This is a genomic window from Paraburkholderia lebeckiae (assembly GCF_014201005.1).
GTDB lineage: Bacteria > Pseudomonadota > Gammaproteobacteria > Burkholderiales > Burkholderiaceae > Paraburkholderia > Paraburkholderia tuberum.
Window position 1 is genome coordinate 56,578 of sequence record NZ_JACHDK010000009.1, and the last position, 114,573, is coordinate 171,150.

Annotated in this window: 101 protein-coding genes and 5 pseudogenes (2 of these 106 cut by a window edge); 58 read left to right on the forward strand and 48 right to left on the reverse strand. The window is 61.9% G+C overall.

All coding sequences use genetic code 11. The features are described from left to right. A protein-coding gene (locus HDG39_RS18795; RefSeq protein WP_184007580.1) for a TAXI family TRAP transporter solute-binding subunit crosses the window boundary here: on the reverse strand, positions 1 to 518 show its beginning. The gene continues 886 nt to the left of window position 1, outside the view; only the first 518 of its 1,404 coding nucleotides appear in the window; its start codon is at positions 516 to 518; its stop codon lies beyond the left edge, outside the window. A 564-nt stretch (positions 519 to 1,082) separates the two neighbouring features. Here HDG39_RS18795 and HDG39_RS18800 point away from each other — a divergent pair. Both HDG39_RS18800 and HDG39_RS18805 read left to right on the forward strand, forming a co-directional pair. Continuing rightward, on the forward strand, positions 1,083 to 1,427 hold the full coding sequence (locus HDG39_RS18800; protein WP_184007582.1) for a BON domain-containing protein: 345 nt from the start codon (positions 1,083 to 1,085) through the stop codon (positions 1,425 to 1,427). A 350-nt stretch (positions 1,428 to 1,777) separates the two neighbouring features. Continuing rightward, positions 1,778 to 2,026: a hypothetical protein gene (locus HDG39_RS18805; RefSeq protein WP_184007584.1), complete on the forward strand. Its 249-nt coding sequence runs from the start codon at positions 1,778 to 1,780 to the stop codon at positions 2,024 to 2,026. A 41-nt stretch (positions 2,027 to 2,067) separates the two neighbouring features. Here HDG39_RS18805 and HDG39_RS18810 read toward each other — a convergent pair whose 3' ends face one another. Continuing rightward, on the reverse strand, positions 2,068 to 2,856 hold the full coding sequence (locus tag HDG39_RS18810) for a sulfite exporter TauE/SafE family protein (RefSeq protein WP_184007586.1): 789 nt from the start codon (positions 2,854 to 2,856) through the stop codon (positions 2,068 to 2,070). 626 nt (positions 2,857 to 3,482) lie between these two features. Next, positions 3,483 to 4,130 carry a LysE family translocator gene (locus HDG39_RS18815; protein WP_184007588.1) on the reverse strand — a complete coding sequence of 216 codons (648 nt, stop codon included), beginning with the start codon at positions 4,128 to 4,130 and terminating at the stop codon, positions 3,483 to 3,485. Positions 4,131 to 4,301: 171 nt separating this feature from the next. On the opposite strand from HDG39_RS18815, the pseudogene HDG39_RS18820 reads away from it, so the two are divergent. After that, positions 4,302 to 4,868, forward strand: a pseudogene (locus HDG39_RS18820) (IS3 family transposase); the annotation flags it as partial. A gap of 52 nt (positions 4,869 to 4,920) precedes the next feature. On the opposite strand, the gene HDG39_RS18825 reads toward HDG39_RS18820, so the two are convergent. The 4 genes from HDG39_RS18825 to HDG39_RS18840 form a co-directional block, all read right to left on the reverse strand. Further along, positions 4,921 to 5,952, reverse strand: a complete 1,032-nt coding sequence (locus tag HDG39_RS18825) for a fimbrial protein (RefSeq protein ID WP_184007591.1) — start codon at positions 5,950 to 5,952, stop codon at positions 4,921 to 4,923. Then, complete coding sequence (locus tag HDG39_RS18830; protein WP_184007593.1) at positions 5,949 to 6,686, reverse strand: fimbrial biogenesis chaperone; 738 nt, start codon at positions 6,684 to 6,686, stop codon at positions 5,949 to 5,951. The genes HDG39_RS18825 and HDG39_RS18830 overlap by 4 nt, the downstream gene beginning before the upstream one ends. Positions 6,687 to 6,703: 17 nt before the next feature. Beyond that, positions 6,704 to 9,163, reverse strand: coding sequence for a fimbria/pilus outer membrane usher protein (locus HDG39_RS18835; protein WP_184007940.1), 2,460 nt, complete (start codon positions 9,161 to 9,163; stop codon positions 6,704 to 6,706). A 199-nt stretch (positions 9,164 to 9,362) separates the two neighbouring features. Further along, positions 9,363 to 9,887, reverse strand: coding sequence for a fimbrial protein (locus HDG39_RS18840; protein ID WP_184007595.1), 525 nt, complete (start codon positions 9,885 to 9,887; stop codon positions 9,363 to 9,365). A gap of 291 nt (positions 9,888 to 10,178) precedes the next feature. Between HDG39_RS18840 and HDG39_RS35135 the strand changes: the two are divergent. The 7 genes and pseudogenes from HDG39_RS35135 to HDG39_RS18870 form a co-directional block, all read left to right on the forward strand. Continuing rightward, positions 10,179 to 10,301 (forward strand): annotated as a pseudogene (locus HDG39_RS35135) (IS110 family transposase); the annotation flags it as partial. A gap of 179 nt (positions 10,302 to 10,480) precedes the next feature. Beyond that, positions 10,481 to 10,750, forward strand: coding sequence for a glycoside hydrolase family protein (locus tag HDG39_RS35855; protein WP_184007597.1), 270 nt, complete (start codon positions 10,481 to 10,483; stop codon positions 10,748 to 10,750). Further along, complete coding sequence (locus HDG39_RS18850) at positions 10,734 to 11,237, forward strand: lysozyme inhibitor LprI family protein (RefSeq protein WP_184007599.1); 504 nt, start codon at positions 10,734 to 10,736, stop codon at positions 11,235 to 11,237. The genes HDG39_RS35855 and HDG39_RS18850 overlap by 17 nt, the downstream gene beginning before the upstream one ends. Positions 11,238 to 11,623: 386 nt before the next feature. After that, entirely contained in the window at positions 11,624 to 12,517 is an 894-nt protein-coding gene (locus HDG39_RS18855) for a LysR family transcriptional regulator (protein WP_184007601.1), read from the forward strand. A 245-nt stretch (positions 12,518 to 12,762) separates the two neighbouring features. Beyond that, positions 12,763 to 13,761 (forward strand): hydroxymethylglutaryl-CoA lyase, encoded by a 999-nt coding sequence (locus HDG39_RS18860; protein ID WP_184007603.1) that lies wholly within the window; start codon positions 12,763 to 12,765, stop codon positions 13,759 to 13,761. Beyond that, positions 13,758 to 15,005 (forward strand): CaiB/BaiF CoA transferase family protein, encoded by a 1,248-nt coding sequence (locus HDG39_RS18865; protein ID WP_409259189.1) that lies wholly within the window; start codon positions 13,758 to 13,760, stop codon positions 15,003 to 15,005. Before HDG39_RS18860 ends, HDG39_RS18865 begins: the two co-directional genes overlap by 4 nt. 61 nt (positions 15,006 to 15,066) lie before the next feature. Beyond that, positions 15,067 to 16,569, forward strand: a complete 1,503-nt coding sequence (locus HDG39_RS18870; protein WP_184007609.1) for an MFS transporter — start codon at positions 15,067 to 15,069, stop codon at positions 16,567 to 16,569. 190 nt (positions 16,570 to 16,759) lie between these two features. Here HDG39_RS18870 and HDG39_RS18875 read toward each other — a convergent pair whose 3' ends face one another. After that, on the reverse strand, positions 16,760 to 16,909 hold the full coding sequence (locus HDG39_RS18875; RefSeq protein WP_176109418.1) for a hypothetical protein: 150 nt from the start codon (positions 16,907 to 16,909) through the stop codon (positions 16,760 to 16,762). Between the two features lie 877 nt (positions 16,910 to 17,786). Here HDG39_RS18875 and HDG39_RS18880 point away from each other — a divergent pair. From HDG39_RS18880 to HDG39_RS18900, 5 genes are all read left to right on the forward strand, one after another. Then, positions 17,787 to 18,782, forward strand: a complete 996-nt coding sequence (locus tag HDG39_RS18880; protein WP_184007942.1) for a helix-turn-helix domain-containing protein — start codon at positions 17,787 to 17,789, stop codon at positions 18,780 to 18,782. 90 nt (positions 18,783 to 18,872) lie between these two features. Further along, complete coding sequence (locus HDG39_RS18885; RefSeq protein WP_184007610.1) at positions 18,873 to 20,474, forward strand: sugar phosphate nucleotidyltransferase; 1,602 nt, start codon at positions 18,873 to 18,875, stop codon at positions 20,472 to 20,474. A gap of 55 nt (positions 20,475 to 20,529) precedes the next feature. Beyond that, the gene (locus HDG39_RS18890) at positions 20,530 to 21,915 is read left to right on the forward strand and encodes an undecaprenyl-phosphate glucose phosphotransferase (protein WP_184007612.1); all 1,386 of its coding nucleotides are present in this window, start codon (positions 20,530 to 20,532) and stop codon (positions 21,913 to 21,915) included. A gap of 40 nt (positions 21,916 to 21,955) precedes the next feature. Then, a complete protein-coding gene (locus HDG39_RS18895; protein WP_184007614.1) occupies positions 21,956 to 23,095 on the forward strand; it encodes a polysaccharide biosynthesis/export family protein in 1,140 nt (379 codons plus the stop codon). A gap of 49 nt (positions 23,096 to 23,144) precedes the next feature. Beyond that, a complete protein-coding gene (locus HDG39_RS18900) occupies positions 23,145 to 25,388 on the forward strand; it encodes a polysaccharide biosynthesis tyrosine autokinase (RefSeq protein ID WP_184007616.1) in 2,244 nt (747 codons plus the stop codon). A 95-nt stretch (positions 25,389 to 25,483) separates the two neighbouring features. On the opposite strand, the gene HDG39_RS18905 is transcribed toward HDG39_RS18900, so the two are convergent. After that, positions 25,484 to 26,845 carry an RING finger protein gene (locus HDG39_RS18905; protein ID WP_184007618.1) on the reverse strand — a complete coding sequence of 454 codons (1,362 nt, stop codon included), beginning with the start codon at positions 26,843 to 26,845 and terminating at the stop codon, positions 25,484 to 25,486. 83 nt (positions 26,846 to 26,928) lie between these two features. Beyond that, positions 26,929 to 27,549, reverse strand: a complete 621-nt coding sequence (locus HDG39_RS18910; protein WP_184007621.1) for a hypothetical protein — start codon at positions 27,547 to 27,549, stop codon at positions 26,929 to 26,931. 349 nt (positions 27,550 to 27,898) lie between these two features. Here HDG39_RS18910 and HDG39_RS18915 point away from each other — a divergent pair, with 349 nt between their 5' ends. After that, positions 27,899 to 28,288: a hypothetical protein gene (locus HDG39_RS18915; protein ID WP_184007623.1), complete on the forward strand. Its 390-nt coding sequence runs from the start codon at positions 27,899 to 27,901 to the stop codon at positions 28,286 to 28,288. A 714-nt stretch (positions 28,289 to 29,002) separates the two neighbouring features. Then, positions 29,003 to 30,619, forward strand: a complete 1,617-nt coding sequence (locus HDG39_RS18920) for a hypothetical protein (RefSeq protein ID WP_184007625.1) — start codon at positions 29,003 to 29,005, stop codon at positions 30,617 to 30,619. Between the two features lie 57 nt (positions 30,620 to 30,676). On the opposite strand, the pseudogene HDG39_RS18925 reads toward HDG39_RS18920, so the two are convergent. The 4 genes and pseudogenes from HDG39_RS18925 to HDG39_RS18935 all read right to left on the reverse strand — a co-directional run. Further along, positions 30,677 to 31,119 (reverse strand): annotated as a pseudogene (locus tag HDG39_RS18925) (IS6 family transposase); the annotation flags it as partial. Between the two features lie 223 nt (positions 31,120 to 31,342). Next, positions 31,343 to 31,963 carry a group II intron maturase-specific domain-containing protein gene (locus tag HDG39_RS34640; RefSeq protein WP_221305792.1) on the reverse strand — a complete coding sequence of 207 codons (621 nt, stop codon included), beginning with the start codon at positions 31,961 to 31,963 and terminating at the stop codon, positions 31,343 to 31,345. Between the two features lie 5 nt (positions 31,964 to 31,968). Then, positions 31,969 to 32,307: an RNA-dependent RNA polymerase family protein gene (locus HDG39_RS34645; RefSeq protein ID WP_311666809.1), complete on the reverse strand. Its 339-nt coding sequence runs from the start codon at positions 32,305 to 32,307 to the stop codon at positions 31,969 to 31,971. Positions 32,308 to 32,467: 160 nt separating this feature from the next. Then, positions 32,468 to 32,866: a hypothetical protein gene (locus HDG39_RS18935; protein ID WP_184007627.1), complete on the reverse strand. Its 399-nt coding sequence runs from the start codon at positions 32,864 to 32,866 to the stop codon at positions 32,468 to 32,470. A 1,155-nt stretch (positions 32,867 to 34,021) separates the two neighbouring features. Between HDG39_RS18935 and groES the strand changes: the two genes are divergently transcribed. Together groES and groL are read left to right on the forward strand one after the other, a co-directional pair. Beyond that, positions 34,022 to 34,312: a co-chaperone GroES gene (groES, locus tag HDG39_RS18940; RefSeq protein ID WP_008923887.1), complete on the forward strand. Its 291-nt coding sequence runs from the start codon at positions 34,022 to 34,024 to the stop codon at positions 34,310 to 34,312. 53 nt (positions 34,313 to 34,365) lie between these two features. Continuing rightward, positions 34,366 to 36,006 carry a chaperonin GroEL gene (gene groL, locus HDG39_RS18945; protein ID WP_018419577.1) on the forward strand — a complete coding sequence of 547 codons (1,641 nt, stop codon included), beginning with the start codon at positions 34,366 to 34,368 and terminating at the stop codon, positions 36,004 to 36,006. Between the two features lie 204 nt (positions 36,007 to 36,210). Here the strand turns inward: groL and cysC are convergent, their stop codons facing one another. The 3 genes from cysC to HDG39_RS18960 all read right to left on the reverse strand — a co-directional run bounded on the left by cysC (position 36,211) and on the right by HDG39_RS18960 (position 38,823). Continuing rightward, entirely contained in the window at positions 36,211 to 36,849 is a 639-nt protein-coding gene (gene cysC / locus HDG39_RS18950; protein WP_184007629.1) for an adenylyl-sulfate kinase, read from the reverse strand. A gap of 26 nt (positions 36,850 to 36,875) precedes the next feature. Further along, positions 36,876 to 37,859 (reverse strand): chondroitin 4-O-sulfotransferase, encoded by a 984-nt coding sequence (locus tag HDG39_RS18955; protein ID WP_311666812.1) that lies wholly within the window; start codon positions 37,857 to 37,859, stop codon positions 36,876 to 36,878. A gap of 100 nt (positions 37,860 to 37,959) precedes the next feature. After that, positions 37,960 to 38,823 (reverse strand): hydroxymethylpyrimidine/phosphomethylpyrimidine kinase, encoded by an 864-nt coding sequence (locus HDG39_RS18960; protein ID WP_018419581.1) that lies wholly within the window; start codon positions 38,821 to 38,823, stop codon positions 37,960 to 37,962. A gap of 383 nt (positions 38,824 to 39,206) precedes the next feature. Here HDG39_RS18960 and HDG39_RS18965 point away from each other — a divergent pair, with 383 nt between their 5' ends. The 8 genes from HDG39_RS18965 (at position 39,207) to HDG39_RS19000 (ending at position 46,345) form a co-directional block, all read left to right on the forward strand. After that, entirely contained in the window at positions 39,207 to 39,377 is a 171-nt protein-coding gene (locus tag HDG39_RS18965) for a rubredoxin (RefSeq protein ID WP_006047743.1), read from the forward strand. Positions 39,378 to 39,749: 372 nt separating this feature from the next. After that, entirely contained in the window at positions 39,750 to 41,156 is a 1,407-nt protein-coding gene (locus HDG39_RS18970; protein ID WP_184007631.1) for a FimL-related protein, read from the forward strand. Between the two features lie 307 nt (positions 41,157 to 41,463). Continuing rightward, complete coding sequence (locus tag HDG39_RS18975) at positions 41,464 to 42,042, forward strand: YqgE/AlgH family protein (RefSeq protein ID WP_018419585.1); 579 nt, start codon at positions 41,464 to 41,466, stop codon at positions 42,040 to 42,042. 10 nt (positions 42,043 to 42,052) lie between these two features. Continuing rightward, entirely contained in the window at positions 42,053 to 42,493 is a 441-nt protein-coding gene (ruvX, locus tag HDG39_RS18980; protein ID WP_184007633.1) for a Holliday junction resolvase RuvX, read from the forward strand. After that, on the forward strand, positions 42,480 to 43,019 hold the full coding sequence (gene pyrR, locus HDG39_RS18985; RefSeq protein WP_184007635.1) for a bifunctional pyr operon transcriptional regulator/uracil phosphoribosyltransferase PyrR: 540 nt from the start codon (positions 42,480 to 42,482) through the stop codon (positions 43,017 to 43,019). Before ruvX ends, pyrR begins: the two co-directional genes overlap by 14 nt. A gap of 63 nt (positions 43,020 to 43,082) precedes the next feature. Further along, a complete protein-coding gene (locus tag HDG39_RS18990; RefSeq protein ID WP_184007637.1) occupies positions 43,083 to 44,108 on the forward strand; it encodes an aspartate carbamoyltransferase catalytic subunit in 1,026 nt (341 codons plus the stop codon). Positions 44,109 to 44,168: 60 nt separating this feature from the next. After that, a complete protein-coding gene (locus HDG39_RS18995) occupies positions 44,169 to 45,449 on the forward strand; it encodes a dihydroorotase (protein ID WP_184007639.1) in 1,281 nt (426 codons plus the stop codon). A 38-nt stretch (positions 45,450 to 45,487) separates the two neighbouring features. Continuing rightward, positions 45,488 to 46,345, forward strand: coding sequence for a lysophospholipid acyltransferase family protein (locus HDG39_RS19000; RefSeq protein WP_184007641.1), 858 nt, complete (start codon positions 45,488 to 45,490; stop codon positions 46,343 to 46,345). A 36-nt stretch (positions 46,346 to 46,381) separates the two neighbouring features. Here HDG39_RS19000 and HDG39_RS19005 read toward each other — a convergent pair whose 3' ends face one another. Beyond that, positions 46,382 to 47,254 (reverse strand): symmetrical bis(5'-nucleosyl)-tetraphosphatase, encoded by an 873-nt coding sequence (locus tag HDG39_RS19005; protein WP_184007643.1) that lies wholly within the window; start codon positions 47,252 to 47,254, stop codon positions 46,382 to 46,384. Between the two features lie 214 nt (positions 47,255 to 47,468). On the opposite strand from HDG39_RS19005, the gene HDG39_RS19010 reads away from it, so the two are divergent. From HDG39_RS19010 to HDG39_RS19095, 19 genes and pseudogenes are all read left to right on the forward strand, one after another. After that, positions 47,469 to 47,678 (forward strand): NAD-dependent epimerase/dehydratase family protein, encoded by a 210-nt coding sequence (locus HDG39_RS19010; RefSeq protein WP_311666816.1) that lies wholly within the window; start codon positions 47,469 to 47,471, stop codon positions 47,676 to 47,678. A 305-nt stretch (positions 47,679 to 47,983) separates the two neighbouring features. Continuing rightward, positions 47,984 to 49,045, forward strand: a complete 1,062-nt coding sequence (rfbB, locus tag HDG39_RS19015; protein WP_184007645.1) for a dTDP-glucose 4,6-dehydratase — start codon at positions 47,984 to 47,986, stop codon at positions 49,043 to 49,045. Between the two features lie 10 nt (positions 49,046 to 49,055). Further along, positions 49,056 to 49,949 (forward strand): glucose-1-phosphate thymidylyltransferase RfbA, encoded by an 894-nt coding sequence (gene rfbA, locus HDG39_RS19020; RefSeq protein ID WP_184007646.1) that lies wholly within the window; start codon positions 49,056 to 49,058, stop codon positions 49,947 to 49,949. After that, entirely contained in the window at positions 49,934 to 50,485 is a 552-nt protein-coding gene (rfbC, locus tag HDG39_RS19025) for a dTDP-4-dehydrorhamnose 3,5-epimerase (RefSeq protein ID WP_184007648.1), read from the forward strand. Before rfbA ends, rfbC begins: the two co-directional genes overlap by 16 nt. 9 nt (positions 50,486 to 50,494) lie before the next feature. After that, a complete protein-coding gene (gene rfbD / locus HDG39_RS19030) occupies positions 50,495 to 51,421 on the forward strand; it encodes a dTDP-4-dehydrorhamnose reductase (protein ID WP_184007650.1) in 927 nt (308 codons plus the stop codon). 120 nt (positions 51,422 to 51,541) lie between these two features. Beyond that, complete coding sequence (locus tag HDG39_RS19035; protein ID WP_184007652.1) at positions 51,542 to 52,966, forward strand: UbiA family prenyltransferase; 1,425 nt, start codon at positions 51,542 to 51,544, stop codon at positions 52,964 to 52,966. Between the two features lie 3 nt (positions 52,967 to 52,969). Further along, positions 52,970 to 54,298, forward strand: a complete 1,329-nt coding sequence (locus tag HDG39_RS19040) for an FAD-binding oxidoreductase (RefSeq protein ID WP_184007654.1) — start codon at positions 52,970 to 52,972, stop codon at positions 54,296 to 54,298. Further along, positions 54,295 to 55,035 (forward strand): SDR family oxidoreductase, encoded by a 741-nt coding sequence (locus HDG39_RS19045; protein ID WP_184007656.1) that lies wholly within the window; start codon positions 54,295 to 54,297, stop codon positions 55,033 to 55,035. Before HDG39_RS19040 ends, HDG39_RS19045 begins: the two co-directional genes overlap by 4 nt. A gap of 74 nt (positions 55,036 to 55,109) precedes the next feature. Next, on the forward strand, positions 55,110 to 55,529 hold the full coding sequence (locus HDG39_RS19050) for a GtrA family protein (RefSeq protein WP_026225623.1): 420 nt from the start codon (positions 55,110 to 55,112) through the stop codon (positions 55,527 to 55,529). Beyond that, a pseudogene (locus tag HDG39_RS36050) lies at positions 55,526 to 55,873 on the forward strand (DUF6311 domain-containing protein); the annotation flags it as partial. The gene HDG39_RS19050 and the pseudogene HDG39_RS36050, both read left to right, overlap by 4 nt. A gap of 39 nt (positions 55,874 to 55,912) precedes the next feature. Beyond that, positions 55,913 to 56,249 (forward strand): annotated as a pseudogene (locus HDG39_RS19055) (sugar nucleotide-binding protein); the annotation flags it as partial. 284 nt (positions 56,250 to 56,533) lie between these two features. Further along, positions 56,534 to 56,791: a hypothetical protein gene (locus HDG39_RS19060; protein WP_184007970.1), complete on the forward strand. Its 258-nt coding sequence runs from the start codon at positions 56,534 to 56,536 to the stop codon at positions 56,789 to 56,791. Continuing rightward, positions 56,781 to 57,758: a GDP-mannose 4,6-dehydratase gene (gene gmd / locus HDG39_RS19065; RefSeq protein WP_260328092.1), complete on the forward strand. Its 978-nt coding sequence runs from the start codon at positions 56,781 to 56,783 to the stop codon at positions 57,756 to 57,758. Before HDG39_RS19060 ends, gmd begins: the two co-directional genes overlap by 11 nt. 7 nt (positions 57,759 to 57,765) lie before the next feature. Further along, on the forward strand, positions 57,766 to 58,692 hold the full coding sequence (locus tag HDG39_RS19070; RefSeq protein ID WP_184007944.1) for a GDP-mannose 4,6-dehydratase: 927 nt from the start codon (positions 57,766 to 57,768) through the stop codon (positions 58,690 to 58,692). A 194-nt stretch (positions 58,693 to 58,886) separates the two neighbouring features. Then, positions 58,887 to 59,882 (forward strand): GDP-L-fucose synthase family protein, encoded by a 996-nt coding sequence (locus tag HDG39_RS19075; RefSeq protein ID WP_184007659.1) that lies wholly within the window; start codon positions 58,887 to 58,889, stop codon positions 59,880 to 59,882. A 110-nt stretch (positions 59,883 to 59,992) separates the two neighbouring features. Further along, the gene (locus tag HDG39_RS19080; protein ID WP_184007661.1) at positions 59,993 to 61,972 is read left to right on the forward strand and encodes a glycosyltransferase family protein; all 1,980 of its coding nucleotides are present in this window, start codon (positions 59,993 to 59,995) and stop codon (positions 61,970 to 61,972) included. 42 nt (positions 61,973 to 62,014) lie between these two features. Further along, complete coding sequence (locus tag HDG39_RS19085) at positions 62,015 to 62,845, forward strand: ABC transporter permease (protein WP_184007663.1); 831 nt, start codon at positions 62,015 to 62,017, stop codon at positions 62,843 to 62,845. Continuing rightward, the gene (locus HDG39_RS19090; RefSeq protein ID WP_184007665.1) at positions 62,835 to 64,184 is read left to right on the forward strand and encodes an ABC transporter ATP-binding protein; all 1,350 of its coding nucleotides are present in this window, start codon (positions 62,835 to 62,837) and stop codon (positions 64,182 to 64,184) included. Before HDG39_RS19085 ends, HDG39_RS19090 begins: the two co-directional genes overlap by 11 nt. A 12-nt stretch (positions 64,185 to 64,196) precedes the next feature. Next, positions 64,197 to 65,405: a methyltransferase domain-containing protein gene (locus HDG39_RS19095; RefSeq protein WP_184007667.1), complete on the forward strand. Its 1,209-nt coding sequence runs from the start codon at positions 64,197 to 64,199 to the stop codon at positions 65,403 to 65,405. A 354-nt stretch (positions 65,406 to 65,759) separates the two neighbouring features. Here HDG39_RS19095 and HDG39_RS19100 read toward each other — a convergent pair whose 3' ends face one another. The 6 genes from HDG39_RS19100 to HDG39_RS19125 all read right to left on the reverse strand — a co-directional run bounded on the left by HDG39_RS19100 (position 65,760) and on the right by HDG39_RS19125 (position 73,436). Further along, positions 65,760 to 66,080 (reverse strand): hypothetical protein, encoded by a 321-nt coding sequence (locus HDG39_RS19100; protein ID WP_184007668.1) that lies wholly within the window; start codon positions 66,078 to 66,080, stop codon positions 65,760 to 65,762. Positions 66,081 to 66,168: 88 nt separating this feature from the next. Further along, on the reverse strand, positions 66,169 to 66,945 hold the full coding sequence (locus tag HDG39_RS19105) for a class I SAM-dependent methyltransferase (RefSeq protein WP_184007670.1): 777 nt from the start codon (positions 66,943 to 66,945) through the stop codon (positions 66,169 to 66,171). 608 nt (positions 66,946 to 67,553) lie between these two features. Beyond that, a complete protein-coding gene (locus HDG39_RS19110; RefSeq protein ID WP_184007672.1) occupies positions 67,554 to 69,632 on the reverse strand; it encodes an alpha/beta hydrolase family protein in 2,079 nt (692 codons plus the stop codon). Then, the gene (locus HDG39_RS19115; protein ID WP_260328068.1) at positions 69,625 to 70,695 is read right to left on the reverse strand and encodes a glycosyltransferase family 2 protein; all 1,071 of its coding nucleotides are present in this window, start codon (positions 70,693 to 70,695) and stop codon (positions 69,625 to 69,627) included. The genes HDG39_RS19110 and HDG39_RS19115 overlap by 8 nt, the downstream gene beginning before the upstream one ends. 5 nt (positions 70,696 to 70,700) lie before the next feature. Next, positions 70,701 to 71,804, reverse strand: a complete 1,104-nt coding sequence (locus HDG39_RS19120) for a glycosyltransferase family 4 protein (protein WP_184007674.1) — start codon at positions 71,802 to 71,804, stop codon at positions 70,701 to 70,703. 177 nt (positions 71,805 to 71,981) lie between these two features. Further along, a complete protein-coding gene (locus HDG39_RS19125) occupies positions 71,982 to 73,436 on the reverse strand; it encodes a mannose-1-phosphate guanylyltransferase/mannose-6-phosphate isomerase (protein WP_184007676.1) in 1,455 nt (484 codons plus the stop codon). 312 nt (positions 73,437 to 73,748) lie between these two features. Here HDG39_RS19125 and HDG39_RS19130 point away from each other — a divergent pair, with 312 nt between their 5' ends. From HDG39_RS19130 to HDG39_RS19150, 5 genes are all read left to right on the forward strand, one after another. Beyond that, positions 73,749 to 74,933, forward strand: coding sequence for a glycosyltransferase family 4 protein (locus HDG39_RS19130; protein WP_184007678.1), 1,185 nt, complete (start codon positions 73,749 to 73,751; stop codon positions 74,931 to 74,933). A gap of 259 nt (positions 74,934 to 75,192) precedes the next feature. After that, a complete protein-coding gene (locus HDG39_RS19135) occupies positions 75,193 to 77,094 on the forward strand; it encodes a polysaccharide biosynthesis protein (RefSeq protein ID WP_184007680.1) in 1,902 nt (633 codons plus the stop codon). A gap of 100 nt (positions 77,095 to 77,194) precedes the next feature. Further along, positions 77,195 to 78,379, forward strand: coding sequence for a glycosyltransferase family 4 protein (locus HDG39_RS19140; protein ID WP_184007682.1), 1,185 nt, complete (start codon positions 77,195 to 77,197; stop codon positions 78,377 to 78,379). Positions 78,380 to 78,454: 75 nt separating this feature from the next. Further along, positions 78,455 to 79,408 carry an NAD-dependent epimerase/dehydratase family protein gene (locus tag HDG39_RS19145; RefSeq protein WP_260328070.1) on the forward strand — a complete coding sequence of 318 codons (954 nt, stop codon included), beginning with the start codon at positions 78,455 to 78,457 and terminating at the stop codon, positions 79,406 to 79,408. Beyond that, complete coding sequence (locus HDG39_RS19150) at positions 79,408 to 80,412, forward strand: MraY family glycosyltransferase (protein WP_184007686.1); 1,005 nt, start codon at positions 79,408 to 79,410, stop codon at positions 80,410 to 80,412. Before HDG39_RS19145 ends, HDG39_RS19150 begins: the two co-directional genes overlap by 1 nt. A 151-nt stretch (positions 80,413 to 80,563) precedes the next feature. Here HDG39_RS19150 and HDG39_RS19155 read toward each other — a convergent pair whose 3' ends face one another. Genes HDG39_RS19155 through HDG39_RS19165 form a run of 3 tightly spaced genes read right to left on the reverse strand, consistent with a single transcriptional unit; the run spans position 80,564 to position 83,839 of the window. Beyond that, the gene (locus HDG39_RS19155; protein ID WP_184007688.1) at positions 80,564 to 82,426 is read right to left on the reverse strand and encodes a hypothetical protein; all 1,863 of its coding nucleotides are present in this window, start codon (positions 82,424 to 82,426) and stop codon (positions 80,564 to 80,566) included. 16 nt (positions 82,427 to 82,442) lie between these two features. Next, positions 82,443 to 82,874, reverse strand: coding sequence for a GtrA family protein (locus HDG39_RS19160; RefSeq protein ID WP_184007690.1), 432 nt, complete (start codon positions 82,872 to 82,874; stop codon positions 82,443 to 82,445). Beyond that, positions 82,874 to 83,839, reverse strand: coding sequence for a glycosyltransferase family 2 protein (locus HDG39_RS19165; protein ID WP_184007692.1), 966 nt, complete (start codon positions 83,837 to 83,839; stop codon positions 82,874 to 82,876). Before HDG39_RS19165 ends, HDG39_RS19160 begins: the two co-directional genes overlap by 1 nt. A gap of 284 nt (positions 83,840 to 84,123) precedes the next feature. Here HDG39_RS19165 and HDG39_RS19170 point away from each other — a divergent pair, with 284 nt between their 5' ends. Further along, positions 84,124 to 84,342: a hypothetical protein gene (locus tag HDG39_RS19170; protein ID WP_184007694.1), complete on the forward strand. Its 219-nt coding sequence runs from the start codon at positions 84,124 to 84,126 to the stop codon at positions 84,340 to 84,342. Positions 84,343 to 84,884: 542 nt separating this feature from the next. On the opposite strand, the gene HDG39_RS19175 is transcribed toward HDG39_RS19170, so the two are convergent. Further along, complete coding sequence (locus tag HDG39_RS19175; protein ID WP_184007696.1) at positions 84,885 to 85,985, reverse strand: MraY family glycosyltransferase; 1,101 nt, start codon at positions 85,983 to 85,985, stop codon at positions 84,885 to 84,887. 248 nt (positions 85,986 to 86,233) lie between these two features. On the opposite strand from HDG39_RS19175, the gene HDG39_RS19180 reads away from it, so the two are divergent. After that, entirely contained in the window at positions 86,234 to 87,793 is a 1,560-nt protein-coding gene (locus tag HDG39_RS19180) for a methyl-accepting chemotaxis protein (protein WP_184007698.1), read from the forward strand. Between the two features lie 125 nt (positions 87,794 to 87,918). Here the strand turns inward: HDG39_RS19180 and galE are convergent, their stop codons facing one another. From galE to HDG39_RS19200, 4 genes are all read right to left on the reverse strand, one after another. Beyond that, positions 87,919 to 88,941 (reverse strand): UDP-glucose 4-epimerase GalE, encoded by a 1,023-nt coding sequence (gene galE, locus HDG39_RS19185; protein WP_184007700.1) that lies wholly within the window; start codon positions 88,939 to 88,941, stop codon positions 87,919 to 87,921. Positions 88,942 to 88,954: 13 nt separating this feature from the next. Then, on the reverse strand, positions 88,955 to 90,103 hold the full coding sequence (locus HDG39_RS19190; RefSeq protein ID WP_184007702.1) for a glycosyltransferase family 4 protein: 1,149 nt from the start codon (positions 90,101 to 90,103) through the stop codon (positions 88,955 to 88,957). A gap of 144 nt (positions 90,104 to 90,247) precedes the next feature. After that, a complete protein-coding gene (locus HDG39_RS19195) occupies positions 90,248 to 91,078 on the reverse strand; it encodes a glycosyltransferase (RefSeq protein ID WP_184007704.1) in 831 nt (276 codons plus the stop codon). Next, on the reverse strand, positions 91,075 to 92,337 hold the full coding sequence (locus HDG39_RS19200; protein WP_184007706.1) for an oligosaccharide flippase family protein: 1,263 nt from the start codon (positions 92,335 to 92,337) through the stop codon (positions 91,075 to 91,077). Before HDG39_RS19200 ends, HDG39_RS19195 begins: the two co-directional genes overlap by 4 nt. 342 nt (positions 92,338 to 92,679) lie before the next feature. Here HDG39_RS19200 and HDG39_RS19205 point away from each other — a divergent pair, with 342 nt between their 5' ends. The 4 genes from HDG39_RS19205 (at position 92,680) to waaA (ending at position 97,619) form a co-directional block, all read left to right on the forward strand. Beyond that, positions 92,680 to 94,074, forward strand: a complete 1,395-nt coding sequence (locus HDG39_RS19205) for a phosphomannomutase/phosphoglucomutase (RefSeq protein WP_184007708.1) — start codon at positions 92,680 to 92,682, stop codon at positions 94,072 to 94,074. Positions 94,075 to 94,250: 176 nt separating this feature from the next. Then, a complete protein-coding gene (gene waaC, locus HDG39_RS19210) occupies positions 94,251 to 95,252 on the forward strand; it encodes a lipopolysaccharide heptosyltransferase I (RefSeq protein WP_184007710.1) in 1,002 nt (333 codons plus the stop codon). An 80-nt stretch (positions 95,253 to 95,332) separates the two neighbouring features. Continuing rightward, a complete protein-coding gene (gene kdoO, locus HDG39_RS19215) occupies positions 95,333 to 96,217 on the forward strand; it encodes a Kdo hydroxylase KdoO (RefSeq protein ID WP_018419642.1) in 885 nt (294 codons plus the stop codon). 88 nt (positions 96,218 to 96,305) lie between these two features. Continuing rightward, positions 96,306 to 97,619 carry a lipid IV(A) 3-deoxy-D-manno-octulosonic acid transferase gene (waaA, locus tag HDG39_RS19220; protein WP_018419643.1) on the forward strand — a complete coding sequence of 438 codons (1,314 nt, stop codon included), beginning with the start codon at positions 96,306 to 96,308 and terminating at the stop codon, positions 97,617 to 97,619. A gap of 341 nt (positions 97,620 to 97,960) precedes the next feature. On the opposite strand, the gene HDG39_RS19225 is transcribed toward waaA, so the two are convergent. Continuing rightward, positions 97,961 to 98,197: a hypothetical protein gene (locus tag HDG39_RS19225; RefSeq protein WP_184007711.1), complete on the reverse strand. Its 237-nt coding sequence runs from the start codon at positions 98,195 to 98,197 to the stop codon at positions 97,961 to 97,963. Positions 98,198 to 98,378: 181 nt separating this feature from the next. Between HDG39_RS19225 and HDG39_RS19230 the strand changes: the two genes are divergently transcribed. Further along, positions 98,379 to 100,916, forward strand: coding sequence for an N-acetylmuramidase family protein (locus HDG39_RS19230; protein WP_221305793.1), 2,538 nt, complete (start codon positions 98,379 to 98,381; stop codon positions 100,914 to 100,916). Between the two features lie 1,507 nt (positions 100,917 to 102,423). Here the strand turns inward: HDG39_RS19230 and ureG are convergent. The 15 genes from ureG to urtA form a co-directional block, all read right to left on the reverse strand. Next, positions 102,424 to 103,086, reverse strand: coding sequence for an urease accessory protein UreG (gene ureG / locus HDG39_RS19240; RefSeq protein WP_184007713.1), 663 nt, complete (start codon positions 103,084 to 103,086; stop codon positions 102,424 to 102,426). 20 nt (positions 103,087 to 103,106) lie between these two features. Beyond that, the gene (locus tag HDG39_RS19245; protein WP_184007949.1) at positions 103,107 to 103,787 is read right to left on the reverse strand and encodes an urease accessory protein UreF; all 681 of its coding nucleotides are present in this window, start codon (positions 103,785 to 103,787) and stop codon (positions 103,107 to 103,109) included. Beyond that, a complete protein-coding gene (ureE, locus tag HDG39_RS19250; protein ID WP_184007715.1) occupies positions 103,774 to 104,409 on the reverse strand; it encodes an urease accessory protein UreE in 636 nt (211 codons plus the stop codon). Before ureE ends, HDG39_RS19245 begins: the two co-directional genes overlap by 14 nt. A 2-nt stretch (positions 104,410 to 104,411) precedes the next feature. Further along, positions 104,412 to 106,118: an urease subunit alpha gene (gene ureC, locus HDG39_RS19255; protein WP_184007717.1), complete on the reverse strand. Its 1,707-nt coding sequence runs from the start codon at positions 106,116 to 106,118 to the stop codon at positions 104,412 to 104,414. 87 nt (positions 106,119 to 106,205) lie between these two features. Further along, positions 106,206 to 106,511: an urease subunit beta gene (locus HDG39_RS19260; protein ID WP_184007719.1), complete on the reverse strand. Its 306-nt coding sequence runs from the start codon at positions 106,509 to 106,511 to the stop codon at positions 106,206 to 106,208. Between the two features lie 25 nt (positions 106,512 to 106,536). Continuing rightward, positions 106,537 to 106,839 carry an urease subunit gamma gene (gene ureA, locus HDG39_RS19265; RefSeq protein WP_008923043.1) on the reverse strand — a complete coding sequence of 101 codons (303 nt, stop codon included), beginning with the start codon at positions 106,837 to 106,839 and terminating at the stop codon, positions 106,537 to 106,539. 150 nt (positions 106,840 to 106,989) lie between these two features. Further along, positions 106,990 to 107,802: a transporter substrate-binding domain-containing protein gene (locus HDG39_RS19270; RefSeq protein WP_184007721.1), complete on the reverse strand. Its 813-nt coding sequence runs from the start codon at positions 107,800 to 107,802 to the stop codon at positions 106,990 to 106,992. A gap of 215 nt (positions 107,803 to 108,017) precedes the next feature. Beyond that, positions 108,018 to 108,887 carry an urease accessory protein UreD gene (locus tag HDG39_RS19275; protein WP_184007723.1) on the reverse strand — a complete coding sequence of 290 codons (870 nt, stop codon included), beginning with the start codon at positions 108,885 to 108,887 and terminating at the stop codon, positions 108,018 to 108,020. Between the two features lie 71 nt (positions 108,888 to 108,958). Continuing rightward, positions 108,959 to 109,156, reverse strand: a complete 198-nt coding sequence (locus HDG39_RS19280; RefSeq protein ID WP_184007725.1) for a hypothetical protein — start codon at positions 109,154 to 109,156, stop codon at positions 108,959 to 108,961. Positions 109,157 to 109,214: 58 nt separating this feature from the next. Then, positions 109,215 to 109,574 (reverse strand): hypothetical protein, encoded by a 360-nt coding sequence (locus HDG39_RS19285; protein WP_260328075.1) that lies wholly within the window; start codon positions 109,572 to 109,574, stop codon positions 109,215 to 109,217. Positions 109,575 to 109,649: 75 nt separating this feature from the next. Beyond that, positions 109,650 to 110,342 (reverse strand): urea ABC transporter ATP-binding subunit UrtE, encoded by a 693-nt coding sequence (urtE, locus tag HDG39_RS19290; RefSeq protein ID WP_018419653.1) that lies wholly within the window; start codon positions 110,340 to 110,342, stop codon positions 109,650 to 109,652. Positions 110,343 to 110,392: 50 nt separating this feature from the next. Next, positions 110,393 to 111,256 (reverse strand): urea ABC transporter ATP-binding protein UrtD, encoded by an 864-nt coding sequence (urtD, locus tag HDG39_RS19295; protein ID WP_184007727.1) that lies wholly within the window; start codon positions 111,254 to 111,256, stop codon positions 110,393 to 110,395. Continuing rightward, positions 111,256 to 112,455, reverse strand: a complete 1,200-nt coding sequence (urtC, locus tag HDG39_RS19300; RefSeq protein WP_184007729.1) for an urea ABC transporter permease subunit UrtC — start codon at positions 112,453 to 112,455, stop codon at positions 111,256 to 111,258. Before urtC ends, urtD begins: the two co-directional genes overlap by 1 nt. 1 nt (position 112,456) lies before the next feature. Next, positions 112,457 to 114,091 (reverse strand): urea ABC transporter permease subunit UrtB, encoded by a 1,635-nt coding sequence (gene urtB, locus HDG39_RS19305; protein ID WP_184007953.1) that lies wholly within the window; start codon positions 114,089 to 114,091, stop codon positions 112,457 to 112,459. 291 nt (positions 114,092 to 114,382) lie between these two features. After that, positions 114,383 to 114,573, reverse strand: partial view of an urea ABC transporter substrate-binding protein gene (urtA, locus tag HDG39_RS19310; protein WP_184007731.1) — the final stretch only. It continues 1,108 nt past the right edge of the window; the window shows 191 of its 1,299 coding nt (coding positions 1,109-1,299); its start codon lies off the right edge, out of view; it ends in the stop codon at positions 114,383 to 114,385.

Here is a 114,573-nt window from a genome sequence, read left to right on the forward strand (position 1 = left end):
AGCGCGAGCGCGAGCTCGCGCGTGCCGCTGCCCTCGGGGCCGATCGCGAGGCGTTCGCCCTTGAACCCGGACAGCCAGTCGACGGGGGCGCCGCGGTAGAAGATCGCGAGCGGCACGTAAGCGACGCTGCCGAGCGACATCAGGCTTTTGTCCTTGTCGAGCCCGGCGGGCGCGATGCCGCTCTGCACGAAACCGACGTCGACGTTTGCGTTCGGGTCCAACAGCCGCTTCAGATTTTCCTGCGAGCCCTGCGAGGCCAGCACGTTCAGCGTGATGCGGTTGCGCGCGAGGATCGTCTTGTACTTCTGCGCGGCGATCCAGAAGGTGCTGCCGACGGGACCGGCGCTAATCGTCAGCGTATTCGGCGGGGCGGGCTGGATCAGCCGCACGGCGGCCCAGATTGCGACGATCACGAGCAGCACGAGCGGGCCGAACGAGACCGCCAGGTCGCGCCACGAGATCGCGACAAAACGGGCGACGAGACGGGTAGGGCGGGTGCGGCCGGTGTCAGGCTTCATCGGATCATCTGAAAGCGGCGGTCGATCGGGCTCGAATGCGCGAAGGCGGCCTGGGCGGTGCGCGCCAGCACGCGTCGCGCCGATGGTACCTGAGATCGGCGCGGCCGCGAAACGCGTAGCCGCCCGTCACGCCGACAAACGCGTAACAAATGGTGAGCGTCGCGGTGAACGCCAGCATGAGCGCTGGCCTGATGTCCGTGCAAATTTTTGCGCGATCACGGAGCGTGTCTGCTTCTACCCGGCACGCATGACGCACCCGCTGTCGGCGCGCCACGCCACGCGCTAAACCCTTTGCGCTTCTGTGCCGGCTAGATTAAATTGTGCATCGCTACCGCGATCCAACGTTTGCGGCGCGACCCCGGCAAGACGGACAAGAACCGGGTGCGTCGGCGGACGTCGCGGTTGGCCGGTTACTGGTAATCGGCGTCTCTCGCCTCTTGCACATCGTGTCACAGCCGTTGCCGGCCGAACCTCACGCGCGCGTTCGCGCGAGGACGGCCGCCCGTAGTCGTAACGATGCCGCTTGTTCATGCGGTCCAATGTGAAACCAAGGAGAAGAGAGCTATGAAGACGGTCGGTTTTCTGAAAGCACTGGGTCCGGTTGTGGCGATGGTGATGGCGTGCAACGTCTACGCCCAAAACGCTCCGGCAACCGATACGGCGTCGGCGGCAGCCGCAGTCAAGGCCGGCAAGCACGCGAATCACGAACTCGGCCGCAAGGTGCGCGCCGCGCTGACCAAGACCCAGGGTCTCGACGTGTCGAACATCGCCGTGCGTGCGCGCGGCGGCGCGGTGACGCTGACCGGTACGGTGCCGGACCAGGGTCAGATCGATTCGGCCGGCGAAGCCGCCAAGGGTGTCGCGGGCGTGACGTCGGTGTCGAACAAGCTGACCGTGATGCAGCAGTAAGCGATGCGCGTGCGCGCGCGGCGCCGCACGGGCCGCGTCGCGCGGTGGTGCGCAGCGGCGTGGTGCATGGGCGCCGTCGTCGGCGTCGCGAAGACGGTTTGACGCCGCGCTTGCATCGCGTCGCGAAGTCTATCTATCAATTCGGAGGCTCCGGCATGATCGCCGGAGCTTTTTTTTCGCCGCCGGTTTTGGCGCGTGGCACTCGCGAGGTTTGCGGGACCGCAGCAATGCGGCTTGCGGCACGCATAGGTCGTGATGGAGGCGCAGCCGTCGCGGATTCGTGCGCTGCGACACATTACCGACGCATCGCGAGGCGTACTGTGACCAGCAGGGAAGGGGGAGCCAAGGTCATGGAAACCACGCTGTTTCGCTATATCGATCTGCCGATCGGCGATCGCGCGGCATTCGAACTGGTGTGCGCGCGCCACGGTTTCGCGCCCGCGCATTTCCACATCAGCGCGAGCGCGGCACCCGGTGAGCCGGCGCACGAGCGCGTCGTCACCGTGCGGCGCGGCAGCTGGTCACAGTCGTATTACGACCGCCACGGTCAGTGGGTCAGGCAGTTCGAGGCCGATCTGACCTGCCGGTTTTTCAAATAGACACGAGTTGCGGCGTGCGCGGTTGACGCGTCTTCAGCGCCTCACGACAACACCAGCCGCACGCCGACCAGCGTCAGCGTCGCGGCGAGCAGATTGCGCAGCAGCGCATCCGGCGCGCGCGAGGCCAGATAGCTGCCGATCGCGATGCCGGGCAGCGATCCCACCAGCAGCGACAGCAGCATCGACCAGTCGATCGAGCCGAGCAGCCAATGTCCGGCGCCCGCGAGCAAGGTCAGCGGCACCGCGTGCGCGATGTCGGAGCCGACGATGCGCGTCGTCGGCAGCATCGGATACAGCAGCAACAACACCGTCACGCCGATCGCACCCGCGCCCACCGACGTCAACGACACCAGCACGCCGAGGGTCGCGCCGGTCAGCATGGTCAGCGCGAGCGTGCGTGCCTGGCTCGGCGCGCGTTGCTTGCGCGCGCCGAGCGCCGCGAGCTGCGGACGGAACACCAGCGCGATCGCGGTAATCAGCAGCGCCGCGCCGAGCACGACCTGGATCAGCCGGCCCGCGCCAGGCGTATCCATTCCATAGCGATGCAGCAGGATCAGCGTGACGGTCGCCGCGGGCACGCTGCCGGCCGCGAGGCGCAGCGTGACCTGCCAGTCGACCGAGCCCTTCAGCCCGTGCACCAGCGTGCCGGTCGCCTTGGTGGCGGCCGCGTACAGCAGGTCGGTGCCGACCGCGGTGGCAGGGTGCACCTTGAACAGCAGGACGAGGATCGGCGTCATCAGCGAGCCGCCGCCGACGCCCGTCAGCCCGACCAGAAAGCCGACGAACAGGCCGGAGACGGAGTACAGCAGATTGATGTGGGGTAGAGCCATTGAGCGGACAGCTGACGCAGCGCGGGTGAAGGGTTGGGCGGCAAGACCGGCGTACGCGCCGGGGCGGGTGGGTGCGGCGGCGTGCGGTGCGCCGCACGGCCGCGTCGGCTGTCGCCTCAGCGGCGAAAGGCGCTATTGTCGCAAAACTGCCGCACCAGCGTGCGGCACTTGCTCAGGGTGAGCGCGTCGCCTCTGGCAGCGGGCTGCGTTCGGCGTGTACGGCACCGGTGTGTCTCCTATATCGTTGAAGACATAGGCGGCACTATGTGCCCTTCCTGACTATGTCGGGTAATGTGGACGAGCTTCCTCGACCGGCCGAAGATTGCGGGTTGTGGAGCAGACATGCCCAGCCAATCACACGACATAGTTTCTCTACTCTTCCGTCTACGAAGGAAGTCGAATATTTGATATGGGATGCAAGTGAGGCTTCAGTGGCTCGTGATAAAGCTGCTTATTCTCGATGATGTATTGCATCGCGGATGCCTTCCCCGACTCCGGACAGTGATTGAAGGAGTCAGACTATCTCTATCAAACCTCACGCATCTTCCCTAAAAACAGGGCTGTCGCAGACTTACAAGACATAGTCAGGAAGGGCACATAGTGCCGCATGGCGTGTGAGGTGCCGCTCAGAGCGCGCGGCGGATTTCGACGACGCCGAACGCCGCGAGCGTAAGGCCGACCACGCGATCGATCGCGACGCGAAGCCTGCTGCCGATCGCGTGACGCGCGAGCGACACCATGGTCACCAGACAGCACCACCATGCGATCGAGCCGGCGAACACACCGCCGACCGTCGTCAGCGCGATGGCCGGCGAGAACGCGCCGCGTGGCGCGAGCGTCGTGAATAGCGCCGCGAACATGATGACGGTCTGCGGATTGGTCAGCGTCAACAGCAGCGCGCTCGCGTACGCACGCAGCGCGCCGGCGCGGCCGATCTGCGCGAGCTTGCCGTTGCCATTGCCATTGCCGTCGGCGGTTTGAGCGGACGGCTTCTGCAGCAGCGCGCGCACGCCGAGATACAGCAGGAACAGGCCCGCGAGCAGATGCAGCGGGCGGTCGTACGCGAGCATGAACTGCGAAATGCCGACGAGGCCGAGCGCCGCGATCAGCCCGTAGGCCGCGTCGCCGCTGGCGATGCCGAAGCCGATCGCGAGTCCCGCTCGCGGACCGCCGCTCAGCGTTCGGCGGATGCACAGCATGCCCATCGGGCCGACCGGCGCGGCGATCGCGAGGCCGACGCCGGCAGCGGTGAAAAACAGACTGGTGGTGGACATGGGCAGGTTCTCGAGCGTTGTTCTGGTTGGGGCGGTCGCCTGCGGGCAGCCGGCGCACCCGCCAGCATAGCCAGACCGAAAATCGCGGGCAAGGGCGGGGTGGGTAAGACTCGACGCGCGATGACTCGAGCCTCAAACTTCAATTGGAGAAATAGGAATGCCGGAAAGTCCGGGGTCGAGCCGATCTGCAGGGTGCTGCCAATTGCCCCGTCGACGTACTACACGCATGTGGCCCGCCGCGTCAATCCAGGCCTGGTGCCGCCGCGGGCCCAGCGCGACAGGATGCTCAAGGATGAGATCCGGCGCGTGTGGGAAGAAAATTTCCAGGTGTATGGCGCAGACAAGGTCTGGACGCAATTGAAGCGGGAAGGCATTGTCGCGGCGCGCTGCACGGTCGAGCGGCTGATGAAGCAGATGGGCCTGCGCGGTGTGGTGCGGGGCAAGACGGTACGCACGACAGTGAGCGATGGTTCGACGCCGTTCCCGAAGGATCTCGTGAACCGGCAATTCACGGCCGAACGGCCCAATGCGCTGTGGGTGTCAGATTTTACCTATGTATCGAGCTGGCAGGGCTTCGTCTATGTTGCGTTCATCATTGACGTGTTCGCCTGACGCATTGTCGGCTGGCGTGTGTCGAGCTCGGCGCGCACGGACGTCGTTCTGGACGCACTGGAGCAGGCCTTGTACGAGCGACAGCCGGCGCAGCAGGACGGGTTGATCCATCACAGCGACCGCGGCGTGAAGAAGCCATCCATGCTCCGGGGTGCATGAAGCACCCCGGGCGTTTCATTCAGTCGTACAGAATCAAGACGGTCGCCGTTGCGGTAAACGGTCCGATCTTCGGTTCGCCCAGGGGAGTGAGCGTGGCGGTGAACGGCAGCGAGACCTGCGTCTGCGTCGCGCCGAAGGTCTGGAGGTTGAACGGCTCGCCAATCGGCACCTGGTTGCCATTGCCATCCTGAACGCCTATTCCGAAGTTACTGTCCGCCTCTGGCAATATCAGGTTGTTCTGCACCGGATTCGAAGTCTGGAAATAACCCTGTATGTTGACCCCCGTATCGCACTGCTTCTTCTGCAGCAACAGACTGAACGGACGTGTGGGCCTGACTGGCGAGAATCCCGTTGGCGTTGCCTGCACCTGACCGAAATCCACGATGCCTGGCTCAGGCGTTACCGTTACGTCGACCGTGCATGGCGTCGGCGCGAGCGCGCTGAGGCCGCTCAGGATATAGGCGAAGCTCGTTGCGCAACAGTTGATGCCATTCAACCCGTCGAACTGGAAGGCTGCGTAAGTGTTGGGCAGTGTTCCGACCCATGCCCCCTGTTTGCGCACGATCACCTGATAGGTAATGCTCACCGGGAGCCTTGGGCATCCTTGTGCGCTGGAAAAGGTGGTATTTGCGCATCTGGGTACGACATAGCCTGTCGGCACCCCTTGTCCAGCCTGACTCGTTTGACCGTAATAATCCCGTCCCTGGTAGCGGATACCGATTTCCACTCCAGACAGACTGACATTCTTCGGATTCGGATAGAAATAGATCGGGTCAGTGTGGGTCAGGGCGCTTCCTCCGATATCCTTGTAGCAATAGCCTGTTGTCGTACGCGTGGGGGAAATCCAGATGATGGTCCCGTCCGGTGCGTTTTCCGGGTAGGTCTGCACCGATCCAATTGATTCGGTAAACGAATCCTGCCCGCTACTCGTCAAGCAGCGAAGCGCCCATGCGGATTGCGCGGACATACAGAACGCGACCGCGAACAGAATCCTGACAAGACTGCGGACACTCAATATCCGCGTAGCTACCCATTCAATTCGACCGTTCATTGCTGCACACTCCTGCACGTATCAGCCTCGCAGGCATACTTGACCTCGGTCTGGCCGCCGTAGTCGTTCATGTGAGTCACGTACAGCGTAGTCGGTGCGGCCTCCTTGAACGGCACGCTGGTCTGGTTCATCGGATCCACCATGACCGAGTCGAACGCCACGGGTGCCTTCTTCTCGCCGGTGTGCAGTTCGACAATGGACACATGAAGCGGCGTTGGATTGTCGAATGTCAGCTTGTGCGAAGCGGAATCGATCTTGACCGTCATCGGCAAGGTTGGATCTTCGTTGCGTTTCGGCTGCACGTTCTTCGGCCGATAGAACAGCTTCAGCTTCGAGTGCAACGCAATCTGCAACGCGTTCACCGCCTCGGTTGTCGGTGGAATTTCGCGGATGTTCAGATAGAACACGGATTCGCGATCGGTTGGCAGCGTATTGCCGGGGAGCAGAACGACGCGCAGGACGTTGCGGTCGTTCGCTTCGATACGTTGCAGCGGCGGCAATACCATGAACGGTGCGGTAATTTTCTTGCCGTTTTCGTCCTCGATCCAGGACTGGATCAGATACGGATACTTCGCGCTCTTGTTCGTGACGGTCACGCTCGCGGCTTGCGCGCCTTCGTCAAAGACAAGGCGCGTGCGGTCCGGTACCACTGCCGCGTCCGAGAAGAGCGGGGTGGCCAGCGCGATGGCGGCGCAAAGCCGGGACAACAGGGAGTGGAAACGTCCAGTATTCATGGCATAAGACTCTTCGATCAGGGGCGGCTGGAGCTGCCGCTTAACGGATTGCAGGAGACGGGCGTGGCGTTCCCGTCCATATCGGGGCTCTGCGGCAGATCGCCAAGCCGGCACTCGGTGTTCCCGTCGATCTGCACGACGAGTTCGCTGTCGGGCCGGATCTGCGACAGGTAGGTGACGCCGTGCTCGCCGACGATGCCCACTTCCTTGCCGGACTTGTGATCGACCACAGACGCGCCGAACTGCACCTCGCGTCCATCGGAGGCCGTCAACGCGACGAGCACGTTACGTCCGCGCGCCGCGTCGAAATGCACGTAGCCGATCGCGCCGTCGGTCAGAACGAGACGCTGCACGGGGTTTGTGACCTGGGTGTCGAGAGCCATCTTGTTGACGTTCACGCGCGCGTCGAACGTGTCGAACGGCGAGATCGAACCGATCACGGCCAGACCGGCCGCGTTCGTGCGCGCCTGTCCACCGGTCAGCGGCACCTCCGCCACGCCGTCGGTCGACACGAGCAGGCGAGTGTCGCCGTTGTTGCCGTTGGCATGCGGCGTCACGCCGTGGCTCGTCGCGACGAGCGAACCGTCGAGTTCGAGCGATGCCGCGACGTACGAATTCACCACCGTCGAGGCCTGCATGCTGACCTGATACGCCGAAGTCATCTTGCGAATGTTGCCGTTGAGCATCGGCCTGCCGCTGGACGATCCGGTGAGCACCGAATAGCTGAGGCCTTCGCCGTTGTCGCCGCTCAGCCCCGCGTTCACGTTGACGCCGCCGCCACTCACCGACGACACGCTCGTCGACGCGGTCTGACGATTGCCGAGCGGGATCGTCGCGGATGCGAAGATCTGGTTACCATTGCCGGTCGACCCGGTCGAGCGGAACGCCGAAAAATTCAGCGACACGTTCTTGAGTTTGCCGACCGACACGGTACGCGCAAGCGTCAGGCCGACGCGATCGTCCGATGGGCGATCCCAGTAACTCGAATGGTCGTAGGACAGGAACGTCGAGACGCCGAACACGCGCTTGGCGAGCGTCATCGAAAAGCGATGGCGGCTGCCGGCAAGGCCATAAGCAGTCGGGTCGCCGCTGAACTGCGGAAACGTGGTGTAGGTCCGGTCGGAAAAGCGGTAGCCGAAAAAGCGCAGGTCGGTGTCGAGTGAATCGAAGTGCTTCGAGTAGTTGATGCGATAGGACTGGCCATTTTGGCTCTGACCGTTCCACCACAGGCGCGCATTCGATGTAGTCACGTCGACCGAGACCGCACCGGCCGGGCCGAGGTCCTTGCCGACACCGACCGCAAGCGATTTATAGCCCGACGCGTCGATCGTGCCGCCGTACAGCGTGAAGTCGAGCGGCAGGCCGTACGCGGCCTCGGCGAAGCCAAACCACGGCGTGATGCCGGGGCTGCCGAACAGGCGCGGCTGCCCAGTCGCGAACTTGTAGCGCAACTCGCCCTGGCGCGCGAGGAACGGCACCGACGCGGCCGTGACCGTGAAATGCTGCACCGAGCCGTCTTCTTCCTGCACCGTGACGTCGAGTGTGCCCTGCACGTTCGCGTTGATATCCTGCAGCGCGAAGGCGCCCGCAGACACTTTCGTCGCGTACATCACGCGGCCCTGTTGCGACACGGTAACCGTCGCGTTCGAATGCGCGACGCCGGTCACAAGCGGTGCATAACCGCGCATCGACGGCGGAAGCATCCGGTCATCGCTTTGCAGCGACGCGCCGGTGTACGCGAAGGTGTCGAAGATGTCGGAATTCAGATAGTTGTCACCGACCGAAACCGTCGAGCGGATGCCGGTCAGCGCGCGAAACGCGTAAAGGCGGTTGAACTGGAAATTGTTGTTCGAGCCGCCGAATCCGTTGCTGCCGGAGTTGGTTTGCGCCTGATAGTCGCCGCGAAAACGCCACGCACCGAGGTTCGCACCGATCGTGCCATAGGTCTGCAGCGAATTGTTTTGCGCCGCGCCGTAGCCGGAGGAGTACTGGCGATTGGTGCTGCCGATCACATGGTAATCGAGCATCGCGCCGTCGATGCCGTTGCTCCAGCGTTCGCGCGGAATGTAATTCGGATCGTCGTATTCGAACGCGATCTGGGGAATGTTGATCTTCAGGGTTGCGCTGCTTTTTACGTACTTGACCGAGACGCCCTCGATCTCATCGAGCTTCACGCATTCGCCACTGTGAATGCGCGGCAGCGTCTCGAACAGCTTCGGCTTCAGGCCGAAACTCTTGACGAGCGCTTCCGGAAGGCATGCGTAGCTCGTGCCGGGTTCGTCGCCCTCGATGAACGTAATCGACTGCCGCCCGTGATACTGATCGTTGACGGCGATATCCAGCAGATAATCCCCGGGAACCGTATAGTCCGCGTGCGAGAACTGCGCGAGATCGAGATTCTTCGCGTCGTCCACGCTCAGAAAGGCCTTGTTGAATTCGACGGCGTGCGCATGACTGCCTATCAGAATGGCGGACATGCACAGCACAGACTTCTTCAGACGTGCGGACAGAACGTTCAGCCGACCGTCCGACAACTCGGTCAGCCGCGATAGCGACTTGTTGATACGCACAGCAAAGGCCTTGAGAACGGGGAGGGGACGAAACGCGCACTGGGGAAGATGAAAGGGGGCGTGTGCCCCCTTTCGTGTCAGCCAACCAGGTTAGCTGGACAGGGGCTTACTGGTAGCGAACGGTGAAGTTGGCGACCGAGTCCGCAACACCCGGCGTAACCGTTGCCTGGGTCGACTCGTACATCGCGCCGAAGCGAACGGTGTTGTTGCCGTTTGACAGCACGATTGCTGACTTCTGCTCGGCGCCGTTGTCGAGGTATTCACCTGCGGACGTTTGCAGGCGGATACCGACGTTGCCGGCGCTGCCCGTCACGGCGAACAGACCCGGCACTGCGCCGTCGCTTGTACCCGTGAACGTGAAGTACGCGTTCTTCGCGGTCGTCGTGTCGCAGTCGGTCAGGACGATGGTGACAGGGGTCGCTTGCGAACGGTCACCGACCTTCGTGAAATCGCCTGCCGGCACCTGGCCGAGATTAACCGTCTGGTCCAGCGTGTCGCCGCTGATACCACATGCGCCAGCGACGATTTCGCCGTTGAAGGTGATCGTGCCCGGGTTACCGGCAGCCGGTGCTGCGAATACCGACGACGAAAGAGCCGCCAGAGCGGCGGCGGTGATAATGACCTTCTTCATGGATCTATCCTTGTTGCGTTGAACAGAGTTTTTAAACTGAGTAATGGAACCGCGTAATCGGCATCGGTTAACTAATGCGTGCGGCGAGACGAAATATGTCGAAATGGCAAAGGCTTTTGAACATGACGTGTCTGAAAAAATGATTAAAAATTATCAGATTTTTTGAATTATTGATAAATCCTATTTGATTGATTTTTATTTAGGATTATTCAAAAACGTCATACAGACGGGTCGTAAGTTCAAGCCTCGAGGACAACTGCCGTCGAAGCCGGGAAGTTGCTCGTCCAGCGGATGGAGGCATGTGGCGGCGCGCATTGGCTCGCACCCAAACTCAATGCGATGGGCTACCATGCAGAGCTGATTTCGGCCCAGTATGTATGGCCTTTTGTGAAGAGCCACAAGAACGATTACATCCCGGACTGGCTAACAGTTCACGACACCGCGTGTACAAACATGAACCCGAACTCATGCGTTGAAGTTCGGATTGCAGCGAACCTGTTGTCGTGGAATATTCCAGACAACAGTTACGGTGACAAGTTGCCTATCAATCTGCACCTCGGGCAGACAGTATCAGTTCAACGCGCCAGAGAGTTTTGAAGAAAGATCTGAGGCGAACAGAACGGGCCATAAATGCAAAAGTGCATGTACCGTTGTTTCAATACGAGTATGATGCATTGGTGAGCATTTCTTTTAATGCTGGAGCAGGCCATGCTGCGGAAGAATTGATGCATCGCGTAAATCAGGGGGGCTACCGAAATATTCCGAATTACATAAAAGGATTTCGCTGTTCCTCGATCTTGCGCCAACGCCGGGAAACGGAGGCTAGAGTATTCTCTGAACGTGTATATGATGCATCCCATTAGAATAATAGCTGTGCCGCTTATCCTGTTTTCGACATTGCCTTTTCTTGACTCAATTGTGCTGGGCGAAACAATTTACTCGATGCGGTTTGACTACAAAAAAGCAACGCCATCATCGGTTTATTTTGCTGGGAAATCGCGCGAAGAAATTGACCGCCTTTGCAAGACCGGCGAGCGCGCGTCAACTGCCGATATCGCTGCATGCAGCCAAAGGAATTTCGAACAAATTTCCGCGCAATTGAATTCTACGATTAAACCGTTGGAAGCTGAGTTGAGGAAAGACGATGTTGATTTGAAAGCCGATAACAATCCTGTTGCATTGCCTTATTTTGAGAAAGGACAAAGGGTATGGGTCGAGTATCGCGACAACCAGTGTTACGCTGAGACCTATTCATTAGGCGAAGCGTCGATGCGTTATATGACGTTTTGGGATTGCATGGCGCGCATAACGAAAGAGCGGATAAGCGATCTGAGGAGCGCGGAAGACTAACGAAGGCACCCTCGCCTCAAATACGTCGCCCCGCTTTGCGGTGCTTTCCATTCGAGCGTCAAGTGTGCTTGTTTCTGCGTCGCTTCGGCATCATCTAGTGGCACGCCTTGGCGATCACACGCATTGCTGAAAATCTGCGAAGCCGCAGTGTGGCGCTGGCACGTGAAGCAGTTCGAGCCGTGGAGGATCAGCCGGAAGCGTGAGCGCCCGCAGATGCGCTTTGTCGATGCGTGGCGGCGCACGGCGGCGACAAATGTGCGATGAAGACCGAAGCCTGGCGCCATTCGACACGTTCGAGCCGTTCCGCAAGCGCCAGAAATCCCTCCACAGTTTTCAACGATCAACCATAATTTCCCCCACCCCCAACCCACGAATCCGCTTCGCCGATGTGGCAAATCGATCAGGTGACGCTGCGCTTGTTCATCGCCGTGTGCGAGGAAGGCACGATCGCGCGCGCGGCCGAGCGTGAGTTCATCGCGCCGTCGGCGGTCAGCAAGCGGCTCGCCGATCTCGAAGCGCTCGTCGATGTCGCGTTGCTGTCGCGCAGCCAGCGCGGCGTGCGCGCGACCGCCGCCGGCGAAGCGCTGTTGCGCCACGCGCGGCTCATCATGCGCGGCCACGAACGCCTGCAGGCCGAGCTCAGCGAATACGCGGCCGGCGCGCGTGGGCATGTGCGCGTGCTCGCCAACGTGTCGTCGATGGTGGAGTTTTTGCCCGAGGCGTTGTCGGCGTTTCTTCAGGCGAATCCGGCGATTCGCGTCGACGTCGAGGAGCGCGTCAGCGCGGACATCGTGCGCGGGCTCGAAGAGGGTGTGGCCGATCTGGGCATCTGCCGCGACACCGTGCCGCTCGGCAGTCTCGACACGTTGCCGTATCGCGCCGACCATCTCGCGCTGATCGTGCCGCGCACGCACCCGCTCGCGGGTGAGACGCAGATCGGCTTCGAGCAGACGCTCGGGTTCGATCATCTGGGGCTCGCATCGAACGCGTCGGTCAATGCGCTGATGCAGCGCATCGCGCTGGAGAAGGGCAGCGAGTTGAATTACCGCACCTTTGTATCGACGTTCGATGCCGCCTATCGCTTCATCCAGGCGGGTCTCGCGGTCGCGATCCTGCCGCGCGAGGCGCTGCCGCGCCATGCGGCCGACGAGTACCGCATCGTCGCCGTGCCGTTGCGCGAGGCTTGGGCCGAGCGGCGCTTCGTCATCTGCATGCGCGATCGCGCGGCGTTGACTCTGGCGGCCGCGCGTTTGCTCGAGCATCTGCTGGGCGCGATGTAAGACGGGCGACGCACCTCGTCACCCGCGCCTTCGCCACCTCCCCAGACAAACCCCTAAGCATTTCACCCAGGCGAGCGTCAAAGCCCGCCCCATCGGCCTGAGCGGCCATCGCGAGCGGCGATGGTGTGCTTCGTCAAAGCAGACTTTGCCGCGCGTCGTCACGCGGGCACGCTGTGACCCAGTTAGCGCATCACTTCCATTCCACGGGCTTCTGATGCGCGCGTCCACGACCAGGATTCCAGCCAATGAATGAAACCCGCGAGCGCGTCGTCGTGACCGAAGTCGGTCTGCGCGACGGTCTGCAAAGCATTGCCCGCATCATGTCCACCGACGACAAGCGGCGCTGGATCGACGCCGCCTACGCGGCCGGCGTACGCCACATGGAAGTCGCCTCGTTCGTGCCGGCGAAGCTGCTGCCGCAAATGGCGGACGCCGCCGACGTGGTTGCCCACGCCCGTAGCTACGACGATCTCAGCGTGAGCGCGCTCGTGCCGAACCTGAAGGGCGCGCGGCACGCGCTCGAGGCTGGCGTAGAGCGCATCGTCGCGCCGATTTCGGTGAGCGCCGCGCATAGCGCCGCGAACGTGCGCAAGACACCCGCCGAGATGATCGACGCGTTCGCCGCGATGCGCGAGCTGATCGATGACGCGTCCCCGGCAGGTGGGCGCCGAGTCGAGTTGATCGCCGGTTTGTCGACGGTGTTCGGCTGCACGCTGCAGGGCGCCGTGCCGTACGCGGATATCGCGGCGATCGCGCGCGCCGCGGTGCAGGCCGGCGCTGACGTAATCGCGCTCGGCGATACGACCGGCGAAGCGACGCCGCGTCAGGTCGGCGAGGTCATCGAGCTGGTGCGCGACGTCGCGGGCGACAGGCTGCGCTCGCTGCATTTCCACGACACGCGCGGCCTCGCGCTCGCCAACACGCTGGTCGCGCTGCAGCACGGGATCCGCGAGTTCGATGCGTCGCTGGCTGGTCTCGGCGGCTGTCCGCATGCGCCGGGCGCAACCGGCAACGTCAATACCGAAGACCTCGTGTTCATGCTCCACAGCATGGGCTACGACACCGGTATCGACATCGCGCGGCTACTCGCATCGCGCGCGGTGCTGGCGCAAGCGCTGCCGGGCGAGCCGCTGTACGGCTATCTCGCGCGAGCGGGATTGCCGAAACAGTTCGCGCACGACTCCGCCAGCTACGCCGAATCTTTGCGTTGTCTCCATTCTTCCGTTCCGCAGGTGCCGCAATGACTCCGCTTTCCTCCGCTACTTCAGCTTCGTCATCGATGTCCACGCCGCAGCCGGGTACCTTGCCGCTCGCTGGCATCCGCGTGATCGAGTTGTCGCATATGGTGATGGGTCCGACCTGCGGCATGATTCTCGGCGACCTCGGCGCCGAAGTGATCAAGGTCGAGCCGCCGCGCGGCGACAGCACGCGCCGGCTGCTCGGCACCGGTGCGGGCTTTTTCCGCACCTTCAATCGCAACAAGAAGAGCGTCGCGCTCGATCTCGACAGTGAAGCCGGTCTCGCCGCGCTGAAGCAACTCGTCGATAGCGCCGATGTCTTCGTCGAGAACTTCAAGCCCGGCCGCATGGCGAGTCTCGGCCTCGATTACGCGACGTTGCGCGAGCGCAATCCGCGGCTGATTTACGTGTCCCACAAGGGCTTTCTCAATGGTCCGTACGAACATCGTCTGGCGCTCGACGAAGTCGTGCAGATGATGGCGGGCCTCGCGTACATGACCGGTCCGGTGGGCCGTCCGCTACGCGCGGGCAGCTCGGTCAACGACATCATGGGCGGCATGTTCGGCGCAATCGGCGTGCTGGCGGCGCTGCACGAGCGGCACGCGAGCGGCCGCGGCAAGGAGGTGCAGAGCGCGCTGTTCGAGAACTGCGTGCTGCTCTCGGCGCAGCACATGCAGCAGTTCGCGGCGACCGGCGTGGCCGCCGCGCCGATGCCCGAGCGCATCAGCGCCTGGGCCGTCTACGACGTGTTTACGCTCGCGCACGGCGAGCAGATGTTCATCGCCGCGACCGGCGACGCGCAGTGGCGCGCGCTGTGCGCGATTCTCGAACGCGACGATCTGCTCGCCGATGCGCGCCTTGCGACCAACAACGACCGCGTGCTCGCGCGCGGCTGGCTGCTGCAGACGCTCGGCGAAAGCCTGAGCCGTTTCGACGGCGCGACGCTCGTGCCGCTGTTCGAGCGCAATCACATTCCGTTCGCGTCGATCACGAAGCCCGAGGAGTTGTTCGACGATCCGCACCTGAACGCGAGCGGCGGCCTGGTGCCGCTGACGCTCGACGACGGCAGCGAAACCGCGATGCCGTTGCTGCCGATTTCGCTCGACGGTGCGCGTCTCGGGCCGCGTCGGCCGATAGCGAAGATCGGCGAGCACACCGTCGAGGTGCTGCGCGAACTCGGGTTCGACGACGCGCGGATCGCGGAGCTCGGCGGTGGCGTGGAATCACGGGCGCCGCGCGCGGCTGCGTGAGCGTCGTGCCGCGCTTGACCCGGTGCAGCAGGCAATAGACCAATAATTCTGGAGATAGACGATGAAATCGTCGAATCAGGCGATGTACGCAACGGCGCTCGGCGATGCCGGCGCGCTCGACGGCTCACCCACGGACGCGGGCGCGGATGCAGCAGGCTCGGACCGCGCCGGCGCGATCGCGCTCGACGGCGCGCGCATTTCCGCGCGGCTCGACCGGCTACCCGCGACCCGCACAATCTGGCAGCTCGTGATGCTGCTGAGCTTCGGCATGTTCTTCGAACTCTACGACCTGATGTACTCCGGCTATATCGCGCCGGGACTCGTGCACAGCGGCCTGCTGACGGCCACGACGCGCGGCCTGTTCGGCACGAGCGGCGTCGCGAGTTTCATCGCCGCGCTGTTCGCGGGCTTGTTCATCGGCACGGCGGCCTGCGGCTTTCTCGCCGACCGCTTCGGCCGGCGCGCGATCTTCACCTGGTCGCTGCTGTGGTACACGGCGGCCAACGTCGTGATGGCGTTTCAGCACACGGCGCTCGGATTGAACTGCTGGCGCTTTATCGCGGGAATCGGCATCGGCGTCGAGATCGTCACGATCGGCACGTATATTTCCGAACTCGTGCCGAAGCACATTCGCGGGCGCGCTTCGGCGTGCTCGCAGGCGGTCGGCTTCTGCGCGGTGCCGATCGTCGCGTTTCTGTCGTATCTGCTGGTGCCGCAACACGTGTTCGGCCTCGACGGCTGGCGTGTGGTCGTGCTGATCGGCGCGCTCGGCGCGATCGTGGTGTGGCGGATTCGCCGCGGCTTGCCGGAGAGCCCGCGCTGGCTCGCGCAAAAAGGCCGCCTCGACGAAGCCGACGCGGTGATGACGCGTCTCGAAGCACGCGTCGCACGCGAGTATCAGCGCCAATGCGGCCTGCCGTTGCCCGAGCCCGCGCTGCCCGAACCGGTGCGCGCGCAGGCCGCGTTTCGCGATCTGCTGGTGCCGCCGTATCGCAGGCGCACGCTGATGCTGATCATCTTTCACGTGTTCCAGACGATGGGCTACTACGGCTTCGCGAACTGGATTCCGACGCTGCTGATCAGGCAAGGCATCACGGTGACGACGAGTCTGATGTACGCGAGCATCATCGCGATCGCGGCGCCGCTCGGGCCGTTGCTGGGGCTATTGATCGCCGATCGCTTCGAGCGCAAGACCGTCATCGTCTGCATGGCGGCGGTCAACGTCGTGTGCGGACTCGCGTTCAGCCAGGCGCGCGAGACGGTGCTGCTCGTGAGTCTCGGCGTGTGCCTCGTGCTCGCGGGCAACATCATTTCATACAGCTATCACGCGTACCAGGCCGAACTGTTTCCGACCAGCATCCGCGCGCGCGCGGTCGGCTTCGTTTACTCGTGGAGCCGGATTTCGGCGATGTTCTCGGCGTTCGTGATAGCCGCCTTCCTCGGTCGCTTCGGCGTGAACGGCGTGTTCGTGTTCATCTCGGGGGCAATGGCGATCGTCATGGTCGCGATCGGTACGCTGGGACCGAAGACGAGCGATGTCGCGCTCGAGGATCTTTCGAAGTAGCTAGGGCCTGTTCACGCTAATAACGGGCCAGCCCCTTGAAGGTTTTTTTAAAACAGGGGAACGTGCCTTTCCGCCCGTATTGCGGCGTCGGTCGTCGCTTGTTCGGCTCGGCCAAACGGCGCTCCTCTCTCCTTGCACTACGCGCGGAAAGGCACGTTCGCAAGCCCGTGATTTGCGTGAACAGGCCCATCTAGGAGTCCTGGCGAGTCTCGTCGTTGCTCGACAGCCGGTCCGATACGTTGCCGAGCAGCAGCGCGAGCAGCACCACGCCGATCATTGCGAACAGGAACCCGCCGATCATCGTGGCAAGTATCAGCGTGATCCATGAAATGCCGTTCATGTGTGCGGTTCCAGCGCGTTTCTCGGGGGCATCGTAACCCGTTCAGAACCACTTCTATGTGCGCTTGCCCGCCGTAAACCTGTCAGGCGACGCCGAACTATCGTCGCGTCGTGCCATTACGCGGCGCGTTCTCGACGGGTGTCACAGTCGTTGCATAGGGATGGCGGACTTCGTTCGCTGTCCCCAACCCCCTTTGCGGAAACCTCGCAGTCCATTTCCGCAATCGGTTGGCGGAAATGCACCCGCTCGCACCCGACTTATTCCGTCACTGGCCCACCTATTGCAGGGGCGCTAATGTCGTCCGATATCCGTGTTTCAGGTTTGAAACGTTAATCGCCACGTTTATATTCCCGCCATCAATAAAAATAGATTAAATAATCCGTTCTGGCGCGTTGAGTGCCTGCATTGGACGGCGGAAGGGTCGGTTGCGCGGCGCTTGCGCGGGTCGACAGGGGAAGTTGTCGATGCAGCCGGGCACGCTTGGTAGGGGCGAGGGTGTTCCACTCATCAATAGGCAATTCCGGCAAAAAATCTCTTTAAAAATAGGACCAGGTGGGTACATAAGGCGGGGACACGCCGTTTTTCGAGTAGCCGCGCAGTGTGCGCTGGCGTACGCATTCATTTTCTAAATTGCCTTAAGATTTGCGAGTGCATATTCAACCATATGCGGTTAGACGATTAATCCATTGAAAAGACGGTCATTTCGGCATTGTGCCGAATTGCACTGGCCGATCACGTAGTCATAGCGCCAATATGTCTGCACTTTCGGACATGGCGGCGGAGCGCCGGAGGCCGTCGCTATGATGCACTGCGCGGAGTTCGCATTGTGCGTGATCGTAAAAGGTGTAGTAGATCGTTTTCTGTCGAGAGGATGACTATGACCTGCGCGAGTCTCGAGTCTGCAATGCTGCGCTGGGTGCATGCTCCGAACAAGGGCGTGCGTCGTGTCGCGATTCTGTTGTTCAACGACTGCTCGCTGCAAGGGGCGGGCGTGATCGCCGAGGTGTTCCAGGCTGCCAATGAACTCGCCACTTCCGGTTCGGGCGCATGGCTGTACGACGTATCGTTCTTGTCCGCCGGCGGCGGCATGGTGACTTCGTCGTCGGGTTTGCGCGTATGGACCGACGGACTCGACGCGCGCCATTACGGCGGCTTCGACGCGCTCTATGTGGCGGGCGGCAAGGGCGCGGCGTCGGCGGCGCGCGATGAGCGTCTGCTTGGTTGGCTGCGGCGCGTGCGTCGCAACACCGCGATGATCCGGCCGATCGCCGAAGGACGCGCGGTGCTCGACGCGGCGGCCCTGCCCGAGGACAAGGAGGGGCGCGACCCGCACCAGCCGGCCTTGGCCAGAAATGGCGCGGGCTCGGCGGAGCAGGGCGTCGTCGACCTTAACGACCGGCTGGAATCGATGCGCAGCGCGCTCGCGATGATCAAGCGCGATCTGGGCAACGCGACCGCGCGCTCGGCTGCCGAGCGGCTGCTGTCCGACTCGTGCACGAACCTCGCGCCGCTGCTCGGCGAGGACGGCGGCATGAGTCCCGGCGACAAGGTTCGCGCGGCGGCGCGCTGGTTGCAGGAAAACTGCCAGCAGGCGATTTCGATTGCGGATGCCGCGCAGTTCGCGGCGATGAGCGAGCGCAACTTTCTGCGCCGCTTCAAGATGGAAATGGGTATCACGCCGTCGAGTTTCCTGTTGCACGAGCGCCTCGCGGTGACGTGCAGCCTGTTGACCGAATCGGAATTGCCGGTCGACAAGATCGCCCGGCGCACCGGGATGGGCAACGGCGACCGGCTCGCGAAAGTGTTTCGCAAGCGGATGAGGATTTCGCCGACCGAGTTCAGGATTCAAAGCCGCCGTATGGCAGGCGAGTAGCACCGACGGAGCCAGCCCGGTAACCGCGCGTGACAGGCGGGGACTGGTCCGTCGTTCGTCGTACCGTGCAGATCGAAAAGGATTCCCGATATGTTGACGCAGGCAGGTGTGAGCGCCCGATCCGTCGAGCCGAACGGCGCAAGCGCCGGGGTTGCTGGCGCGCGCTGCGCGCACATCGTCCCGGTCATTCTCGCGGGCGGCTCGGGCACGCGGCTTTGGCCGGTGTCGCGCGAGAACTTCCCGAAGCAACTGATCGACGTGGTCGGCTCCGACTCGCTGCTGCAGGCGACCGCGCGGCGGCTCGAGGGCTTCCCGGCGGGCTGGAGCGTCGACGCTTCGCCGATCGTCGTGTGCGGCGAGGAGCATCGCTTCGTGATCGCCGAACAGTTGCATGAAAACGGCGTCGACGCGCGTCTGATCGTCGAGCCCGCGCGCCGCGACACGGCGCCCGCGCTGACGCTCGCGGCATCGCTCGCGTGCGCGGCCGGCGACGACGCGATCCTGATCGTGATGCCGGCCGACCACGCGATCGCGGACGTGCCTGCCCTGCAGCGCGCGCTAGCGTGCGCTGCGCACCACGCGAGCGAGGGCGCAATTGCGACGCTCGGTGTGCCGCCGACGCGTCCCGACACCGGCTTCGGCTATATCCGTATCGGCGCGTCATTGGCCGCTGGCGGCCACGCGATCGACGGTTTCGTCGAGAAGCCCGCCGAGGAAATCGCGAGGCAATACCTGACGGCGGGCACCTACTGGTGGAATAGCGGCATCTTCATCGTGCGTGCGCGCGTGTGGCTCGACACGCTCGCGGCGCTGCGGCCCGACATGCATGCGCCGTGCGCAACCTCGTTCGCGAGCGGCAAGCAGGACGGCGACGTATTCCGGCCATCGCACGACGCGTTCCTCGACGTGCCCGCCGATTCGATCGACTACGCGGTGATGGAGCGTTTGACCGAACCGCCGCCGGCACAAGACGAGAGCGCGAGCAACGTCGAAGCGCAAGGCGCGGCACAGACCGACATGCAAGCTCAAAGTCGAGCCGCGGTCATTCCGCCCGGCGTCGTGATCCCGCTCGAAGCCGGCTGGTCCGACCTCGGCTCATGGGACGCGGTATGGGCCGCGATGGAGAAGGACCCGAGCGGCAACGCGGGGCGCGGCCGCGTGACGTTCGAAGGTGCGGTGTCCTGCTATGCGCACTCGGAGGGGCGGCTCGTCGCGTGCGTCGGCACCGCGAACGTCGTCGTGGTCGAGACCGCCGACGCGGTGCTCGTGGTGGATCGCTCGCATGTGCAGGACGTCAAGGGGCTCGTGTCGCGCATCAAGGCGCAGCACGCGCCGGAGGCCGACGCGCATCGCAAGGTGCGGCGCCCGTGGGGCTTCTACGACTCGATCGATCGCGGCGAGCGCTTCCAGGTCAAGCGCATCGTCGTGACGCCCGGCGCAAAGCTGTCGCTGCAACTCCATCATCATCGCGCTGAGCATTGGGTGGTCGTGCGCGGCACCGCGCTCGTCACGCGCGGCGAAGAGCAGTTCCTGCTCAGCGAAAACGAATCGACCTACATTCCGCTCGGCACGCGTCACCGGCTCGAAAACCCCGGCAGGGTGCCGCTCGAAATCATCGAAATCCAGTCGGGTACCTATCTCGGCGAAGACGACATCGTGAGGTTTGACGACAACTACGGCCGCTGCCCATAGGCAGCCCATGCACGCCCCTTTTTGCGTACAGGAACGGCAGAACGAGGTAAGTGAAATGCGCAAGTTTCAGGATCTGCTCGCGCGGATTTTCGATGTCGCTCTGGTATTGGCGGGTGCGACCGTGGCGTCGCGGATCCGCTTTGATTATCTCGGCCAGTCGGGTTTCTACTGGGCGCTGGTGATGTTTTCGGCTGCGTTCGCGCTCGCGATCTTCCCCGCGTTCGGCGTCTACGAATCATGGCGCGGCCGCTCGAAGCTCGGGCTCGCCGGTCAGGTGTCGCTCGCGTGGCTGATCGTGCAGGCCTGCGCGCTCGTGCTGATGTACTCGCTGCATCGCATCGATATCGTGTCGCGGCTGTGGTTCTCGTACTGGACCGCGACGACGGGTGGCATGCTGATTGCGAATCGGGTGATCACGCACGCGGTGCTCGCGCGGGCGCGCGGCGCGGGTATGAACCTGCATCAGGTGGCGATCGTCGGCAGCGGTTCGCAGTGCGATGCGCTCCTGCGCCGCATCGAGTCGGCGCCGACCGCGGGCTTTCGCGCGACCGCCGTCTACAACACGCGCCCGGACGACTCCGGCGTGACGAAACCGAGCGTGCCGGTGTTCGATCGCGTGGATCTGCTGGCCGACTACATCCGCACCAACGACGTCCACGAGCTATGGCTGATGCTGTCGCTGTCGGAGGAGCCGCTGATCTGCGCGCTGATCGACGAGTTCCGCGACGACCTCGTGAATATCCGCTTCATGCCGGACGTGCGCAGCCATGCGCTGTTCGAAGGCAGTGGCGTGGTCGATCTGCTCGGCGTGCCGGCGATCAATCTGGTCGCCTCGCCGCTGTCGGCCAACGCGATGCTGAAAAAGGAAATCTTCGACCGGCTGTTCGCCGCGGCCGCGATCGTTGCCCTCGCGCCGCTGCTGCTTGGCATCGCGATCGCGGTCAAGCTGTCCTCGCGCGGACCGGTGCTGTTCAAACAGAAGCGCAAGGGCGCGGACGGCCGTGTGTTTACGATCTACAAGTTTCGCTCGATGCGCGTGCATACCGAAGCGAAGGGCACCTTGAGCCAGGCGACGCGCAACGATAAGCGCGTGACGAAAGTGGGCGCGTTTCTGCGCCGCACGAGCCTCGACGAACTGCCGCAATTTTTCAACGTGTTGCGTGGCGACATGTCGGTCGTAGGACCGCGTCCCCATGCGCTCGAGCACGACGACCTCTATCAGAAGGTGGTCGCGGGCTATATCAATCGCTACCGGATCAAACCGGGAATCACGGGCTGGGCGCAAATCAACGGCTTCCGTGGCGAAACCGACCGCATCGAGAAGATGGAGCGTCGCGTCGAACATGACCTGTACTACCTGGGTCACTGGTCGTTCGCACTCGACATGCGGATCATCGGCGCGACGATTGTCGCCGGACTGGTGCATCGAAACGCTTACTAGAAAGTCGATAACAACGCCTCGGGGCGAAGGAGTAAAGATCATGAGCTCACTTGGTTTTCGCACAGGAAGTCTTGTGGTTTTCGCAAGCGCAGCATTGCTTTCCGGATGTCAGATCGTACCGGGACAACGGATGATCACGCCTGCCGCGGTTCAGGACACGGGTGGCGAATTCAGTACCGAAGCCTCGCAGCAGAAGCAGATTCCGATTACCGATATCAATCTGGAACTGCTGAAGAAGATGAATGCCGACCAGACTGCCTCGGTGTTGCCGCCGACGACGACGGGTCTGTTCGGCAAGCCGGCCGTCTACAGGGTCGGCCCCGGAGACGTGCTGCAGATCGTCGTGTGGGATCACCCGGAACTCGCGGCCGCGCTGGGACAGCCGCCGACGACCTCGCGCCCTTCCGATGCAATTCCGGGCTTCCTGATCGACGAGAACGGCGACATCCAGTTTCCGTACGCGGGCAACCTGCACGTCGCCGGCAAGGACGTCGCGACGATCCAGCGCGAGTTGCATTCGCGGCTGAGCAAGGTCTATCAGAAGCCCGAGGTGACGGTGCGCGTCGCGTCGTTCCGTAACGCGACGGTGTATATCGACGGCGAAGTGCGCACACCGGGCACGCAATCGATCAACGACATTCCGCTGTCGCTGACGAACGCGATCGGCCTGAGCGGCGGCTTCAACACGACCGCGGATCGCAGCCGGGTCGATCTGATCCGCGACGGCACGACCTATCGGCTGAACATTGACGACCTCGTCAAGCGCGGCCGCAATCCGTCGGATATCTATCTGCAGCCGGGCGATACCGTGCGCGTGAACGCGCGCGAAGACAGCGGCGTCTACGTGATGGGCGAAGTCAACAAGCCGGCCACGGTGCTGCCGTTGCGTAACGGCTCGCTGACGCTGTCGCAGGCGATCTCCGACGGCGGCAGCTTCGACTCGAACACGGCCTCGGGGCAGCAGCTGTTCGTGATCCGCAATTCGACGAGCGACTCGCCGCAGATCTATCACCTCGATGCGACCTCGCCGGTGGCGATGCTGCTCGCGAACCAGTTCGAGCTGCAGCCGAAGGACATCGTGTACGTCGGTCAGGGCGGTCTGGTTCGCTTCAACCGTGTGTTGAACCTGCTGTTGCCTGCGATCAACGCGGCGGTGACGGGAGTCGTCGTGTCGAAGTGACGCTTGCGTGACGCGATATCTGAACCTCCAGGCCTTGTTGGGTGAAAACATGGCATTCAATTACGAAAACCGTTACGCCGGCGTGTATGAACCGGGGCAGTTGCATCTGTCGGACTACGTGCGCACGATCGTGCGCGGTTGGCGCACGATCCTCACCGTGACGCTGATCGCGCTCGCGATCGGTTGCGCGTACGCGTTCCTCACGCCGCCGGTCTATCGTTCGGACGTGCTGTTTCACGTCCAGGACAGGACGGCGAACGCGGTGAACCTCAATGCGAACGGCCGGGACGCGGCGGCGCCGCTTCCCGGCGCGTACGATTCGAAGCCGTCGACCGCGGCGCAGATCGAGCTTTTGAAGTCGCGTCTCGTCACCGAGGAGGCGGTCCGGGCGCTGCACCTCGACATCACGGCGAAGCCGCGTTATCTGCCGGTGATCGGCAGCAAGATCGCCGGCCTCGTGAATGGGCACTGGTGGTTCCGGCTGCCGTCGTTCGTCGACCTGCGCGGGTTCGCGTGGGGCAACGAGAGCATCGCGGTGTCGCGCTTCGACACGTCGAAGGACTTGTATGGCGAGACCTTCACGCTCGTCGCGGGCGCCGGCAACACCTTCATGCTGCGCGATCCTCACGGCAGCGCGATCCTGTCGGGACGCGTCGGCGAGACCGTGCAAACCGATACCGCGGTCGGCCCGATCACGCTGCACGTCGACACACTGGTCGGCGCGCCCGGCTCGCGTTTCGAGCTGACGCGCGCGTCGACGCTCGGCACGGTGGAGCGTCTGGCGAAGACGATGATCGTGCAGGAAACGGCGGAGGACTCCGGCGTGATCCGCGTGAGTCTCGAAGGCGCCGATCCGGCGCTGACCGCGGCGATCGTCAACAACGTGGCGCGCCAGTTCGTGCGCCAGGATCTCGCGAGCCGTTCGACCGAATCCGACCATACGCTCGCGTATCTCGAACAGCAACTGCCCGACGCGCGCAAGGCGCTCGACGACGCGGAAGAGCGCTACGGCAAGTTCCGCAATACACATGGCACCGTCGATCTCGGTGAAGAAAGCAAGCTCCGGCTGCAGCAGATCGTCGACAACAAGACGAAGCTGCTCGATCTGCAGCGGCAGCGCGCGGAGCTGTTGCAGCGTTTTACGCCGAATCATCCGATGGTCGCCGCGCTCGATGCGCAGATCGCCGCGTTGCAGGGCGCGCAGAGCACGATGAACCACAGCGTCTCGACGATGCCCGACACCGAGCAGACCGCGCTGCGTCTGCAGCGCGACGTGCACGTGAACACCGATCTGTACACGAACCTGCTCAACAGCGTGCAGCGACTGCGGGTCGCGCAGGCGGGGCAGGTGGGCGGCGTGCGCGTGGTGGACTTCGCCGAAACGCCCGACGATCCGGTGTGGCCGAAGCGCATGCTGGTGATCCTGATCTCGCTCGGCGGCGGCCTCGCGCTCGGCTTGCTGCTGGTCTTCTTGCGGCGCGCGATGCGCGGCGGCGTGGAGCGCCCGGACGAACTGGAGGGGATGCTCGGCGTGCCGGTATTCGCGGTGGTGCCGCGCAGCCAGACGCAATTGCGCCTGCAGGAAAAGGTGTCGCTGCGCCAGCGCGGGCAGCATGTGCTGGCGCAACAGGCGCCGGAAGATATCGCGGTGGAAGGGGTACGCAATTTGCGCACCTCGCTGCAGCTGTCGCTCGATCATGCGGCCAACAACGTCGTGATGATCACCGGCTCGCGGCCCGATGCGGGCAAGTCGTTCCTGTCGGTGAATCTGGCGACGCTGGTCGCGTCGGCGAACAAGCGCGTGCTGATCATCGACGCCGACATGCGACGCGGCGACGTGCATTCGCATTTCGGCATCAGCCATCGGCCGGGACTATCCGACGTGCTGTGCGGCGGCGATCTCGACGCGATGATCCAGCGCGACGTGCTGCCCAACCTCGACGTGCTCGCGAAAGGCACGCTGCCCTCGCACCCGGCCGAGCTGCTGATGAGCAAACGCTTCGAAGCGATGCTCGAGGTGCTGAAGCCGCAATACGACGTCGTGATCATCGACACGCCGCCGGTGCTCGCCGTGACCGACTCGACGCTGATCGGCAAATACGCGGCGACGACGCTGCTCGTCGTGCGGCATGGGCGTCAACCGCTGCATGAGATCGTCGAAACCACCAAACGACTGCGTAACGGTGGCGTCGGTCTGCGCGGCGTGCTGCTCACCGACGTGCCGCAGGAAGCGGCGTTCCTCGGCTCAGGGTATCAGGGCGGCTATTACGGCTACGACAGCATCGCCGGCTGACACTGCTGCCCGCCGCGCGTCTTTCGGGGCGCCGCGCGGGCGGGCGTGATCGACTGCACGCCCGTGCCGCCGTCCCGCGAGATACCTCGCAATCCTTAGTGGTGACGCAGCAGATCGCGCAATGCGCGCGACTCTTCCGCCGTCGGCTGCATGGTTTGCCACGCCGACTCGTGCGACGCAAGCGCGACGAGCCGTTGCGCGGCCTTGCTGCTCGAATCGATCCGCAACGCTTCGTTGGCGTTGTGCGACGCGCACTCCCAATGTCCGACGTTGCCGCAGCCGCGCGCGAGACTCAGCAATGCGTCCCGTTGCTGCTCTAGCGTGCTCAACTGGGCGCGCATGCTGCGCGCGTCGCGATTGCCGGGCTGCGCGGTGATGACGGCGGCGAGGCGTGCTTTGGTCGCCGACAGATTGCCTCGTTGCAGATAGCCGTGCGCGGCTTTCAGATTGCGCTCGGCGTCGGCGCGCTGTTTGTCGGCTTGCGTGAGCAGGGCGGCCATCGTGTCGGTGTTGGTGTTGGTGCTGGTCGACGCGACCGCCGTGCCACTCGGCGTGGGCGCGGAGATGGACGCGCCCAATGTCTTCGTTGACGCTACGGTGGGCGCGGTCGTGACGACCGGCGGTGTCGGTCGCGCTACGGTCGGCGCGGTCGCAACGACGGGCGTTGACGGTCGCGCTGGGACGGGCGCGGTCGCAACGACGGGTGGAGCCGATCGCGCTACGGCAGGCGCAGTCGCAACGACCTGCGGTGACGATCGCGCAACGGTTGGCGTGGTCGCCACGATAGGCGGGCTCGATCGCGCTGTGGTGGGCGCGGTCGTGACGACCGGCGGTGTCGGTCGCGCTACGTTCGGCGCGGTCGCCACGATGGGAGTTGACGATGGCGCGACTGCGGGCACGGTCGCAACGACCTGCGTCGACGATGGCGCGACGATCGACGCCGGCTTCGGCGCCGCGGCAACCGGCGGCGCCGCATTCTGCGCAACGTTCTGTGCAGGGGCCTGGCCAGGGTTGTCCGGGCGCACCGTGCCGAAGACCGTGACCGGCGTGTCGACACTCGCATCGTCGTCGTTGAGTAGAACGAAGCCGACGTACACGACGCCGAGCGTCGCGAGCGCGGCTGCGGCTAGCGCGAGCGGATGCCGCCGTCGACGCCCGCCCGGCTCGAACGTCGCTTCGTCGATCAGATCGTAGGGGCTCATCTTGGTTTGCGCGGAGCGTCGCGACGAACGGTCCGCGGGCAAGCTCGCGGCCGCTGGCAGCGGTTCGAGTTGCGTGCGCGATGCGCTCAGCGCCCGGGATCGCGCGGAGCGCTCGCCGGGCTTGTCGTCCGTATCGAACGAATCGATCGGCAGCGCATGGCATGCGGGACACGGCGAAAAGCGGCCCGACAGCGGCACGCCGCAGTATGCGCAGTGATGGAAAAATGGCTGGTCGGAGGTCGTGTCGCGCGGCATGGCCGTGTCGCTCCACTGGCGCCGAAGGGCGGCGCCATCAAAAAGAATGAATGCAACGACGCCCGCAAGCGGCGTCGGCCGGACTACTGGACGACGTAACCGCGCGCCTGCATGCACGCGCCGAAGGCGGCCCAATAGCGGGTCATCGGCGGCTCGGGCGCGGGCAGCGGCGGCAGCTTCACGTTCGACGCCGCGTTGGCCTGCAGCGAAGCGGCCGCCCCCTCCGACGCGCCGGGTGCCGCGCTCGCACTGGGGCCCGGTGCCGCCGATGCGTTCGGCGGTGCATTCGCCGCCGCGGTGGCCGGCGCGCCTGGCGCGCTGGCGCCGGCCGCGGTTTCGTTCACGGGTTTCGCCGACGATGCGCCGTCAGGCGCTTGCGCGCCCGCCAGCGGCGCGCTCGCGGCTTCGGGCGCGCTCGCGCTCCACGGCAGCGGCGTGGCTGAGAAGGAACTAGGCGGAAGCGGCGGCTTCGACGGTACGCCGGTCGACGCACCTTTGGCCGCGGGCGGCTGACGCTGCGGAATCTGCGACTCGTGGGCCATGTTGACCCCGGTCACGCGGTTCGCCTCGGCGTAGCACATCGCGTTGTCGATGCTGCGCTCGTAAGGGCTCTGACTTCGGATCGGATAGGTGACAGGCCGCCACGCGAACGCGGCAGTGCTCGTCACCAACAGCGTCAGTACGGTATATGTTCTAAATGCCATCGCAGTCACTCCCGCAGCGATGTCTCGCCTTTTTGTGTTTGATTTCGTGTCGTGCTTTCGTTCTGGGCTCGTTGCGCGTCGCGTTCGAGCTCGTTCTCATGCCTGGCGCTCGTGCTTCTGTCGCGGCCTGCCGATAGGCCGTGGCGTTGCGGTGCTTGCGCCACGGCTCCCCGGAACGGGCACGTTGCGAATGCCGCTTTAACGAGCGTAGCACCGCGGTTTGGCCACGCGATGCATCGGATAGCGCGCGAAAACGCCATCGTGCAGTGCAATCAGGACACAATCGGCGAGGCGGCGTTTAAGATCGGGACAATCCCTGGTCGCCACGAAGGATCGTCAGGAGTCGAAGATGAAGAACCTATCCTATCGCTATCGGCCGCTTTGCGCAGCGTTCTGTCTGTCGGTGCTGTCGCTCGCCGCGCCGCTAGCGAGCGGCGCGAGCGACGCCAACATGAGCGCGGAGACGGCGGGCGAGCGCGCAAGCTTCGCGCAGGCGTTTTGCGACGTGTCGCCCGAGCGGATCGGCGCCTATAAGGCGCGGCTCCGAAAGGTCCTGACCGGTGCGACCGATTTCGATCAGCACTGGGACACGGGCTGGCACCGCGCCGACATCACCAATAGCCAGATGAACGCACTGCGCGAGCGAGATCCGAAGGAATTCGCGGCGCGCATCAAGGTCAATTGCGAACGGCTCAAGTGGATGGCGGGTAATGCGTTGCACCGGCCGGCGCAGAAGTGAAGTGAAACGAGCGCGCTGTCGGGCGACCGAAACTGGCGGATCGTGGCCTGATGCAGAAGACTTCGCCGGTCTGAATCTCGCGCGGCTGTAGTCGACGACACGCGAACCGACTGGAACTGGAAGCTTTTTGCATACTCACCGGTTTCGGCCAAAAATACACATTATTATGACTTTCGCTTAATGTTCGGCCCACCGTCGAGTAGTCTGCAGATGTAACGCTCAACGACTTTTCGAGCATGTAACTAATTCGCGAATATCGTTTGGTCCGTACTGCGGCACATTTGCGGCGGTAATGAGGCCTGCTATGTGAATATTAGCTAACGTAATGCCGGACCGACCTTCTGCTGGGCAAGCTTCCAGATCAAACGCTGTTTGACCTTTTGCCATTATCGTTTCGAAGTGAGGAGCGATTATGTTGAACCCGAAGACGTTCGGACACTTCCTTTGGCTCGTCCGCAAGACGTGGATAACACGCGGGCCGCGTTTGTACTACTCGCAGTTTGGAGAGGACGCGGTGTTGCGCGAGATAATCAGTCCCCGGTGCAATAAGGGTGTTTATGTCGACGTTGGTGCGTACCACCCAACGCGCGGCGATGACACGAGCGCGATGCGAATCCCGCTACCGCCTTTCCTCGCATGGGATCGACTGACCATGCGTAGTGAGTCCGCCAACAGGGCGGCAGTACTCCGCGGGCGCACTGAAGGAGCCAGAGGATGAAAGAAGTCGGTTCCGGTGAAGCCGCTTATAATCGCCAGTCCAAGGCTGATGACGCTCTCGCCGCCGGTATGGCCGTTCTGCCGTCCCGCTGGTACTCGGCAAAGTCGTCCTATGTCGGCGCGATCTTCCTCCTGCTGGCCATCGGGGCAGTATGGGCGAACATATTCGGCTATCTCAACGTCGACTCGTGGAATTACCTGTCTCTCGCTCAATCGATCCGGCTCGGGCGCGGCTGCTCGGTGGCCGGAACGTACTTCGCGGTATTTCCATGCGGTTACCCGCTTGCGATCGCGCTGACCGCACCTTCGCTCGACATGACTGTGATGGCCGTCAGCAGCAAGGTCACCAACCTGATCCTGCTGCTGCTGGCTTTTTACTTCCTGTCGAAAACCTTTACGAACGTGCTGGTCCCGCTTCTCGTCATCGTCAATCCGTTCACTCTCGAGCTTTACCAGTACACGTGGTCCGAAAATCTCTTTCTTAGCGCGTTCTGCGCGTCGCTTTTCGTCATCTCCCGAATCGCGCGTCCAGGTTCATCGCGCTTGCAGATCGTCGCGCTTGCCTGCGCGCTAATCGTCGGGTGCTCGGCGCGCTATTTCTTCGGGTTGTTTTGCGTGGCGATCTTTGCGGCGACGTGGATCGCGTATGGTAGATCGACGGCGATCAGGGCACTGCCTGCCTTCGTGGGCGCCGCGATTTTCTACATCGCCTATCAAAAGTTCAACGTGGCGATGACGGGCTTCATTACTGGCACGCCACGACCCGCGGCGCCGGAATCGTTTCTTTTTCTGTTGTTCCGGTTCGTGCGTCAATTGCTCAGGGAGGTCGTGATCTGTGGCGTGCTGCTGCTGCCCTTTCTCTGGAGTCTGACGCGCGGCCGAAGGTGGACATTCGCGGCATCGGCCCCGGCAGACATCGACGCCCGGGCTTGCTGGCATCTCGCGCTATGCGGCGTCGGGTACCTGCTGTTCGCCTTCTCCGTGCGCACATTGACTCAATATGACATCTATTCGCCACGTCTGATCAGCTACGGTCTTGTATTCGTAATGGCCGCGCTCGTCGGCATGCTCACGCTGGCGAAGAAAAACTATTACCCGACGGTTCCTGCACTCATTTATGGCGCGTTTTGCCTGCTCGCCGCGCAAGCCGAAGTCGTCACACTTCTGGCGTCGACGATCGTCCATCACCGCTACGTGTCGCCCGTCGATGCAGTCAAGCGCTACCGCAACGAAGGAACCGATGCGGACCTGATCGTCCAACTACGTCCGCCGACTATCGCGCCGACCGTCGACGGATGGGGCGTGCTCTATTACCCGAAACACGCGAACATCGTTGACATGAAAGCGGCGCCCTATTGGAAACCGGACTCTGTCGACGATCTGAGAACCCGGGTCAGCAAGGCGCACGCACGGTCTTGTGTGATTGATTTTACGCCGTATAAAACTTGGCAGGACATCCAACGGTTCGTCGACGAGACGTTTCCGGTCGGCTTCACCTTCCGGTCGGGAGCGCTCTTTCCAACGGTTGTCGAACAGCAGAAGCTCGATCCATCAATGCGCGCGTTTCTGCTCGCGACCTTCCGGCCAGGACAATACGTAAGCTGCCCGTTCTGAGGTTTGTGTCGCGATAAGAAATCCGGGATGAGTGAACTACTATATGAATAGGACGGCTTACATGATCAGCGAATAGAATTTCTCAGCAGCGGTTTTGGTGATTCCGTCATCCTGCATCTGCCCTTTTCGGATCATGTGCATCACCTCGATGCCGGACAGGATGATGCGCGCGCAGCGCAAATTCTTGAAGCCCATCATCGGTTTGATGATGCGTTTGATCGCACGATGGTCCTGCTCGATGATGTTGTTCAGGTATTTGTTCTGCCGAACCTTGATCGGCGTCTTGCGCTCGACGTTGAGCGCTTCGAGTGCGGCCAGATTGGCCCCACTCTTGTCCACCGTAATCGTTTTGGGTCCCCCGTTTTGGGCAATCGCCTTCTCGAAGTAGCGACGCGCCGCGACCTTGTCACGGTGGGCCGCAGCAGGAAATCGATCGTATTGCCCTCTTTATCGACCGCGCGGTACAAATATTTCCATTGGCCTTTGACCTTCAGTGGAGTAAGAGACAGGACGTAGTCGAACTATTTCCCTGCCTCTCCTCCCCGGTAGGGTCGAGAACTGGCGCGCGCACCGATAGGCACCGGTGGTGATTCCACCGCTTTCGCGATGGCCCGCAATCCGGCAACCATGGTCACGTTTCCAACTCCCGCCACGTCGAACGCAGCGGCCGATTTCCGGCACTACGCTCTCCTGTTCGCTTCATGTCAAGATTTATGGGACCTATCATGCTGGGCGCGCTTTCGGTGCGGCAGCACGACGAACACGATAGCCGTTGAACAGTTTCAGTTCCTCATACAACCAGCGCCTACGCCACCGCTTCCAGCCGAAGCCCCGCCGATTCCGGGAGCGCCCCATGTGGCGCCTGATCTTCTTTTCTACCCAGTCTTTGATGAAGCTGAAGCACTCGCTGGAATGTCCAACAGCGAAGTAATTCACCCAACCGCGTAACACTGGATTGATCAGTTCTACCACCCGATCTACCGGCTGCGACTGGTATCGCCGAAACACCTCTTTGAGCTTACGCAATAACGCCGTGCGCTTCTTCAGCTTTGGCGTATAGTGCGCCCGCCACACCTGCCTCTGTACGCTGCGGAGTCGACGGAAGTCGAATCCCAGAAAGCCGAAGCTCTTTGAGCGGTTTAGATTAATGGTGCGGCTCTTCTCTTCATTGACCTCAACCTGCAGTTTGGCAAACTCTTCCCGAAGTCGCGTGGTCACCGCCCTCAGCAGCCACGCATGGCGCGGATGGGCATCGATCAGCACCACCAGATCGTCAGCGAATCGGGCATACTCGACGTAGGTGTACTTTCCGTTGCGCGTGGCTTCTTTCGCCCGCTCCAGCATACGGTCTACCTCAGTGAGATAGATGTTACCGAGCAACGGTGAATCACCCCGCCTTGCGGAACGCCTTCTTTGCCGGACGCCGTCAGCATCAGCTTCAGCAGATGCATGACGTCGTCGTCCCTGATCCGACGCGCGACCTTTTCAAGCAGTAGATGATGCCGAACTGTGTCAAAGTAGGCGCGCAAATCGAGGTCTATGACGCGGGTCTTGCACTGAACAATCGCGGTCGCGACCCGATGCACCGCTTTATGCGCGGTACGCTTCGGACGATAACCATACGCCCCCGGTTCGAAGTCTGCCTCGAAGATCGGCTCCAATATGAGCTTGAGCGCACCCTGGACCACCCGGTCACGGATTGCCGGAATCGAAAGGACACGGACCTTGCCCCGTCCTTCGGTATTTCCTGCCGCCGCGATCGTAGCGGTACGTAGGCACGCCCGATCAGTTCGTCCCGTATCCGCTCGAGGAACGCCTCCACGCCTTGCGCCTCGATGACCTCAAACGTCACTCCGTCGATACCCGGAGCGCCGTTGTTCCTTCTGGCCAGCGCATACGCTTCGCGTATAGAACATATGGCCTATGAAGTAACGCCGATCCTGCAAAAGTTGGTGCCACTTCCGCCATGCTTTCTATCGCAACTCGCGTAAGTGGACCTACAGTCGTGTGTCCAAGCGCCTGACTATCTTCGTCGGTGTATTTGAGATTTGGTGGAAGAAAATCGCAATACGAGATCTGATGTCGCCACGGCAACCGACCAGCATCGCACGCCGAAATAAGTGCGCCGAGCGCGTCCTCCGTGATGACCGTTGCTTTGCACAGCTTGCTTAAATCGCTTCTTTTATTGGCAAGCAGGATCGCTACGAGAGGCTCGATCTCCGTCATCGCCTGTTGTTGAAGGTCCATAACCCGCATCCGAAAACGCAATGCGTGCATTTTCGCATGGGCATCATCGTCAATACTCGTCGTCGTCCCCATTGCCCGAGCGCGGCGGCGCGGACTGCTGGTCGCCGCGCATCATATTTCCAAGGCCGGGGAAATACACATCACATCGTTCGGCCACGGCGGCATATCTCCCCCCATCAATGGAGTCCGAGTTCGGCCTGCATGCGTGCGAGCCGCTCAATCGCACGCGGGATCGTCTCCATTGCCGCATTCAGCCCGCTCTGGGCGCTTGCATCGCCCGCCGAACGATTCCAGCAAACTATTGCATCCACCGGTTGAATCCGCAACACAGACCGGCCAGATTGATCAATCGCCATAGCGAAGACCCTGGCCGCCTCGGACCACTCCGCGGTTTCCTTCCTCGAGGTTTATTCAACGCCTGCCCGCACGCGTTGTCGTTCGCTCATGAGCCCGTGCTCGAGGGCAGGCATCGAATAAACCTAAACGACAAGAGACGATCGCCGTCTCGTACCGATGGCTCATCCGTGTGCGTACTTGGCACCGTTGAGCGCGCATACGATCGTGGGCGGCCGACTAGGGGGCGGCGTTCAAAGAATGCACGTCTTTCGGGCGGTCCAGTAAATTCCCTACTTTCGAGTCTAGCTACCTTCGAACACCCCCACTAAGGTGCTGTCAGACATGCAAACTGCATCACCTGTCAGAACTTTCTGCATCGGTTGCACCGGATAGCCGCGGTCGCATCATGTTTTTCGACTTCCAGAGCATGGATGAAGAGCGTGATCGACTCCGGGGGTTTACCCTGGATCGAATGCCAATCGTTACGTTTTGCGAGACGATTGTCGTCAGAAATCGCTCGGTAACCCAGCAGCGTGCGCAGCCTTGCAGCACGGCGACTCGGCTTATAAGTCATTGTTTTTACAGAGGGTGTGCCCTGTCGCGAAGTCCGGACGCAGGTCGCGAGTTCAAACTTAAGTGAACAAAGTTCAAAGTTAAGCGAATCTCGACACTTCGACCGCGTTCCCCGCTTCTTGAATTTGTCACTGCCCGTCCATATAATTAGCACTCGCTGCACGAGAGTGCTAACAACATCTCCGGTTGGCTCGGCCAGCCGGGTTTTTCTCAGCGTTCTTCAGTCTCAATCAGAGAGGAGTATGTATGAACCTTCGTCCTTTGCATGATCGCGTGATCGTCAAACGTCTGGATCAGGAAACCAAGACCGCGTCGGGCATCGTGATCCCCGAAGCCGCAGCGGAAAAGCCGGATCAAGGTGAAATCCTCGCAGTCGGCCCGGGCAAGCGCGACGACAAGGGCGCAGCCATTGCGCTCGACGTGAAGGTCGGCGACCGCGTCCTGTTCGGCAAGTACGCAGGCCAGACCGTCAAGGTCGACGGCAACGAACTGCTCGTGATGCGCGAAGAAGACATCATGGCCGTGGTCCAGAAGTAAGCGCAAGGTCGCTACTTCCCCGGTTATATCCAAAGTATTCAAGGAGTTAGAAGATGGCAGCTAAAGACGTCGTATTCGGTGATTCCGCCCGTGCCAAGATGGTCGAAGGCGTGAATATTCTCGCCAACGCCGTGAAGGTCACGCTGGGTCCGAAGGGCCGCAACGTGGTTCTCGAGCGCAGCTTCGGCGGCCCGACGGTCACCAAGGACGGTGTGTCGGTCGCTAAAGAGATCGAACTGAAAGACAAGCTCCAGAACATGGGCGCGCAAATGGTCAAGGAAGTCGCTTCCAAGACCAGCGACAACGCAGGCGACGGCACGACGACCGCTACGGTTCTCGCGCAATCGATCGTCCGCGAAGGCATGAAGTACGTCGCATCGGGCATGAACCCGATGGACCTGAAGCGCGGTATCGACAAGGCTGTTGCAGCTGCAATCGAAGAACTGCGCAAGATCAGCAAGCCGTGCACGACCAACAAGGAAATCGCCCAGGTTGGCGCGATCTCGGCGAACAGCGATTCGTCGATCGGCGAGCGCATCGCTGAAGCAATGGACAAGGTCGGCAAGGAAGGCGTGATCACCGTCGAAGACGGCAAGTCGCTGCAAGACGAGCTGGACGTCGTCGAAGGTATGCAATTCGACCGCGGCTACCTGTCGCCGTATTTCATCAACAACCCGGACAAGCAAGTCGCCGTGCTCGAGAACCCGTTCGTGCTGCTGCACGACAAGAAGGTGTCGAACATCCGTGATCTGCTGCCGGTGCTCGAGCAAGTCGCGAAGGCTGGCCGTCCGCTGCTGATCATCGCTGAAGACGTCGAAGGCGAAGCGCTCGCAACGCTGGTCGTCAACAACATCCGCGGCATCCTCAAGACCGTTGCCGTCAAGGCTCCGGGCTTCGGTGATCGTCGTAAGGCGATGTTGGAAGACATCGCGATCCTGACCGGCGGTCAGGTCATCGCTGAAGAAACCGGCCTCACGCTCGAGAAGGCAACGCTGGCTGAATTGGGCCAGGCGAAGCGCATCGAAGTGGGCAAGGAAAACACCACGATCATCGACGGCGCTGGCGAAGCCGCGAACATCGAAGCTCGCGTCAAGCAAGTGCGCACGCAGATCGAAGAAGCGACCTCGGACTACGACCGTGAAAAGCTGCAAGAACGCGTTGCCAAGCTGGCAGGCGGCGTTGCAGTGATCAAGGTCGGTGCTGCGACCGAAGTCGAAATGAAGGAAAAGAAGGCACGTGTCGAAGACGCACTGCACGCAACGCGCGCAGCTGTGGAAGAAGGCATCGTGGCTGGCGGCGGTGTCGCGCTGATCCGTGCACGTACGGCAATCGCTGGCCTGAAGGGCGCTAACGCCGATCAGGACGCAGGTATCAAGATCGTTCTGCGCGCCATGGAAGAGCCGCTGCGCCAGATCGTCGCCAACGGTGGCGAAGAAGCGAGTGTCGTCGTGGCAGCGGTTGCTGCTGGCAAGGGCAACTACGGCTACAACGCAGCGACCGGCGAGTACGTCGACCTGGTCGACGCAGGTGTCGTGGACCCGACGAAGGTGACGCGCACGGCGCTGCAAAACGCAGCTTCGGTTGCTGGCCTGCTGCTGACGACCGACGCAGCTGTCTGCGAACTGCCGAAGGAAGATGCTCCGATGCCTGGCGGCATGCCCGGCGGCATGGGCGGCATGGGCATGGACATGTAATTCCGCTCGGGTCTCGTGGTCCGGCCGCGTGGTTGAACCGCCGCGCGTCTGGATCACGGACGAGGCCCGGCTGGAAGTCCATGTGGGGAGCACGCCGCGAGGCGTTTCCCCAAACAAAAAAACCCGCTTATGCGGGTTTTTTTGTTTGGGGCCGGCGTTGCTGTGCTTGCTGGCGAGCGCTTCGGGACGCCCTTTTTGGCCGGATCAGGCGCCCGCGGCGTGAGCCGTGCGATGAGAGGATCTTCCGAGGCACTTTTCGCGCAGGTAGTGGAAGATCTGCGCGACGCTTTGCGCGGGGCTCAGCGTTCCCGTATCGACGTGCAGGTCGGGATCGATCGGCGCTTCATAGGGCGCTGATAAGCCGGTGAACGAGCTGATCTCGCCAGACCTCGCTTTCGCGTAAAGACCTTTGGGATCGCGGCTCGCGCAGGTGGCGAGCGAGGCGGACACGTAGGTTTCGACGAACTTGTCGGCTCCGATGATCGCGCGCGCCATCGCCCGATCTTCGCGTAGCGGCGAAATCAGCGCGGAAATCACGATCAGACCCGCGTCGTTCATCAATTGGGCGACGTGCGCGACCCGGCGGATGTTTTCGCGCCGGTCGTGGGGCTCGAATCCAAGGTCGCTCGCCAGACCGTGGCGGATGTTGTCGCCGTCGAGCACATAGCAGGCGTGACCGAGCGCGATCAGCTGCTCCTCGAGCGCGAACGCGAGCGTCGATTTGCCGGCGCCGGACAGGCCGGTCAGCCAGATCGTGGTGGGCATCTGATCGAACATGCGTATGCGGTCCTGCACCGCGATCTTGCCGTGGAAGCGTTGCACGAATTGGGGCGGCTCTTTCATGGATCGGTTCTCTTGGCTCTTCTGGCTCATTCGCAGTGCCAGCCTTGCCGCCACGTGCCGGCGTTGTGCAGGCTTTCGGTGGAATTGGCAATGGTAACGCGAAAGCCTTCCGGAAAATCGTTCGGCAGTGGAATCGAAAATCCGCTGTATGCGCTCGGATAGCCGGTGCTCGCCACATCGGGCCGCGGCTCACCGCTGCAGCCGGTCGCGACGATCCGCGTGCCGACCCGCACCTCGAGCGGTACCTGCCGCTGCGGCTCGCTCAGGTTGACGGCCCGGCTGCACACTACGCCGTCGCGCACCGCGTCGACAAAATCGTCGAACAGGTCGGCGGGCGGACGCCGCCGGCTTTGCGCGAACTCCAGATAGGTGTCGATCGGCGCGAGATCGAAGCGGCCGATCACTTCATGCACGCGCGACAGGAATGAGCCATCGATGCCGAAATACGTTGAGTTATAGAAGTGCGGATTCTCGAGCTGATCTATTTCGGACTGAATCACACGAACCACATCGAGCGCATTCGAAAAGACGCTGCCCGTTTCTTTCGCATAGGCTTCGACGATTCGATTCGCATCGCGGAACAGCTCGTAATCAAGGCTATTGTCGTCGATGAACTTTTGTCTTGCTGCTTCGCTTATGTGAGCTTTGCCTTTCGGCGCGCCATGGGTGCGATTCGATTCGAAACAGAACGGTAATTTCAACCCCGTCGAACCGCACAGCCGCAATAAGAATTCGCTCATGTCCTCGCAGACGCCGACGGTACCGATCTGTTCGCGCAAATGGATTTGCGCCACGGCGAGGCTCGCTTCGTTGACCGCCGGCTCGCCGCTCAGCATCTGAACGAACAGGTTCCTGCCGCCGAGCGATTCGCTGACCCACTCGTCGAGCGACAGTACGCCTTGCAGCGCCAGGGCCTCGGTCGCCGACACGCTGACGCCGCGCGTGATCTGGCCGTTCTTGCCGTTCGCCGTATCCCCAGTAGTGCGAGATCTGGCGCGCGAGCGGATCACGCAGGATCGTCGAATGGAAAGTTGCGCCAATCGCGAAATTCGCATGAATGAAAAAAACGGCTGACAGCGGGTTTTCAGTCGATGCCGACGAATGGCGAGGTCAGTGCCGCGCTTCCCCCGGCGCCGCGCCCTTGCCTTGCGCGGGCGGTGTTTCGTCTTCATCGCTGCTGCGCGCCCAGAAGAAGCGATCGGGCGTGTACGCCCCCATGCCGGGCCGGAACGCATTGCGCACTGCCTGATACAGATACTCCTGGCTTTCGCGCACCGCTTCCGCGGGCTCCTGGCCGTTGGCGAGAAGCGCGGCGATTGCGGAGCCGAGCGTATCGGTCAGGCCCGTCAACCGATGCGGCGCGCGGTCCCACATGTCCTGACGCAACTGGCCGTCCTCGCTGAAGAGTGTGTTGACGAGCCGATGCGTGCCGGTTTCGGTCGACAGAATGTACTCGCAGCCCTGCGACAGCAGATGCGAGATCGCCGCGTCGAGGCTCGGCGCCTCCGCGTCGCCGTCGGGCTGCGCGAGCGCGAGCAGCGTCGCCGAGTCGGCGACCAGCAGCGTGGTTTGCGGCGCGAGCAGATCGGCGATCGCTTCGCGCAGTTCGTCGGCGGCGAGCACGTGTTCGTCGTCGAGCGTGAAGTCGGGGGCGAGGATCAGCGGGATGTCGTCGTAGTCGGCGACAACTTCCGCGATCGCGCTGACCACTTCGGCGCGCGTGCACGCGCCGACCTTGAATGCGGCGATCGGCATGTCCTCGAGCAGCATGCGCGCCTGCGTCGCGACGACGTCCGGGTCGAGCCCGGTGACTTCGTCGCAATTCGCCGAGTCGCGCACGGTATAGCCCGTGAGCACGGAAACGCCGTGGCAGCCCATGCTGGCAAGTGTCAACAGGTCCGCCTGCAGGCCGGAGCCGCCGGTGGGGTCGGAGAGACCGAAGGTGAGGACGATCGGAGGCGTGTCGCTGGGCATGAAAATGGATAAAGAAAGCAGGATTTCAGCGCGCAATGCGCAATTGGCTCAATTATGCGGCCTAAACCGTTGAGAGGGCGTTTTTTCGCGCGGCGGGGATCGCCAGAGGCTGGCTCGCGGCCCGCTGACGAGCGGCCGGCGGGGAATGCTTTGAGGTTGCCACGCTAGCGCCGCGAGCTTGCCGAGGGGGCCCTCTATCGCGCTGCCGGGTGTCCCCACCGCCGTGCGGAATGACGCCGCGAGCGTCGTCCGCACGGCGCGCGGGCGCACCGCCGAAGCCCGGTCCACGCTACGATTGCGCGTTTTCGATTGCTAGGCATGGGGGCGGCAACACGGTACCATCATGGCTCCCGCCTCCACGGACTCAATGACGCGACAAAAGAATGGAATATCAAAGCTGGATGTGCCTGATTTGCGGCTGGATTTACGACGAAGAGGCTGGCTTGCCCGACGAAGGCATTGCGCCGGGCACGCGCTGGGAAGACGTGCCCATCAACTGGACGTGTCCGGAGTGCGGAGCGCGCAAGGAAGACTTCGAAATGGTCCAGATCTGAAGTTCGGCAAGCCGCCGTCAGCCGGTCGGTCGTTCGAGTCGCTTGATCATTGTTCCGGCGTCGCGGTTTGATGGGCTCGTGCGACACGCCGGAAGCTTCGGCCCCCAAACCGGGTCCCGAGATTCGGTCCCGAACCTGAACCCTGAGCTTCGATCCCGAAAAGTCAGCGGCGTCATCCGCCGCGCAATTGCTGCAATCGCTTGATGCGTCCGGCGCGCCCGGCGCCTGTCTGAGCGCGCCGGCGCGGAACATCGCCGGTCGCGTCGTGTCGCAACGGTAGTCTGTCATTGTCCTGTCGCCGGTTCGCGCGGTGGCCGCTCACTCAGCATGCGGCGCGAAGCGACGGCCCCGTCAGCTTCGTGTCGCCTGCCCATGACTCTTCGATCCGCAGCACCCGTTTCCATCGATGCACTGCCGAACCCGCGCGGCGGTGCGGTCCGCCCTGCGGAACTCGCGCTCGCCGAGGCGTCGCTCGCGTTCGAGCAGCGCGACGAGAGCGGTGCCGCGCTGCTGCGCGCGTCGCATGCATTGCGCACGGCGGGCTGGCTCAGCGCGCAGCGTTTCACCGACGCCCTCGTGCGGCTCTCGCCGCTCGCGAGCGGCGAGCCAGCCGAAGCGGAAAGCGCGCGGCCAGTGTTCGGCGCGGCGCTGCGCGACTTCCGCGCGGCGCTCGAGCGTCACAATCTGCGCGAGCTCAGTTGCTCGCCGACTCTGTTCAACCACTACCGCGAGCTGTGCGCGCAACTCATCGAACCCACGCCGGGCTCCGCCGTCGCGTTCGAAGACCTCGCGCTGTGCGCGCGGCCAGTGCCGCCGGCTTCGCTGCACGCGCAATCGGCCGATCAGCTTGCCCATTTGCGGGCGCGCTACGAGCGCGCGTTGCTGCCGGTGCTGCGCTCGCAGGCCGACACAGGCAGCGCGGTGGCGCTTGCGGTCACGAACGCCGCGCTCGACGAGCTCGACGCCGTGTTCACCGAACTCGCCGGCCCCGATCCCTATGACTTCTGGCGGCTCGCGCGCGCCTGCGCGAAGGCGCTGCGCGCGCGCGGCCACGCAATCCGCGATATCGAGGCGCGGCGCTTCTACGCGCGCTGCAACCTGGCGCTCGCCGATCACGCGCGCGGCATCGAGCGCGCGCCGCGTTCGCTGGTGCGCGCGACGCTCGCGCTGTTGTGGCGCGACTACGCGCTGTTCGGCGCGGCCGCGCAAGACGCCGACCAGGTCGAGGTGCTGCACGATTATGGCTTGACCGTCGACTGGCACGTCGCCGGCACGCAGTCGTCGGAAGCGCTGTGGGAGGCGGGTGCGCTCGAGGCGCAGTCGCTGCCGCACACGCGCGATCTCGGCGTGCTGAGCGTCAACGCGAACGCGTACGAAGACTTCCTGCAGACCGCCGACGCGTCCATCGAGGCGCTCGCCGCCCATGCGCGCGCGGCCGATCAGCCGGAAAAAGCCGACCCGAGCGAAGCGCTGCAGGCAGGCGACGCAGCCTACCGGCTCGGCTCGGCCGCCTGCGCGCTCGGTCTCGGTCACGTGGCGCTGCTCGCCGACTCGCTCGGTCTCGCATGGCGGCGTCGTGCGCATGCGGGCGTCGCGACGCCGGCGGTGCGCGCGCACGTGATGGTCGGCGCGCCGCCGGCCGACACGCTCGAGCAGGCCGCCGAGGCTTTGCGTGCGTCGCTGCACAAGGTCGCCGCGGGCGTTGGGCCGGCCGGCGGCAGCTTCACGCAGGCGGCGCTCGCCGCGCTCACGCGTGCGATCGAGCAGGGCGGCGCGTGAAGCGCAAGCCGGGCCGAACCAAACGCGCGACGTGGCGCGCGAATTGCATCCGCAACGCCTCGACCGACGCGCGCCGAACCCGCTGAAATCCATTGTGACAAGTCACAATCCCGCTACTTCGCGACGCGCGCCGAACGTGCCGTTCTACGCGGTGTTTCGGCGCCTGATCGCGGCATGGCGCAAGTCGCGCGCGTGATAAAGTGCAACTTGATCCGGCGTCGATGGCGCGTCGCGTAGCGTGCAACCAACGCGTTGCAATGCTCGAAGCAGCCCGCCATCGCGCATCGTCTTTGCTAAAATCCGAACTATGTCCAAGAGTACCGATCGCATCAATCTGACCAACCAGTTCCTGATCGCCATGCCGAACATGGCCGATCCCACGTTTTCAGGAACGGTGGTCTACCTTTGCGATCACAGTGAGCGCGGCGCGCTCGGCCTCGTGATCAACCGGCCGACCGATATCGACCTGCAGGCGCTCTTCAGTCGCATCGATCTGAAGCTCGAGATCGAACCGCTTCTCCATGTCCCCGTGTATTTCGGCGGCCCGGTGCAAACCGAGCGCGGCTTCGTGCTGCACGATCCGAAAGGCGGCAGCGCATACACGTCGTCGATGTCGGTGCCGGGCGGGCTCGAAATGACCACGTCGAAAGACGTGCTCGAGGCCGTCGCGAGCGGCAGCGGTCCGGAGCGTTTCCTGCTGACGCTCGGCCACGCCGGCTGGGGCGCGGGTCAGCTCGAAGACGAAATCTCCAAGAACGGCTGGCTGACGGTCGAGGCCGATCCGAAGATCGTTTTCGACGTCCCCGCCGAAGATCGTCTCGAAGCGGCGCTCGCGCTGCTCGGCGTGTCGTTGTCGATGCTGTCGGGCGAGGCCGGGCACGCATGAGGGGCCGCGCATGAATCTGCCGGCCGGACGTGAGGCGACGCTGCTTGCGTTCGACTACGGCGAGAAACGCATCGGCGTGGCAGTCGGCAATTCGCTGACGCGCCGCGCGCGGCCGCTCGTCGTCGTGCAGAACCGCAGCAAGGAGTACCGCTTCGAAGCGCTCGGCAAGCTGATCGCCGAATGGAAGCCCGATGCGCTGGTGGTCGGCCTGCCGATGCATCCCGACGGCACACCGCACGAGCGCACGCAACTCGCGAAGCGCTTCGGCAACCAGCTGAACGGCCGCTTCAATCTGCCGGTCACGTGGGTCGACGAGCGCTACTCGTCGGTCGAGGCCGAGGCGGAAATCCGCGCCGGCAATGCCCGCGCGGACATGCTCGATGCCGAAGCCGCGAGCATCATCCTCCAGCAATATCTTGACGGACTTTCCGACGATCATGAGTTCCATTGACGCCGAAGCGCTGTACCGCGCGTTGCTCGACCAGATTCGCGCGGCGTATGGCGACCATCTCGCCGCCACGCAAGACGGTGCCGAAGCGATGGTGCTGGCTGGTATCCATAGCGGCGGCGCGTGGCTCGCCGAGCGGCTCGCGCGCGATCTGAAACTGCCGAGCTTCGGCGTGGTGAACGTCGCGCTGCATCGCGACGACTACGCGAAGAAAGGGCTGCACGCGCAAGCAAGCCCGACCTCGCTGCCGTTCGAGGTCGATGGCCGGCGCATCGTGCTGGTCGACGACGTGCTGTACACCGGCCGCACGATTCGCGCGGCGGTCAACGAGCTGTATGACTATGGCCGGCCGGCATCGGTCGAACTCGCGGTGCTCGCCGACCGGGGCGGACGCGAGTTGCCGGTGGCGGCGCGCTTCGTCGGCGGCGTGGTCGACGTACCCGCCGACGCGACGCTCGTGCTGGCCCGTGAAGACGACGGCGCGGGCGGCCAGCGGTTCTCTTTTCACACTGAAGCACGCGTCGATTGAACCTCGCGCGAGCGACGCGCCGAGCTCGATCACGTTGCAGTCCGTATTTGAAGCAGGTACATCATGAACACCCCCAACCAGGCTCCGCAGGATTCCTCCGCTAGCGCATCCGAGCGCTTCCGCTATGGCTTCCTGAAGGGCAACCCGCAGCTCACGAAGAACGGCGAGCTCAAACATCTGCTGTCGATCGAGGGGTTGCCGAAGGCCATCGTCAATCACATTCTCGAGACCGCCGACCAGTTCGTCAGCGTGACCGATCGCGAAGTGAAGAAGGTGCCGCTGTTGCGCGGCAAGTCGGTGTTCAACCTGTTCTTCGAAAACTCGACGCGCACGCGCACCACGTTCGAGATCGCGGCCACGCGGTTGTCGGCCGACGTGCTGAATCTGAACATCAACGCGTCGTCGACCAGCAAGGGCGAATCGCTGCTCGACACGATCAACAACCTGTCGGCGATGCACGCGGATCTGTTCGTCGTGCGTCATGCGTCAAGCGGCGCGCCGTTCCTGATCGCGCAGCACTGCGCGCCGCACGTCCACGTGATCAACGCCGGCGACGGCCGTCACGCGCACCCGACGCAGGGTCTGCTCGACATGTACACGATCCGCCACTACAAGAAGGACTTCACGAAGCTGCGCGTGGCGATTGTCGGCGACATCCTGCATTCGCGCGTCGCGCGCTCGGACATTCATGCGCTGACCACGCTCGGCGTGCCCGAAGTGCGCGCGATCGGTCCGCGCACGCTGCTGCCGGGCGGCATCGAACAGATGGGCGTGCGCGTGTTCCACAACCTCGACGAAGGTCTCAAGGATGTCGACGTGATCATCATGCTGCGCCTGCAGAACGAACGCATGAGCGGCGCGCTGCTGCCGTCGTCGCAGGAGTACTTCAAGAGCTGGGGGCTGACGCCCGAGCGTCTCGCGCTCGCCGCCCCCGACGCGATCGTGATGCACCCCGGCCCGATGAACCGCGGCGTCGAGATCGACTCGCAGGTCGCGGACGGCCCGCAATCGGTGATCCTGAATCAGGTCACGTTCGGTATCGCGGTGCGCATGGCGGTGATGGGGATCGTCGCGGGCAACAACGACTAAGCAACGCCTGATCAGGAAGCCGAACGATAGGCTGAACCACAGGTTTAACAAAGGCAGCGCATGAAGATTCATATTCAAGGCGGCACGCTGATCGATCCGGCAGCGGGCACCGAACAGCAGCAGGACATCTTTATCGAGGCGGGCAAGATCGCCGCCCTCGGCAACGCGCCGGCCGGCTTCCAGGCAGAGCGTACGATCGACGCGCGCGGTCTGTCGATCGCGCCGGGTCTCGTCGACCTGTGCGCGCGGTTGCGCGAGCCGGGCTATGAGCACAAGGCGACGCTTGGCTCGGAAATGGCCGCGGCGCTCGCGGGCGGCGTGACGAGCCTCGTATGTCCGCCGGACACCGATCCGACGCTCGACGAACCGGGCCTCGTCGAAATGCTGAAGTTCCGCGCGCGCAATCTGAACAAGGCGCATGTATACCCGCTCGGCGCGCTGACGGTCGGTCTCAAAGGGCAGACCATCACCGAGATGGTGCAGCTGACCGAGGCGGGCTGCGTCGGCTTCTCGCAGGCCGACACGCCGATCGTCGATACCCAGGTGCTGATGCGCGCGCTGCAATACGCGAAGACCTATGGTTTCACCGTGTGCCTGCGTCCCGTCGATGCGTATCTGGGCAAGGGCGGCGTCGCCGCGAGCGGCGCGCTGGCGTCGCGGCTCGGGCTGTCGGGTGTCCCGGTGGCGGCCGAGACCATCGCGCTGCATACGATCTTCGAACTCGTGCGCGTGACCGGCGCGCGCGTGCATGTTTCGCATGTGTCGTCGGCGGCGGGCGTGGCGCTCATGCGCGCGGCGAAGGGCGAGGGCCTGCCGGTGTCGTGCGACGTCACCGTGAACCACGTGCATCTGATCGACCTCGACATCGGCTATTTCGACGCGCAGTTCCGGCTCGATCCGCCGCTGCGCCAGCAGCGCGATCGCGAAGCGATCCGCGCGGGCCTCGTCGACGGCACGATCGACGCGATCTGCTCCGCGCACACGCCGGTCGACGACGACGAAAAGCTGCTGCCTTTCGCCGAAGCGACGCCGGGCGCAACCGGCCTCGAACTGTTCCTGTCGCTGACGGTGAAGTGGGCCGACGAAGCGGGCGTGCCGCTCGCGACCGCGCTCAATCGCATCACCGCGGCGCCGGCGCAGGTGCTCGGCCTAGAAGCGGCTGGCCGCATCGCGCTCGGCGCGGTGGCCGATCTCTGCGTGTTCGACCGTCACGCTCACTGGCGCGTCGAGCCGCATGCGCTGAAGAGCCAGGGGCACAACACGCCGTTCCTCGGCTACGAGCTGCCGGCACAGGTGCGCGCGACCGTCGTGTCAGGTCAGCTCGCCTACGAACAGCGCTGAGCGGTATCGTTTCGGTCCAGTCAAGGAAAGCTCCGGCCATGAAGCTCGCGTTACGCAAGGTCCGTCTCATTACGCATCTGCTGCACGGCATGTGGACCGTCGCGACGCGCTTTCCGAACGCGAGCGCCGAGCGGCGTCACGCGCTCAATCGCGCGTGGTCGCTGAAGATGCTGCGGCTGTGCGGCATGCGCCTCGTCGTGCATAACGACGCGGCGCGGCTCGATCGTGGCGCGCTCGTCGTCGCCAATCACATCTCGTGGATCGACATCTACGTGATCAACGCGTGGCGGCCGACACCGTTCGTGTCGAAGGCGGAGATCCGGCAATGGCCGGTGGTCGGATGGCTCGCGCAGCAGCTCGATACGGTGTTCATCCAGCGCGAGAAGCGCAGTGACGCGAAGCGCATCATGCACGAACTCGCCGCACGGCTCAGCGCGGGTGAACTGATGTGCGTGTTCCCAGAAGGCACGACGTCGAACGGGCTCGAGTTGCTGCCGTTTCACGCGAACATGTTCCAGGCGGCGGTGTCGGCCGGTGTGCCGGTGCAGCCGCTGTGCATCATGTACGAGGACGCGCAGGGCCGGCAGTCAACGGCACCCGCATATATCGACGACGTGTCGTTGTCCGACTCGCTCGACATGCTGTTGCGTGGTGGACCGCTGACCGCCCACGTATATGTTGGCGCACCGCTCGCGCCGGACGCGGACCGGCGGGTGCTCGCGGCGCAGGCTCAGCAGGTGGTCGCGAACGCGTTGCGGGACATGCAGGCCGGCAACGCAGTGGCGGGGACGGTCGCGCAAGAGGGCGACGTTGCAGATGCTGCGTCGTCGAGCGACGCCGCTGAGACGGCGCAAACGCTGATCGAGCCCGTCGATCAGCCTCGCCGCTCGGTCTAAGCGGCGGCGCTGCCGGGCCGCGTCGCCGTCTTCTGTTTAGTTGCCGCCGCGCGGTTCGCCGCACGAATGGCAATCGACTTGCGTCAACGTCCGCTCAGCCGGGTTTTTCGCGAGCCGTACCGCCGACAGCTTCTGCCCCCACACGCAACCCGAGTCGAGGCCGATCAGGTTGTCGCGCAACATCAGGCCGAGCGCGGCCCAATGACCGAACACGACGGTCACGTCGGCGGTCTGGCGCGACGGCACGTCGAACCACGGCATGCAGCCGCGCGGTGTGGATGCGAGCGTGCCGCTGCTGCTGAAATCCATCACGCCATCGGCGCTGCAAAAGCGCATGCGCGTCAACGCGCTGCACGTGACGCGCAGCCGCTCGATACCCTTCAGGCCCGGCTTCCAGCGGTTCGGTTCATTGCCGTACAAGCCGGCAAGCGTCTCTTTCCAGTTCGGCGCACGCAGTGCGCGTTGCAACTCGTCGGCGAGTTCGAGCGTCAGCGTCGCATCCCATTGCGGCAGCACGCCCGCATGCACCATCAGCATGCCGTTGTCGAAATGCGCGAGCGGGCGGTGGCGTATCCACTCGAGCAGATCGGCGGCATCGGGCGCGGCGAGGATGTCTTCGATCGTGTCGCCTTTCTTCGACTTGCGAATCCCCGCCGACACCGACAGCAGATGCAGATCGTGATTGCCGAGCACCGGCACCGCGCGCTCGCCGAGCGCGATCACGTCGCGCAAGGTGTCGAGCGAGTCGGGGCCGCGGTTGATCAGATCGCCGGCGAACCACAGCGGTGTGCCGTCCGGCGGCGCGGCTTTGGCGAGCAGTTTTTGAAACGGTGCGCGGCAGCCTTGCAGATCGCCGAAAGCAAGAGGGACGAGGGGAGCGGAGGTACTGGAAGCGTTGAGGGGTGTCATCGAGGAAATCAAGGCGATTCGATACGCGCGGTGCTGCACGGCGCGTGCCACGCGGGGCAGAGCAGCAAGCTAGCGTGACATAATAGCCCGTTTGGGGTTCGCGTATCGTGCGATCACGTTGCGGGACGCGGGTGGAACACCGCCGTAACACGGCACGGCGGCAACCCCGCATGGACCGCGCGCGATTCCAATACAACAACAGAATGACTCTTTCGTGAACGAAGCCGGCATATCGTCTTCTGCGGCGAAGCAATCATTTCGCACGCTCGTCACCGGTGCGAACGGTTTTACCGGCCGCTATCTGGTCGAGAAGCTGACCGGGCGCGGCCATACCGTGATCGAAGCGGTGTCCGGCCGCGCCGAGCCCGACACGCCGACACGCGTCGGGCTCGGCACGTGTCGCGGCGGCGTCCGCTCGGCTTGACACGATTCACCGGCGGTGTCGATCGCGAGATGGCATAGCGTTTCTGTGCCCGGTTCGCGCTATCGGCCGCATAAATGGTCACTACGACAGTCAACGGCAACCAGGCTGGTGAAGCTGTTTCAAGTTGTTGGGTTCGAGTTTTGGCGTGGACAACCTTATAATCGGGTCATCATAAGAATAGCGTCCGAGCGTTTGCTTGCGCACAGGCGGATGCAACGGACTGCTGCAGAATCGCAAACCATCACGCATCATGGGAAGGTCGGCGAGTCGATTCCGGGCGCCACTCACATCGACAAAGGAATTACATGATCCTGATAACGGGCGGTGCCGGTTTTATCGGCGCTAATTTCGTGCTCGACTGGCTGAATGCGTCGGACGAAGCGGTGCTCAACGTAGACAAACTGACCTACGCCGGCAACCTGGGCACGCTGAAGTCGCTACAGGGCAATCCCAAACACATTTTCGCGCGCGTCGACATTTGCGATCGCGCCGCGCTCGACACGCTATTGGCCGAGCACAAGCCGCGCGCCGTGCTGCATTTCGCGGCCGAGAGCCATGTGGATCGCTCGATCCACGGTCCGGCCGATTTCGTGCAAACCAACGTCGTCGGGACCTTCACGCTGCTCGAAGCGACGCGCAGCTACTGGAACACGCTGGGCGCTGCGGAGCGCGCCGCGTTTCGCTTCCTGCATGTATCGACCGACGAAGTGTTCGGCTCGCTGTCGGCAACCGATCCGCAGTTCTCCGAAACGACGTCTTATGCGCCGAATAGCCCCTATTCGGCGACCAAGGCCGGTTCGGATCACCTCGTGCGCGCCTACCACCACACGTACGGCCTGCCGGTGCTGACCACCAACTGCTCGAACAACTACGGCCCGTACCAGTTCCCCGAAAAGCTGATTCCGCTGATGATCGCCAACGCGCTCGGCGGCAAGCCGCTGCCCGTGTATGGCGACGGGCAGAACGTGCGCGACTGGCTGTACGTCGGCGACCACTGCAGCGCGATCCGTGAAGTGCTCGCGCGCGGCACGCCGGGCGAGACGTACAACGTCGGCGGCTGGAACGAGAAGAAGAATCTCGAGGTCGTGCACACGCTGTGCGACCTGCTCGACCAGCAGCGCCCGAAGGCGGCCGGCTCGTATCGCGACCAGATCACCTATGTGAAAGATCGTCCGGGTCACGACCGCCGTTACGCGATCGACGCCCGCAAGCTCGAGCGCGAACTCGGCTGGAAGCCGGCGGAGACGTTCGAGACGGGGCTCGCCAAAACGGTCCAGTGGTATCTCGACAACCAGCAATGGGTCGACGAAGTCGCTTCGGGCGAATACCGGAAGTGGGTCGAGACCAACTACGCGCAGCGCGCGTAAAGGCACGGCAATGGCGCGCAAAGGCATCATTCTCGCGGGCGGCTCGGGCACCCGCCTGTATCCGATCACGCACGTCGTCTCCAAGCAGCTGCTGCCGGTGTACGACAAACCGATGATCTACTACCCGCTGTCCACGCTGATGGTGGCGGGTATTCGCGACGTGCTGATCATCTCCACGCCGCAAGACACGCCGCGCTTCGAGGCGATGCTCGGTGACGGCAGCCAGTGGGGCATGAACATCCAGTACGCGGTGCAGCCGTCGCCGGATGGACTCGCGCAGGCGTTCATCATTGGCCGCGAGTTCGTGAACAATGATCCGTCGGCGTTGATTCTCGGCGACAACATCTTCTACGGCCACGATCTCGCGAAGCACCTCGAACGCGCCGACGATCAGACCGACGGCGCCACCGTGTTCGCGTATCACGTGCACGACCCGGAGCGCTACGGCGTGGTCGAATTCGACAAGCAGTTCCGCGCGTTGTCGATCGAAGAGAAGCCGCTCAAGCCGCGTTCGAACTACGCGGTCACGGGTCTGTACTTCTACGACAAGCAGGTCTGCGACATCGCCGCGGACATCAAGCCGTCGCCGCGCGGCGAGCTCGAAATCACCGACGTGAACTCGCGCTACCTCGCGAACGCGGCGCTCAACGTCGAGATCATGGGCCGCGGTTATGCGTGGCTCGACACCGGCACGCATGATTCGTTGATCGAAGCCGCGACCTTCATCGCAACGCTGCAAAAGCGCCAGGGTCTGGTGGTCGCGTGTCCGGAAGAGATCGCGTACCGGCGCCAGTGGATCGACGGCGAGCAGTTGCTCGCGCTCGCCAAACCGCTCGCGAAGAATGCCTACGGGCAATACCTGCAAAACATTCTCACGGATCACGTCGCATGGCCATCCAGGTAACCGCAACCTCACTGCCCGAAGTCAAGATCATCGAGCCGAAGGTGTTCGGCGATGCGCGCGGCTTCTTTTTCGAAAGCTTCAATGCGCTCGAATTCGCCGAGAAGGTCGAGCCGGGCGTCGAGTTCGTGCAGGACAATCATTCGCGTTCGGCGAGAGGCGTGCTGCGCGGTCTGCACTATCAGATCCAGCATGCGCAGGGCAAGCTCGTGCGCGTGGTCGAGGGCGAGGTGTTCGACGTCGCCGTCGACATCCGCAAGAGCTCGCCGAACTTCGGCAAGTGGGTCGGCGTGACGCTGTCGGTCGAGAACCATCGGCAGGTGTGGGTGCCGCCCGGTTTCGCGCACGGCTTCGTCGTGCTGTCGGAGTCCGCGCAGTTCCTCTACAAGACCACGGATTATTGGTTCCCCGAGCACGAGCGCAGCATCGTGTGGAACGATCCGGCGATCGGGATCGAATGGCCGATCGACTTCGAGCCGCTGCTCGCGGCCAAGGATGCGGCGGGCAAGCGTCTCGCCGACGCGGAAGTCTACGCATAAGAGGATCGCATGAGTGCACACGACGCGAAACGGACGATTCTCGTCACCGGCGTAAATGGCCAGGTCGGCTATGAGCTTGCGCGCACGCTGCAAGGGCTCGGCAACGTAGTCGCGGTCGACCGCTCGCGGCTCGATCTGTCGAACCTCGATCAGATTCGCGCGGTGGTGCGCGACGTGCGTCCCGCGCTGATCGTCAATCCGGCCGCTTATACGGCGGTGGACAAGGCCGAAGAAGAGCGCGACCTGGCAATGCGCGTCAACGGCGAAGCACCGGGCGTGCTCGCCGAGGAGGCGAAAAAGCTCGGGGCCGCGCTGATCCACTATTCGACCGACTACGTGTTCAACGGCACGAAAGAAGACGCGTACGTCGAAGACGATCCAACCGATCCGCAGAACGTCTACGGCCGCAGCAAGCTCGCGGGCGAGCAGGCAATCGCGGCGAGCGGCGTGAATCACCTCGTGTTGCGCACGAGCTGGGTGTACGGCACGCGCGGCAAGAACTTTCTGCTGACGATGTTGCGGCTCGGCGCCGATCGCCCGGAACTGAAGGTGGTGGCCGACCAGTTCGGCGCGCCCACCTGGTGCAACACGATCGCGGCGCTGAGCGCGCATCTGTGCGCGCAGTCCTTCGCCGCCGAAGACGGCGCGAAGTGGTGGGACGAGCGTTCGGGCATCTATCACCTGTGCGCGGGCGACTCGACGTCGTGGCACGGTTTCGCGTCGGCGATCTTTGAATTCGCGGATTTGCCGAACAGGCCGAACACGCTGCCGATTCCGGCCGCGGATTACCCGACGCCCGCGAAGCGCCCAACCAATTCCAGAATGTCGAACGACAAGCTGGCGCGCGTGTTCGGGCTCGCCGCGCCGCATTGGAAGGATGCGTTGAGGTTGTGCCTGACGGATGGGTTTCCGAGGTCGCCTGTCAATCGTTGCTGATGCAGCGTCTCTGACGAGCGAGACTCTCGCGCCGGCCGTCACTTACTGCCATCATTCAATGTCACGAGGAGCGGAGCAGACTTTTCTCATTCACATTTTTCGGAATTCAAGGCCATTCAAATGAGCCAAAAGCCCCTCGTAGTCGATCTCGATGGAACGCTGATGCGCTCCGACGTTCTGATCGAATCCGTCTTTGCGTTTTTCAAGGCCGCGCCTCATCGTTTTTATCAGCCGCTGCTTTGGCTGATGCGCTTTGGCAAGCCCGGGCTCAAGTCCCGTCTCGCTGAGACGACCGATATCGACGTGACGGTGCTGCCCTATGACGAGAAGGTGCTGGAATGGCTCAAGCAGGAACGCGCCGCCGGGCGCCGCCTTGTCCTCGCCACCGCGAGCCATGAGCGCTTCGCGTATGCGATTGCCGATCACCTGAGTCTGTTCGACCAAACCTTCGCTACCAATAGCAACGTCAATCTGAGCTCGCGCAACAAGCGCGATCGGCTCGTCGCCGAATTCAGCGAAAAGGGCTTCGACTACGCCGGAAATTCGCACGCGGACATCGCCGTGTGGCAGGCCGCCGACCGTGCCTACGTAGTCAATCCGTCGGTAGGAGTCGAGCGGGTCGCGCGCAGGCAAGGTAATGTCGAGAACGTCATCGAGACGCGTCCGCCGCGTACCAAGGTTTGGGCGAAGTCATTGCGGCTGCATCAATGGCTCAAGAACCTGCTCATTTTCTTGCCGCTGCTGGCTGCGCACGAGGTATCGTCGATGCATCTGCTCGCCGCGGCCGTCTTCGGTTTCGTTTCGTTCGGGCTGTGCGCGTCGAGCGTCTACCTGCTGAACGACCTGCTCGATCTCGAGGACGATCGGCATCACCCGACCAAGCGTCGGCGCCCGCTCGCGGCAGGGACCTTGCCGCTATGGCAGGGCGCGATATTATTTCCGGTCTTAATGGTGATCGGATTCTGTATCGCCCACGTGTTGTTGCCCATCCGATTTACCTTGGTGCTGTTCGCGTACTACGCGCTCACGCTCGCCTATTCGTTCTATCTGAAGAGGCAAGTCATGGTGGACGTGGTGGCGCTCGCTTGCCTCTACACTTCGCGCATCGTTGCGGGGAGCGCGGCCGTCGACGCGAGACTGAGCTTCTGGCTGCTCGCCTTCTCGATGTTCATCTTCCTGAGCCTCGCCCTCGTCAAGCGCTTTGCCGAACTGCATCTGCTGCAGGCGCGCGGACTCGTCAAGTCGCGGGGCCGGGGATATGTGGCGGCTGACCTGTCGCTCGTCTCATCGCTCGGTGCGGCTGCGGGCTATCTGTCGGTGCTGGTGCTGGCGCTCTATATCCAGGACGACAATACACGTTTGCTGTATCGCCATCCCCAATATATTTGGCTTGCATGCCCGCTTCTACTCTACTGGGTAAGCCGTATCTGGATCATCGCCCATCGCGGTCACATGCATGACGATCCCGTCGTTTTCGCCGCCAAGGATCGTGGTAGTTGGGTTGTAATCGGGTTGTGCGCCGTCGTTTTCTGGTTGGCGATCTAGAAGATGGCGCACGTTCAGTCCTGGGGGCTCTATCCGTATGCACCGCAGAATCCGCACACACCTGCGTGGCGCGACGCAGTAGTAACGGCGTGGCGCGCGGCCGCTTCACATAGCGGCACGACGCTCGGATTTGGCCAGGGCCGCAGCTATGGCGACAGCTGTCTCGCGTCTTCGGGCCATGTCGTGTGCATGCGCGGCCTCGATCGTCTGATCAACTTCGACACCGCGAGCGGTGTGTTGCGCGCGGAGGCGGGCGTAACGTTGGAAATGATTCTCGAGCTCGCGATTCCGCGCGGCTGGATGCTGCCGGTCACGCCGGGGACCAAGTACGTTACGCTTGGCGGAGCCGTGGCCAATGACGTTCACGGCAAGAATCATCACGTGCGAGGTACCTTCGGCCGCTACGTGCGCCGCTTCGGCCTACTGCGCAGCGATGGCAGCGAGCGCGAATGTACCCCCGGGGACGGGGCTGGCGCAGAGGCCGATTTTTTCGGCGCGACCATCGGCGGACTGGGGCTCACGGGACTGATTACCTGGGTTGAGATTCAACTCATGCCGATCCGCACGAGCTTGATGGATGTATCGAGCATCCGCTTCGACAACGTCGACGAATTCTTTGTCCTGTCCGAGCGCCTCGATCCGCTTCATGAATACAGCGTCGCATGGATCGATTGCCAAAGCCGCGGTGCGGCGCTCGGACGTGGCATCTTCATGGTCGGCGACCACGCGGCGGAAGGGCCGCTCGCAGTCGAGCGCCGCAAGAAGCACACGATTCCGATCGTCTCACCAGTCCCTGTGTTCAACAAGGTGACGCTGCGCGTGCTCAATGAGACGTATTATCGCCGCCAGGTTGCGGGCGAGATAAAGGCGAAGGTCGGATACGATAGCTATTTCTATCCGCTCGACGCGCTGTTGCAGTGGAACCGGGTTTATGGCCGCTCCGGCTTCCAGCAATATCAATGCGTGATTCCGCCGAGTTGCGCACGCGAAGCTATACGCGAAGTGCTCGATGCGATTTCGCGCAGCGGCACCGGCTCGTTCCTCGCCGTGCTCAAGCGCTGCGGTGATCTTTTGTCGCCGGGGTGGCTTTCCTTTCCGCGGGAGGGGACTTCCCTTGCGCTCGACTTCCCGCAGCGCGAGGCGTCGAACCAGCGCCTGTTCGACACGCTCGATGCGATCGTCCGCGAGAGCGGTGGACGTCTCTATCCGGCAAAGGATGCGCACATGTCGGGGAACGATTTTCGCGCGGCCTACCCCCGTTGGACGGATCTGGAGGCACTGAGGGACCCTGCATTGCTTTCTCGATTTTGGGAGCGAACGACTCGCTTATGAAGAACATTGTGATCATTGGTGCAACTTCGGCCATCGCTTCGGCCTGTGCACGTGCATGGAATGGGCCGGGCGTGCGCTTCGCGCTGGTCGCCCGCAACGCGCGGCGCCTTCAGGAAACTGCAGACGACCTGAAGGCGCGCGGCGCCGAGCTCGTCACCTGCCACCATCTGGACATCGACGATCTGAATGCGCACGCGGCCGTTGTGCAGGCATGCCAGAGCGCCCTCGGCAGCATCGACATCGTGCTGGTTGCGCCGGGCACCTTGCCCGATCAGCATGAATGCGAGCGCGACGCGGCCGTCGCGGTGCGCGAATTCACGACGAACGTCGTTTCGGTGATCGCACTGCTTACGCGTTTCGCGAACATCGTCGAGCAGCAGCGCAGCGGCACCCTGGCGGTGATCGCCTCGGTCGCAGGGGATCGGGGTCGTCCATCGAACTACCTGTACGGCAGTGCGAAGGCCGCACTGGCCACATTCTGCGAAGGGCTCAATGCGCGCCTGAAGAAGGTCGGCGCACATGTGGTGACGATCAAGCCGGGCTTCGTCGCCACGCCGATGACGCAGGGCCTGCCGCTGCCCAAGCCCCTCGTGGCGACGCCGCAAGCCGTGGCCGCTGATATCGTGAAAGCCGTGTCGCGTCACCGCGACGTGCTGTACACCCCGTGGTTCTGGGCGGTCATCATGCTCATCATTCGATCGATTCCGCGCCGCATCTATAACCGTCTGTCGTTGTAATGGAAGGCGGTCGGCCTGTCGCGCTCGCGAAGGCCGACCGTTTCCGGCACTCGATACATCAACGCATCGATACCGTGAATTCATCGGCCAAACCACTCGCCACGCCCCACCTCGTGGTCCTTTATGCGCTCTTCGCGGCGCTGTCCATCGTCGCGAACATCGGTCTGCAAAAGCTGTCGCTGATGGCTTATGGCGGCCGTTTCGATGTGCTGCTCTCGGTGCTGGTCGGCACCGGAGGCGGCCTCGTGCTGAAGTTCGTACTCGACAAGATCTGGATCTTTCGCTACCGCCACAAGAATATTTCGCATGGCGTGGCGAGTTTCTTCCTATACTCGTTGATGGGCGTGGCGACCACGGTCATCTTCTGGGGATTCGAGTTCGGAGCGGACGCTATCTTTCATTCCGAGCCAGCGCGTTTCGTCGGCGGCGCCATTGGCCTCACGATCGGCTATGTAGTGAAATACCAACTCGACAAGCGATTCGTTTTTTCGTGAGGCGGGCGCACAGCGCGGCCCCGCATCCGAATCGTCGCCGCCTGTCGGCCTTGCGTCCTTCGCATCTCGAATGGTTGTACATCGGGGACTACCCGCGGAACCTGGCCGCAATCAACCTGTTCCGTAGCGCGCCGTGGCAATTTCCGCCTGGGCATATCGGGACGAGCGATTTTCCTGTCGGCACGAATATCGTGTTCATGGACGGCAACCTGCTATTGGCGATCGTCACGAAGTTGCTCGGGCCGTTCCTCGGCCCGGTCGCGCAGACATACGGCGCGTGGATCTACCTGTGCGCGCTGCTGCAGTTGTGGGCGATTTATTGGGCGCTGAGGCAGCAAGCAGTCTCGTCGGTGTGCGCGTTCTTGGGCACGCCGTTGATCGGGCTGAGTTCCCATCTGGTCGCGCAGGGCATTCGCCGCGGAGGCCAGCGCGAAGTGGTGGGGCGAGCGCTCGGGTGTTTATCACCTGTGCGCCGGCGGCGCGACTTCGTGGCACGGCTTCGCATCGGCCGTCTTCGAGCTAGCAGACTTGCCGAGCAAGCCAAAAACGCTGCCGATCCCCACCGCCGACTATCCGACGCCTGCGAGACGTCCCATCAATTCGCGGATGTCGAACGAGAAGCTCGCGCGTGTCTTCGGTCTCGCCGCGCCGCATTGGCGGGACGCGTTGACGCTCTGTCTTACCGCCGGCTTTCCGACGTCACCCACCATGTGGTCCTGACGCCGCGGTGTTTGCGAACGGCGCACTCGCGATTCATGCGGCAACGCGTGTTGCGCATGGTTTGCCGGCCGTTCTTCTGCCGAGGGGGCCTCGCCAATTTACGTAAGCTACCTGTGAGCGTTATGAAAAGGAGGCCGGAGTACAATATCGGCCAACGAGAGAGACTCGCGCGGCCCGTTAGCCGCCGCATGCGGCGAGCAATCCTTGTTCGCGCGCATTCGATCGGACGCTCAATTTGCAGGTTGAACTGACTGACGACAGTTGGCGCGGTAAAAAAGTCAGAAATGAGTGCTCTAAGTGCATTATTACCGAGCCGGTGGCGTGAGCATGAAGCAAACGTCGTCGGCATTGCCAAGAGTCGCGCACAGGAATGGGGGGAAATAGAGATCCGCTATAATCGCCCCGATTTATTAACTTTTTTCTTCGCGTTAGGGCACGTTGCATGGGGCGGAGAAGTCATCATCGGAGACGGAATTGACGAGCGCAATTGTGACTGGCATTACAGGGCAGGATGGGGCATATTTGACTCAGATGCTGCTTGAAAAAGGTTACGATGTGTACGGCGCGTATCGGCGTACGAGTTCGGTGCACTTTTGGCGAATGGAAGAACTCGGTCTTACTAACCATCCGAAGCTCCGACTGATCGAGCATGATTTGACCGACCTGGGTTCTACACTGCGCCTGCTAGAAAAGGCCCAGCCGAGCGAACTGTACAACCTTGCCGCTCAAAGTTTTGTCGGTGTCTCGTTCGACCAGCCAGCCACGACTGCAGAAATCACTGGTGTTGGAGCGCTGAATCTGCTGGAAGCCATTCGTCTTACCGACCGTTCTATTCGCTATTACCAGGCCTCCACCTCCGAAATGTTCGGTAAGGTCCAGGCCGTGCCGCAGAAAGAAGACACGCCTTTCTATCCTCGCAGCCCGTACGGTGTGGCCAAGTTGTACGCGCACTGGATGACCGTCAACTACCGTGAATCGTACGACCTTTTTGCGACGAGCGGCATTCTGTTCAATCACGAATCACCGCTGCGCGGGCGTGAATTCGTCACGCGCAAGATCACGGATTCGGTCGCGAAGATTTCACTTGGCCAACTCGATGTCCTTGAGTTGGGCAACCTTGATGCGCAGCGCGACTGGGGTTTCGCGAAAGAGTACGTCGAAGGCATGTGGCGAATGCTCCAGGTCGATGAACCGGACACTTTCGTGCTTGCGACCAATCGCACCGAAACTGTCCGCAACTTCGTGACAATGGCCTTCCGTGCGATCGGCACCGACATCGAGTGGCGCGGCAAGGACGAAAAGGAAGAAGGTGTCGATGTATCGAGTGGTAAGGTGATTGTGAGGGTGAACCCCAAATTTTATCGCCCGGCGGAAGTCGACCTGTTGATCGGCGACGCCACGCGAGCCAAAGAAAAGCTGGGCTGGGAGCCCAAGACGACGCTGGAAGGTCTCTGCGCAATGATGGTGGAAGCCGATCTGCGGAGAAACAAGATTGGTCAGTCCTATTGAGGCGAGCATGCGCCGTGCGTTCATCACGGGTATAAGCGGCTTCACGGGTGCCTACTTGCGTGATGAGTTACTGCGCGCTGGGTACGACGTGAGCGGCAGCGTGATGTCTGCTCCGGGACCGGGCGAGCATGTGCTCGATATCACGTCGCTGGAGGAGTGCCGGCACGTCATCGACGTCGTCCGGCCTTCCCATATCGTCCATCTCGCTGCAAGCAGCTTCGTGGCGGATGACGACAAGCTCGACATGTACCGTGTCAATGTGATGGGGACGCTGAATCTGCTGCAAGCTTGCGCGGACACGGGGCATCGGCCGGACAAGATCGTGATCGCCAGCAGCGCGAACGTCTACGGTAATACGCCGGGCACGGTCGACGAAAGTATGACGCCTGCGCCGGTCAACCATTACGGTGCGAGCAAGGCGGCCATGGAGCACCTCGTCCGGACATGGTTCGACCGTCTGCCCATCATCATCACGCGCCCCTTCAACTACACCGGCTGCGGTCAGTCGGAGCGCTTCCTGGTGCCGAAGATCGTTGCGTCATTCGTGCAAAAGCGGTCTTTCATCGAACTCGGCAATCTCGACGTCGCACGTGACTTTTCGGATGTCCGTGAAGTGGCGTACATCTACCGCGCGCTGCTCGAAGCGGACGCGGCCGGCGAAGTCGTCAACGTCTGCAGCGAGCGACCCTACACGCTTCAGGAAGTCATAGAGATTGTTCGACATGTGTCCGGTCACGAACTCGAGATTCGCGTGAATCCCCAGTTCGTGAGAGCCAATGAAGTCAGTGTGCTGGTTGGGTCGGCTGCGAAATTGCGCCGGATGGTTCCGGGGAGTATGTCCATAGCGTTTGCGGACACGATCGAGTGGATGGTACGGCGCGGCGAGGACGGGGCCGAAGATGGGAAGGCGACGCACATTTCGCTGCAAGCGTGAGCAACGCTCTGCTTGCGATCTGTCTCGCTGTCGCATAACGCCGGTTTGTTGCGTTCTGCCCGTCCGCGCGGCGCGAACGCCGCGGCGTGGGCTGTCTGGTCCGGGGGCCGTTCATCGGTCACAGGGCGAAGCGTGGTAAATTTCATCTGCGTGGAGCGGCACGCCGGTGCTTAATCTTTTTAATGGGCAGTCGAATGTCTGAGACTAAAAACTCTCTGGTTGCAGAAAGATCTGATCAATTCTTCGCAGGCAGAAAAGTGTGGATCACGGGTCACCGCGGCATGCTAGGGTCCGCGATGGTTCGCAGCTTCGCGAACGAGAACGCGGAGCTTCTGCTGACATCGCGTCAAGAGTTGGACCTTCGTAACCAACATGCAGTTTTCGAGTGGATGGAACGTAACCGTCCGGAAATGATTTTCCACATTGGTGCGAAGGTGGGCGGCATCCACGCGAACGCCACGTTGCCGGCGGATTTTCTGTACGACAACATCATGGTGCAGACCAACGTCATCAACGCGGCGCATCGCTTTTCCGCGAAGAAAATGGTGTTCGTGGCGTCGAATTGCACCTATCCCACCAAGGCGGAACAGCCAATCAAGGAAGAAGCGCTGCTTACTGGGCCGCTGGACCAGAACATTCGCGCGTACGCGGTCAGCAAGATCGCTGGCATCGAAATGTGCCGCGCTTACAGCAAGCAGCACGGCAGCAACTTCATCTCGGTGATTCCGCCCAATCTGTATGGCCCGGGCGACAACTATCACCCGCAGCATAGCCACGTGGTCGCAGGTATCCTGCGTCGTACACACGAGGCGAAATTGGAGGGCAAGACGGAGTTTGTGGTGTGGGGCGACGGTACACCGCGCCGTGAACTGCTTCACGTCGATGATCTTGCCGACGCCATGAAGTGCCTGATGGCTGCGGATACGCAATACGACCTTTATAACGTCGGCCCCGGTTTCGATCACTCCATCGCTGAACTCGCCACGATGATTGCAGAGGTAGTGGGTTTCAAGGGGGATATCGTGTACGACACGTCCAAGCCGAACGGTACGATGGCCAAGCTTCTTGACAGTTCGCGCATCCTTTCACTCGGGTGGCGTCCCAAGGTCGACGAGCGCAGAGGCTTGCAAAGCTCATATGAGGACTTGCTCGGGCTGTTCGCGACGTCGGGTCAGGACGGTCGACTCTAGTCCGCACGCAGCGATCGCTGCGCGGCATTCTTTGATTTTAGGAAGACGGGTTGCAGGTCGGATGGCTTGCGACCGTTTCAGCGAGATATCTGTACCCGAAGTGAGTGGGCATGAACGAAAACGTATCTAACAACTTTAAACTGCCCACTGGACTGATTGGCCGCTTCGCTGTGGTCAAGCTATGGCCGAAGTTGAAGACAGCCGAAGACGAGTGTATTGCGCGTCTGAAGATTGCGGCGGCAGCGATAGGCGTCGAATGCATCGAGATCCACGCCGATGGCACCTTGCTTGCGGACCCGAACACGGTGGTCTGCAGGCAAATCGTCGATTTTGTGCTGCACCTCCACTATGACACTCCGAAGTACTACGACGTTTTCTCGTTTGTCGCATTGTGGAATCCGCTGCAGTTCTATCACGAGTGGGGCTATCAGCGAACCTCGCGCAATCTGCTGTCACACGACGATTTTGTGAGCTGCAGTTCGGCGGCGGCCGACGATCACGTCGCCCGCATGGTTCGCAACGCTCAGACACACCTGCCCGCGCATTTCAAGCTTTACCACTCGCTCGCCGACATCGCGCGGCCGCCTTCGCTTGGCGATCACAAACTGTTTTATGTCGGGATCAACTGGGAGGCCGTCAATGGGGGCCAGTCTCGCCATCAGGACGTTCTGAAGCGTCTCGACCAGACCGGCATGATGCGCATTTACGGCCCGAGTGTCTTCCTGAACGTCAAGGTATGGGCGGGTTACCAGAGCTACGTAAAGGAGATACCGTTCGACGGCGTCTCGATGATCGAGGAGATTTCGAAGGCAGGCGTTTCGCTCGTGCTGTCTTCGGCGGCTCATAAGGAGTCCGGGTTGATGTCGAACCGGCTCTTCGAAAGCGTCGCTGCTGGGACACTCGTGATTTGTGACGAGAACCGTTTTGCATCGAAGTATTTCGGCGATGCTTTGTTGTATATCGATAGCCGCTGTTCGGTCGACAAAATATGTGAAGACATTCAGGCGCACCTCGCGTGGGCGAAAGCCAACCCTGAACTTGCTCTAGCGAAGATCGAGAAGGCGCAGCGGATTTTCCGTGAGAAGTTCAGCTTGGTCCGAAATCTAAGCGATTTATATCTGGGCTTTCAACAACGCAAGGAAGACCTGCTTGCACTCCAGGGACTGCGCAAAGAGGCGACGAAGCTGAGGGTCGGCGCGTATTTCCTGGTCCCGGAATTTTCGAAGGAGACTGTGCAGTCGCATCTATCGAGTCTGGCGGCGCAAGATTACCGTGATATCGAGCCTGTGCTCGTGATCGATCGTGTCGAGGCGCGCGAACATCGCGCGGAACTCGCGCAGAGCCTTGTCGGCGTGACTCCGGCAGTGCGTGTTCTCGAATTGGACTTTTTCGATCGCGGCCCAACCGCAGCCGTTAAGGGCGAACGCAAACTCGGCAACGTGATCGCGGAAATCGTCGGTGACGCGCGCGATGTCGACGCGCTGATGTTTGTCGCACCGAACGAACGGCTTCTATCAAACCATGTGCAGGTGCTCGCCGGCAGTCTGATCCGCGACCCACAGCGACATTGCGCAGCCACCGCGGCGATCATCAAGAACGGCGAAGCGGCCGTGCATACGGTCTCCGAGCAGTTCGAATTCGGCTTTTTGAACGACGAGGCTCCAATCGGTTACGCGCGTCTGATGTTCCGCCGTGAATCTCTGCCGGCGAATCTGTGTCTTGCTCTCCCGTACCTGCATGGTAAGCCGCTCGCTGCCTTGGTTGGGGAGCAGAAAATTCAGCAGGAGATCCCGTCGACGGTGATTATCGATATTCTGGCTCCATTCCCCAGAGGCAAGTGGAACGAGGGAATGGAGAACGAACTCCTCGGCGACTTCTGTCCTGAAGTGTTCACTGTATATCGTGGTTACTTCCGCGAAATGCCTTCACTTGCGCCGCGTGTGGTCGCCATGCCTGCTTCGGTGCCGTATTCGCGCCTTAGCCGGCGTTGGGTGCTATATCAGATCGAAGCGCTGCGGGAGAAGGGCGTAGGCGAGCGGCTCAATCTGCTGAGGACGAAAATCGGCCGTCGCGTCAAACGCGCTAGCTGATCAAACGCGTCCGACTAGCCGGCCTAATGGTTCCATTGCTATATGAATCCCCACGAAAACAAACCGGTATCGCTGGCGGCTCTTGTCCGCAGTTTGTGGGCGAACCGTCAGTTGATCTTGCAGATGGCTCGTCGCGACGTCATCGGACGCTACAAAGGCTCAGTGATGGGCGTGATGTGGTCGTTCTTCAACCCACTGCTGTTGCTCACCATTTACACCTTCGTGTTCTCCGTGGTGTTCAAGGCTCGGTGGGGGGGAGCCCTTCCCGCAAGCAAAACGGAGTTTGCACTTCTGCTGTTCGTCGGCATGATCATTCATACCTTGTTCGCTGAGACGCTGACGCAGGCGCCGATGTTGATCGTGAACAACGTAAGTTACGTCAAGAAGATTATTTTTCCGCTGGAAATCCTACCTGTCGCCGCACTCGGAACAGCACTGTTCCATGCTTGCGTTAGTCTGGCGGTCTGGCTCGCGTTCTTTGTCCTGTTCAACGGCTTCATACACTGGACGGTCATTTTCATGCCACTTGTCCTGCTACCGCTGATCATGTTGACCGTTGGCATTGCGTGGGCGCTTGCGTCGCTGGGCGTATTCCTGAGAGACGTGGCTCAGCCCATTGGTCTGATCATGACCGTACTCCTCTTTGCATCTCCGGTTTTTTACCCAATCACAGCGTTGCCGGTGGCCATCAGGCCATGGCTCATGCTCAATCCGCTTACCCTGATCATCGAGCAAGCGCGAGCGGTGCTGCTATTTGGGCAACTACCGGACTGGTCGGCCCTTGCCATTTATGGCGCGACAGCGTTGGTCATCGCGTGGCTTGGCTATGCGTGGTTTCAGAAAACGCGGAAGGGTTTCGCCGATGTCATCTAACGATATTGTGATCAGTGTACAAGGCGTGTCAAAACGCTTCGAGCTTTACGACAAGCCGAGTGATCGGCTGAAGCAGTTCATTTTGCCGCGGCTGAACCGACTGACGGGCAGCCCACCGCGAGATTACTTCCGCGAATTCTGGGCGCTCAAAGATGTGTCGTTCGACGTGCGCCGCGGCGAGGCCTTTGCCATCGTCGGACGAAACGGTAGTGGCAAGAGTACGCTGCTGCAAATCATTACGGGCACGTTGTCACCTACGACGGGCCTCGTCAATACCAACGGCCGCGTCGCCGCGTTGCTCGAACTCGGGTCTGGGTTCAATCCTGAGTTCACGGGCAAGGAAAATGTCTTTCTGAATGGAGCACTCCTTGGCTTCAGTCGCCAGGAGATCGAGCAGAAGTACGATGCGATAGTCGGCTTTGCGGACATCGGTCAGCATATTGATCAACCAGTTAAGTCGTATTCGAGCGGTATGGTCGTGCGTCTGGCGATCGCTGTTCAAACGCAGGTCGAACCGGACATTCTGATTGTCGACGAGGCGCTTGCGGTAGGCGATGCGCTTTTTCAGAAGCGTTGCTATCGACAGATCGAGAAGTTGTTGAACAACGGCACGACGTTGCTGTTCGTTTCGCATGACCAGGAGATCGTTCGAACGCTGACGCAGCGGGCTGTATTTCTGAATGCCGGCCACGCGCAGAAATGCGGCGGCACGTCGGATGTTTTGTTCGCCTACCGGGAGTTTTTGCAGCAGCAAGAAGAGGCCGCCTTCCTGGACCTGCAGCAGCGTAGCCAGACGACATTGAAGACGCAAAGCACACAAAAATCTTATGGAAGCAGGGAAGTCGAAATTCGGAAGGTCGAAGTATTCGATGGCCAAGGGAACCCTCAGAGTGTGCTCTACGCCGGTGACGAGATCACGCTAGCGATAGAGTGCGTGTGTAATGTCGATATCGATAGCCTTAACGTAGCCTTCCGAATCGTTAGCAAAGAGGGCATAAAGGTCACCACTTGGGGTACCTTGAACGAGGACATGCGCCGATTCGAATCTGCGCCCGAAACTGCGTTCTGGAGCCGGAAGTTCGCCAAGGGGGATCGCTTTACAGTGAGGTTCAGCGGTCGCTGCACGCTGGGAGCGAACCTCTACGAAGTCCAGGCGGTTGTCGCTCGCGAACACGACCGATATTACGGGAACCAGCAGGTGCTTCACTGGGCCGACGATGCCGGACACTTCACAGTGATACTGAAGAACAGGGAGTACGTGTTCGATGGTGTTTGCGACCTAGAACTTCGATCTGAGCTGAATGTCCGCGTCCAGCACGCTGAAGCGCAATCCACTTGACAGAAGTTGACGATGTCTAACGGTTCTACCAAAAGTTTAATGCTTTCGATCTTGCGGCGGTTAGCTAATACAACCAGGCGCGAACCGAAGCTGAGTACCTCCTTTGAACCGGATGTACGTGCCAGTCTGGAACATCTATTGAACCTGACGCAAATTGCCGATTTGCGGTCTGCAGAAATTGACGCGAAGGTTCGGGATCTTGATAAGCGTCTCGAGCCATTGGAAAGATTGAATGACTTGCGAACGCGCATTGCACATATCGAGACTCTCCTCGCAACTGCGGATGAGAGGTCGACGATGTTCATCTCCCAACTTTCTGCGATGGATAGCCTGTTACGTGTCGTGGAAGAGCGATCACGGACGATTGATGACCTCTTGCGTATCGTGGAAGAACGATCACGGACGCTCGAATACGAGACACGTCAAGGCGTGCTGGCGTCGAACTATCAGATCGATTTTCTGCTGAAGATGTATGTAGAGACGATGTCCGCCTCCCGGACGTTCTCGGACAGTGTCGTGTTCGACGCTGCGAGACTCATCGAATTGAAGACCGATTTTCCAATCGCGTATGAGAGTAATGATCATCTGAGCCCGGATTCGACAATGGAGGGCGTGTCCCGCCCCACTTTGTTTGTTCAGAACTGCATCGATGCTCTCGGTAAGGACATGCATGCATTAGATCTCGGAACCGGGGCAGCGGGAATCGTCTACGAGTTCGCGATGAACGGTGTTCTAGCGGTCGGCATCGATGGTTCGGATTTTTGCCGGCGGAACAAGATTGGCTACTGGCCATTGCTTGGCAACAACTTGTTCACCTGTGACATCACGCGTGAATTCAGTTTTGTGGACAGGGATACCAACGCAGTCAGCCAGTTCGACCTGGTCACGATGTGGGAAGTGCTCGAGCATATTGAAGAGGAAGGGTTACCCTCCCTCTTCGCAAACGTTCGCAAGCACCTGCGGGACGACGGGTTCTTCATCGGGTCCGTCTCCTTTGTAGAATACAACGACCCAGACGGTAACCCATATCACGTGACACTCAAGCCGTGGGAATGGTGGGAAGAGAGATTTCGCGAATTCGGACTTGAGGTTCAGGCCGAACATCCATTCAATGAAAAATGGTTCCCACGCGGAAATGGGCCACGGTTTCAAGACTTTCACAACTATGAGCGCAATTCGGATGAGGGGCGGCTATTCGTTGCCAGGAAAGCGGTTAGATGATCGTCTGAACTGCCCCGGGAATCGTGGCAGCTGGTGGCTTTAAGTTATCGCAGGTACGTCAGCGGCATTTCTGAGTTGCCTGTAGTAGCTTGCCTCAGCCTCAGCCTCAGCGGACGGGATATAGCCGAGCGGTTCCATCAGCCGATCAGGGTTGTATCGAGATTGACCCGCCTCGACGGATAGATTTGCAGTTGAGTTTTACGGTGGAACCTGTCCTCCGTTCGTGTTGACTCGCGGGTCGTCCACGGGCGGGCGGCGGGTCGGAATCACGACCACGACGCTACCCGACAGTGGGCAATCCGCGCCGTGAAGGCTCCTGTCTCTTTTCGTGTTGTTGCTCCAGCGAGCAGTAGCCTAGGACTGCTGTGAAGGCGACGGGACGTTGTACCCACAGCCTTCGATGATGCGGAAGATCGCACACCGCGCTTGCTCTGGCGTTTCGAAGCGCTCGCGCGTCAGCAGTTTCGCCTCGAGCGCGCCGAAGAACGACTCACACATTTCGTCGTCATGGCAGTCGCCAGCGGTGCCGGTCTTCGGCGCTGAAGTGCCGGCGCACTGTGGAAAAGGAGCCCACCAAGAGGCCGTAACATAGGGCCACTTTTTCAGAGTTCCTATGCCATGGAAAAGAACAGGGGAGGGGCCAAATAGCTTGGTCGCGACTTCATTTTGGTCCATTTATGCCCAGTATGCATGTTACTAAGGCAGCCGTAAGCGCTCTACAAAACGCCGAAACTACCTTTCCCCCAGACAGCCAGTTAATTTTTTAGCTCTTTTTCCATAAGCTCATTGTGGCAAACGAGAGTTTCCGACCGATCAGATTCCCCCAAAATAAGCGATCGAGCGCGAATAAAAATCTGACGGCTGCTTTCCCGCCAATATTCAAGAGTGGGAACGCATCCGGATTGTAGTATAAAACGTAAGCAGACAATCCCGGATATACCTGGTCAACCTTGGTGTACCCCGCTTCACGGAAATATCGATCAAGATCTGAATAGTCGAATCCTTGTTCGGTGTCTTCGTCAAAAATATCGTTTGACTTGTAAATGCGATTTCTAACAAAGCGAGTCAACCAATTATTCTGTGTTGGTTCGAAATTTATAAAGTAGCCGCCGGACCGCAAAGACTGCGCCAAATTCTTTATAACTTCTGGTGCGCGAGAATAAACGTGATGAAGTCCGCCAATCAGAATGATCATGTCGTACGGATTATCGGACGCTTTGAAGCTCGTTACGTCATCCCACTCTATGAACAGCGTAGGACGCACCTCTTTAGCGAATTCGACCATTTTTTCGCTATAGTCAAACCCGTGGTATTCCATGTGTTCAATGAGGTGTTTCGATAGAATATCGTATCCTTCCGCCATTCCACACATGGGCTCCAACACTCTTCGGATTTCTGGCGCTATCCGCTTATTGCGCGAAAGAAAGTTCTTCCAGATCAACTCTTTCAACAAGAGGTGGTTTGGATCCTTTCTTGCACTGAAATATTTTTCCGAAATCTCGTTGAAATGCTGCCGTTGCTGCTCAACACTGTTATCCATAAAGCCTCTCAACGCGTTCCAGCTATTAGAGAAATGCCAGCGACGATCATTGCAGCCCCGACAGACTGCCAAACACCTACAGTCTCCTTAAGAAAAAGGGCGCCCGTTAGCATGGTGCCTATCACAAGCGAGCCGGCAGCAATAGGGAATGCGAATGAAAGCGGCAAGAGACGAAGGATTACCATCCACATGACTGCTCCACCGGCATAGAGCGAAAAACCAAACAAAAACGTTACGGATTTCCATGAGCCAGCCGATTTTATCAAGAACAAACCCACACAGCTTACCGCAATATACGCCAAAAATAACACTGCCGTACGAAGTGAATTGATCCAATCTACGCTCACAAAATTCACCTCGGACAATGTTTAACAGTTGAATCAAATTGGCTAAAATACTCGCAGACGACGTCTAGATAGAGCAATCGAACTCCTTGGTAAATTAAATAGGTGGCGTGGTCGATGCTCCAGGGAATCGCGTCACCAATAATGAGTTTTTGCCAAACCCATAGATGGTAACGTGGGCCAACCGCGGGGACAAGAGGGGACGCTCGTCGCTACGAGATCGCCTTGCCATCGAGCCCTTTCCGGCAACGATCGCTCGTCGGTCTAACTGCCGGGCAATCCGTCAATATCCAGCGAGATCCGAACTCCTAGTTCACGCTTGTCATCAGATAGGCCAAGCATGTGCGGTGTCGCAGTCCGTTCGATGGTGAAGTCGAACACGTCGGTGCCGCTGCTAGATGGGCGCAATTGGACAGCCCTTTCGTTTGTGTCGGTTAATTCGATGACTTGAAAAGGTCGGCCATTCTTGGTAATTGTTACCCTGTTCGGAAGCGTAAATGGCGGCGCGCTAACGCGCACGATCACCGGCTCGCTAAATTCCGGATTTATGTGGAGCGTGCCTCTAGCTCCCATCCACCCATCCGGGTAACGTCCGTTCCAGAGGTAGCGCGGCTCGTTTCCATCGATCTGATAAAGCTTGTAACCAAGCCACGTCGTCGCAGATTTCGGGCGATGCGTCCATGTATGGATAAAAATCGCGGGACTTGACGTGGTCTGTTCCGAAACGAGATGCATGGGATACATTTTCTCGCTCTTGAGCAGTGATTCCGGCCTGTAATACGGTGTGACGCCTCGGAGGAACCATGTGGCCAGCTTGCTGCCAGTAAACACAAGCAAATAGTCGCCCTTGCGCGGTAGGCTTTTCTTGTTCTGTTCAATCTGCGCGGGCGTCACGTCGAGAATTGCCATCAATTCAGGATTGAGTGCCGCGGGGTCCAGGAGGTCCGCGATCCCTTTCACCCGACCCGACCATGGGTTCGCAGGTGAAAGCAGATTTGGAGTATTGATGATCTGCTCCGCATAGAAAGGATAGGACTCAATTACGAGATTTTGTTTCTCCGTTGCGATTTGCTTGTATTCTTCAATCGCGCTCGTGTAGATCCGCGAATACTCGATCTGACTAATCGTGACATAGTAAGTGCACAGGGCACCTGCAAGGGCAAATAGCGCGATCAACGAGTAGAGGCTGTAGCGCAGTACTGGCTTGCGTCTGAGCCGCCAGGCAAGTAAATAGAGCCAATAGACCACGCAACATTTGAACATCACCGCAGGGATGAGCATGTAATAGGGCATAGCCCAGCGCCAAACCAGTAGTGCAAGGTAATAAGCCCATGACATTGCACAAACGCTGAAGACAAAAATAAGGCCGCGAACGGCATCATCTGTACGCGCCTCACGACGGGTGATCATTTCCTTGAGCGCGAAGAAAGGCAGCAGCAAGGCCAGCAACCCGAAGAACATCACGTCAGGCTGCTGCGTAGCGTAGAAGGCTATATTTTCTTTTATCAGTTTGAGGGTAATCGTATATGCAGTGTAATTCGTGCTCGCATTGGTTTTTGCGAACAGGGCATAGGGTATCTTCGCGCATGCAAGGCCGAATAGCAGCCATACAACCAGCGCGCCAAACCTCTTCGCCGAAGTAAGCGCCCAATCTATCTTTGCGAATCGCCACGCGCCAAGCGATAGTGCGACACCTGTCAACGCAAAGCCCAACAATGCGACGGAGGTTTCCTTAGTCCAAATAGCGAGAGTGAAGATGACGGCGATGCCAATACCATCCCGTATATTCAACGCTGCATTGGATAGATACCGCCGCGCGAACAATGCGATGATGGCAACCAGGAAAAGATAAGAAAGCGGTTCGGCTTTGCCAATAGTGTTAAGGTTTTCGGCCACAGGTGAACTGACATAGACGAGCGGTAGTAGTATCGCTGCATACGTATGCCGTTTTGTCAGCCGATAAATGATCTGACAGCTCAACAGGGTGGCCGCCAGAAAGACCAAACTCTGGACAAAAAAATACGGACCGACGTGCGACCCGAAGATCTCGTACTCTGCGGAGTGGTAAAGCCAGTAGAAAGGAAAATATCGTCCGGCACCATTATACGGAGACAAGATCCAGTGAACCCAACTGCGGAAATGTTCGCCAATAAGAAAAATTCCCCCCATGTCCAAGGGGAACAATTGCGACCAAAGGATCGTTGGCATTGAAAACAGTGCCCACACTAACACTGAAGCGGCCAGTACTTTAGCCCCGGCGCCACTCAAACCCAGCAGCGGGCTATCTTTTTGCTTCGGCGCATCGTTGAGCGGTCGCACTGCGGTGCTGGTTACTTTATTCATCGACACGATTCCCAAAGTGGGCGACTTCGTCTACCAGGAAGCGGGGACGATGTTTGACTTCAAGGTAAATCTTGCCGATGTATTCACCGGCAACGCCGATCGACAGCATAATGAGGCCGCCCAGCAAATACAGAGGCACAGTGATCGACGCCCACCCAGGAAGCGTCTCGCCGGAAAGCGCTTTGATGAAAGCGGTCAGTGCGAAAAGAAGCGAGACAGCGAACACAATCGCGCCGGTCCACGTGATCATGCGCAGCGGCGTCGTCGAGAAAGACGTAATGCCGTTCAGTGCAAGTCCCAGCATCTTCTTGATGCCGTACTTGCTGTGGCCCGCCGGGCGGGGGGACAGGTCGTACCTAACAGTCGAGATCCTGCCGTGCAGGAGTGGCTGCAACCCACGCAAAAAAAGAACAAACTCGGGGAACTTTGCCAGATTTTCCAATGCGCGCTCAGACATCAAGCGGCAGTCTGCATGGTTCTCGACAAGTTCAACCCCCATCCATTTCATTCCCCGATAAAACACTGTCGCTGTTAGCGTCTTTAGAAAGGGGTCATCCGCACGCGACGCCTTAACCCCAAGCACGATTTCCGCGCCGGCGCGATGCTCGGTGATCATTTTCGGCAACGCAGCTAAGTCGTCCTGCAGGTCCGCGTCGATGCTGATAGCCGCGTCGCACTTGCCGGTTACGTATGTTAGTCCTGCGACGAGTGCGTTCTGATGCCCGGCGTTCTTCGAAAGCCTTAGCCCACGTATAGTGTTTGGGTAGGCGTGGGCCGCCGATTCGATTTGCTCCCACGTCGAATCTTTCGATCCGTCGTCAACAAGAACCACATAGCTATCCGGGGAGCAGCCATGTTTGTCCGCCAGCTCTCTTACCAACGCGAGCAGCCGAGGAATGGAAATTGGAAGAACTTCGGCCTCGTTATAGCAAGGCGCGACAATTGCGATTGTCAGGGTCTTTGCAACGTTCATCTCGAAGCACCCTTGATGGTTGGTCATTTCGCCAGGCGCGAGCGACAGGTTATTGTCCGTCCGTCGGATTGGCGCGTCGGGCATGTTCATTTGCATTAGCTCACCAGCTTCTCGTAAAGATCGACATAGGAGCGAACCATTTTCTCTGCCGTAAAGTTCGCTGTGAAACGCTTCGCCGCCGCTATTCCGAACTCCGTGACCATCGCATCGTCGTCCCACAACCGCTGCATGGCGTCGCGCAATGCAGCGGGATCGCTCGGCGGGACGACCAGACCGGTCTCGCCATCGACGTTCACGTACGACGTGCCAGTGCCGATCTCGGTCGAGATCATCGGCTTGCCGAACATTGCGCCTTCCAGCAGCGAAATGCCGAACGCCTCCGAACGCAGGTGCGACGGGAACATGAGCGCGCGACACAGCGTGAGCAGCGCAATCTTGTCGTCGTCTGCGACCGGCCCGACAAAATCCACATGGGCCAACGCGAGTCTTGCGGCTTGTGCGCGCAGTTCGCGTTCGACGGGCCCCGCACCGACGATCACTACGCGAACCTCAGTGCGTTGCAGCGCGTCGAGCAGCACATGCAGCCCCTTGTAATAGCGCAGGTTGCCCACGAACAAAAAGAATTTGTCGCCCACTCGCTCTCGCCAGTAGCGCAGCCTGTCTTCCCTCGGCGGCGCATAACTGTCGCGGTCCAGCCCGATCGGAATCACCTCGACCTTGTCGCGATACCGTTGCAGCACGTCGCTCGTCGCCAGATAGTTTGGAGATGTCGCGACGATCGCATCGACGCTCGACAGAAAACGGTCGCGCAACGGCTTGTAGACCTGCAAAAGCACCTTCTGCCGGATGATGTCCGAATGGTAGGTGACGACCGACGGCTTGTCGACGCCCGTCGCGAAGTGCACGATGTCCGCGAACGGCCACGGAAAATGGTAGTGAATCAGGTCAGCGTGCGCCGCCAGTCTGGAGAACTTCTTGAACGCCGCCATCGAAAATGCGGACGACGCGATCTCGATGTCGAGCTTGGCCCGGTGATGCAGGTGATCGCCGAAATCGATCGTCGTGGTGTCCTTGCTCACGGTCAACACATCACTGGTCACGCCTTGCCTGGCTGCGCCGGAGCAGATCTGGCCGATCAGTTCTTCGACGCCTCCCATCGAGTCAGGTTTGTAGGTCTTATAGAAATGTAGAACGCGCATAGATCCCGCTAGTGTTGTCGTTCAGCGCAGGCAGGTTCAGGCCGATTGGCTCACGCCAGCAGAAAGCCCCGGCGCCTGCAAGGTCGCAAGTCGAGGACACGTGGTGCGTCTCGCGTCGGCGCGAATGGAAAGCCCCGTCGTTGACCGCCAACGCCCGGCGGCCAACTGGTTGGGGTGTCAGTTTGCCGGAGCGCGCCCGTAGATGTCCTCAAAGCGGACGATGTCGTCTTCGCCCAGATACTCGCCGCATTGCACCTCGATCAGGACAAGGTTCATTACGCCGGGATTAATCAGTCTGTGCTTGTGACCTGCCGGGATATAAGTCGACTCGTTTGGCTGAAGCGAAATGACCTTGTCACCGTTAACGATTTCCGCACAGCCGCTCACCACGATCCAATGCTCGCTACGATGATGATGCATCTGCAGCGACAGGGAGGCGCCCGGTTTCACCACAATACGCTTCATTTTGAAGCGCTCACCTTCTTCCAGAACGGTGTAGGTGCCCCATGGGCGATGCACCGTGCGGTGCAGGCGGAATGCATCGTGATTCGCGGCCTTCAGTCGGCCGACGATGTGTTTGACGTCCTGCGCGCGGTCACGCGCAGCGATCAGCAGTGCGTCCGACGTGTCCACGACGATCAGATCATGAATGCCCACCGCGCCGATCAGTCGGCCGTCGTCGCTGCGGATGAAGCAGTTGTCCACGTCGTGCAGTTCAGCAATGCCGTCAATCCGATTGCCGCGCTCGTCCGGCGCCGTAAGATCGCTGATGGACTGCCACGATCCGATGTCGCTCCAACCCATTTCACAGGGCACGACCTGAACCCGGCTGGAACGCTCCATAACCGCATAGTCAATCGAAATGTTCTCCGCTTTGCGGAACTGATTCGCGTCGAGTTCGATCATGTAGCTGTCGCTGGAGGTACTACATTTGGCGTGTTCGACCGCGCGTAGCGATGGTTCCAGTACGGCTGGCGCATGTTGCGCGAGCTCTTCGAGCATGGTGTCCGCCCGGAAGCAGAACATGCCGGCATTCCAAAGGTAAGTGCCTTCAGCGACCAGACGCTCCGCCACGCTGAACTCGGGCTTTTCGAGGAAGCGGACTACTTTATGTACGCCTTTCGAACCGGTCACCTCGGCCTCTTCGTGCTGGATGTATCCGTAGCCCGTTTCTGGAGCGGTCGGGCGGATTCCGAAGGTCGCGAGTGCACCCATATTGGCCGCTGCCGCAGCACGCTCCGTCGCGAGACGAAAAGCGTCCTCGTCCTGAACCAACTGGTCCGCCGGGATGACCAGCATCACCGCTTCAGGCCCATGGCGTTGACGCACCACCTCTGCCGCTACGCCGATCGCCGCCGCGGTATTGCGCGCGGTCGGCTCAAGAATGAATCCAATCTGCGACGCGACAGAGTCTACTTCAACACATTCGTCTTTAATCAGGAAGTAGGTTTCCCGGTTCGTCACGATCAAGACTTCGGGCGCTTCAGTGACATGCGTTGCGCGGAGGAAGGTCTTCTGCAGCAAGCTCTGGCCGTCAGCCAACTTGAGCAACGGCTTGGGGAACGTTTCGCGAGAGACAGGCCACAGCCGTGTACCGGCGCCGCCGCAGATGATGACGGGGAAAATTTTCATTGACAAGTAAGGCCGCACGATCTGAACAACGTGTCATTCTAGCGGATTCCAATGCGCCCCAATGCCATTTCCGCGTATAAGCCAAAGCACCTGCGCGGACTTGCTACATTGCAGACGGAGATGTGCCGTCGCGTCCTACGCAGGCGACGGGATACGGCGCATTCGAACGTCGGTTCGGCGAAGTTGTAACTGTATGTTTCGTATGACGATCCACCGCTGTCGAATCTTGCCGTCGTTCGCAGAGCCTCCGAAGCTCGATTCACTCGCGTATCATGACGCCTCTTCGGCTAGGCGATAAGGGATAACACTGTAATGAAGTTGCTGTTCGACCTCAATTCACTACGCCCGCCGCGAAGTGGCATCGGGTATTACACCCAGCATTTACTGGAAGGACTGCGCGCGCGGTCAGACGTCGAGGACGTGGCCGGCTGGATGGTATCGGAGGTATTTCAGGGCGAAAAGCTGTCAAGGCTCGTGGACGGGGAGATAGCGGCGCCCGTTATGCCGGGTGCCGCTAACGGTGCATCTCCCTCGCTGATGAGTTCAATCCGTCGCCTGCCGGCCTTGCAGCCCCTTCGTACGGCGATGCATCGCAGAGCCTCGCGAGTGTTGCGCGATGATTTCGCAACGCGTGGCTACGTCTACCACGAGACCAATTTCATTGCATCGCAGTATCGGGGGCCGACCGCCGTCACCATCCACGACCTCTCGCACCGGCGACATCCCGAGTTCCATCAGAAGGTTGCGGTCGACCATCTGAATAGAGGCCTGCCGCGAACGCTAGAGCAGGCTCGCACGATCATTGTTGATAGCGAGTACACCAAGAGGGAATTACTCGCACTCTATGATGTGCCCGAGCACAAAGTTGTGACGATCTACCTCGGGGTTGATGCGAGCTTCCACCCGTATGCCGCACCCGAATGTGCACCCACACTTGAACGACTGGGGCTGCGTCGCGACGGTTTTGTGCTTTCGGTATGTACGCTGCAACCGCGGAAGAACCTGGCGCGTCTTGTTGCGGCATTTGGCAGGCTACCGACCTCTGTCCGCCGTGAGTTTCCGCTGGTATTGATCGGTGCCGATGGCTGGAAGAACAGCGAGCTGCTGTCGCTGGTTGAGTCCATGGTCGCAGCACGCGAGATCGTCGTGCCTGGCTATCTTCAACGCGCCGATCTCCTTCACTTGTACGCATCGGCGACGGTATTCGCATACCCATCGCTGTACGAGGGGTTTGGTTTGCCGGTTGCCGAGGCGATGGCGAGCGGCACGCCAGTGCTGACGTCTAACGTCACGTCGATTCCGGAAGTGGCGGGCGGCGCCGCGCTGGAGGTCGATCCGCTGTCAGTCGATGCCATTACGGAGGGGCTGCAGGCGCTGCTCAACAATGCGCCATTACGTGCCGAGCTTGCTGCGAAGGGCTTGCGCCGCGCTGCGGAACTCACGTGGGATTCGACCGTACAGCAGACCTGCGATGTCTATCGTGCCTTGGCGAGCTGAGAGAAGAATGTGAAAAATTTGCCATAAGCTAGCGCCACCGCGGTCTCAGGATGGTCGCCTTCCGCGCCAGGTTTGTTACATTTTGACTTTTCTCGGCAGGCACTGCGCGCGATTGCTGGGCGTAAAATTTGCTAGCCGGAAGCTGCTATTGGCAACTCGATGCTTTGCGGCCCGCCTTGTTGCTGAGGTGCGTTTCCGGACGGATTAACTGTGCGCTACGATTGAATCCGTTATCCATTAGTTTGCTTGGACCCTATCGATGACCATAACCGTGCGATTCAAGTCCTCATGGTTGTCGCTGAGCGCGTTCGCGTTTGACCTGTTCGCAGTGACGCTGACGTGGCTGGCCGCTTACATGATCCGCTTCAACGGCGAGGTCCCACCGGCCTTCTGGCATAGCGGAACAGTGGCGCTGGTCTGGGTCGTCGTTACCTATGCCGCGATGTTCCGGGTATTTGGTCTGTACCGCGGCATGTGGGTCTTTGCGAGTCTGCCGGACCTCGTGCGAATTTCGAAAGCCGTCGTTGCTGGATTGCTGCTGGTGATGATCGGCTCGGTCCTGTTTCAACCTGTGCCTACTATTCCCCGCTCGGTGTTGGTTGTTTCGCCTCTGTTACTGTTCCTCGTCATGGGGGGCTCGCGAGCGTTATACCGGGCGACGAAGGAATTCCACCGTTATGGTGGGCTGATCGCGCAAGGCAAGCCGGTACTGGTCCTCGGTGCTGGCACTGCGGGGGCCAGTCTGGCCCGTGAGCTGTCGCGCTCGAGCGAGTGGCGGCTGGTTGGCCTGCTCGATGATGATCCTGCCAAGCAAGGCCGCGAGATCTACGGGCACAAGGTGCATGGCGCGATTGCCGATCTGCCGCGTTGGGCCGCCGATCTACGCGTCGAGCATGCCATCGTCGCGATTCCTTCCGCCTCGTCGGAGGCGCAGCGTCGCGTCGCTACCCAATGTGTGCGCGCCGGCGTGCGGGCAATGGTGCTGCCGGCGCTGACGGCGGTCACTGAAGGGCAGGGCGGTTTCCTGTCGCGAGTGCGCGATGTCGATCTCGAAGATTTACTGGGCCGCGAGCCGGTCAAGATCGACATGCCGCATGTTGAAGCGTTGCTGCGTGGCCGCGTCGTTATGGTGACGGGCGCAGGGGGGTCGATCGGTTCAGAGCTGTGTCGACAGATTTTGCGCTTTGTACCCGCGCAGCTCGTCGCGCTGGATGTCTCCGAATATGCAATCTACCGGCTCAACGAAGAGTTGCGCGAGCATTTCGCGGAGTTGTCGGTCGTTCCGATGGTCGGCGACACAAAAGACTCGGTACTACTTGATCAGATCATGAGCCGCTTCACGCCGCACATCGTCTTTCACGCAGCCGCCTACAAGCATGTCCCGCTGATGGAGGAACTGAATTCGTGGCAGGCCGTGCGCAACAACGTGCTGGGCACTTATCGCGTCGCGCGGGCGGCAATCCGTCACGACATCCGCCATTTCGTGCTGATTTCGACCGATAAGGCGGTGAATCCGACCAACGTGATGGGCGCGAGCAAGCGGCTTGCAGAGATGGCCTGTCAGGCGCTGCAGCAAACCACCCAACACACCCGGTTCGAGACAGTGCGCTTTGGCAACGTGCTGGGTAGCGCAGGCAGCGTGATACCCAAGTTTCAGCAGCAGATCCTGAAGGGGGGGCCCGTCACCGTCACCCACCCTGAGATCACCCGCTTTTTCATGACGATCCCGGAAGCCTCGCAACTCGTGTTGCAGGCGTCCAGCATGGGGCAAGGCGGCGAAATCTTCGTTCTGGACATGGGCGAGCCCGTTCGCATCGTCGATCTCGCGCGAGATTTGATCCGGATATACGGGTTCAGCGGAGAGCAGATCAAGATCAGCTTCACTGGTCTGCGACCGGGAGAAAAGCTCTACGAAGAGTTGCTGGCCGAGGACGAGACCACTACTCGCACGATGCATCCGAAACTGCGCATTGCAAAGGCGCGCGAAGTGCCCGATCACCTGCTCGACGACTTGTTGCCGTGGCTCATGCAACACCGTATACCGAGCGACGACGAAGTCAGGCGGGACTTGCGTCGCTGGGTGGCGGAGTACCAGCCGACGAGCGCGCCGGTGCTGCAGGGCTTCACGTCCACCAACGACGCACGCGCCGCCCGCAACTGACGCGCGGATGGCGGCCGTCTCTTCCCGCCTAAGACTACAACAGGCGAGGGCCTCGCGCTTCGCGTGATCGGTTCGAGTTCGCCAGCCACACAATATTCAAATGAAACTGCTTTACGACCTGAACTCGTTGCGGCCTCCGCGAAGCGGCATCGGCTATTACACCCAGCATCTTCTGGAAGGGCTCTTCGAGCGAGACGACATCGAGGAAATCGGCGGGTGGGTCGGCTCGAAATACTACGATCGTCGCGGTGTCACCGGGCTGTTGTCCGGGGAAAATCTGCTGGAGGCGGGAGCGCAATTCAGCGAGGGGTGGAAGGCGAGTCTGCTGCGCGCCGCGCGCAGTCTCCCCGGCGTGTATCACGGGCGCACGGTGGTGCGGCGTATTAAGTCCGCGGATCTGCGGGCACAATGCGCGCGCCGGGGCTTTATTTATCATGAGACGAACTTCGTCGCGTCTCCGTATAGAGGGCCCAGTGTAGTGACGATCCACGATCTTTCCCATCGCCACTTCCCAGAGTTTCATCCGCAGGCCGCCGTCGACTATCTCGACAGGAATCTCCCGGACACGCTCAAACAGGTCCAGAAAGTCATCGCGGTCAGCGAGTACACGCGACGCGACGCGATCGAAGTCTATGGTTTGCCGCAAGAGAAGGTGGTGTCCATTCCTCTCGGTGTCGAGCCTTGCTTTCGACCGCATCGGGCAGAGGAGTGCGAGTCCTTCCTGACCAAACTGGGGCTCAGGCAACGAGGCTTCATCCTGTCCGTATGTACGCTGCAGCCCCGCAAGAATCTGACGCGACTTGTGGCGGCGTTCGCGAAACTGCCTGCTGACGTGCGGGAAGCCTTTCCGCTCGTGCTGATCGGCGCTGACGGCTGGATGAATTCCGGCCTCTTGCGTGACATCGAGCGGTTGGCGCGAGCGAAACAGGTCATCTTGCCGGGTTATTTGGCAAGAGAGTCGCTTCTGAAGCTCTATTCGTCGGCCACCGTATTCGCCTATCCATCGTTATTTGAGGGTTTTGGCTTGCCCGTGGCCGAAGCCATGGCGAGTGGCGTCGCGGTGCTGACTTCGAATGTCACTTCGCTACCTGAAGTGACGGCGGGCGCAGCGCTGGAAGTCGATCCATACTCGGTCGACGAGATCGCGACAGGACTCGAGCGGCTACTGTACGACGAGGCGCTGCGCGCCACGTTGATTGCCAAAGGGTTGGCGCGCGCATCGGAACTCACGTGGGACGCAACGGTTCGCCAGACTTTCGACGTCTACGGCTCGCTCGCCGCGTAGCCGGGTTTTGACGACATACACGATCGAACGCACGAAATCATGCAACAGACCGGTGGGCTAGAGAGGAATAAAGTCATGCAGATCGCCGTCAGCGGCGCGAATGGTTTCGTCGGGCGTTCGTTGTGCAGCGTCCTGCGGGATGCGGGACATGGGGTAACCGCACTGGTGCGCCGCTCGTCGTCGGTAGTAGAAGGGGCGACCGAGCTTGTGATTCCCGATGATCATTTCGCTAGCATTGCGCGCGGCAATCCTGCCATTGGGCCCGTCGATGTGTTCGTACATCTGGCCGCGCGCGTGCATGTGATGCAGGACGGCGCGGCCGATCCGCTTGCCGAACATCGCGCCGTCAACGTGCGAGGAGCCTTGGATGCGGCGTCGGCGGCCTTTCACGCGGGCGCGCGGCGCTTCGTATTCGTCAGCAGCATCAAGGCGCTCGGCGAAAGCGAGCCAGGCCGGCCGTGGCGCGAAGACGATCCGGCGAGCCCGACAGATCCATATGGCGTGTCAAAACTCGAAGCGGAACGCGAACTTGCGGCATTCGGTCGTGCCAACGGCATGCAGATCGTCACGGTGCGACCGCCGCTCGTTTATGGACCCGGTGTGCGGGCCAACTTCCGAGGCTTGATCCGTGTGGTGGACCGTGGCATTCCACTGCCGCTGGGCGCGATCGACGCGCGTCGCAGCATGATCTACGTCGGCAATCTCGCGGACGCGATCCGACTGCTCGCGACACGTGCCGAGTCCACCGAAGGGGTCTTTCATGTCAGCGATGGCGATGATCTCACCGTACCCGACATGGTGCGCGCCATCGCATTGGCGCTTTCCAGGCCAACGCGCCTCGTGCCGGTGCCGGTTGCATTGCTGCGCGGGCTTGGCCGTCTGACCGGCCGTATCGCACAAGTCGACCGTCTAACCAGCCCGTTGCGCCTCGACATTTCGAAACTGCGCGACGATATTGGTTGGACACCGCCCTGGTCGGTTGCAGAAGGGCTCGCGCACACAGTGCGTGCATACCGGGCTGAACATTGATGTCGGGGCAACTGCAATTGTCGGATGTCGGCTTGCTAGTGACGATAGGAGTTGTTTCCGCAGTGTTGTGCTCCGGAATTCTCGCGCTACTGCTGCGTACGGGGTGGGCATGGGACATCGCGGTCGACATTCCCAATCATCGCTCGCTGCACGAGCGCCCAATACCACGCGTTGGAGGATGGGGCGTATTGCCAACCACTGTCTTGGCGATCGTCCTGTATGCGCCTTCCCTGCGATGGATCGCAGCCAGTGCTGTGTTGCTCGGTGTCGTGTCACAGATTGACGACCGACGGGGACTGCCGGCGCGGGTACGCTTCGCGGCGCACGTGCTTGCCGTTGCTGTGGCGGTAGTGGCCGGCGCCAACGGGATTAGCTGGTGGTTCGCGATCGTCGTGGGCGTGGCGCTCGTTTGGCTCGTCAACCTGTATAACTTCATGGACGGCTCGAACGGTCTTGCAGGCGGCATGACGCTGTTCGGATTCTCGACTTATGCGCTCGCCGCGTCATCGACGCACGGCGACCTCGCATCGATCTGCGCAGCCATTGCTGGAGCAGCAGTGGGTTTCCTGCTGTTCAACTTCCAGCCGGCGCGCGTGTTCCTCGGCGATATGGGTTCGATTCCGCTCGGGTTCCTGGCCGGCGCTCTGGGCTATTGGGGTTGGCAACACGGTGCCTGGCCTGTGTGGATGACCCCGCTGGTTTTTGCACCGTTCGTCGCGGATGCGACCGTAACTTTGCTAGCTCGGCTGGCGCGCGGCGAACGTTTTTGGGAGGCGCACCGCCAGCATTATTATCAACGGCTCGTGCAAATGACCGGCAGTCACGCGCGCGTGGCGCTGACGTACGGGGCGTTGATGCTGTGCGGGTCCGTGCTGGCGATCATGGCTACCTGGACGACTACAGCCATGCAATGGACGATCTGCATTGCATGGTATGGCGTGCTGGCGATGGTCGGCTTGTGCGTCGACGCGAAGTGGCGGCGCTGGATTCGCGCCGCAGGCTAGCGTCCGCGACAAAATGGGCGCGGCAGCCGATCGCTCGATGGGGCGGTCACGCCATGCGTGACGGTAGCCACTGAATCACGGTGCAACTCAGGAACTGAAGCGCTCGTGGCGTCCGACGTTGCCTCGGCTGCGCCGTGAGGCATCGACAGCCTCAACGGAGCAATTCAATCGGGCACCATTGATACACGATCGAATGGTTGCCGATCCAGCCGTGGTAAGTGCCGCAAGCCGTCGAGGTCATGCGTAGTCCATGTGCCTCGAGCGACGCGGCTGTCTTTTTTGCCTGCGCGGCGTTTTCTGCCTGCAAGTCTTCCTCGTCGCCGGCGCGCAGCGCGAAACGGCAACGGTCGGCTTCTCCCGGCTTCAGTGCGAGAGGCAAACGGAGCCCGTCGACCACGCGGCGCGCGAGGGTGCAGCCCCATTCCGATCGTAGAAACCCAGTCTCGTCCGCGAGTGCCTGTGCCTTTCGAACGGTCTCGAGACGACTATTCTCGACATCGCCGAGGACGACATAGGCCGGGCCACCGCGCTGCGCGATGATGTCTTTCAGACGTTCGTTGTAGCGCGAGGTGACGAGGACGTTCGGATCCAGCGTGACGAATGCGACGTCCGGCGGAAATTGGGTGACGAGCCAGCTCAGTCCTTGCGCTCCCCCTGGCAGGACGCCGGTGGTGCGGCGCGGATCGCTGATTGCCGGCGTGTCGGCATGGAATCCTTTTCGGGCCCAGCGAACATGTCCGTAGGTCGGCGCGCCATGCGCAACGACGACTAACGTCGCGAATGCGATCACCCATGTGGCGATACGCTTTCCCGCCCTGCCAGGCAGCATGTCGTCGACGAGAACATACAGTGCGAGCGGCGCCAGCACCTCCATCGCGACGACGTAACGATAGACGCTGAAAGTCTTGAGCCACATGACGTAGCCGACCGCAATGAATACCAGCACGAAAGCTTGTCGCGACGTCAGCGACGTGGCCCTTCGTGCGTCCAATGCCCGCCAGACCGCGCGCGCCACCCATAGGATCGCCGCCGCATAGAGGAGTGCCCAGATGACCTGGCGGATCGGCGTGTCACTGATTCGCTGTGAGTGCAATGAAAAAATAAAAGGCCAGAGCAGCGCATCCAGCACGCTTCGGGGAAACCAGCGTAAATCCGCGACTCCGATGGGGGGCACCAGTGGATTCGGAAAGAGATTGCTGAACTGTGGAAAGAACGGATTTCGAAATATGCGCCACATCGTTGCGAACCAGTACCCGCCGCTCGCGGCGAGTCCAACGATTACGCCCATACCTACAGCGAAGCCGATACGCAGACGGGTGATCGCGTTGCCTGGGTGCACGAGGCAGCCGGCACATAGCGCGATCGCGTAGATCGTGTTGGTCAGTTTTAGGCCTGACGCGACGCCGGTCAATGCTCCGATCGTCAGCGCAAGCGCGACGGCACGCAGCGAGGCCTGTGCCAGCATGTCCCAATGCTTCAGTGTCAGCGATACCGCGAGCAGCACCAACAGGGCGGTCGTATTGTCGCCCATGCTGTTGCCAATGCCGCTGAGGTAGTTGGCGGTGAGGCCGCCTGCGAGTGCAATCCACAGCGAGGTCCGCTCGTTACGCCTCGGGGTCTCGCCATCCAGCACGCACCGCGCGATGTCGAATACGATCACGAATGCGAGGCCGTGCAAAACGCCCAGAGCAAATCCGACTAGAGGCGCCGGCAACCACGCGTACAGCAGCCACGTGAGCACATCAAGCGTTGGGGTGAAGTAAGTCTGCATTCCGCCCGGCGCCAGATCGATTGCCAGTTTGTCGTGCAGGAACGCGAATCCGTTGTACAGATGATAGTTCCGCATATCCCAGTTGTTATCCTGGCCGAGCAGCAACGCGTAGAGACCGAATAGTATGGGAACGACGTATCGCGCGATCAGTGCGGCACGCTCGCTGCCAGGACCGATCGAACCCCACCGCCCGAGTCCACGGTCGGGTCGTTCTGGATTGGTATGCTTGAGATGGTTGAGCATGAGTCGGAGATGGGAGTCAGCAAGACGGCCGGTACACCCAGCGGCGAGCCAATACGAAATTGACGGCGAGCCCAGCCAGTGATCCCGCCGCTACTGCAACCAGGGGCAGCATCGCGAAATCGGGCAGCAGGGCCACGCAAACGCAATACGTCGCGTAATTGACTGCGCCGCCGCCGCACATCGCGACCAGATATTTGCCGCCCTCGCGCAGGATGTTTCCGGATTGACTGCTCTGCGCGGGATGGCTGCCGGAGGCGGAAGCTGCACTAGCCGCGCCAAACGTAAAGCGCCGGTTCAATAGCCACGTCGCAAAAACGGCCGCCAGAAAAGACAGTAGCCGACCGATGTAATAGCCGGCGCCGGCGTGCAGGGCGAGATACAGCACAGACGTGTCGACCACGAATCCTGCTGCGCCGACGAGTGTGAAACGAATTAGTTGACGTCTCATTAGCGGGCCCGACGCTGTTGCGACGGCTCGCGAAAACTCAGGTAGACAAGCCGTTTCGCCTCGGCGCGACCGCGGGTAATCGTGTCGGAGACGAGTCCGCAGACCAGTAGCAGCGCGCCGAACAGCATCAGAGCCGCGCACAGCAGTGCGGTTGGCAGGCGGGGCACGAGGCCCGTTTCGACAAAGGTTTGCAAAACAGGCACGGCGAGCACGATCGACGCCAGAGCACATATCGCAAAGCCGATCGAGAAGAACGCCAGCGGTTTCTCGGCCTTGAACAGGCGCAAAGTCATGAACAGAATGCGTGCGCCGTCGCGATAGGTGTTCAGCTTGCTGGCGGAGCCTTCCGGTCGAGACTTGTAGCGAGTCTGCATCTCTTCAACCGGCATGCGCAGTTCGAGCGCATGGACGGCCAGTTCCGTTTCGATTTCGAAACCTCTGGAATGGGCGGCAAACGATTTGGCGAAACGCCGCGAAAACACGCGATACCCGGACAACATGTCTGAAAATGAGTTACCAAAAATATGCGCCGCAAACTTTGTGAGCATCACGTTACCGAAGCGGTGCCCTCGACGGTATGCCGCGTCTTCGTCTGAGACGCGTGCGCCGACGACCATGTCAAGATCTTGCGCGAGCAGCCTGTCGACGAAAGCAGGCGCGTCAGCCGCATCGTAGGTGTCATCGCCGTCAACAACAACATAGACGTCCGCATCGACGTCCGCGAACATGCGTCGCACTACGTTACCCTTGCCTTGCAGTCGCACCGAGCGGATCGTCGCGCCAGCCTCGCGAGCGAGCTCGATCGTGGCGTCCGAAGAGTTGTTGTCGAACACGTAGATCGACGCGCCCGGCAGATGGGCCGCAAAATCCTGCACGACGGCACGGATGGTGGTCTGTTCGTTGTAGCAAGGGATCAGGACGGCGATCTGTGCTGCTGGGGTGTCCTCAGTTGCGTTGGATATCATTTGGGCGGTCAATTCACGTTGATATGACGGGCGTTCGTCCCGCGGGCACGATTCTCCCATAAGATCAAATCGGCGCCGTGTTGCAGTTGCGCGAGCCGATGTCTGTTTCACACGTTGGATTCGCGCGCCGGACGGTGTGCCGGGAGGTGGCTGATCGCTCCCGGCCGCCGCTATTCAGGGCGTCACAGACGGGAAGTGCTGAACGATCCTCAGGCGTATGCGCCACGGTGACCGGAATGCGTAGCGGCGCGCATAATATGTTTTTGGCGGATGCGGAGACGGATATGAGCGGAAAGGCATTTTTTGTCGGTGCGCACGAGTTTAGATTCAACGCTCCCAAGACATCGGAAGGTGCATGGACGGTAATGATCGTCCATATCGATCACAGCAAGACACCTCCGTCGCACAACCGTTTTACGGGCGACACCGTATATACGGTCGAGAGCGAAGCGCTGAGCTACGCCGAAGAGCTGGCGCATGAACTGGCGCGCCACATCGAGTAGCAGAACCGCACGCGAGCGAGGTTCCATCTCCTCGTGAACATGACGATCGAGCTCATTCTTGAGCGGGCGGGAAATGCTTCCATCGGGCCGGTACCACCGCTTGGAGTCCGATGCGAGAGCCGGTGCGCTACCGGCGCGGTGGGGTGAAGAGGCAGGCGGATGCGGGTGACGGCTTCGCGATGGCACCGACGAGCTACCGCTCCTGGGCTGTCTGGATTGAGCTGGGCACGGACGTCGCCAAGACGTGGGTGAACCTGCATCGATGCGCTAAAGCGGATATTGCCGTGTGTTCGTAATAGCTTCGTAGGAAGCGCATTCGGCGCGAATTCGCGTTTTGAAGAATTCCGATGAATTTCGCGTGCAAGAAGGATGCATTGCTCTATTTCGGACCGAACGAAACGGATTTCGAGTCAGCGCCGTGTCGGCCATTGGATACGGGCAGCTCATCAGGGCGTTTTCATGGACGTCGGGCCCCTTCAGACACCAGCGATCAATCGCGGGTCCGCAAATCAACGTGCGCCTTTTCGATCTCTGCTCGCGCCTCACCGCTTCCCCTTCCGCACCACCATCCACCGCGGCGACTTGAACCGCACGATGCTCACGTAAAGCCACACATAAGTCGCCGCGAACACCACAACGAAGCAGAACAGATGCAGCGTGTGCCGCCAGAACAGCGTCGCCGGCACGACCGCGATCAGGCACAGCAGCCACAGATACGGCGACGTCAGCGAGTTGCGGCGCGTCAGCTCGCGCGCGGTGCGCGCGCCGACCGCCCAGCGCATCAGCCGCTTGTAGACCAGCATATGCAGATGCACGCCATCCGGAATGCCCGGCGACATGCCGCGAATGAACTTCTTGCGGTAGATCGAGAAGCAGGTCTCGAAGATCGGGTACATGAAGAGCAGCACCGGATACCACGCGGATACGTCGCGATTGCGCATCACGAGCAGGATCGACAGCTCGGCGAGCATGAAGCCGATGAAGTAAGCACCGCCGTCGCCGAGAAAAATCAGCCCGGCCGGGAAGTTCCAGATGAAGAAGCCGAGCACCGCGCCCATCATCATGAACGACGCGGACAGCACGACCGGGTCGTGCACCTGGAACGCCACATACGCGAGCGACGCGAACATCATGAACGCGACCATCGACGCGAGGCCGTTGAAGCCGTCGATGATATTGATCGCATTGGCGAGCGCCGCGACCGCGAGCACCGTGACCACGAACGAGATCGCCGCATATGACAGCAGAAAGTCGAGCGGCGGCACGCTGATGCGCGTGACCGCGATGTCGAGAAAGAACCAGGCGAGCGCGGCGGCCGCCATCGTGCAGACAAGGCGTGCGAGCGGCGACACGCGCTTGGTCAGATCCTCGACGAGCCCCGAGCCGAACGCCGGCATGCCGCACGCGACCAGCCCAAGAATGCTGCCCGATACGGCCGGATACGCGCGATGCAATTGCACCGCGGAGACGATCAGCCCGACCAGAATCCCGATCCCGCCGATGCGCGGCACCGGACGCACGTGGAATTTCTGGACGCCGGCCAGATCGGTGTCGGTCGAGAACTTTTCATGCAGATGCGCATAGCGCACGATCAACAGCGTGATCAGCAGAGAGACGAGAAAGCCGAGCGCAAAACTAAGCATGAAAGTGGGCCTGAGCGAAGACGCGGAATTATACAAACGAAACGTGCGGCGGCCGGCGCGCGGCACGGGCGCGAAGCTTTCATCCAGGCCAGCAAAAAATCCCAGATAGCGAGACCGAAGCGGCCCGCGCAGGCCCGTGAGCGCTCGCTCCTCATGGATTCCCCCTATGCGGCGCGCGCGCGCCACAACCGTAAACCTGGATGCGACGAAGTGTAAGTCGCGCGCAACAAAGGCGTTCCGGAGACCCAATGCTAAATAACATCACAATTCGTGGCGGACTGACGCTCGTGATCAGCGTATTCGTCGCCTTCCTTCTGACGGTGATCGCTGTCGGCTACGGCGCGCTGAAGCTCGCCAACGACAGCCTCGACGACACGCAGCGCAGTGCGGCCGCGCTGTCGCATCTGAAGGCGAGTTCCGAGAAGCTTCTGCAGGTGCAACTCGCATTGGGCAGCTATCAGACCTTGTTCAGCGTCGGCAAGCAGACCGACGATCTGCTGCCGGCCGCGCACAAGGTGCTGCTCGAATCTAACAACGACTTCCGCAACTACATGGCCGGCCCGTTCGAGAGCGACGCCGAGCGCAAGCTCGCGCAGAGCGTCGGCGATGCGCGCGCCGCGCTCGTCGACAAGGCGATCGAACCGGAATTCAAGGCATTGACCGACTTCGACTTCAACACCTTCCGCAACATCCAGGGCGACACGGCGAACAGCCTGTACGCGTCCTACTCGAAAGCGATCGACGCGCTCGAAAAAGCGCAGATGGACGATCAGCATCAGCAGGCCGCGACCGGCGCGCGACGCTTCCAGCTCGCGACAGTGCTGTTCGGCGCGATCGCGGTGATTGCGCTCGTGATTGCGGTGGGCGCGCGCGTCGCGTTGTCGTCGGCGCTGATCAAGCCGGTCAACGCGACGGTCAAGCACTTCGAGCGCATCGCGGCCGGCGACCTGAGCGGCGCGATCAAGGTGAAATCGCGCAACGAGATGGGCCAGCTCCTCGGCGCGCTGACGCGGATGCGCGACGGCCTCGTCGAAACGGTCGGCAAGGTGCGCGGCAGCACGAGCGCGATCACACAGGGCGCGAACGAGATCGCCGCGGGCAATGCCGATCTGTCGGCGCGCACCGAGCAGCAGGCGGCCGCGCTGCAGCAGACCGCGGCGAGCATGGAGCAGCTGTCGGCGACCGTGAAACAGAACGCCGACAACGCCAAGCAGGCGAACCGCCTCGCGCACGGCGCGCTCGATACGGTCTCGCGCGGCGGCAAGGTGGTGTCGCGCGTGACGGAGACGATGGACGGCATCAGCCAGTCGTCGCGCAAGGTCACGGAGATCATCGGCATGATCGAGGGGATCGCGTTCCAGACCAACATTCTCGCGTTGAACGCGGCCGTCGAAGCGGCGCGCGCGGGCGAGCAGGGACGCGGCTTCGCGGTGGTCGCCTCGGAAGTGCGCAGCCTCGCGCAGCGCTCGGGCGCGGCGGCCAAGGAGATCAAGGAGCTGATCGGCGAATCGGCGGCGAAGGTCGAGGAGGGTGCGTCGCTGGTGTCGGATGCGCAGAAGACGATTCAGGAAGCGCTGACGGCCGTCGAGCGCGTGACCGGCGTGATGAGCGAGATCGAGGCGTCGGCGCTCGAACAGAGCGACGGTATCGAGCAGGTCAACAAGGCGGTGTCGCAGATCGACGAGGTCACGCAGCACAACGCGGCTCTCGTCGAGCAGGCGGCGGCCGCGGCGAAGTCGCTGGAAGAGCATGCGATGGCGTTGCGTGATGCGGTCGCGGTGTTCCAGCTGGAAGGGGCAACGGCGTAACGCGTTCAGCAGCCACGGCGCTCACCGTTCTGACGAGGTGAGCGCCAAAGCAAACGGCGGCGGCATCCGCGCTACGCGAATGCCGCCGCCGTTTTTTTAACGGGATGCGCTGGTGCCGAAGCGCTTTATGCAAACCCCTGCGGATTTGTGGACTGCCAGCGCCAGTGGTCCGCGCACATGCGCTCGATGCCGAACTGCGCGCGCCAGCCGATGATTTTCTCGGCCGCGCTCGGGTCCGCGAAACACTGCGCGACGTCGCCCGGGCGGCGCGCGACGATCTCGTACGGCACCGGCCGCCCCGACGCGTTCTCGAACGAGCGCACCACGTCGAGCACGCTATAGCCCTGGCCCGTGCCGAGATTGACGACGAAGCTCGCATCGCGCTCGACGAGCGCGTCGAGCGCGGCGAGATGCCCGCGCGCGAGATCGACCACGTGGATGTAGTCACGCACGCCGGTGCCGTCGGGCGTCTCGTAGTCGCCGCCGAACACGCGCAGCTTGTCGAGCTTGCCGACCGCGACCTGTGCGACGTACGGCATCAGGTTGTTCGGAATGCCGGCCGGATCTTCGCCGATCAGGCCACTTTCATGCGCGCCGACCGGATTGAAGTAGCGCAGCGTCGCGATGCGCCACGACGGGTCCGACACTTCGAGATCGCGCAGGATCTGCTCGGCGATCAGCTTCGATTGACCATACGGATTGGTCGCCGACAGCGGGAACGATTCGTCGATCGGCGAGCTCTTCGGCACGCCGTACACCGTTGCCGACGAACTGAACACGAACTGCTTGACGTTGCGATCGCGCATCACGCCGAGTAGCGTCAGCAGGCTGCCGACGTTGTTCGCGTAGTACTCGATCGGCTTCGCGACCGACTCGCCGACCGCTTTCAGCGCCGCGAAATGGATCGCGCCGGTGATCGGATGCGCATCGAAAATCCGCTGCAGCGCGGCTGCGTCGCGCGCGTCGTCCTCATAGAAGCTCACCGCACGGCCGGTGATTTTCTCGACGCGCCGCACCGCTTCGCGCTTGCTGTTCACGAGGTTGTCGATCACCACGACGTCGTAGCCGCCGTTCAGCAGTTCGACGCAGGTGTGCGAGCCGATGAACCCCGCGCCGCCCGTTACCAGAATCGTGCCCTTCGTGGTCATGCTGTTGCTCCCATTAAAGTAAAACACCCGTGATTTTTTGCACCAGGTCTTTATAGGTTTCGACGACCATGCGTTCGTCGAATTCGGTTGCGACTTTCTGCCGGCCGCGTTCCGCCATCGCGCGACGCTCCGCGCCGCTCATGTCGAGCATGCGCGCGAGACTCGCGGCGAGGCTCTGCGCATTGCGCACTTCGCACAGCAAGCCGTTGACGCCGTCGGCCACTACTTCGCGGCAGCCGGGCACGTCGGTGGCGACGATCGGCCGGCCCATCGCGGACGCTTCCATCAGCGTGCGCGGCACGCCTTCGCGATACGACGGCAGCACCACGCAATCGGCATCGGCGATGAACGGCCGCACGTCGTGCGCCTCGCCCAGATATTCGATCACGCCTTCCTGTTCCCACGCGGCGACTTCGTCGCGCGTGATCGCGCTCGGATTGTCGACGCCGACCGGCCCGAGCAGCTGAAAGCGCGCGTGGCGGTAGCGCGCGCGCAATTGCCGCGCGGCCTCGACGTATTCGCCGACGCCTTTGTCCCACAGCAGCCGCCCGATCAGCACGAAGCGAAACTCCGCGCGCTCGCGCAGCGGCGTGAACGCGAACTGCTCGAGGTCGACGCCCTCGCCGTGCAACAGCCGCGCGCGCTCCGGATGCACGAGCAGCTTGCCGTCGATGAACGCGGCCTGATCGTCGCGATTCAGGAACCACACTTCACGCGGAAAGCGGAACGCAAAACGATACAGCCTTTTGGCGATCTGCGCGGCGCGGCTGTGCTGGATGAACACGTAGCCGAGCCCGGTGGTGACCGCCACCGACTGCACGCCAGCCAGCTTCGCCGCGATCGAGCCGTAGATGTTCGGCTTGATCGTGTAGTGAAACACGACATGCGGACGGATGGTCCTGTACTGCCGATAGAGCGCGACGAGCGTGCGCAGATCTTCGCCCGGACTCGTGCCTTTCGACGCCATCGGCAGCTCGATGCAACGGCAGCCCATCGCGGCGAGCAACTCGAACGTGCGGTCGCGCGGCGCGAGCACCGTCACGTCGACGCCGCGCCCGATCAGCGTGCGGATCAGCCCTTGCCGATAGGTATAGATTGCCCAGGCCGTGTTGCAAACGAGTGTAATGCGTAGCGCGGGCGTCGACTTGAAAGAGGGCTTCATGCGAAAAAATGCCGGGCGTTGAATGAAGTGTGGACGATTGATACGAATACAGCGCCCTTACGATGCGGCGCGAAACTCAGCGAATGAAGCGACAGCGGCAACGACAGCGGCAACGACAGCGACAGCGCTCACACGCGGCGCGACTCAACGGCTCGCGCGCGGCGTGAGCAGCGCGCGCTTGACCCGCTGCAACGTGCGATAAGGCAGCATCAGATGCAACAGATTCTTCGCGAGGCCCAGCCAGTCGTACGGATTGGCCACGTTGAAGTAGCGCAACTGCAAACGCAGCGTCGAACCGATCTGCCGGCGCCGTTTCGTCGCGCTGATGCCGCCTTCGTTCAGCTCATAGAAAAGGCCGAGTTCCGACAGATTCGCGCAGTCGTAGCGTTCCATCAGACGAACGAACAGATCGAGGTCCTCCGCCGAACGATACGCGGCGCGGTAGTTGCCGACTGTGCGGACGGCATCGATACGCAGCATCATCGACGGATGCGCGAGGCACGAGCGGAAAAAGCGCTGGCGCCGGATCACGTTCGGCTCGGCCGGCGGCGTCAGCATGAAAAGCGGCTCGCCCGCGCGCGTGACGACCTGGGTCCACATGCCGAGGCCCGCCACGTTCGGATGCGCTTCCATGAACGCGCGCTGCTTCGCGAGCCGCTGTGGCACCGCGCGATCGCCCGCGTCGATGCGCGCCGCATAGCGAAAGCCGCGCTGCGCGAGCGCGTCGATGCCGGTTCGCAGCGCACGCTCGATGCCGCCGTTCTGCGCCAAGCGCAGCACTTCGATCTTCAGGTTCGGCAGCGTGGGCGCGACGATTGGCGGCGTGCTGCCGTCATCGACGATCAGTACGTGCACCAGCGCACTTTCTTCGAACGACGCGAGCGTAGAATCGACGTCCGCCTGGCCGTTATAGGCGGGTATCAGCACCGCGACGTCGTCGAGCGTGGTTTGCGCGGTGGCGGATGAATTCGTCATGGGCGCAATTTGAAACGGATGTAATAAAGATTGACCGAGACGGCCGCCAGATAGCCGGCCGCGAGGCCGACGAGCGCGCCATACGCGCCGAGCCGCGGGATCGCCAGCAGATTGACCGCGAACGCGACGGCGAGCGCGAGCAGCCACTTGGCGAGCAACACGAACTTGGCCTGATATTTGAGCACGACCAGATTGCCGATCGCCTCGACGCCGGCGGGCACCGACAGCCACACGGCCCAACGGAAGATTTCGATCGCGCCTTCGAAGTCCGGCCCGAACACACGGCGGATGATGAAGCCCGCGAGCAGATCGAGCACGAACGCGCCGCACACCATCAGTACGGCGGTCAGCGCGGTGAGCCGCCACATGTTGCGGCGCAGTTGCGCGATGCCTTGCACGCGATAGACGAATGCGGGCGCAATGGTTTGCGCGAGCATCAGCGCGAGCGTAATCCAGTTTTCATTCAACTGCTGGGCGGCCGAGTAGCGTCCGAGGTCGGCGAACGAAATCGCGCGCTCGAGCATCAGCCGGTCCAGTTTCAGAAACAGATACATACAGATCAGCCCGAGCCAGAACACGGTGCCCGCGCTCGCGAAGTGCCTGAAGAGCGAACGTTCGACATGCCAGCCCAGCTTGCCGCCATGCCGGCGCATGAAGTAGAGCAACAGCACCGCGCCGATCGCCGCCGATTCGAGCGCCCACAGCCAGCTGAAACGCGCGGGCGCGGCCGTCGCGCGCACCAGCAGATAGACGAGACCCGCCTTGATCACCGCGGTGCTCATGCTGGTCAGCAATTGCGGCTTGCTGTAGGTCATGCTTTGCAGCCACGCGTTGATCACGCCGACGAACGGCTCGCGAAACAGCATCGTCACCGCGAGGCCGGCGAGCATCGCACCGACGAGCGGTTCGAAGAAGTGCAGCGCAATGCCGAGCCACGTAAGCAGCAGCGCAACGGCCGAGACGGAAAAGCGCAACGCGAACGCGCTGCCGAGGACGGTGCCGAGTTGTTCGGGCGGCCGGTTGACGATGGTCGGTACGAGGATTTCCGCGCCGCAGACCCAGGTGATCGGCGACAGCACCAGCAGCAGCGTATTCGCGTACTGCCATTTGCCGAAGGTTTCGGGCCCGAAGTAACGCGCGAGCATGCCGCTGATCACGATTGCGACGCCGATCTGCGTGAGCCGCTCGAGACCCAGCCAGACGATGTTCGTAAACGCTCGGGTGACGTCGGGATTGGCGAAGCGCTTGAGTGTCAGCATCCGTTGGCCGCTCGCCGCTGCGCGTCGGTCAAGCCGCCTCGCACGGCCATGCATGCGGCGCTATGCGCATTCGCCCGCCCGGCCGGCAGCCACGGCAACTTTACAAAAGGAGGGCGTCTAAGCATTAGAATGGCGGTATTCAGGCTGGTCAGAAAAGCGCAATTATAAGTTGGAACCGGACCGCTTCCGGCAAGGGCGCATCGAGGCGCGGTAACACGTGTTTTTAACGCGAGTATTACCGTGGGTTTTAACGCGAATTTTTAACGCGTTTTTGCCGGCGATTGTTACCGGTCGAGGTCGGTGCGCAGGTCAAAATTTTCCATTGCACGCAAGTGAGCCAACATGATCTCCAAATCCATTTTCAAGGCGTATGACATTCGTGGCGTCATTGGCAAGACGCTCGACGCCGACGCCGCGCGTTCCATCGGTCGCGCATTCGGAAGCGAAGTGCGCGCGCAGGGCGGCGACGCGGTCGTGGTCGCGCGCGACGGACGCCTGTCGGGCCCCGAGCTGATCGGGGCGCTGTCCGACGGCCTGCGTGCGGCCGGCGTCGATGTCGTGAACGTGGGTATGGTGCCCACGCCGGTCGGCTACTTCGCGGCGAGCGTACCCTTGAAACTGGCGGGCGGCGAGCGGCGCGTCGACTCGTGCATCGTCGTGACGGGTAGCCATAATCCGCCGGACTACAACGGCTTCAAGATGGTGCTGCGCGGCGCGGCCATTTACGGCGAGCAGATCCTCGCGCTGCATCAGCGCATCGTCGACGAGAACTTCGCCGACGGCAGCGGCAGCTACACCGAGTACGACATCGCCGACGCGTATCTCGAGCGCATCGCGAGCGACGTGAAGCTCGCGCGTCCGATCAAGATCGTCGTCGATACCGGCAACGGCGTGGCCGGTGGGCTTGCGCCGAAGCTGTTCAGGAAGCTCGGCTGCGAACTCGTCGAACTGTTCACCGAAGTCGACGGCAACTTCCCGAATCACCACCCGGACCCGGCGCACCCGGAGAACCTCGAAGACGTGATTCGCGCGCTGAAGGAAACGGATGCGGAAATCGGCTTCGCGTTCGACGGCGACGGCGACCGCCTCGGCGTCGTCACCAAAGACGGCCAGATCATCTACCCGGACCGTCAGCTGATGCTGTTCGCCGAAGAAGTGCTGTCGCGCAACAAGGGCGCGCAGATCATTTACGACGTGAAGTGCACGCGCAATCTCGCGAAGTGGGTCAAGGACAAGGGCGGCGAGCCGCTGATGTGGAAGACCGGCCACTCGCTCGTGAAGGCGAAGCTGCGCGAAACCGGCGCGCCGCTGGCTGGCGAAATGAGCGGCCACGTGTTCTTCAAGGACCGCTGGTATGGTTTCGACGACGGCCTGTACACGGGAGCGCGTCTGCTCGAGATCCTCACGCGTGTCGCCGACCCGAGCAAGCTGCTGAACTCGCTGCCGAACTCGCACTCCACGCCCGAGCTGCAGCTGAAACTCGAGGAAGGCGAGAACTTCGAGCTGATCGCGCGTATGCAGCAGAACGCGAAGTTCACCGGCGCGGACAACGTCGTGAAGATCGACGGTCTGCGCGTCGAGTATCCGGACGGCTTCGGCCTCGCGCGTTCGTCGAACACGACGCCGGTCGTGGTGATGCGTTTCGAGGCCGACAACGACGCGGCGCTCAAACGCATCCAGGACGACTTCCGCCGCGTGATTCTCGCGGAGAAGGCCGATGCGAAACTGCCGTTCTGACGGCTGATGCGGCACGGCGCTTCGAAGTTCGTCAAGACGGCTCGAAGCTTCGCCGCTACCGAACGCGGCGCGGGTTGCCTTACCGCGCCGCGTTTTTCATGTCTTTCATGGACGGCGCGCTAGAATTGCGGTCCTTTCAACGCATCTTCGATGCCGGATAGCCGGTTTTCCCACTCTTGAGCGCGCAAAAGATACTGATCGTGAGGGTGTCGTCGCTGGGCGACGTCGTTCACAACATGCCCGTGATCGCCGACATCCGGCGCCGCCATCCCGACGCGCAGATCGACTGGCTCGTCGAGGAAAGCTTCGTCGGGCTCGTGGAACTCGTGAGCGGTGTGCGGCGCGCGATTCCGGTGTCGTTGCGGCGCTGGCGCAAGCGCATCCTGTCCGTCGACAACTGGCGCGAGATCGGCGCGTTTCGCCGCGCGCTCGCCGCCGAGCACTACGATCTGGTGATCGACTGCCAGGGCCTCATCAAGACCGCGTGGCTCGCGAACATGGCGCGCGGACCGCTCGTCGGCCTCGGCAACCGTACCGACGGCGCCGGCTACGAATGGCCGGTGCGCTTTTTCTACGGGCGGCGCGTGCCGATCGCGCCGCGCACGCACGTGGTCGAACGCACGCGTCAACTGGTGGCCGCGGCGCTGAACGATCCGCCGCCGCAACCCACCGACGACATCGACTTCGGCCTCGACACGGGCCGCGCCGCGCTCGCGCTGTCGCAGGCGAATCTGAACCTGCCGGTGCCGTACGTGGTGTTCGTGCACGCGACTTCGCGCGCCGACAAACAGTGGCCCGATGCCGCGTGGATCGAACTCGGGCAAGCGCTGGTGCGGCGCGGCGCGTCGATCGTGCTGCCGTGGGGCAGCGACGCCGAGCGCGCGACCAGCGAGCGGCTCGCGAAGGAGTTCGGCGCGGCCGCGATCGTGCCGCCGAAGCTGTCGCTGCCGGCGGTGGTGGGGCTGATCGATGGCGCGGCCGCGACGGTCGGGGTCGACACAGGTCTGGTCCATATCGCGGCGGCGCTGAAGCGGCCCACGCTCGAGTTGTACAATTTCTCGACCGCGTGGCGCACCGGCGGCTACTGGTCGCCGAACGTCGTCAATCTCGGTGCGGCGGGGCAGCCGCCTACGCTGCAGCAGGTGAAGTCGGCGCTTGCCGGCTTCGGGCTGTTGTAACCCGGGCCGGCAGGCATCAGCACCTGCTGCAACCTGTCGGTGCGCTTCGCCTTGCGCACCCTCCGTTCCAAAGGGCGACCATGAACGAATCCCAGATCATCGAAGTAGCGAACGCCGACTGGCACGGCTGCAACCTGTCCGTGCCGCGCGAGACGCTGCTCGCCGGCGTCGAGCGCGGCAAGGTGCTGTACTTCCCGAACCTGCGCTTCGCGATCGACGGCGGCGAGCAGGCGCTGCTCGACCCGGCGCTCGCCGATCCGAACCGCAAGAACATCAGCCTCGAACCGAACGGCGGCGCGCTGCATGGCGTGGCCGGCGATGCGGTCACGCAGTCGGCGGTGCGCGCGTTGATCGCGCGTTATCAGGCGAATGCGCGCACGCTCGTCGACGGGCTCTTTCCCGAGTACAGCGGCAAGCTGCGCGTCGCGCCGACGAGCCTGCGGCTGCATCAGGTCGAGACACGCGAAACCTCGTGGCGCAAGGACGATAGCCGTCTGCACGTCGACGCGTTTCCGTCGCGGCCGAATTACGGCGAGCGCATCCTGCGCGTGTTCACCAACGTCAATCCGCATGGCGTGCCGCGCGTATGGCGCGTCGGCGAGCCGTTCGAGGACATGGCGCGGCGCTTCCTGCCGCGTATCAAGCCGCAGATGCCGGGCTCCGCGTGGCTGCTGAACCTGCTGCATGTGACCAAATCGCTGCGCAGCGAATACGATCATCTGATGCTCAGTCTGCACGATGGCATGAAGGCCGACCTCGACTATCAGAAGACGAGCCCGCAACAAACCATGCCGTTTCCACCGGGCAGCGTGTGGGTGTGTTTCTCGGATCAGACCTCGCATGCGGTGATGTCCGGCCAGTTCATGCTGGAGCAGACTTTCTTCCTGCCGGTGAAGGCGATGGCGCAGCCGGAATGCGCGCCGCTCGGCATTCTCGAGCGCCTGAAGGGCAGGGCGCTGGTTTGAGCGCGGCGGTCGATTCAAGGGCCGGGCAGATGCCGGCCCGCATCGCGCGCGTGAGCGCGCTGCGCTTTCCGAATCGCGCGGGGCGCCGATGCTAAGGGCGATCTATCGCGCGCTCTGGTGGCTCATCGCGCCGCTTGCGGTGCTGCGTCTGTTGATCCGTTCGCGCAAGGAGCGCGGTTATCGCGAGCATATCGGCGAGCGCTTCGGTTATTCGCGCGGGCGCTTGCCAGAAGACAGCGCGCCGTTGATCTGGGTGCATGCGGTGTCGGTCGGCGAGACGCGCGCCGCGCAGCCGCTGATCGATGCGCTGATGAATGCGCGCCCCGACGCGCGCATTCTGCTTACGCACATGACGCCGAGCGGCCGCGCGACCGGCATCGAGATTTTCGGCGACCGCGTGTTGCGCAGTTATCTACCGTACGACATGCCGCATGCGGTACGGCGCTTCTTGCGCGTGTGGCGGCCGTCGCTCGGTCTCGTAATGGAAACCGAGGTGTGGCCGACCTTGATCGACGAGTGCCGTCGCGCCGACGTGCCGCTCGTGCTGACCAACGCGCGGATGTCGGCGCGTTCGTTCAAGCGCGCGGCGAAATTCGGCGGCGCGACGAAGGACGTGTTCGGCGGCTTCGCGCGCGTGCTCGCGCAGAGTCCGTCCGATGCCGAGCGGTTGACCTCGCTCGGCGCGCGCAATGTCGCGGTGCTCGGCAATCTGAAGTTCGACATGAGCACGCCGCCCGAACTCGCGGCACGCGGCCACGCATGGCGCGCGGCGATCGGCACGCGGCCCGTGTGGGTCGCGGCGAGCACGCGCGAGGGCGAAGAAGCGCTCGTGCTCGAGGCGTTCGCGGCGCTCGGCATCGACGATGCGCTGTTGATTCTGGTGCCGCGTCATCCGCAGCGCTTCAATGAAGTCGCGGCGCTCGTCGAGAAAGCGGGGTTGCGGCTCGAACGTCGATCGAGTTGGGCGCCCGATGCGAAGGTCGCGTCGGCGGCGCGCACCGCTGACGATGGCGTGGCGCCGCTGCCTCGCGACGTGAACGTGCTGCTCGGCGATTCGATGGGCGAGTTGGGCGCGTACTACGCGGCGTCGGATCTTGCGTTTATCGGCGGCAGTCTGTTGCCGCTTGGCGGACAGAACCTGATCGAAGCGTGCGCGGTCGGCGTGCCGGTGCTGATCGGGCCGCACGTGTTCAACTTCACGCAAGCCACCGCCGATGCGGTCGCGGCCGGTGCCGCCGTGCAGGTGCAGGACCCGGCCGATCTGGCGCGCGCGCTGCGCGAGCTGTTCGGCGACAAGTCGCGGCGGCTCGCGATGGGCGGTGCGGCTGCCGCGTTTGCGGCGAGGCATCGCGGGGCGACGGCGAGGACGGTGGATGTGTTGGCGGCGTTGTTGCCGGAGTAGGGGTGAGCGGGTTTCGTGCATGCGGCGTGTTGCATTTTGGTCGATGTGCAACGATTCCGCTGGACGTTCTCTCTGGCGATGCGATCAAACGACGCCACGAATCTCTCAAACGCCTTGCCATCTGTTCAGTCGAAAAGCTCGGCAGGAAATGGCTCTCCGGTGAGCTAGGCCACTCCGGAAAGTCCTGAGGATGCTGCGGCTTCTTTATGTCTTTTTTCTCACGGTGTTGTTTAGCCACAGCGTTGCGGCCATGCTGACGTGTTGCATCTCCAGAGATACACGATCGCTGTAACGATCGATGCGAAGCTCGGTACATCGATGCCGCGCCATGGTCCGGACAATCAGCTGCATCGCACGGAAAAACGTGCGAGCAGCGCTGTGATGCCGCCGATGTAGAGTCTGACGCGCGGCGAAAGCGTGCTGACGGTGGGCAGGCCTTCGACCGGCTGCCGTTCGACGCGTTGCGCTTCTGCCGGGAACAGGTCGAGGTGAGCCGGTGGAGCCTTGGCGAACCGCTGTTCCTGTGGCCGCAAGGATACGGCTGGGTGATACCCGAATTGCGGGTCTTGCTTGCGCATCTACATTTCGAGAGCGAACATCCGCGCGACTGAACTCCCGTAGCGCGCGACCGAACGCGCCGCAGCTTGCGGCAAAAGCGTTTGACAGTTGTTCGCTTAAATTCAGATGTCGGCTAATTGACGCTGCTTGTCTGTGTGTCATCGTGGTGCGGCCCTATTCATCCAGGAGTGCACCGAATCCATGACGCGCAAGTCGGTACCGCATAACCCGCAAACGCCACCACCGCCCAGCCTCAGGCAACTGGCATTTGCCTTTCCCTTCCTGCGCAAGGCGCAAGGCAATGCCCGACCGTCAGCCCAGTTCACCGATGAGCACGATATTTACCGGCTGCTCGCCGCAAGCGAGCCGTCCGGCGCGTATCTCGTCAGCCGCAAGGGCATGTGGCACGGCGGGGTTCACATCACCGAGGCCGGCGCGGGGCAGGCGTTGGACCTTGACGCCGGATTGCGATGCATTGCGGACGGCGTGCTGATCGCTTACCGCGCCAACAAGGACTACCCGGTCAGCGAGCTGGCAATGGAAGGCGGCAATGCCCCGTTTCAGGCTCCCTACAGTACGGGCTTTGCCCTCGTGCGGCACGAGATGGAGTTTCCGCGCGGCTCGAAGCTGACGTTCTACAGCCTGTACATGCACCTTATGTCGAACGCCGACTACGACAGCCATTTCCCGAAGCGGCAGAAACCGGCGTACTGGTCGCGGCAGTGGCGGGTAACGCAGTACGCCCAGGACAAGCCTCTGCGGGGTCGTGCTGGTCAGCTCGCGGACCCGGCGCAGGTAGGTTTGCATGTGCGCAAGACGCCCAACGGCTCCGTTCTTGGCATCCTGCCGCAGGGGGCGAGCGTCAGCATAGGCAAGACGGAGACGCTACAGGGTGCAGCATGGGGCCAGGTAACGGACCTGAATGGAACAACGCTGTATCCGCCTGAGGCAGGCGGCTATGTCGCGCCTTCCGTGGCTATCAATGGCTGGATTTACCTGGGCACGCAGAATGGCGGCCCGGTTGCCGAAGAGCGCATCCCTGAGTCGAATTTCGACCGTGTGATTGTCATCACGCATCAGACATGCAGCTCGGGCGATCCTCAGGGAACACGAGGCGGCGTCCCGATCAAGGCGGGCGACCTGATTGGCCACCTCGGCCGCTATGACTCGCTGAACGAGTGCACGTCCGGAACCCGGATGGCGCACATCGAGGTGTTCTGCGGCGAGGGGATCAGGCAGTTCATCGAGGCCGGACGCGCGTGGATCAAGACCAACTGTGCAAATCCGAAGCAGTGGAGTCAACTCGGTCTGCCCGCAGATCCGACGATCCTGCGCGTTGAGCGTGGAACGACTCTGTACCGTGACCATGGGCAACCCGGTCGGGATCCGAAACAGACCGATGTGATCCAGGTTTGCGCGTTTGCCACGCTGCCGCAGGATGCGGATCACCTGTTCATCGAAAAAGATCCCGGCGCCGACAGGGATAAGTGGCGCTGGTGGAAAGTGGACGCCACCGATGTGCAACGCAATCCGATCTCAGGGTGGGTTCGTGAGCAGAGCTTTGCCGGCGGTCGCGTTACCCGTGAGTTTTCGCAAAGCTGGATCGATTTCGGGTGCCATGACGGGGAGCACGATCCGACGCATACCATTTTCGCGACCACTGGCGACTATGTGGACTATGCGCTCGGAAGTGATGTGCCCGGTGCGGGTTCTCTTGGCAAGCTGAGTCCGCTCATGAGTTCACTCTACCGTGCGCTCTATCCAACCGGAGACGGCGTACACGCGGCGGACGACCTTTGCAGCGTAGGACGAAGCCCTCAGAATTCCGGATTTCCGTGGGTCGCGTTTCGGGCATCACGTCTCATCCCGAAGCACGAAAGCGAATGGGCCAACCCGGCAAAGTGGCAGGCGCTGATCAGTGCAATCGAGCAGCGCACCGGGCCAAAGCCTGAGCACGAAGAGGAAAAAAAGCGTATCGCGAAGCTTGTTTGGTGGGACGAGGTTGCGGCTAGAGTCCCTGGCTTTCCCGGCTCCGATGTGTATCACATCAATCCGATTGGGCTGGTGGGGAATTTTGGCCAAGGTTCAGCGCATCCGTTTATTACCATCCATGGACAACGAATCGAACTTCAGTTTTTACTGAAATCCAATGGCCAGCCGCTTAATGAAAAAGCCTATGCAGATGCCGCTACGGAGTTAGGGTGTGAGGTGCAAGCAATTAAGGCGGTTGCAAAAACGGAAACAGGTTCGTTAGGCCCGTACTTTAAACCCGACCAAGAATTGGCTTCGGGGGATGATTTGGTACCAACTATTCTCTTCGAACGACATCTGTTTCATCGCGCAACCCACGGTAAATACGATCAAAGCCATCCTCACATTTCCAATCCCCTGCAAGGCGATTATGGTAGAAAAACGGTTCAATACGAAAAATTAATGGAAGCATATGCGCTCGACTCAAATGCGGCACTGCTTTCTTCATCTTGGGGACGATTTCAGATATTAGGAAGCAATTTCAAGGCGACGGGCTTCCATAATGTCCAAGACTATGTTGCGTCGGTGAGTGAGTCTGAGCTTAATCAACTTCGGGCGTTTGTTTCTTTTATCAGGGCAGATCCGGTCTTGAAAAAGGCTCTGTCCAGTAAAGACTGGCATGGGTTCGCAGTGAGATACAACGGTCCAGCGCAAGAGGGCTACGATGAAGCTATCGCAAGAAATTATAGGGAGCTAGGTGGGCGATGAAATCAATAAAGTATGTAATCTGCGCGATGACGCTGTTTGGTGGCGCTTTTTGCGGGTTAGCTATAGCTGCGCCCTCGCTATGCAAGTCACCGGAATCTGTGGTTTTTTCCTGCTTGACTATGGCTTCAAAAACTATCGCGTTGTGCATGGATAAGCGCACTCAAACGATAACTTATCGATTTGGGAAGCCTGGAGAAATAGAGATGTCCTATTCTGCAAAACAAGGAGATGAGGCGGGATTTTATTATAATCACTATTTTCGACAGAATGTTGATTACACGCGGATTCATTTCATAAGGGCTGGGTACGAATACTCGATATTCCGGAATTATGACGCTACCGAATCTCAAGTTTCCAACTATGGTGTGGCGGTATCCAAGAATGGGGGAGATGAGCGGCAGATTAAATGCCAATCGCAAGTGATTGATAACATGTCAAGAATCCTTAAGCATTTGAGGTGCGATGAGAGTAGCGCACTTGGCTGCTCTTGAGCTTCATTGGCTTTGTTGCGATTAGCGCCGATGGTAAGATCACTCCTCCATACACATGCGATGTGTTCACGTCTATCCGAATGGGCTGTCGATGAATTTCCTGCGGGGTACCCATTCGCAACGTATTGCGGAAGCAGTGGGGGAAGTTGATGCTGCAAAATCGACAACTTGATTTCGCAATAAAATATTTGCCGCTCATCGCTTTGATTTTCGTCGCATCTATTGTTGCGAGGGCGGAATCGGTGAACGGAAGATTCTTCAATGGACAGACATATATCGGAGAGTATCTCGTCCCCGAGAGCGGTAGCGCGGATCGAGTGCGGGTTAGTCCCGTGGCGATAAAATTGAAGGTCGAGGAAGAAAAGAATCTTTTGCAGTATACGTAGGTTGCGGATGATCTTCCTTCAGTAAATGCAAGTGGTATGGGATTCCTGTCCATTGTCGTAAATTCAGACGGGATGGAGGAGAGTGTCACGTATAATTATGTGATCCCTAGTCATGGAGTGCTGACATCAATTGGCACCGTTCAAACGAATCTCCATCTTGGAAAAATCGAAAGCATCGATGCACGATCAAATAAAATTTTTCAAGAGATGAGGTTATTTTTGTTGTGAGGCAGATTGCTGCGTTTAATCCATCGGCGTTGTCAGAGCCATCAAATGCATATTCTGCGGCGATGCTGCTGCTTGGCCAGGGAAAATTTCTGGCGCCAGAGGACGAATTGAGGTTTTCGGCTCTTTGCGGGAACAAAGAAATATCCGATGATCCGGTCTTGTTGCAGGCAATGAAGAGAGTGATTGGTTGTGATGCTCAAGCCTATGGCAGTATTCAGGCGCCAAATGAGAGGGCGGTAGTTAGTAATAGGGCATTCTTTTTTAACCCCCCCCCAAAAAATCAATAAGCATTGAAAAATCTTACTTGATTAAATGGGATATGGATCAATTTCGAACGTCAAGACTAGGACCACGATCCGCCGCACACAATTTTCGCGACAACAGACATTCCCAAACCCACCCTCACACCTTCAACAACCCCTTCTTTTCAATAAACTTCACCACGTCATCAAGACCCTCGAGCACCTTCAGATTACACATCACAAACGGCCGCTCGCCGCGCATCTTCTTCGCATCGGATGCCATCACGTCGAGGTTCGCGCCCACCAGCGGCGCGAGATCGGTCTTGTTGATCACGAGCAGGTCCGACTTCGTGATGCCAGGTCCGCCCTTGCGCGGAATCTTCTCGCCGCCCGCGACGTCGATCACGTAGATCGTCAGGTCCGACAGCTCCGGGCTGAAGGTCGCCGCGAGGTTGTCGCCGCCCGATTCGATGAACACGATGTCCGCATCCGGAAAACGCGTGAGCATACGGTCGACCGCTTCGAGGTTGATCGATGCGTCCTCGCGGATCGCCGTGTGCGGGCAGCCGCCCGTCTCGACACCCATGATGCGCTCGGCCGGCAGCGCGCCCGCGACGGTCAGCAGACGCTGATCCTCTTTCGTATAGATGTCGTTCGTGATCGCTACGAGGTCGTACTGGTCGCGCATCGCCTTGCACAGCATTTCGAGCAGCGTGGTCTTGCCCGAGCCAACCGGGCCGCCGACGCCCACGCGCAGCGGCGGCAGCTTCTTCGTGCGGGTCTGGGTCGCGGTATGGGAAGCAGGATGATGAGGTGCGTTCATGATGGATCGTGGGAATCGTGTTACGAGCGGAAGAGCCGCGAATACTGCGACTCGTGGCGCGCCGACAGAATGCCGAGCTGCGGCGCGAACGTGTTGAGGTCGTCGCGCGAGGTCGCGAGCGCGCGGGCGACGGCCGCGTCGATCGGCTCACGCAGCGCGACGATGATGCGCTGCCCCGCGAGTTGGCCGAGCGGCACCGCCTTCAACGCGGCGGCGGCCTGGTTCTCGACCCAGCTGAACGCATAGGCGGCGAGCGCGGCGTCGACCGGAGCATTGTGAGCGTGGGCGGCGAATGCGAACGCGCTCGGCAGCGCGAGTGGCGTCAGCGACGCGAGCGTTTCGCGCCTCGCCACGTCGCCCCATTCGAGCGACACGCATAGTTGTCGCAGCGACCAGCCCATCTGCTCCGTTTCGCGGCGCAGTTCGGCGGACTCGCGGCTCGCGAGGAATTCGGCGTTGGCGTCGGCGAGTTCCACGGCGTCGTGCGTGCGCCAGCGTTCGATCTGCTGCGCGAGGAACGGCAACTCGCCGCGCGCGAGCACGTCGGTCAGGCCGCGTTCAATCCATATGCGCGCGGAGTCGGCGTCGGTGATGAGTTGCGCTTCGATCGCCGCTTCGAGTCCCTGGGAATAGCTGAAGGCGCCAATCGGCAGCGCCGGCGACGCGAGATGCAGCAGCGCCGTGAGTTCAGCGATGCGCATGGTGATGCGAGTGGTGTTCATGTCCGCACGTTTCGTCGTGCACGTGGTCATGGTCGTGATCGTGCGAGTGTGAAGAGCCCTCATGGGCATGAGCATGCTCATGCCCATGATGCTCACCAAACACCTGCTGCGCGATCGCATAGTCCTCGGCGAACGTCTCGTCGTGCCCATGCTTATGCCCGCCGCCATATGCGCCCGCCTCAGGCTGAAACGGCAGCGACACCTGCTCGACCGTCGCGCCGATGCGCTTGAGCATGTCGGCGAGCACCGGATCGTATTCGAGCTTCAGATAATCGGCGCCCACTTCGACGGGCGTATGACGATTACCGAGGTGATAGGCGGCGCGCGTCAACGTCAACGCGTCCGATGCGCGTACGACAAGCACGGCTTCATCGGCCGCAACGACACGCACGAGCCCGCCATCATCGGCGACGAGCACGTCGCCATCGCGCAGCACGGTGCCGCGCGGCAACAGCAAGGCGATTTCCTCGCCGTCATCGAGCGTCGCGGCGAGACGGCTCTTGCGACGTTCATCGAACGCGAGCGTCAACGTCGGCGCACGCTTGACGAGTACCGGCGCGATCTTCAGATGCGGCGCGAGAAGTTTGTTCAGTGTACGCATGATCAGAACAGGAAATAGCGTTGCGCCATCGGCAGCACGGTGGCCGGATCGCAGGTCAGCAACTGGCCGTCGGCGATCACCTGGTAGGTTTCCGGATCGACGCTGATGTTCGGGCGCCACGCGTTGTGAATCATGTCGGCCTTCGTCACGTTACGGCAGTTTTTCACCGCGACGATGCGTTTCTGCAAACCATAGCGTTCGGCCACATTCGCATCGGCGGCGAGTTGCGACACGAAGGTCAGCGACGTGCGGCCCAGCGCTCCGCCGCGCGTCGCGAACATCTCGCGATAGTGCACGGGCTGCGGCGTCGGAATCGATGCATTCGGATCGCCCATCTGCGCCATCGCGATCATGCCGCCCTTCAGGATCAGCGACGGCTTGATGCCAAAGAACGCCGGCTCCCAGAACACGAGGTCGGCCCACTTGCCCGGTTCGATCGAACCGACTTCATGCGCGATGCCGTGCGTAATCGCCGGATTGATCGTGTACTTCGCGACATAGCGTTTCGCGCGGAAATTGTCGTGGCGAGCGTTGTCCTCGGGCAGCGCGCCGCGTTGCACCTTCATCTTGTGCGCGGTCTGCCACGTACGGATGATCACTTCGCCGACGCGGCCCATCGCCTGCGAATCCGAAGAAAGCATCGACAGCGCGCCGAGATCGTGCAGGATGTCCTCGGCGGCGATCGTCTCGCGGCGAATCCGCGATTCGGCGAACGCGATGTCTTCGGCAATCGACGGATCGAGGTGATGGCACACCATCAGCATGTCGAGATGCTCGTCGAGCGTGTTGACCGTGTAGGGCCGCGTCGGATTCGTCGACGACGGCAGCACGTTCGCTTCGCCGCACACCTTGATGATGTCCGGGGCGTGGCCGCCGCCCGCGCCTTCGGTGTGATAGGTGTGGATCGTGCGGCCCTTGAACGCGGCGACGGTCGCTTCGACGAAGCCCGCTTCGTTTAGCGTATCCGTGTGGATCGCGACCTGCGTGTCGGTATCGTCGGCGACGCCAAGGCAGTTGTCGATCGCCGCGGGCGTCGTGCCCCAGTCCTCGTGCAGCTTCAGGCCGATCGCGCCCGCGGCGATCTGCTCGGTCAGCGGGGCCGGCTGGCTCACGTTGCCCTTGCCGAGAAAGCCGAGGTTCATCGGATAGCCGTCGGCCGCTTGCAGCATGCGTTCGAGATGCCACGGCCCCGGCGTGCAGGTCGTCGCATTCGTGCCGGTCGCGGGGCCGGTGCCGCCGCCGAGCATCGTCGTCACGCCGCTCGCGAGCGCTTCCTCGATCTGCTGCGGGCTGATGAAGTGGATGTGCGTATCGATGCCGCCCGCGGTCACGATCAGCCCTTCGCCCGCGATCACTTCAGTGGAGGCTCCAATCGCGATCGTCACATTCGGCTGGATGTCGGGATTGCCGGCCTTGCCGATCGCCGCGATGCGGCCGTCCTTGATGCCGATGTCGGCCTTCACGACGCCCCAGTGATCGAGGATCACCGCGTTCGTCACGACGGTATCGACGACCTCGGCATGCACGCGCTGCGACTGGCCCATGCCGTCGCGAATCACCTTGCCGCCGCCGAACTTGACCTCTTCACCGTACGTCGTGAAGTCGCGCTCGATCTCGATTAGCAGTTCGGTGTCGGCGAGGCGCACGCGGTCGCCGGTGGTGGGGCCGAACATCTCCGCGTACGCGCGGCGGCCAATGCGTAGTGTCATGGTGTGGGTCCGGAATGAGCTACAAGCGAGCGACAGGCAAGGCAAGGCGGAGCAGGGCGGTCGAAACGCCAGGGCGCGGGCAGCGCATCACAGCTTGCCCATCACCTTGCCGTTGAAGCCGTAGACGATGCGCTCGCCCGCCAGCGCGACGAGTTCGACCGTGCGCTCCTGACCTGGCTCGAAGCGCACCGCGGTGCCCGCCGCGATGTTCAGGCGAAAGCCGCGCGCCGCTTCGCGATCGAACGACAGCGCCTCGTTCACCTCGTAGAAATGATAATGCGAGCCGATCTGCACGGGACGGTCGCCGGTATTCGACACGACCACCGTGACCGTCGCGCGGCCCGCGTTCAGTTCGTGCTCGCCGTCGTCGATGAGGAGTTCGCCGGGAATCATGGGGCCTGCCTTGACGAAGAGGAGTTCAGGGAATCGGGTGATGGACGGTGACGAGCTTGGTGCCGTCGGGAAACGTCGCTTCGACCTGGATGTCGGGGATCATCTCGGGCACGCCCTCCATCACGTCGGCGCGCGTAAGCAGCGTGGTGCCATAGTGCATCACCTCGGCGACGCTCTTGCCGTCGCGCGCGGCTTCCATCAGCGCGGCGGTGATGAAGGCGACCGCCTCCGGATAGTTCAGCTTGAGGCCGCGCGCGCGGCGCCGTTCGGCGAGCAGCGCGGCGGTGAAGATCAGCAGCTTGTCCTTCTCGCGAGGTGTCAGCTTCATCGGGTGTGGGTCTCGGCGTTTGATGTGTCGTGGTCGCGTCGCGGAGACGGGGTCCTGGCGTCGCGCGATCAGCCGATTACGGTATCAAGTTCGGCTAACGGCGCGCTTACAACTACGTTTGCGACCGCGCATGCCACCGCGTCTGCAAAGTTACAGGTCGGCGGGCAGCGGTGCGCCGAACCACTTCTTCGACATCGCACCGAGCGTGCCGTCGTGTTTGGCCTGGGCGATCGCGGCATCGACCTTCTGTTGCAGGCGCGGCTCGTTCTTGTTCATGCCGACGAAGCACGGCGAGTTCTTGATCACGAACTTCGGCTCCGGACGGCGCGGCGGATTTTTCGCGAGAATCGCGGCCGCGACGATGTTGCCGGCCGCGATCAACTGCACCTGGCCGGACAGGAACGCGGCGATCGTCGCGTTGTTGTCCTCGAAGCGCTTGATCGTCGCGTTCGGCGCCATCTGCGTGAGACCGATTTCCTCGAGCGCGCCGCGCGTCGCGCCGACGGTCTTGCCGGTGAGATCGGCGGGACCGCTCACCTTGATGTCGGCGGGACCGAACACGCCCTGGTAGTACGGCGCGTACGCGTTCGAAAAGTCGATCACCTTCTCGCGCTCGGGCGTTTTGCCGAGCGACGAGATCACGAGGTCGACCTTGCCCGTTTGCAGATACGGAATGCGGTTCGCGCTGTTGACCGGCACGAGTTCGAGCTTCACGTTCATCGCTTTGGCGAGCAGCGCGGCCGTGTCGATGTCATAGCCCTGCGGCTTCATGTCGGGGCCGACCGAGCCGAACGGCGGATAGTCCTCGGGCACGGCGACCTTCAGCACGCCGGCCTTGGCGATGTTGTCGAGCGTGTCGGCGTGCGCGGAGCCCGCATGAAACGCGAGATCGGCGACGATGGGCAGGGCGAGCAATGCGGCCAGCAAGGCGCGGCGCGCGGAGCGGGAGAGAGTGCGGGTCATGGGCGTGAGCGGTGGTAGTGTCGTTGGAGTCGGGTCGTCGCTGGCTTCATCGTGGCCGGCCGCGAAGTGGCGAGTGCTACGCAAGCTGTGTGCCATCCCTCTGCGGCGCGGCGGGGCGGCGTGCTCCTCCAGTTCGCGCACATGGTTGGGGCGGGCGCGTGCGCCGCCTTGGTGCGCAAAGAGCGTGATGAAGACGAAAGCGGGAAGCCGCGCTCTCAGGTCGACCAGATCCGCAACGGCACCGCCGCGACACCATGCACGACCGGCCGCAATTGCAGCCAGCAGCGCGTGAGCGCGTGCTGCAGCGTTTCCATCGAGCGCGACACCGCGCGCACGAGCAGCACGCCGTTCGTCACGCACGACGCGGCCGCTCGCAACGTATCGTCGAACGGCAGTTGCGCGCTCAGCGATTCGGCGAGCGCGTCGTCGCAAGCGGCGCCTACGGCCCACAGCGTGCCGTAGGCCGGAAAGCCGGCGAGCCCCTGCGGCGCGGCGCGCAGCGGATCGTCGGCGGTGAGGCTCGCGCGTTCGAACCACAGCAGCTCGCCATTCGCGCCGACGATGCGAGACACCGCGCGCAAGCTACCCGCCGACCAGCGTTCGCCGGCCGCCTGGCGTCCGAGCTGCGTCGCGTCCCAGCCGATCGCGCTCGCGCCGGCGCCGAGCGTCAACGAAAAATCGAGTTGCGCGTTCGCGTGATCGAACACGATGTTGTTCTGCGGCAGCCAGTCGAGCTTCGCGTGCTCACCGACACGCAGCGCGATGCGCTGCCGCGCCGCGCGGCCGTTCGACTTGTACCACTTGGTTGCGCCCGGCGTCGTCAGCACCGCATGCGTGTGCGCGGCGAGGGTGATGTCGATGTCGAGCTGATCGCCACCCGCGACGCCGCCGGGCGGATGCACGATCACCGCGTGACAGATCGCCGGGCCTTCCGGATAGAGCGGCCGTTGCACGCGCAGCGGTCCGTCGTGCCGCCGGTGCGCGAGCGTCGTGCGAGCGTCGCCGCCGACGAAGCCGAGTTCGAGTCGCGCGCGCCACGGCGTGTGCCCGGCGGCGAGCGTGGCGTGATTTTCGTGAAGCGACATGCGGATGGATGGGGGAATCGGCGTGCGGCGAGGATAGCACGCGAGTCGAAGCGCGGAAGCCGCGCAAGCGGCTACGATGCGGCCCCCTCGGGCGAGGCCTCGGTCACCGACAGCACCTTGATGCCCTCCCAATGCGGATGCAACAGTCGCAGCAACGCAAGGATCGCGCGGGGGGTGTTTTCCTGGACGGTCAACGAGTCGCTGCCTGTCTGGATTGCTTTCTTGCCATGTTGGCAATACTGATATTCGACGTGAACCGTCACGGACATGCTTTTCTCCCTCTATATCGATGTTGTGTCGCCGACCCAGGCCGTATCGCGGCGGCGTCTAGCGTAAGAGTGTCGGTTCGGCGTGATCGTCCACGCCCCGTTCCGCGCGATTGATGAATCCGCAGTCGAGCAATAGCTGACAGAAAGCTTCCGGCGAACACGACGGCCCGGTCGTCTGGGCCATTCTCGCGAGAACGTCGGGGAACGACGCGAGCACGTGCCAGCTGTCGTAATACGCGTGCAGCTGGGGCGCGAGTTCGTTGCCGAGCTTCTCCCAGCGCACCGACAGCATGCCGACCGTACCGCCGTTGTCCACTTCGAATAGACCGAAAGTGACCGCCGACACGACGTTCATCACCCTGCAATAGGAGGCTGGGTTTCTGTAAAACTCGCGTCTGACCTGCTTGTTGTCGTTCATGGTGTCCACCTCGTCGAACCGTTGCGGCGTTGCCTAGCCTGTGTAACGGTTGCGCGGCGGATAACTTGAGCTCGCTTACACGGCAATCAACCCCCTTACCCCATCCGCATCCATGTTCGCTCCCTCGCCGCCCGCGACGATCTCGCCGCGACTCATCACCCAGTAACGATCGGCGATCGCTTTGGCGAAGTCGTAATACTGCTCGACCAGCAGCACCGTCATGCCCATGTCCTCGACGAGCTGCCGCAGCGTGCGGCCGATGTCCTGAATGATCGACGGCTGGATGCCCTCGGTCGGCTCATCGAGGATCAGCAGTTGCGGCTCGCTCATCAGCGCGCGGCCAATCGCGAGCTGTTGCTGCTGACCGCCGGAGAGATCGCCGCCGCGCCGGTTGCGCATGTCCTTCAGTACCGGGAAAAGCTCGTAGATGCGCTCGGGGATTTTTTTCGGCGCCTTTCTGCTCGCGGCGCCCACCAGCAGATTTTCCTCGACGGTGAGGCGCGGAAAGATATCGCGGCCCTGCGGCACGTAGGCGAGCCCCTGGGCGACGCGGGCATGGGTCGGCAGTTTCATCAACTGTTCGCCGCGCCACGCGATCGCGCCGCTTTTCGCGGGCACGACGCCCATCAGGCAGCGCAGCAGCGTGGTCTTGCCGACGCCGTTGCGCCCGAGCAGCACCGTCAGCTTGCCGTCGGGCACCGTAAGCTTCACGTCACGCAGAATATGGCTGCCGCCGTAGTATTGGTTCAGTCGGTCTACTTCGAGCATTGTTCAGTCATCCTGTCGGGTTGACGATGCGGAGCCGCTTCGAGCAGCAATCACCGGCCTAGATAAGACTCGATCACCGTCTCGTCGCGCTTGACTTCGTCGAGCGTGCCGTGCGCGAGCACGCGGCCTTCGGCCATCACCGTCACCTTGCCTGTGTCGCCCGCGAGCGCCGCGACGAACTCCATGTCGTGCTCGACGACCATCATCGAGCAGGTGCCGCGCAGGTGGTTGAGCAATTCGGCGAGTTGCATCGTTTCGTCATCGGTCATGCCGGCCGCGGGTTCGTCGAGCAGCAGCAGCGCCGGTTGCTGCATCAGCAGCATGCCGATTTCGAGGCGCTGCTTCTGGCCATGCGACAGCTCGCCGGCGAGCCTTCGCGCTTCGCTTTCCAGCCCGATCAGCGCGAGCGTTTCCTCGATGCGGGCCTGCGCGTCGCCATCGAGCCGCGCGCGCAGCGACGCCCACCAGCCCTTGTCGGTTTTCATCGCGAGTTCGAGGTTTTCCCACACCGGATGCTGCTCGAACACGGTCGGCTTCTGGAACTTGCGGCCGATGCCGGCGCGCGCGATCGCCGGTTCGTTCATGCGCGTGAGATCGATCGACTGGCCGAGAAACACCTTGCCGTGATCGGGCGCGGTCTTGCCCGTGATCACGTCCATCATCGTCGTCTTGCCCGCGCCGTTCGGGCCGATGATGCAGCGCAGTTCGCCCGCGTCGATCGCGAGCGACAGCGCGTTCAGCGCGCGAAAGCCGTCGAAGCTGACCGTCACGTCTTCGAGGTAGAGGATCGTGCCGTGCGATACGTCGATCTGGCCGGGCACGACCGCGTGTCCCATGCTCGCGACGCCGCTCAGCGAGCGTTCCGGTGGTGCTTCGGGTAAATCCAGATCGGGAACCATCGGGTTTTCGTTCATCAGCGGTTCCTTTTACGCGTCAGCAGATCGACGAGCCCCATGATGCCGTTCGGCAGCAGCAGCGGCACCAGCACGAAGATCAGGCCGAGAAAGAACAGCCAGTATTCGGGGAAGTTCGCCGTGAAGAGGCTCTTCGCACCGTTCACGGCGAACGCGCCGACGATGGGGCCGATCAGGGTGCCGCGTCCGCCGACCGCCACCCAGATCGCCATTTCGATCGAGTTGCCCGGTGACATCTCGCCCGGATTGATGATGCCGACCTGCGGCACGTACAACGCGCCCGCGATGCCGCACAGCACCGCCGACACGGTCCACACGAACAGCTTGTACGCGAGCGGGCTGTAGCCGAGGAACATCAGCCGCGTTTCGCCGTCGCGCACCGCGCTCACCACGCGGCCGAGCTTCGACGTGACGATCGCGCGCGCGCCGATGAACGCGGCGATCAGCACCGCGAACGTAATGAGCAGCAATGCGGCGCGCGTGCCCTGATGCGTGATCGGAAAACCGCCGATGCGCTTGAAGTCGGTAAAGCCGTTATTGCCGCCGAAGCCCGTCTCGTTGCGATAGAACAGCAGCATCGCGGCGAAGGTCATGGCCTGCGTGATGATCGACAGATAGACGCCCTTCACGCGCGAGCGGAACGTGAAGAAGCCGAACACCCACGCGACCACGGCGGGTACCAGCACGACGAGCAGGAGCGCGTAGCCGAGATGCTGCGTGCCCTGCCAGTACCACGGCAACTGGTGCCAGTCGAGAAACACCATGAAGTCGGGCAGATCGCTGCCGTACTTGCCGTCGTGGCCGATCGCGCGCATCAGGTACATGCCGATCGCGTAGCCGCCGAGCGCGAAGAACAAGGCGTGACCCAAACTCAGGATGCCGCAGTAGCCCCACACCAGATCGAGTGCGAGCGCGGCGATCGCATAGCACATGAACTTGCCGGTCAGCGTCATCGCATACGCGGACAGATGAAAGGCGCTCGTCTCCGGAATCACCAGCGCGGCGAACGGCACGCCGAGGCCGAACACGATGATCAGCGCGATCAGCGCGAGCCACGCGCGACGCGACAACAGCGCGGGCCGCGGTGGCAGGCCGAGCGCGAAGCCGGTGTTGGACTCGCGCGCGCCGCCAGCGCCAGCGGCACTGGCGCGCGACGACGAAGCGGAAGCGGGGTCTGCCGATGAAGTAGCCGATGTCATCTCATGCCTCCGCGCTACGGCCCTTCAAGGCGAACATGCCCTGCGGACGCTTCTGGATGAACAGCACGATCAGCACGAGCACCGCGATCTTCGCGAGCACCGCGCCCCAGAACGGTTCGATCGCCTTGCTGACGAGTCCCAGCCCGAAGCCGCCGAGCACGGTGCCCGCGAGCTGGCCGACGCCGCCGAGCACGACCGCCATGAACGAATCGATGATGTAGCTCTGGCCGAGGTCCGGCCCGACATTGCCGATCTGCGACAGCGCGCAGCCGCCGAGCCCCGCGATGCCCGCGCCGAACGCGAACGCATACGAATCGACGCGCGCGGTCTTCACGCCGACGCACGCGGCCATGCGACAGTTCTGCGTGACCGCGCGCACGAACAGACCCAGCCGCGTGCGCGTGAGCACGGCCCACGCGATCGCGACGACGATCAGCGAGAACGCGAGAATCGCGAGCCGGTTGTACGGCAGGATCAGATTCGGCAGCACGGTCACGCCGCCGCTCATCCACGACGGATTGACGACCTGGACGTTCTGCGCGCCGAACAGCATGCGGGTCGCCTGAATCAGGATCAGGCTCACGCCGAAGGTGGTCAGCAGCGTTTCGAGCGGGCGGCCGTACAGGTGCTTCAACACGAGCCGTTCGAGCACGATGCCGACCAGCGCCGCCGCGACGAACGCGGCCGGTATCGCAAGCAGCGGATACCAGTCGAACGCGTTAGGCGCGAAACGCTGAAAGAGGTTCTGCACGACGTAGGTCGCGTACGCGCCGATCATCAGGAATTCGCCGTGCGCCATGTTGATCACGCCGATCAGGCCATACGTGATGGCGAGGCCGAGCGCGGCGAGCAGCAGCACGCTGCCGAGCGACAGCCCCGCGAACAGCGTGCCCGCGATCTGGCTGCGGCGCTGGATCGCATCGAGCTCATCGATGCCGCTTTGCGCGGCCGCGCGCACGCGTTCGTCGGCTTCGGCAAACGTGCCGTCGGCTTTCTTCGCGACCAGCGGGCGCAGCAGTTCGTTCATGTCGAGGTCGTGGCGCGCGGCGACCAGTTGCACCGCATCGAGGCGCTTGGCCGGATCCGGGTCGTGCAATGCGCTCATCGCCCACAGCGTGTCGAGACGTTTCTTCAGAGCGGGATCGGTTTCTTTTGCGCGCGCCGCGTCGACGAGTGGCTTGATCGACGGATCGGGGTTTTGCAGCAGCGCATCGACGGCGGCTGCGCGTGTCGCCCGATCGGGCGAGGCGAGTTGCAGACCCGACAGCGCGCCCGCCACTTTGGAGCGCAGCAGGTTGTTCAGCGTGACCGGTTGCGCGTCGCTCGTGGCGACGGGCTGGCCGGTGACGGCATCGCGGGTGGCGTCGCCGTCCTGCAGCAGTACCGCGCCTGCGTCGGTGGCGAGCGCGTTGTCGTCGGCGAGCGCCTTGAGCACCGCGAGCGACGCGGCATCGTGCGTGGCGATCAGCTTGTCGATCGCGGCGGACTTCGCCTCGAAGTCGTCGCCGGCGAGCGGCGCGACGTCGGCCTGGGTCAGCGCGAATGCAGCGCCCGGCGCGGCGGCGAGAAGGACCGCGAGCGGCAGCAGGAGCGTCGCGCCGCGTCGTCGTACGGAAGTCGGAAATGAAAACGCCATGATGGCCTTTTGCACTGGGTTGAATCGATGAGCCGCTCGAGAGCGCGAGGGCGTCGCGTCAGACGTCGCCGCCGCTTCAGCGGGACGTTGCCGCGCATTGGCGTGCGCGGTCACGCCGCGCGACGCAGCCAACGCGCGGCGGCGGCGCGAAGCGCAGGGCGTCTGGGTCACGCGCGCGCCGCGCGCGCGTCGGCACGCAGGTCGCGCGTCGCGACCGGAGCGGCGATACCCGCGTGGTGACCCGCGCGCCACATCGCCGCCGCGAGCCGCGACGAGGCTCACGCCGACACGTCATGCGACTCGCGCGCGCCGCAGGAACGCCGGAATCGAGCTGACCACATCCGGCTTGCCCGCATTGCCAGCGATGAACGGGCTCCACGGTTGCGCGCGAATCGGTCCCTTGGTGCGCCACACGACGTTGAACTGGCCATCCGCGCGTACCTCGCCGATCATCACCGGCTTGTGCAGATGGTGGTTGCCGT

Bases quoted from the DNA above. Each gene is read 5' to 3' on its own strand.
- HDG39_RS18800 (WP_184007582.1), top strand. From the start codon at position 1,083: ATGAAGACGGTCGGTTTTCTGAAAGCACTGGGTCCGGTTGTGGCGATG.
- HDG39_RS18805 (WP_184007584.1), top strand. From the start codon at position 1,778: ATGGAAACCACGCTGTTTCGCTATATCGATCTGCCGATCGGCGATCGC.
- HDG39_RS18810 (WP_184007586.1), bottom strand. From the start codon at position 2,856: ATGGCTCTACCCCACATCAATCTGCTGTACTCCGTCTCCGGCCTGTTC.
- HDG39_RS18815 (WP_184007588.1), bottom strand. From the start codon at position 4,130: ATGTCCACCACCAGTCTGTTTTTCACCGCTGCCGGCGTCGGCCTCGCG.
- HDG39_RS18825 (WP_184007591.1), bottom strand. From the start codon at position 5,952: ATGAACGGTCGAATTGAATGGGTAGCTACGCGGATATTGAGTGTCCGC.
- HDG39_RS18830 (WP_184007593.1), bottom strand. From the start codon at position 6,686: ATGAATACTGGACGTTTCCACTCCCTGTTGTCCCGGCTTTGCGCCGCC.
- HDG39_RS18835 (WP_184007940.1), bottom strand. From the start codon at position 9,163: ATGTCCGCCATTCTGATAGGCAGTCATGCGCACGCCGTCGAATTCAAC.
- HDG39_RS18840 (WP_184007595.1), bottom strand. From the start codon at position 9,887: ATGAAGAAGGTCATTATCACCGCCGCCGCTCTGGCGGCTCTTTCGTCG.
- HDG39_RS18850 (WP_184007599.1), top strand. From the start codon at position 10,734: ATGATGCATCCCATTAGAATAATAGCTGTGCCGCTTATCCTGTTTTCG.
- HDG39_RS18855 (WP_184007601.1), top strand. From the start codon at position 11,624: ATGTGGCAAATCGATCAGGTGACGCTGCGCTTGTTCATCGCCGTGTGC.
- HDG39_RS18860 (WP_184007603.1), top strand. From the start codon at position 12,763: ATGAATGAAACCCGCGAGCGCGTCGTCGTGACCGAAGTCGGTCTGCGC.
- HDG39_RS18865 (WP_409259189.1), top strand. From the start codon at position 13,758: ATGACTCCGCTTTCCTCCGCTACTTCAGCTTCGTCATCGATGTCCACG.
- HDG39_RS18870 (WP_184007609.1), top strand. From the start codon at position 15,067: ATGAAATCGTCGAATCAGGCGATGTACGCAACGGCGCTCGGCGATGCC.
- HDG39_RS18875 (WP_176109418.1), bottom strand. From the start codon at position 16,909: ATGAACGGCATTTCATGGATCACGCTGATACTTGCCACGATGATCGGC.
- HDG39_RS18880 (WP_184007942.1), top strand. From the start codon at position 17,787: ATGACCTGCGCGAGTCTCGAGTCTGCAATGCTGCGCTGGGTGCATGCT.
- HDG39_RS18885 (WP_184007610.1), top strand. From the start codon at position 18,873: ATGTTGACGCAGGCAGGTGTGAGCGCCCGATCCGTCGAGCCGAACGGC.
- HDG39_RS18890 (WP_184007612.1), top strand. From the start codon at position 20,530: ATGCGCAAGTTTCAGGATCTGCTCGCGCGGATTTTCGATGTCGCTCTG.
- HDG39_RS18895 (WP_184007614.1), top strand. From the start codon at position 21,956: ATGAGCTCACTTGGTTTTCGCACAGGAAGTCTTGTGGTTTTCGCAAGC.
- HDG39_RS18900 (WP_184007616.1), top strand. From the start codon at position 23,145: ATGGCATTCAATTACGAAAACCGTTACGCCGGCGTGTATGAACCGGGG.
- HDG39_RS18905 (WP_184007618.1), bottom strand. From the start codon at position 26,845: ATGCCGCGCGACACGACCTCCGACCAGCCATTTTTCCATCACTGCGCA.
- HDG39_RS18910 (WP_184007621.1), bottom strand. From the start codon at position 27,549: ATGGCATTTAGAACATATACCGTACTGACGCTGTTGGTGACGAGCACT.
- HDG39_RS18915 (WP_184007623.1), top strand. From the start codon at position 27,899: ATGAAGAACCTATCCTATCGCTATCGGCCGCTTTGCGCAGCGTTCTGT.
- HDG39_RS18920 (WP_184007625.1), top strand. From the start codon at position 29,003: ATGAAAGAAGTCGGTTCCGGTGAAGCCGCTTATAATCGCCAGTCCAAG.
- HDG39_RS34640 (WP_221305792.1), bottom strand. From the start codon at position 31,963: ATGCTGGAGCGGGCGAAAGAAGCCACGCGCAACGGAAAGTACACCTAC.
- HDG39_RS18935 (WP_184007627.1), bottom strand. From the start codon at position 32,866: ATGGACCTTCAACAACAGGCGATGACGGAGATCGAGCCTCTCGTAGCG.
- groES (WP_008923887.1), top strand. From the start codon at position 34,022: ATGAACCTTCGTCCTTTGCATGATCGCGTGATCGTCAAACGTCTGGAT.
- groL (WP_018419577.1), top strand. From the start codon at position 34,366: ATGGCAGCTAAAGACGTCGTATTCGGTGATTCCGCCCGTGCCAAGATG.
- cysC (WP_184007629.1), bottom strand. From the start codon at position 36,849: ATGAAAGAGCCGCCCCAATTCGTGCAACGCTTCCACGGCAAGATCGCG.
- HDG39_RS18960 (WP_018419581.1), bottom strand. From the start codon at position 38,823: ATGCCCAGCGACACGCCTCCGATCGTCCTCACCTTCGGTCTCTCCGAC.
- HDG39_RS18965 (WP_006047743.1), top strand. From the start codon at position 39,207: ATGGAATATCAAAGCTGGATGTGCCTGATTTGCGGCTGGATTTACGAC.
- HDG39_RS18970 (WP_184007631.1), top strand. From the start codon at position 39,750: ATGACTCTTCGATCCGCAGCACCCGTTTCCATCGATGCACTGCCGAAC.
- HDG39_RS18975 (WP_018419585.1), top strand. From the start codon at position 41,464: ATGTCCAAGAGTACCGATCGCATCAATCTGACCAACCAGTTCCTGATC.
- ruvX (WP_184007633.1), top strand. From the start codon at position 42,053: ATGAATCTGCCGGCCGGACGTGAGGCGACGCTGCTTGCGTTCGACTAC.
- pyrR (WP_184007635.1), top strand. From the start codon at position 42,480: ATGAGTTCCATTGACGCCGAAGCGCTGTACCGCGCGTTGCTCGACCAG.
- HDG39_RS18990 (WP_184007637.1), top strand. From the start codon at position 43,083: ATGAACACCCCCAACCAGGCTCCGCAGGATTCCTCCGCTAGCGCATCC.
- HDG39_RS18995 (WP_184007639.1), top strand. From the start codon at position 44,169: ATGAAGATTCATATTCAAGGCGGCACGCTGATCGATCCGGCAGCGGGC.
- HDG39_RS19000 (WP_184007641.1), top strand. From the start codon at position 45,488: ATGAAGCTCGCGTTACGCAAGGTCCGTCTCATTACGCATCTGCTGCAC.
- HDG39_RS19005 (WP_184007643.1), bottom strand. From the start codon at position 47,254: ATGACACCCCTCAACGCTTCCAGTACCTCCGCTCCCCTCGTCCCTCTT.
- rfbB (WP_184007645.1), top strand. From the start codon at position 47,984: ATGATCCTGATAACGGGCGGTGCCGGTTTTATCGGCGCTAATTTCGTG.
- rfbA (WP_184007646.1), top strand. From the start codon at position 49,056: ATGGCGCGCAAAGGCATCATTCTCGCGGGCGGCTCGGGCACCCGCCTG.
- rfbC (WP_184007648.1), top strand. From the start codon at position 49,934: ATGGCCATCCAGGTAACCGCAACCTCACTGCCCGAAGTCAAGATCATC.
- rfbD (WP_184007650.1), top strand. From the start codon at position 50,495: ATGAGTGCACACGACGCGAAACGGACGATTCTCGTCACCGGCGTAAAT.
- HDG39_RS19035 (WP_184007652.1), top strand. From the start codon at position 51,542: ATGAGCCAAAAGCCCCTCGTAGTCGATCTCGATGGAACGCTGATGCGC.
- HDG39_RS19040 (WP_184007654.1), top strand. From the start codon at position 52,970: ATGGCGCACGTTCAGTCCTGGGGGCTCTATCCGTATGCACCGCAGAAT.
- HDG39_RS19045 (WP_184007656.1), top strand. From the start codon at position 54,295: ATGAAGAACATTGTGATCATTGGTGCAACTTCGGCCATCGCTTCGGCC.
- HDG39_RS19060 (WP_184007970.1), top strand. From the start codon at position 56,534: ATGAGTGCTCTAAGTGCATTATTACCGAGCCGGTGGCGTGAGCATGAA.
- gmd (WP_260328092.1), top strand. From the start codon at position 56,781: ATGCTGCTTGAAAAAGGTTACGATGTGTACGGCGCGTATCGGCGTACG.
- HDG39_RS19070 (WP_184007944.1), top strand. From the start codon at position 57,766: ATGCGCCGTGCGTTCATCACGGGTATAAGCGGCTTCACGGGTGCCTAC.
- HDG39_RS19075 (WP_184007659.1), top strand. From the start codon at position 58,887: ATGTCTGAGACTAAAAACTCTCTGGTTGCAGAAAGATCTGATCAATTC.
- HDG39_RS19080 (WP_184007661.1), top strand. From the start codon at position 59,993: ATGAACGAAAACGTATCTAACAACTTTAAACTGCCCACTGGACTGATT.
- HDG39_RS19085 (WP_184007663.1), top strand. From the start codon at position 62,015: ATGAATCCCCACGAAAACAAACCGGTATCGCTGGCGGCTCTTGTCCGC.
- HDG39_RS19090 (WP_184007665.1), top strand. From the start codon at position 62,835: ATGTCATCTAACGATATTGTGATCAGTGTACAAGGCGTGTCAAAACGC.
- HDG39_RS19095 (WP_184007667.1), top strand. From the start codon at position 64,197: ATGTCTAACGGTTCTACCAAAAGTTTAATGCTTTCGATCTTGCGGCGG.
- HDG39_RS19100 (WP_184007668.1), bottom strand. From the start codon at position 66,080: ATGGACCAAAATGAAGTCGCGACCAAGCTATTTGGCCCCTCCCCTGTT.
- HDG39_RS19105 (WP_184007670.1), bottom strand. From the start codon at position 66,945: ATGGATAACAGTGTTGAGCAGCAACGGCAGCATTTCAACGAGATTTCG.
- HDG39_RS19110 (WP_184007672.1), bottom strand. From the start codon at position 69,632: ATGAATAAAGTAACCAGCACCGCAGTGCGACCGCTCAACGATGCGCCG.
- HDG39_RS19115 (WP_260328068.1), bottom strand. From the start codon at position 70,695: ATGAACATGCCCGACGCGCCAATCCGACGGACGGACAATAACCTGTCG.
- HDG39_RS19120 (WP_184007674.1), bottom strand. From the start codon at position 71,804: ATGCGCGTTCTACATTTCTATAAGACCTACAAACCTGACTCGATGGGA.
- HDG39_RS19125 (WP_184007676.1), bottom strand. From the start codon at position 73,436: ATGAAAATTTTCCCCGTCATCATCTGCGGCGGCGCCGGTACACGGCTG.
- HDG39_RS19130 (WP_184007678.1), top strand. From the start codon at position 73,749: ATGAAGTTGCTGTTCGACCTCAATTCACTACGCCCGCCGCGAAGTGGC.
- HDG39_RS19135 (WP_184007680.1), top strand. From the start codon at position 75,193: ATGACCATAACCGTGCGATTCAAGTCCTCATGGTTGTCGCTGAGCGCG.
- HDG39_RS19140 (WP_184007682.1), top strand. From the start codon at position 77,195: ATGAAACTGCTTTACGACCTGAACTCGTTGCGGCCTCCGCGAAGCGGC.
- HDG39_RS19145 (WP_260328070.1), top strand. From the start codon at position 78,455: ATGCAGATCGCCGTCAGCGGCGCGAATGGTTTCGTCGGGCGTTCGTTG.
- HDG39_RS19150 (WP_184007686.1), top strand. From the start codon at position 79,408: ATGTCGGGGCAACTGCAATTGTCGGATGTCGGCTTGCTAGTGACGATA.
- HDG39_RS19155 (WP_184007688.1), bottom strand. From the start codon at position 82,426: ATGCTCAACCATCTCAAGCATACCAATCCAGAACGACCCGACCGTGGA.
- HDG39_RS19160 (WP_184007690.1), bottom strand. From the start codon at position 82,874: ATGAGACGTCAACTAATTCGTTTCACACTCGTCGGCGCAGCAGGATTC.
- HDG39_RS19165 (WP_184007692.1), bottom strand. From the start codon at position 83,839: ATGATATCCAACGCAACTGAGGACACCCCAGCAGCACAGATCGCCGTC.
- HDG39_RS19170 (WP_184007694.1), top strand. From the start codon at position 84,124: ATGAGCGGAAAGGCATTTTTTGTCGGTGCGCACGAGTTTAGATTCAAC.
- HDG39_RS19175 (WP_184007696.1), bottom strand. From the start codon at position 85,985: ATGCTTAGTTTTGCGCTCGGCTTTCTCGTCTCTCTGCTGATCACGCTG.
- HDG39_RS19180 (WP_184007698.1), top strand. From the start codon at position 86,234: ATGCTAAATAACATCACAATTCGTGGCGGACTGACGCTCGTGATCAGC.
- galE (WP_184007700.1), bottom strand. From the start codon at position 88,941: ATGACCACGAAGGGCACGATTCTGGTAACGGGCGGCGCGGGGTTCATC.
- HDG39_RS19190 (WP_184007702.1), bottom strand. From the start codon at position 90,103: ATGAAGCCCTCTTTCAAGTCGACGCCCGCGCTACGCATTACACTCGTT.
- HDG39_RS19195 (WP_184007704.1), bottom strand. From the start codon at position 91,078: ATGACGAATTCATCCGCCACCGCGCAAACCACGCTCGACGACGTCGCG.
- HDG39_RS19200 (WP_184007706.1), bottom strand. From the start codon at position 92,337: ATGCTGACACTCAAGCGCTTCGCCAATCCCGACGTCACCCGAGCGTTT.
- HDG39_RS19205 (WP_184007708.1), top strand. From the start codon at position 92,680: ATGATCTCCAAATCCATTTTCAAGGCGTATGACATTCGTGGCGTCATT.
- kdoO (WP_018419642.1), top strand. From the start codon at position 95,333: ATGAACGAATCCCAGATCATCGAAGTAGCGAACGCCGACTGGCACGGC.
- waaA (WP_018419643.1), top strand. From the start codon at position 96,306: ATGCTAAGGGCGATCTATCGCGCGCTCTGGTGGCTCATCGCGCCGCTT.
- HDG39_RS19225 (WP_184007711.1), bottom strand. From the start codon at position 98,197: ATGCGCAAGCAAGACCCGCAATTCGGGTATCACCCAGCCGTATCCTTG.
- HDG39_RS19230 (WP_221305793.1), top strand. From the start codon at position 98,379: ATGACGCGCAAGTCGGTACCGCATAACCCGCAAACGCCACCACCGCCC.
- ureG (WP_184007713.1), bottom strand. From the start codon at position 103,086: ATGAACGCACCTCATCATCCTGCTTCCCATACCGCGACCCAGACCCGC.
- HDG39_RS19245 (WP_184007949.1), bottom strand. From the start codon at position 103,787: ATGCGCATCGCTGAACTCACGGCGCTGCTGCATCTCGCGTCGCCGGCG.
- ureE (WP_184007715.1), bottom strand. From the start codon at position 104,409: ATGCGTACACTGAACAAACTTCTCGCGCCGCATCTGAAGATCGCGCCG.
- ureC (WP_184007717.1), bottom strand. From the start codon at position 106,118: ATGACACTACGCATTGGCCGCCGCGCGTACGCGGAGATGTTCGGCCCC.
- HDG39_RS19260 (WP_184007719.1), bottom strand. From the start codon at position 106,511: ATGATTCCCGGCGAACTCCTCATCGACGACGGCGAGCACGAACTGAAC.
- ureA (WP_008923043.1), bottom strand. From the start codon at position 106,839: ATGAAGCTGACACCTCGCGAGAAGGACAAGCTGCTGATCTTCACCGCC.
- HDG39_RS19270 (WP_184007721.1), bottom strand. From the start codon at position 107,802: ATGACCCGCACTCTCTCCCGCTCCGCGCGCCGCGCCTTGCTGGCCGCA.
- HDG39_RS19275 (WP_184007723.1), bottom strand. From the start codon at position 108,887: ATGTCGCTTCACGAAAATCACGCCACGCTCGCCGCCGGGCACACGCCG.
- HDG39_RS19280 (WP_184007725.1), bottom strand. From the start codon at position 109,156: ATGTCCGTGACGGTTCACGTCGAATATCAGTATTGCCAACATGGCAAG.
- HDG39_RS19285 (WP_260328075.1), bottom strand. From the start codon at position 109,574: ATGAACGACAACAAGCAGGTCAGACGCGAGTTTTACAGAAACCCAGCC.
- urtE (WP_018419653.1), bottom strand. From the start codon at position 110,342: ATGCTCGAAGTAGACCGACTGAACCAATACTACGGCGGCAGCCATATT.
- urtD (WP_184007727.1), bottom strand. From the start codon at position 111,256: ATGAACGAAAACCCGATGGTTCCCGATCTGGATTTACCCGAAGCACCA.
- urtC (WP_184007729.1), bottom strand. From the start codon at position 112,455: ATGACATCGGCTACTTCATCGGCAGACCCCGCTTCCGCTTCGTCGTCG.
- urtB (WP_184007953.1), bottom strand. From the start codon at position 114,091: ATGGCGTTTTCATTTCCGACTTCCGTACGACGACGCGGCGCGACGCTC.